Raw genomic sequence first — 114191 nt, 5'->3', positions numbered from 1 at the left:
TCTCTTCATCATCGGTTTCGTCACCCTGCTGACCGTCCGAATGCCGGAACGCGCTGCCTAATCATCACTGGACAGGTCGGTTGCAATGTGGAACCTTCTTTCACCGGAGAGAGGAGCGCCTATCTATGCCCGCATACGATCTGATCATTCGCAACGGGACCATCGTCGATGGTACCGGACAGGACCGGTTCCACGGTGACATCGCCGTCAAGGATGGGCTGATCGTCCAGGTCGGCACGGTCAGCGGTGACGCCGTGGAAGAAATTGACGCTGGTGGGCATCTCGTCACTCCCGGCTTTGTCGATATTCACACCCACTACGATGGACAGGCCACTTGGGATCAGGAGATGGCCCCTTCCAGCTGGCACGGCGTGACTACGGTCGTCATGGGCAATTGCGGCGTTGGCTTCGCGCCGGCCAAGCCGGACAAGCACGAATGGCTCATCGGCCTCATGGAAGGGGTGGAGGATATTCCCGGCACTGCCCTCGCCGAAGGCATGGAATGGAATTGGGAAACCTTCCCGGAATATCTCGATGCGCTCGAAAAGCTGCCCCGTGCGATCGATGTCGGCACCCATGTCCCGCACGGCTCGGTGCGCGCCTATGTGCTGGGCGACCGCGAGCGTCCGGGCGCCGTTCCGACCGATGCCGAAATTGCCGAAATGGGACGCATCGTCGAAGAAGGCGTTCGTGCCGGCGCTCTGGGCTTTTCAACGTCCCGCACCGTGCTTCACCGCGATATCGATGGCGAAGTCGTGCCGGGCACCACCGCAACAGCGGAAGAGCTGATCGAAATCGGCCGAGCCATGGGTCGCGCGGGCCACGGCGTCTTCGAAATGGCTTCCGACATGAAACGCGATTGGGATGAATTCGGCTGGATGGGCAAGATGAGCCGCGAGACCGGCCTGCCCGTTACGTTCGCCGCGCTTCAGTCCATCGCCAAGGAATTGCCGCTCGACGAACAGATCGCCAGCATGCGAGCGGAAAACGACAATGGCGCCAATATCGTCGCGCAGATCGCACTGCGGGGTAACGGCATCGTCATGGCCTGGCAGGGGACCGTTCATCCTTTCCGCCTCAAGCCAAGCTGGAAGGAAATCGAAAATCTGCCCTGGGAAGAACAGAAGGCAAAACTTCTCGATCCGGCATTCAAGGCTCGTATGCTCGGCGAACAGCATGACTTTTCCGACGTCAATCAGGACATCATCGGTCTCGTAATGGTCGTCTGCGGCGGCTGGAACATGCAGTTCGAAATGGACCCGGATTTCAACTACGAACCAACCATCGCCGAAAGCATCTTCGAACGCGCAAAGGCTGCCGGAGTCTCGGGCGACGAATATGCCTACGACCTGTTATGCCGCGATGATGGCAAGGGGTTCATCTATCTCCCCATCCTGAATTATGCCGACGGAAATCTCGATTTCCTGATGGATCTCCAGCAATCGGACGATACCGTCAATTCGCTGTCGGATGGCGGTGCCCATTGCGGAACGATCTGCGATGCAGCCTCCCCCACCTTCATGCTTCAGCATTGGGTGCGTGACCGGTCTCGCGGTACGATTGGTCTCGAAAACGCGATCAAGCGACAGTGCAACGACACGGCCCGCCTTTATGGTCTCGAAGATCGCGGCGTCCTCGCGCCAGGATATCTCGCCGATCTCAACATTATCGACATGGATCGTATCCGGTTGGGCAAACCCTGGCTCGCTTTCGACTTGCCTGCTGGTGGGAAGCGCCTGTTGCAAAAGGCCGAAGGTTACATCGCCACGATCAAGAACGGAAAGGTTACCTTCCGCGATGGCGAATGGACGGGCGAAACGCCCGGCGGCCTCATTCGCGGTCCGCAACGTGTGGAACTGCTGGAGGCAGCGGAATGAAGGCCATTCGCACAGGCGCGACACCTTCCACCCTCGATGCCCTCGTCTATTGCGACGTCGACGGCCCGCCCGAACCGGCGGCCGGCGAGATAACCGTCGCCTTGAAGGCGAGTTCACTCAATTACCACGACTATGCAGTCGTCACCGGGATGATCCCGTCGCAGCAGGGGCGCATTCCCATGTCCGATGGCGCGGGCGTGGTTACGGCCGTGGGCGATGGCGTAACCGAGTTTTCCGTGGGGGATCCGGTGGTCAGCACCTTCTTTCCCGATTGGCTGGACGGTGCGCCCCCGAAAACAGGCTTCACCCGTGTGCCCGGTGACGGGATCGACGGGTATGCGCGCGAAGCGGTCACCGCGCCCGCTTCATCGTTCACCCGCGTCCCCAAGAGTTACAGCCATGCCGAAGCCGCCACGCTGACCTGCGCCGGTCTAACGGCATGGCGCGCCCTGTTCGTCGACAATTCGGTCAAGCCGGGCGATACGGTCCTTGTTCAGGGGAGCGGTGGGGTCTCGGTCTTCGCCCTTCAGTTCGCCAAGGCTGCAGGGGCGACGGTGATCGCCACCAGTTCGAGCGGAGAGAAGCTCGAACGTCTCCGCGATCTGGGTGCCGATCATCTGATCAATTATCGCGAGGTCGAGGAGTGGGGCGCAAAGGCTCACGAACTCACCGGCGGACATGGCGTGGATTGCGTTGTCGAAGTCGGCGGTGCCGGAACGCTGGGGCAATCGATGGTTGCGGCCTGCGTCGGTGGCCATGTCGCGCTTATCGGCGTCCTCGCAGGCTTTGCCGGACCGGTCCAGACCGGCCTTCTCATGGCGAAGAACCTGCGCGTGCAGGGCCTGACCGTGGGAAGCCGGCGCCACCAGCTAGACATGATCGCCGGGATCGACGCCAACGGAATCCGTCCGGAGATTTCCGACAACTTCCCGCTGGAACGCCTGGCTGCCGCTTTCCGTCACCAGGAAAGCGGCGCCCATTTCGGCAAGATCGCGGTGGAAATCTGACCGGCGAAGGATCGCCGGCCGCGACCTACACCCGCATCGGCATCAGCACATAAAGCGCAGGCGAATTCTCGTCCTTGCGGATCAGTGTCGGTGCGCCGGCATCGGCAAGATGGATTTCCACCGTGTCCGAATCGATCTGGTTGAGAATGTCCTTCAGATATGTCGCATTGAAGCCGATTTCGAACCCGTCCGATGCATATTCGGCGGGCACTTCTTCGGTCGCGGTACCGTTGTCGGGGCTCGTGACGGTCAGCGTCACCTTGTCCCTGTCGAGACCCATCTTGACCGCGCGGGTCTTCTCGGTCGCGATCGTCGCGACGCGGTCCACACCCTCGTGGAAACTCTTCGGATCGATTTTCAGGAGCTTGTCGTTACCCGTTGGAATAACACGCGAATAATCGGGGAACGTGCCGTCGATCAGCTTGCTGGTAAGGACCACACCGCCCTCGCCGCCCAGCGTGAAGCGCACCTTGCTGGCCGACAGGTCGATCTGAACATTGCCGTCCATCTTTTCTTCGAGCAGCTTGCGCAGTTCGGCCACGGCTTTGCGCGGCACGATGACGTCGGGCATGCCTTCTGCGCCTTCCGGACGCGACAGCGTGAAGCGTGCGAGGCGGTGACCATCGGTGGCCGCAGCTTTCAGCACCGGTTCACTGTCGTCCGATACGTGGAAGAAAATGCCGTTGAGATAATAACGGGTCTCTTCGGTCGAGATGGCGAACCGCGTGCGGTCGATCAGTTCCGCCAGCGTCTTTGCCGGCAGTTCGAAACTGGTCGGCAAATCGCCTTCCACGATCACCGGGAAGTCGTCGCGCGGCAGCGTCGGCAGCGAAAAGCGGCTGCGCCCGGCCTTGATCGCCATGCGGTTTTCCGCGGCTTCCAGGCTGACCTGAGAACCGTCCGGCAGCTTGCGGGCGATGTCGAACAGCAAGTGCGCCGATACGGTGATCGCCCCTGCACTTTCGACGCTGGCGTCCATATGTTCGACCACCTGCAGGTCGAGGTCGGTCGCCATAACCTTCAGTGAATTGTCGCCTTCCGCCTCGATCAGGACGTTCGAGAGGATGGGGATGGTGTTACGGCGTTCTACGACCGATTGCACGTGGCTGAGGCAACGCAGCAGCGTAGCGCGTTCGATGGTGGCCTTCATGGTCCTACTTTCGTCCCTTTTGGGCACACAGAGGGCCGGAATCGCCCCCATCAGCGCCGGAATACGGATAATTACCCTAGCGGGGCGGTCATAGGGAGCAAGCCGCAAGGGGCCCGGTCCCGATTTCCTTGGGGAAAAGTGGTGGGTTTGTCGGACATGGCGCGGATTGCCCCCGCGCCCACGTCCGCCAAAGCGCCTCCCTTATCCCATCATCGCCATTCCGCCGTTCACATGCAGCGTCTGGCCGGTGACATAGGCGGCTTCGTCGCTCGCCAGATAGGCCACTGCAGCGGCGATTTCCTCGCCCTCGCCCATGCGGCCCATCGGGATACGTGAATTGATCGCGCCCTTCTGATCGTCGTTCAGCGCATCGGTCATGGCGGTGCGGATGAAGCCCGGCGCCACGCAGTTCACCGTGATGTTGCGGCTTGCAAGTTCCTGCGCCAGGCTCTTGGACATGGCGGTCAGCCCGCCCTTGGCGGCGGTATAGTTCATCTGGCCCGGATTGCCGGTGTGGCCGACCACGCTGGTGATCGAGATGATACGCCCGCCCTTGGCCTTCATCATGGGCCGAGCACTGGCGCGCATCAGACGGAAACTGGCTTCCAGATTGATGCGGATCACATCGTCCCATTCCTCGTCCTTCATCCGCATGGCGAGGTTGTCGCGCGTGATGCCGGCATTGTTGACCAGGATATTCATGCTGCCCAGCGTGTCGACGGTGGCCGGGATCAGCTCCTCCACCTGCTTCGCATTCGACAGGTCGCAGGTGATCTCGACATGATCGTGACCGAATTCGCTGTTCAGCTGTTCGCGAAAGGCGCGCAGCTTGTCCGAATTCGAACCCGACAGTGCCAGTCGTGCACCCTGCTTCGCCAGGGCGTAGGCAATCGACGAGCCGATGCCGCCGCTGGCGCCCGTCACGAGGGCGGTTTTTCCTTCGAGGCTGAACATCACGCGTTCTCCTTCGCGAAATTCTCGAGGTCTTCCATTGTGACGAGCGATACGGTCGCCGCGTCCTTGTCGATCCGGCCGATCATCGGGCCAAGCACCTTGCCGCCCAGTTCGATGAACCGCTCGATACCCGCTTCGCGCATGGCGATCACGCTTTCACGCCACCGCACGCGGCCGGTGATCTGTTCGACCAGCAGGGCCTGTTCCTCCGCCGGGTCGGTTACGCGCGCGGCGGTAACATTGGCGTAGAGCGGCACGGTGAAGGCTTCGGGCGGCGTATCGCCCAGCGCGCGCTTCATGCGCAGGGCCGCAGGGCCCATGAGCGAACAATGGAACGGCGCCGAAACGGGCAGCTTGATGCCGCGTTTGATGCCATGATCCTTGGCCATTTCGATGGCGCGGTCGATTGCTTCGGCATGGCCGGAGATGACGACCTGCGTGGGGTCGTTATCGTTCGCCACTTCGCACACCTGACCCTCAGCCGCGGCTTCGGCCAGCGCGGTGGCCTTATCGATATCGGCTCCCAGCAGTGCGGCCATCGCGCCCAGTCCGATGGGAACGGCATCCTGCATGGCGATCCCGCGCAAGCGCAGCAGCTTGGCCGTATCCGTCAGCGAAAATGCTCCGGCAGCGCACAGCGCACTGTATTCGCCCAGCGAATGTCCGGCCACACAGTCGGCCTTGTCCGCCAGCGCGACGCCGAATTCCTTTTCCAGAACGCGCACCGTCGCGATCGAATTGGCCATGATGGCGGGCTGCGCATTGGCGGTCATCGTCAACTCGCTCTCGGGCCCGTCCTTCATCAGGCCGGAAAGATTCTGCTTCAGCGCCTCGTCGACTTCCTGAAAAACCTCGCGGGCATGCGCGCTGGCGTCGGCAAGGTCGGCGCCCATGCCGACCTTCTGGCTACCCTGTCCGGGAAAGATGAATGCAGTCATGAATTTCTCCTTGCGGGCGCGCCTAGGCCCGTGGGCCGCGCGCCTCAAGTCCGAAGGGGACAATCTTGTTGGCAGCATCATGGCCGATATCGGCGCGGCCGAGATAGGGAATCCCGCTGCGCGCGCACCAGTCCTGCGCAATGGCGATCTCGTCGCTGCCGAAAGGACGGTCGTTTTCCGGCACGTCGCTGATCCGGCCGAGCCGTAGTCCCGCAATGCCCTGCAGGTGCTGGCTGATGTGGAAGAACAGCCGGTCCACGGCATAAAGATGCTCTGCCACTTCCTCGATCATGACGACATGCCCGGTCAGATCGGGCATCAGTTCGGTCCCCACCATCATCGCCAGCGTGGTCAGGTTGAAAGCGACCGCAGGCCGCTCGCCCAGGCTCGGTTCCAGACCGCTCGCCCCGCCTGCCAGCCAATCGAGCGCGCGTTCCACCGCCGCCTCGCCTCCGGCGCGCCTTATGTCGCCCGCCAACGGGCCGTGCGCCACCTGACCGATCCCGTGGCGATACAGCACGCCGAGCAGGAAACCCGTGTCCGAATAGCCGATGAACCGCTTGCCCCGCGCATGGTCGTTCATCTGCCTCGCCGCCTCCGCCGCGATCCTGTTCGATCCGTATCCACCCATGGCAAACCAGACCGCATCGAATGCGGGATCGTTGGCACAGTCCAGCAAGGCGGCAAGGCGCACGGCGTCACTGCCGGCAAAATGCCCCTCTTCCAGAAAGCACTGTTCGTGGAACATCAGGTCCACGTCCTCGCGGCCAGCCACCAAGGCCTGGACCGCCTCGGCCCTGTCGCGCTTCAACCGTTTTCCGGGGGCGCAGATCGCAATTTTGACCATGTCCGCGTGCTAGCGCGCTTGTGTCGGGCGACACAACTCAATAGCTGCACCGGCATGAGCGATATGCCCACTCCAGACGAATTGTTTGCCCGCCCCTTCTTCTTCTGCGGCATCGGCGGCTCGGGAATGCTGCCGCTTGCGCAGATCCTCAAAGGGCGCGGCTGCACGGTCGAAGGATCCGATCGCAGCTACGATCAGGGCCGCACGCCGGAAAAATTCGCCGCGCTGGAAAATCAGGGCTTCACCCTGCACCCGCAGGACGGCAGCGGAATGGTTTCGGCCGAACAGATTCTCGTCGCCAGCGCCGCCATCGAAGATAGCGTTCCCGAAGTCAGCCGCGCGAACGAACTCGGGTGCCTGCGCCTTACCCGCGCGGAACTGAATTCGATTCTCTTCAATACCAGCGGCGCGGGTCTTGCCGTCGCGGGTACCAGCGGCAAATCGACGGTCACCGGCATGCTCGGGTGGATACTGCACGCCTGCGGGCGCGAACCGACCATCATGAACGGCGCGGTGATGAAGAACTTCGTGTCGCCCGAACGCCCCTTTGCCAGTGCCGTGATCGGCGGCCAGAGCCTCTATGTCAGCGAAGTCGACGAAAGCGACGGATCGATCGCGCTCTATCGCCCTGCGGTTGGCGTGCTGCTCAATGTCAGCCTCGATCACAAGAGCATGGAAGAACTGCGCCAGCTGTTCGGGGACTATCTCTCGCGCAGCCGCATCTCGGTGATCAACGCCGATGATGAAGAAGCGCTCGCACTCCTCCCGCATGCGAAGGAAGTTGTCACTTTCGGCATCGATCAGGAAAAGGCGCAGATCGGCGTGGTCCCGGGCTCGATTGCGGAAGGCCCCATGCGGCAGGCGGCATTGATCGTGGATCGGCACGATGGCAGCCAGCATCCACTGACGCTCCACCTGCCCGGTCGCCACAATCTTTCGAATGCGCTCGCGGCGATAGCCGGCGCTGCAGCGGCAGGTATCCCGGTCGGCAAGGCGGTCGAGGCTCTGGCCGCCTTTGCTGGCCTCGCGCGCCGCTTCGACATTGTCGGCACCAGCCCCTCGGCCATTACGGTGATCGACGATTTCGGCCACAATCCCGAAAAATGTGCCGCTACGCTGCGCACCTTGAAAGCGCATCCGGGCCGCGTACTCGCGTTCTTCCAGCCTCATGGCTACGGTCCGCTCAGGCAGATGGGCGACGAACTGGCGGAAACCTTCGCCAACGAACTGGACGAAGGCGACACGGTTATTCTGTGCGATCCGGTCTATTTCGGCGGCACGGTCGACCGCAGCGAAGGCAGCGAACGGATCGTCGGCCTGATCGAACAGGCAGGCGGAAACGCCGAATATATTCCGTCGCGCGATGCGGTGGGTGATCGGCTGGCCGAAATGGCCCGCCCTGCCGATCGTATCGTCATCATGGGCGCGCGCGACGATACGCTCAGCAGTTTTGCGAGGGACCTCTTCTCACGCCTTCCGTGACGGCTGGCGATCAGTGCGCGGCAGCCTCGCCGCCATCGCCATGTCCCATGCCGAAGACCTTGTGCAGCAGGAAGAGGAGGACGAACCCCAGCGCAAGTCCGACCAGCGCGGACAGCCCGGCAAAGGTCAGCCAGCCCAGAACGCCGCCGGCTGCTCCGGCTACGGCGGATACGCCGTGCTCGATACCTTCGATCCAGTGTTCCGGCCCTGCAATACCGATGTCCGCCAGGCCGTGCAGGATGATCCCGCCGCCGACCCACAGCATGGCAATGGTGCCGATGAAGCTCAACGCCACCAGCAGATGCGGCATGAACGCCACCAGCCCGCGTCCGAAGCTCTGCGCTGCCGCGCCGTCCTTCTTGGCGAAATGCAGTCCGATATCGTCCATCTTCACGATCAGGCCGACCACGCCGTAGACGCCTACGGTCACCGCGATGCCGACGATGGCCAGAACCCCGGCGCGGGTCAGCAGATCTTCTGCCGCCACTTCGTTCAGCGTGATGGCCATGATTTCCGCGGACAGGATCAGATCGGTTCGGATCGCGCTGGAAACCCGCTGCTTCTCGAACGCGACCGGGTCCTTGATATCGTCTGCCACCGTCTGGCCATGCTTCTTGCCGCCCAGCTTCTCGGCCACCTTCTCCGCACCTTCATACGAAAGATAGGCACCGCCCAGCATAAGGATGAAAACGATCGCCTGCGGCAGGAACTCGCTCAGCAGGACGGCGCCGGGTAGCAGGATCAGCAGCTTGTTCTTCAAACTGCCCTTGGTGATGTTCCAGATGATCGGCAGCTCGCGCGCTGGCGACAGGCCGGTCACATAGCTCGGCGTAACGGCGGCGTCGTCGATGACCACGCCTGCCGTCTTCGAACCTGCCCGGCCAGCAGCCGCGGCAATATCGTCTACCGAAGCCGCCGCGGTGCGCGCAATGATCGATACGTCGTCCAGAAGGGCTACCAAACCGCCGGGCATTGCGCGTCCTTGTTTATTTGAAATCCGCACCACGCTTGCCTGCCTTACGCAAACGAAGCAACTGGCGATTTCGCGCTGTCCTACATCGTGATGAAATGGCATGCAGCATGCCCTCGCCGCTGGGCGGGTTCATGGCGGCGCTTCGTCGCCTACCCCAACCGGCGGTAGCGTGGTCGCGACATGGAAGGTGACATTCCCGGCTGCCAATTCAGAACTAAATCGTTGTTTGACAAAGGGAATGGTGAATGCGCGAGTTTTGAATTCACCCCCGGTCGGCGTAAACCTGTTCGACCCTCGCTTGCATTCTGCGCCAATCCCGTTATGTGCGCGCATCCCCTGGGTGTACCGGGGGATTCGAAGAAAGCCGGAGGGGCCCCGCAATCCCGCGGATCAGCCAGCGATCGGCCATATGTGAAAGGACAAGGGCATGGCTCTCTACGAGCATGTTTTCCTGGCGCGACAGGACCTGAGCCAGGCTCAGGTGGACCAGCTCGCCGCCACCGCGACCGAGATTGTCGAGAATAACGAAGGCAAGGTTACCAAGACGGAAACCTGGGGCCTCAAGAACCTCGCCTACAAGATCGACCGCAACCGCAAGGCGCATTTCGTAATGCTCAACATCGAAGGCCCCGGCGCCGTCGTGGAAGAGCTCGAACGCCAGACCCGCATCAATGAAGACGTCATCCGTTACATGACCATCCGTGTCGACGAGCATGAAGATGGCCCCAGCGTGATGATGCGCAAGAACGAGCGCGATGCCAAGAAGCGCCGCGACCGCGAGGAGCGTAACTGATGGCCCGTCCGTTTTTCCGCCGCCGCAAATCCTGCCCGTTCTCGGGCAAGAACGCCCCCAAGATCGACTACAAGGACACACGTCTGCTGCAGGGCTTCATGTCCGAACGTGGCAAGATCGTCCCCAGCCGCATCACCGCCGTCAGCGCGAAGAAGCAGCGTGAACTGGCCAAGGCCATCAAGCGCGCTCGCCACATCGGCCTGCTGCCGTACATCGTGAAGTAAGGAGAAAATCCATGGATATCATTCTCCTTCAGAGGATCGAAAAGCTCGGCTCGATCGGTGACGTCGTCACCGTGAAAGACGGCTATGCCCGCAACTTCCTGCTCCCGCAGAAAAAGGCACTGCGCGCCAACGAAGCCAACAAGAAGGTCTTCGAAGCGAACCGCGATCGCCTGGAAAAGGAAAACGCGGAACGTCGTACCGAAGCCGAAAAGGCTGGCGAAAAGGTCGATGGCGTCGAAATCGTACTGATCCGCGCTGCGTCGAACACCGGCCAGCTCTACGGTTCGGTCAACGTTCGCGACATCGCTGCCGCGCTCGCCGACAAGGGCCACGACATCGACAAGAAGCAGGTCATCATGGGTGATCCGATCAAGGCGATCGGCATGCATGAAGTCCGCATCGACCTCCACCCCGAGGTGTCGGTTAACATCAAGGCCAATGTCGCCCGTTCGGACGACGAAGCCGAGCTGCAGAGCCAGGGTGTCGACGTGATGGCGCAGATGTTCGAAGACGAACAGCGCGAGATCGAAGAACAGGCCGAAGCCAACCGCATCGACTCCAACCTCGAGCCGGGCGAAATTCCCGCCGACATGCTCGAAGACGGAGCGGACGAAGGCGAAGAGACAGCCGAAGGCTGATCCTCGCTTCGAAAAAAGTACAATCAGGGCGCGGCGGCTTCGGTCCCCGCGCCCTTTTTGTAACAAAGCCCTGCTTATGGCAGGGAGGGACTTCATAAACACAAGAGGCAGGAGAAACGCCCATGGAATCCATCGAACAGACGCTCGACAGGCTCGAGAGCATCTATGACGCGGCAGTCGAGCGGCTGCGCGCAGACGTCATCGCCTTCGGCCGCGAACGCGAATTGCCCGCGCCGGAACGCCGCAGCGACGGCAGCTATTCCTATCCCGAACTGCGCCTGCGTTTCCGCGGCGGCGATCAGCCCGAAGACCGCAACCGCGCGTTCGGCCGCCTCAACGCGCCCGGGCTCTACACCACCACGGTCACCCGCCCGGCGCTCTTCCGCGATTACCTTCGCGAACAGCTCGAACTCATCGACGAGAATTACGAAGTCGAACTGGAAGTCGGCTCGTCACGCCAGGAAATCCCCTTCCCCTACGTCCTCGATGGCGAAGCCGGTGCGGAACTCGTCGGCGTCGATCCCAACCTCATCGCGCGTCATTTCCCCTCGACCGAACTGGCCGATATCGGGGACGAACTGGCCGACGGTATAATCCTCGGCGAACCGGACGAAGCCATCCCCCTCTCCCTTTTCGACGGCTTGCGGACCGACTTCAGTCTGGCGCGTCTTGCGCACTATACGGGCACCAGCACGGAACACTTCCAGCGCTTCATCCTGTTCACGAACTACCATCGCTATGTCGATGAATTCGTGGACTGGGCCGGATCGCAGCTCGGCGCCAACGGCTACACTGCCCTGGCGGGCGCCGGCGGGCTCATGCTCACGGAAAAGACAGACAATGCCCGCGCGCAACTGTCCGATACGGCATGGCGGCGCCACCAGATGCCGGCCTATCACCTCGTCGGCCCGAACAAGGAAGGCATCACGCTGGTCAATATCGGCGTCGGCCCTTCCAATGCGAAGACGATCTGCGACCACCTGGCCGTGCTGCGGCCGGAAGCCTGGCTGATGATCGGTCATTGCGGCGGCCTTCGCCCCAGCCAGAAGATCGGCGACTACGTTCTCGCTCACGCCTATCTGCGCGACGATCACGTACTCGACCCGGTGCTTCCGCCGGAAATCCCCCTGCCCGCCATTGCCGAAGTCCAGCAGGCGCTGGCCGGAGCGGCGGAAATGGTCTCTGGCGAACATGGCGCGGACCTTAAAAAGCGCATGCGCACGGGCACCGTGGTCACCACCGACGATCGCAACTGGGAACTGCGCTATACCAGTTCCGCCCACCGCATGAGCCTCAGCCGCGCTGTCGGTGTCGATATGGAAAGCGCAACGATTGCCGGTCAGGGCTATCGCTTCCGGGTCCCCTACGGCACGCTGCTTTGCGTATCGGACAAGCCCCTCCACGGCGAAATCAAGCTGCCGGGACAGGCCAATGCATTTTACGAAGAAGCCATTGCTGCCCACCTCCAGATCGGTGTGACGGCCTGCAAACTGCTGCGCGATGAAGGCCCCCGCCTCCACAGCCGCAAGCTTCGCGCCTTCAACGAACCGCCATTCCGCTAAATGGCATGATTGTGGCGCTTTAGAGGGTTAACGGTCCAATAATCCTTTTCTGCCATTTGGGCAGTAATGACCACTATCGAACTGTCGGCGACGGCTCGCCGGCACCTGCTTGATACGTTGCAGATCGGCGCCGGCGTGCTGGCTGTCGGTGCGCTTCTGCTCGCGCCACCTGCAAAGGGCACGGTCGCATTCTATCCGTTGACGGTGTCGGCCGAGCGAAGCCTTCCCATGCTCGCCACCTCCGAAGGGCGAAAGCTCCTTTCGAAAACCGCGCTGGCGAATGGCTATATCGTCACGGGAACCCGTCCGGCTTTTGCCGATCTTCTTTTCAATCACGGCATCATTGCCCTGGCCGTCGCGGATGGCGGCTGCATCGGAACAGCAAAATGATACGAAACGAAGTCGATACCCTCAGGCAGCAGGGTATCAAATGGATTGCTGCCGCCGGATGGGGTACGACCTTCGCCATCGGCCTGCTCACCCTCTCCATGGGGCAGCAGGCTCTTCACGCATGCATGGTCAGCGCGCTGCTCAACATCGTGCCGTCGCTACACGCCTTGCAGCGCCGATCAGATCTTGCCGCACGCCTCGCAGTCGCGCTCATGGCCGCTCTGCAACCCGCATTGCTTCTTTATGCAATGCGCGGTGCCGCCTGGCAGATCGACATGCATATGTATTTTTTCGTCGGGTTGGCCCTGCTGACTGTCCTATGCGACGCGCGTCCGATCGTTCTGGCCGCTGTGGCCATTGCGCTCCATCACCTGCTGCTTGCCCTCGTATCGCCGGAATGGGTCTTTTCCGGCGGCGGCGGCATTGAACGTGTGCTGGTTCACGCCTTGGCCGTTGTTCTTCAGGCGGCAGCCTTGTGTTTCATCGCTATTCGCCTCCACGCGATCCTGTCGCATCTGGCCGATGCTCTCATGGCGAGTGAAAATGCCAATGTCCTGGCAAATGAAGCGCTCCAGCAAGCTGATGCAGAACGATCGAAGCGTGGAATGATCGAAAACGAACAGGCCGAACGGCGCCGAGTCGAACTGCTCCGCATCGCCGAAGATTTCGAAGGATCGGTTGCCATGGTCGCCGCCTCTGTCTCGCAAAGCGCCCTCACCCTCGACAAGGCCATGACTTCGCTTGATGGGACCGTCCGCGACACAGGCCGGCAGGCCAGCGACGTTGCCGCCTCCGCATCGCAGGTCTCGACCGCCGTAGAATCGGTGGCCAGAGGCGTTGCGGAACTGTCCCGTTCGATCAGCAGCATTGCCATAACTGCAGGACAGCAGGATCAACTTGCGAGCGAAGCTGGCGTTCGAACCAATTCTGGCGGCGAGGCAGTCACTTCGCTTTCGAAACATTCGCAGACAATCGGCGAAGCGACCAAATCGATCGCCAGCGTTGCAGAGAAGACCAATCTGCTTGCCTTGAATGCAGCGATCGAGGCTGCGTCTGCAGGTGAAGCCGGAAGGGGCTTTGCCGTTGTGGCGCAGGAGGTCAAGGATCTGGCCAGGCAGGCCGCCAAAGCAACCCAGCAAATCGACAATCTGCTGTCCGGTGTGCGTGACGGGACGGGCGAAGCGGAAACCAGTTTCGGTGAACTGAGCGAAGCGATCGAGGAGCTTGCACGGTCCGCGGCAGCAATCCGAAGGGATGTCGATGGACAGCGCGGCGCCGCAGCCATGATCGAGACGAACGCAGAAGAAACCGCCACTGGCACCGACCAGATGGCACGGCTGAGCGCCCTTCTCGCAGAAAGTGCTGTCCAGACGGAGCAGCTGTTCAGCGACGCGCGCCGCACGACCGGTGAGCTCATGACAAACATCCGCTCGCTCGAAGCATCGGCCGGTCGCTTCGTCGCCACTATAAAGGCGGCTTAACCTCATCGGCATCGGGATCGGCGCAGCATTTCACACCCGCATCGCTCGGCCTGCCACCCCCGGTATCGTACCTAACGCGCCGGGTAGGGGTCGGTTACTCTGTCCGTTTACTAAAAAACCATCTCGTCAATTGGGAGATGGTAATGCTCAAATATCTTCTCGCTTCGGCTGTTTCGGTCGCAGGTGCACTGACCTTTCCGGCGTCCATTCAGGCGGAACCGATCAACTTTCGCGCCACACTGCTCGTTTCGTGCATAATCGTGGTTACCGACGGCGCCTTGGCGCCCAATGGCGACTACACGTTGCTGTCATCGGAAAACACGGGCGGGCTGCCGGCGACTGCTACCGTTACCGCGCTAGGCGGCGCACCGCGCCTGACCTTCACGGCGCCGACCATAACGTCTTCGGCAGATGTTACCGGCGTGACGCCCCAAATCCGGTACGTATCGCCCGGCGGGGCCAATCAACCATACACCAGCAGCCAGACGACATATAACCAGTCGGGCCTGCTCGGGACCTACACCGTCAACGCGCAAGCGTCGAAACCGACCGGTTTCAATGTCGGTACATATACGATCGGCACGGTGCTGACATGTTCGGGCTGAGAGTGATCGCACCGCTGCTGCTGGTCACGTCGACAGCCGCCATGGCCGTGGGCCTTGGGCCGTTGGAAAAGAGCGGCGTGACCGCTACCGAGGCCAAGGGGTTCTATCTCACTCTGACGAACCCGTACAAGCAGCCCTTTCGCTTCCGGACATTTGTCGATGAAGAAACCCCGGCCCTGGAAGGCCGGGTCAGGATATTTCCAGAAGTCGCGCTGATGGCACCCGAATCCAATCGCAAGGTACTCGTAGTCGTGCGCGACCTAGTGCCTGGCGAACAGGTCGATGTGCGCGTCTGCGCCGAAAGGATCGAAACCAAGGAGGTCGTGGTCCATGCGAGAGTTTGTTCGAAACTCAGCGCTCGCCGTGTTGGCACTGTTCGCTAGCACCGAGGCATATGCTCAGGCGCAAGGCGTCTATCTGCCCGCGCCCCCTCAGGGATCTGGAGGCGAAGATTCGATCGAAACTGCTGGCGGGACACGATGTCGTCAGTCGATCAATTCGTCCGGTGGCTATGTCGATGTCGGGGTCAGCGGTAGCGCGGCGACGCCAGAAACGGTCGACCCGTTCCTGCAGTACCGCCCCTTTTCCAACGAGCGCGATGCACGCGCCCTGGTCTATGCCCGCGTAACGATTCCGCTGGGTCAGCGCCCGGAACGTATCGATTGCACCCGCTTGTACGAAATGGAGTTGCAGCGACTGCGCGAAGAAATCGCCCTGCTCAAGATGGCTGCCGAATAGGCGGTGGCAGTCACGTCAGGAGCGGGAACCTCACTTCGGACCGAGCGCGAAATCCACCCAGATCGTAACCTTCTGCTCCATTTCCCCGACTTCTACCGCCGGTGACGACTTCGGCGGCGGTGGTGGTGGCGGAGCGCCAGCCGGCCGAATTCGCGAACCGGTCACGACGATGGATTCGTAAGTTGCAGAACGTTGCCGCTCGCTAATCCTCAGGACCTTCACAACGCGCATTCCGAAGGCAGTTGCATAAGCATCGGCCTCGGCTTTGGCCTTTGAAACCGCATCGGCCCGCGCTTTGGCGACGGCTGCGCTGTCGTCTTCAATCGAGAAGTATGGACCGTTTACATCGTTCGCGCCCGCCTCGAACAGGACTGTCAGCAATTCGGACGCCTTTGTCACATCGCGCACCCGTACCGTCACGGCATTGCGCGCCTGATAGCCAGTGATGCGTGGTGGCTCTGCGCCTTGCCGATCGTAGTTGGATTGCGGATCGAGGCTTACGCTCTGCGTCTGAATGTCGCGGGGGGCCACGCCAGCCTTTTTCAAAGCCGCAACGACTTGTGCCATGGCCCGGGCGTTGCTGTCCGCAGCCTCGCGCGACGTCGTGGCAAAGGTTACGACGCCTCCTGTCAGTGTCGCCTGATCGGGCGCGACATAACTCTGACCAGTGGACTGCACTTCGAGCAGCGTCTGGTTCGGTGCAAGAACCTCGGTCGGCGACGTCTGCGCCGCTGCTGTGCTCGCCCCTAGCAAAGCCAAGGATATGAAAAGTGCTCTACGCATCGACTAGGGCCTCCCTGGGCATCAATGTGTTTTTCTAACGTGCGGTAGGTTGCAGTGCCCCGCGTCCTACCCCTTCCCTTTGGTCATGGTCTTGCCATCCCGGGCACTTTTCGCCACGAAATCGATGATCATGCCGGCAATATCCTTGCCGGTCGCATTCTCGATGCCTTCCAGCCCCGGCGAACTGTTCACTTCCATGATCACCGGGCCATGATTGGATCGCAGCATATCCACGCCGCAAACGTTCAGTCCCATGCGTTTGGCTGCACGCACGGCAGTGCTGCGTTCTTCGGGGGTGATCTTGATCAGCTGCGCACTGCCGCCGCGATGCAGGTTCGAACGGAAATCGTCAGGGGCACCGGTTCGTTTCATTGCGGCGACGACCTTGCCACCAACGACCAGCGCGCGAATATCCGTGCCGCCCGCTTCCTTGATGAATTCCTGAACGAGGATGTTCACATTGGCTCCGCGAAACGCTTCGATAACCGACTTTGCGCTGCTCATGGTTTCGGCAAGCACCACGCCGATGCCCTGCGTCCCTTCCAGCAGCTTGATCACGACGGGCGGTCCTTTGACCGCCTTGATGATTTCTTCCGCCTGCTTGGGATCGTTCGCATAGGCAGTCAGCGGCAGACCCAGGCCGTGCTTGGCGAGTATCTGCATGCTGCGGAGCTTGTCGCGGCTGCGGCCGATGGCGACGCTTTCGTTCAAGGGCCAGCATCCACGCATTTCGAACTGCCGCAATATGGCTAGGCCATAATTGGTGATCGATGCGCCGATGCGCGGAATGACCGCATCATAACCGACACAGGGCTCGCCGTTGTAATACACCTCGGGCCGGTGGCTTGCGATATGGACAGTGCAGCGCGTCGTATTCAGAATGTCGAAATGGTGCCCACGCTCTTCCGCTGCCTCTTTAAGTCGCTGGTGCGAATAGAGGTTCGGGTTGCGCGCCAGCATGGCGATTTTCATGGTTTGTGGCCTTTCTTGACCTTCATTTCCGGCGTCTGCAGCCAGGAATAGCCGCTGTCCACGACAAACCGACGACGCAGAGACGAACGCCCGATCAGCATGGGAAACCGCATATCGCTACGGTCGGCCAGACTGATCTCGGCGCGGAATTCCACATCCCCGATCTTGAGCGGTGTCTTGATCACGTAGCGGCTCTGGGTCTCACCATTCGAACTGGTGATTCCGCGAATGTCGACATGCACGGCTTCACATACCTGGCGCACATGCTGCCGCGAGAAATCGACCGCGAAACGCACGTATTTCTCGCCATCACGCTCGAACTCCTCAAGCACGGTGCCATGGAGAGAGGACGTACGCGCTCCCGTATCGATCTTCGCTGGAACACTGTGCAGCCCCAGCTCAGGCAAATGAATCAGTTCCCGCCAACCGACGATCGGCAGTTCCTTGCGCTTCATGCTCATTCGATGATCGCCAGCCCATCGCCCCCGCCTGTTCCCGGTAGGCGGCGAAGCACGCGTCCGCTGGCAAAATCGACTTCGGCTATGGTGTTGGCCATGGTCTCAGCCACATAGATGCGCTCGCCGTTCGGTGAGAACAGGATCGTCACCTGGGTCTTCGCCTCCGCCTGATCGGGCCCCGACACCTTTATATTGCGCACGACCTTTCCGGTGGCTATGTCGATAACGCTCAATCCGCCATCGGACAGGTTGGACGTCACCGCGTAATCACCCTGCGGTCGCACGGTGATCCGCAAGGGGAAATTGCCGGTTTCGATTCGCTGCCGCACTTCCAGCGTTCGCGGATCGAGTTTGAATGCGGCGTTTGACCCGCGAGCCGAGACCCACAGCGTATCGCCGTCGTCGGACAGCCAGATCCCTTCCGGTTCCTCGCCCACCTCGACCGATTGCGGTGCACGGCGAGTCTTCAGATCGATGAGGCTGACCGTCCGGGAGCCCAGATTTGTGGTCCACGCGTGCAATCCATCGGGCGCGACGGCGAGCATGTGCGTGCCCTCCTGACCCGAACCGAATTCGAATGTTTCCGCTTCGCCCAGTGGATCGCGGATCCAGAATACCGATTTGCGGCCTTCTGCCGTTGCATAAAGATCGCCATTGGCGTGCCACACGATCCCGTGGGGGCGCGCATTTTCGCCCAGATCGATACTCGCCACGCGCGAGAGGTCAGTGGTGCTGAAGATATCCACCGTCTGCCCGCCGTAACAGGCCAGTGCGACATGCTTCTCGTCGGGCGAGGTTGCCAGCTCGTGCGGATTGGCGCAGCTGTCGACGGTCTTCACCGCCTCGCCGCTTGCCAGATCGACTTTGGACAGCGTGTTGCCGAACTTGCCGGCAACGAACAGCGCGCCTTCGGCATCGGGAGCTGGCGACGATAGGGCATCGCCGCCTCCCGCCACGGGCGCACAGGCGACCGCGAGCGGGAGGGTCAGCAATAGGGCAAAGCGGCTTACCACCCTTCGGTCTTGCCTGCGTTCTGTTCGTCCAGCCACGCCTTGAGCGGGGCGAAGTATTCGACCATCGCTTCGCCGCTCATCTGACGCTCGCCGGTGAAGGCTTCGAGCGCATCGGGCCACGGCTTGCTGGCACCCATTTCGAGCATGGCGTTGAGGTTCTTGCCCACTTCCTCGTTGCCGTAGAACGAGCAGCGATGCAGCGGCCCATCCCATCCGGCCTGATCGCAGGCAGCCTTGAAGAACTGGAACTGCAGGATCCGCGCGAGGAAATAGCGGGTGTAAGGCACATTGCCCGGCACGTGATATTTCGCGCCCGCATCGAATTTCGTCTCGTCGCGTGCGACCGGCGGGACGATACCCTGGTATTCGAGCCGCAGGTCGTTCCAGCCTTTGTTGAGTTCGCCGGCGGGGATCGATCCGTCGAACAGGCCCCAGCGATACCGGTCGACCATCAGGCCGAACGGCAGGAAGGCAACCTTGTCCATCGCCTGCCGCAGCAGCAGGCCGATGTCCTTGTCCGTGCCCGGCACCTGGTTCGGCTGGAGCATATCGATCTGCACCAGATATTCGGGCGTGATCGACAGCGCGACCATGTCGCCGATGGCTTCGTGGAAGCCGTCGTTGGCGCCGTTGAGGTACAGATAATCCTGCTTGTTATAGGCGCGCTGGTAATAGTTGTGGCCGAGCTCGTGATGGATGGTCACGAAATCGTCGGCGTTCTTCTTGATGCACATCTTGATGCGCAGATCGTCCACATTGTCGACGTCCCAGGCGCTGGCATGGCACACCACTTCGCGGTCGCGGGGCTTTACGAACTGGCTGCGTTCCCAGAACGTGCCCGGCAGCGGCGCAAAGCCGAGCGACGAGAAGAACTGTTCGCCAGTGCGGACCATCTGGATTTCGTCCAGACCCTTCTGCTCGATCAGTTCGGTCAGATCGTAACCGATATCGCCCGCACCTGCCGGGGCGACCAGCGGGTAGATATTGCCCCATTCCTGCGCCCACATATTGCCGAGCAGATCGGCGCGGATCGGGCCCGTGGCGGGCTGCACCGCATCGCCGTATTTCTCGTTGAGCTTGCTGCGGACATAGGTGTGCAGCGCCATGTAAAGCGGCTTCACTTCCTGCCACATGCGCTCGGTTTCGGCGGCGAACTGGTCGGGGTCCATGTCGTAGTTGGAACGCCACATCGCGCCCAGATCCGCAAAGCCCAGTTCCTTGGCGCCTTCGTTGGCGATCGCCGTCATGCGCAGGTAATCGTCGCGCATCGGCGCGCCGACATTGTCGTGCCAACTGGTCCACATTTCGGCATATTCTTCGGGCGTACGCTCGAGGTTGCCCATTTCGGCTTCGATATCGCTGCCGCTGATTTCCTGCCCGTCCAGCGTGCCCTTGCCCTTGCCGTACTGGCTGTTGAGACTGGTGGCGATCTCGTTGAGTTCGGTCGCAGCACCGTCGCGGACAGGGGCCGGCATCACGATGCCGTTGCGCAGGATGTCGAGCTTGCGCGCCACGTCGGCGTCGAGGCCCTGTACCTGTGCGTATTTGGCCGCTTCATTGGCATAGCGGACCGACATTTCGGTGGCCTGCGCTCCGTATTTCGCGGCCAGCGCATCGGTGTCCGGCGTGATATAGGTGGAATTCACCCACGACACCCGCGCGTATTCGACGCCGAAATCGCCCATCTCGTTCTCGACCATGGCCACCCAGTCGGCGGCGCCCTGCGGCGTCATCGGGTAGGCGGCATCGGCAGTTGCAGCCGCGGGTGCAGCATTCTGGGCCGCAGCAGGAGCGGCCGAAGCGATGGCCAGGGCCGCGAGCGAGGTACAAAGCAATTTCATCGTGTCGATCCTCTTGGGGAGATACAAGTTACATCGGCTACCGGATTGCACCTGCCGCCACGCTTAATCAAGCGGTCTTGGCCAGCCATCCCGCGATCGCTTCGCCCAGCTCGGCCTTGGTCACGCTGCCCATGTGGGTGCCCGGTACTTCGACATATTCGGCGTTGGGAAGCAGCCCGGCAAGCTCTTCGGCCGAACCGTTGTCGCGGTCCTCGTCGCCGCACACCACCAGCGTGGGCATGGTGATATTGGCGAGCAGCGCCAGATCCAGATCGGGCATGGTGTCGAGCAGCAGCCGCGCGGCCACCCGGTCGACCCCTTGAGACTTCAGGAACTGCATGGAAAAATAGTCCGGATCGCCGCGCGGGATTTCATCGAACTTCTCGATCACCCGGCGAAACTTTGCCGCGCGCCGGTGCCATTCGCCAAGCCCCGCCGTTCCCATTCCGCCCACCACCAGATGCGCGGGCTGCAAGACGCCATGTGCGGTTGCATGCAGTGATGTGCGGGCGCCCAGCGAAAATCCGCCGAGGTCGTAATCCTCCAACGCCAGATGATCGACCAGCGCCGCTACATCGCGCACCAGAACATTGGTGGGATATTTGTCCGGATCCTGCGGTGCGTCGCTGTCACCGTGAACCCGGAAATCGAGCATGATGACCTCGTACCCTTTTTCCGCGATGGCTTCGTGGTGGTCCCACTTGATCCAGTTCATCTGCGCGCTGGAAAACAGGCCATGCAGCAGGACGAAGGGCCTGCCCTCTCCATGACGATGCATGGCAAGCCGCGTGCCGTCGAAACTTTCGAAATATTCGGTATTCATTCGGGCACTGCTCCGGTTGCGTCGATCCATCGTTGGCTAAGCGCCGCATGTTCGCTCAGGGGCATCCGCTTGAGCCCGGACGTGTCGATCCAGGCTTCGTGAATCTTCTCCGATGCGAAATGCCAGTGCGGTTCGATCCCATAGGGTTCGTCCAGACTGCCAACGGTAATGTCCATATTCTCGCCCTCGTTGAAGACAAAACCCAGGGGCGTGCCGCACTTGCTGCAAAACGGCCTGCGGGCAATGGGCGAACTTTCATACCAGTCGGGCCCGCTCTCCCAGCTCATGTCGGATTTGGGCAGACCGATGAAGGCGATCGATACGCCGCCCGTGGCCCGCTGGCACATGCGGCAATGGCACAGATAGGCCTGCGTCACATCGACTTGCGCAGTGTACCGCACGGCGCCGCACTGGCAGCCGCCCGTCATTGCCTTCTTGTCGCTCATCGCCTCGTCAGCCCTCTTTGTTCCATTCGCCATTGCGCCATTTCTATACGATCCTGGCCGAAGAACGGTTCGCCTTCGAAGACCAGTGTCGGCACACCCCAATGGCCGGACTTTTCAAGCGCATCCTGATTGGCGGCTATTTCCGCGTCGAGCGCTTCGGGCTGATCGTTCACTTCGGCCTCGATTTCCCCCGCATCCAGCCCGGCACGTTCCAGAGCGCGGGCAAGGTGGTCTCCCTCGTGCCAGTCCGGCTGTCCGCCCCAGATCAATTGTCCTGCCTCGTGGGCAAAGGCGATGCCCCTGCCTTTCCGCGCTGCCGCTTGGCCCATGCGGGTCACACGGCGGATGTAGGGCTGCTCTGCGGCAATTTCGCGCGTTGCGGGGTTCTGCACGATCGGATCGGGCCGCGGCGCTCCGAAAGGAATGTCATGGAACTGCGCCACCCGCATCATGTCGCGGATCGTATAGCTCAGCCAGTTGGAGTGGTTCTTCTCGAAGAAGTCAGGCTGCCTGATGGCAAGGGGATAGACCGGCCTTAAAGCTAAAGTGAGATTGAAATTCTCGCTCATCGCGCGATAGCGGCCCACAGACAGATAGCTGTAAGGGGACCGGAAGCTGAAATAGAGATCGGCGGTCAGCGTCATCCTGCAACCCTAACCCTCGATTGCCTTGCTTGCCATACCGTTTGCTTTAATTGCAACTTGCAATAATAAGCTATGTTATTATATCGCCGCGCATGGAAAACAACATCGGCTATCTTCTGTCCGACAGCGGCCGCCTGCTTCGCAAGACGTTCGACGAACGGGTTCGCGATCTCGGGCTTACCGCCGTGCAGGCGCGCCTCATGCTCAGCCTCGTCAAATTCCCGGACAATAATCAGGCTTTCTATGCGGAACGGATCGAAGTCGAACCGATCACACTGACCCGCATCGTCGACCGGATGGAAGAAGCCGGGTGGGTGGAACGCGTCGCCGATCCGAACGACAGGCGCGCTCGCCTGCTGCACCTTACCGACAAGAGCCGTGAAATCGTCGAACCCCTGCGCGCCATCGTGAACGCTCTGGTCGAAGATATGGCCGAAGGGCTCACTTCGCGGGAGCAGGATCTGCTCGCGGAACTGCTTGGCAAAATATCGGCCAATCTGTCGGCCGAACGTGAATACAGGAATGTCGTAAATGTCTGAGGCCGATCCCCAGATCCCGGTCGAACCCGTGGACGAAACCGAAACCGTGGTCGAAACCGAAGCTCCCGCACCCAAGCGGAACAAGCGTCGCCTGCTGTTGATGCTCAGCGTGCCGCTGCTGCTGCTCATCGCCGGCGGCGTCTACTGGCTCTCTCTGCAGGGCAAGGTGACGACCGACAACGCCTACATCCAGCAGGACAAGGTCGCAGTCAGCGCACAGGTCGGCGGCGAAATCGTCGAGATATTCGTTGGCGAAGGCGATACCGTGAATGCAGGCGATCTGCTGTTCCGCATCGATCCCGAACCGTACAAGCTGCAGATCGCACAGGCCAATGCCGCCATCGCCGGGGCGCAGGCCAATGTCACTGCCCTGTCGAATTCGTCCGACCTGTCAGGTGCCGACATTTCCGCAGCGCGCGAAGACATCGCCTTCGCACAGTCCGATTTCGAACGGAATGATGCTCTCTACAAACGTGGCTTCGTGACCAAGGCGGATCACGATGCGGCGCAGCACCGTGTCAATCAGGCCAGGGAAGCTCTGCGTCAGGCTCTCGCCCGTCAGGAAGCCGCCCGCGCCAAGCTCGCTACGGGTAGCGCGGTTCCAGGGGAAAACCCGCAGGTTGCCGCCGCCCAGGCCGAAAAGGCCGTTGCCGAACTATCTCTCAGCCGGACCGAAGTGCGCGCGCCGTCTGCCGGGCGCATCGCTCAGGCCGATCGCCTGCAACTCGGCCAGCAGGTCGTTCAGGGGCTGCCCGTCCTCACGCTTGTCGGGGATGGCACCAGCTATATCGAAGCCAACTTCAAGGAAACCGACCTGGCAGACATGCAGGTCGGCCAGCCGGCAGAAGTGCATTTCGATGCCTATCCCGGCCTCAAGCTCAGAGGCCATGTGGAATCGATCGGTGCCGGTACGGGTAACGAATTCTCGGTGATCCCAGCGCAGAATGCCACTGGCAACTGGGTGAAGGTGACGCAGCGCGTGCCCGTGCGCATCGCCATCGACGAAAAGAGCGCTCGCCCGCTCATCGCCGGACTCTCTACCGAAGTCACCGTCTTCACCGACGGCAAGAAGCACTGATTCATGGCTAGTCGCGCCGCCCCTGCGGGATCCGCCGCCGCGACGGCGCCGGAACCGGCGCACGATGTCGCGCAGCTTCCGGTAGCCAATCCGGGGATACTGATCGTCGGCATCATGGCGGCATCGCTGCTGCAGGTGCTCGACACGACCATTGCCAACGTCGCCATTCCGCACATGCGCACCGCGCTGGGTGCGACGACGGAAACGATCACCTGGGTCCTCACCAGCTACATCATCGCCAGCGCGGTGGCTTTGCCGATAACCGGCTGGCTGGCCGATCGTGTGGGCGGGCGTCGGCTGTTCATTCTCTCCGTTGCAGGCTTTATCATGTCATCCATGCTGTGCGGCATGGCGCAGAATCTGGAAGAGATGGTTCTGTTCCGCGCCTTGCAGGGCGTGACCGGCGCCTTCATCGCCCCGCTCAGCCAAGCCTTCATGCTCGACACCAACAAGCCGAGCAAACACGCGCAGATGATGGCGCTGTGGGGCATGGGGATCATGATCGGCCCCATCCTGGGGCCCGTTCTAGGCGGCTGGCTGACGGAACAGGCCAACTGGCGCTGGGTGTTCTACGTCAACCTGCCTGTCGGCATCCTCAGCCTCGCCATCCTGATATCCCAGCTGCCCACCCGCGAAACGGTGAAGCGCAAGTTCGATCTCACCGGCTTCATCCTTCTCGGTGTGGCGCTGGCAAGCTTCCAGATGCTGCTGGATCGCGGGCAGACGCTCGACTGGTACGACAGCTACGAAATCTGGCTCTGGACCTTCCTGTTCATCTCCGCCGCCTGGATGGCGGTCATCCATCTGGGCACCGCAAAGGACGGCCTGTTCGACCGTGCGCTGTTTCTCGACCGCAACTTCGCGATCGCCATGGGCTTCATGCTGGCCATCGGCGTGGTCATGTTCGCCACCATGGCGCTACTCCCGCCGATGCTGCAGCAATTGATGGGCTATGATGTAATCGACACGGGGCTTGTCCTCATGCCGCGCGGTATCGGGGTGCTCATCTCGATGCAGTTCGCCGGCATGGCCATGCGCCGCGGCATCGATTCCCGGCCTGTCGTGGCGACCGGCTTCCTCATCTGCGCGCTGTCTCTTTACGAAATGGCGCAATGGTCCCTGGGCGTCGATCAGTTCCATATCGTCGCCTCCGGCCTGGTTCAGGGCCTCGGCATGGGGCTGGTCTTCATTCCGCTCAACGTCAGCGCGTTTGGTACCCTCCCCCCGCGTCTGAGGACGGACGGGTCGAGCCTACTGAACCTGTTCCGCTCGCTCGGCGCCTCGGCAGGCATTTCGCTGACCACGGTCATGCTGGCGCGCAACATCCAGATCGCCCATTCCGACATCGCCTCGAACGTCACCGGTGCCTCCGTGTCGAGCATGATCGATGTCAGTACGGTCGACCGGTATCAGAACCTCGGCCAAGTCGCGCTCAGCATGCTCGATCTGGAAGCGAACCGGCAGGCGGCAATGGTCGCCTATATCGACGATTTCTGGATGATGATGTGGATCACGCTGGCTGCGGTTCCCTTGGCCTTCATCATGCGCAAGCCGAAACCGGCGAAGGGACCCATGCCCCCGCCGGGCGAATGATCAGCGGAAGAAACAGGTCACGCCGGCCGCCAGGCCGGTGATGGTCCCATCGGGGTCGGCAAAGCCTGTGATCGTGCCGTAATCGGCGCTGGTGTACTGGAATTCGCCGTCGAGCGTCGTGTCGAGTTCCTGCACCTGACGTTCCAGCTTGAGGCTCTCCAGGCTCGTGACACCGGGTGCCACGCCATCCGACGTAACCACCCCTTGCCCCTTGCCCAGGAACCAGCCCGCCAGCTTGTCGTCCTGATAGCCGACCTGGAGCGGCCCGAACTGGCTGAATTCCATCTGTCCGGCGCCGCATTCGTCGTTTCGGGTGGTGTTCGGCGCACTGCCGAACGCCGATTCAAGCGTATGATCGACATCCGTTCGCAGTGTTCCGAAGCGCATCGGGTCGCCTTTCGCACCCACTCCGTTGGCATCGACCACGATCTTCGCATCGGCCAGTGACGCCTCAAGAGGCGCGGAATCCGCGGCTTTCTCCCCGTCCGCGCCCTCTTGCTGACCGCAGGCTGCAAGCGCCAGCGGCAGGGCGAACAGTGCGCCCTTCCGGATCATCCCTTCTTCAGACATTCGCGCCCCAGCAGCTCCGCGATCTGCACGGCATTGAGCGCCGCGCCCTTGCGCAGATTGTCCGATACGCACCACAGGGTGATGCCGTTATCGACGGTCGGATCGTCACGCACACGGCTGACGTAAGTTGCGCTATCTCCAGCACTTTCTACCGGGGTGACGTATCCCTCGTCCTCTCGCTTGTCGATCAGCATGATGCCCGGCGCCTCGCGCAGGATTTCCTGCGCCTGTTCGGCGGAGAGCTCGTTTTCGAACTCGATATTCACCGCTTCGGAATGGCCGACGAAGACCGGCACGCGCACGCATGTCGCGTTCAGCTTGATCTTCGGATCGAGGATTTTCTTGGTCTCGACCATCATCTTCCATTCTTCCTTGGTCGAACCATCGTCCATGAAGACATCGATATGCGGAATGACGTTGAAGGCGATCTGCTTTGTGAATTTCACCGGCTCGATCTGATCGCCGACGAAGATGGCGCGGCTCTGCTGGAACAGTTCATCCATCCCTGCCTTGCCCGCGCCGGAGACCGACTGGTACGTCGAAACGATCACCCGCTTGATCGTCGCCGCATCGTGCAAAGGCTTCAGCGCCACGACCAGCTGCGCGGTCGAGCAGTTCGGGTTGGCGATGATGTTGCGCTTCTTGTAGTCGTGGATCGCTTCGGGATTGACCTCGGGCACGATCAGCGGAACGTCCGGATCCATCCGGTACAGCGAGCTGTTGTCGATCACGATGCAGCCGGCGGCGGCGGCCTTGGGCGCATAGTCTTTCGCCGGGCCGCTACCGGCTGCGAAGAGGGCGATGTCCCAGCCAGACCAGTCGAAATGCTCGATGTTCTGGCATTTGAGCATCTTGCCGGTATCGCCGAATTCGACCTCCGACCCGTGCGAACGGCTCGAGGCGACGGCAGCGATCTCGTCAATCGGAAACTCGCGCTCGGCGAGCACCATCATCATTTCACGCCCGACATTTCCGGTCGCGCCGACTACGGCAACACGATAACCCAATTCAACGTCTCCACTATGAGTGCGCCGTCGAGATAGCGATTACCTCCATGCCCGCAAGCGCACATTCGATTGCGGGGCCTAAAGATCAGACGAGGTCGGTGCGATCCGAGCGCATGTGGTCAGGTCATTCCGGCGGCGTCACGCCATTCTGCTCGAGAAACCGGAAAACCGTATTGTACCGATGGGGCGAGATTTTCTCGCCCGAAACGCGGTGCGTGTAACCGGGATAGAGCATCATCTCGAAGGGCACATTCGCTTCCTGCATGGCAGAAATCACTTCGGTCGCATTTTCGAAAACGACATTGTCGTCCGCCATGCCGTGAATGATCAGCAGGGGATCGGTGACCTTGGTCGCATCCGGGATGGCACTGGAAAGCTCGTAGGCTTGCGCATCCGCCTGGGGCGTTCCCATGAACCGCTCGGTGTAATGGGTGTCGTACAGTTCCCAGCGGGTCACGGGCGCGCCGCTGATGCCTGCAGCGTAGAGACCTGGATCGGCCTGCAACTGCTTTAGGGTCATATATCCGCCGTAGGACCAGCCATCGATGGCGATCTTGTCCGGGTCCACGAAATCCAGTGTCTTGAGGTACTCCGCCCCCGCCTTCTGGTCCCGCACCTCGACGCCGCCCATCGCACGATAGATCGGCTGTTCGAAAGCGACGCCGCGATTGGCGCTGCCGCGATTGTCGAGCGCGAACCAGATATAGCCCTTGTCGACGATCGCCTGCCGCAGCGCGCCATCCCAACCCTTGTTCACGACCTGCGGCCCCGGCCCGCCATAATGGTAGAAATAGACCGGATACCGTTTGCCCGGCTCCAGTTCCGGTGTGACCATTTCCCAGTAAAGCGGAGTACCATCATCGGCCTCGATGGTGCCGTATTCCACCGGCCTATGGCTGGCGAGATATGGCGCATAGGGATGATCGGAATCGAGCGCATTTTCCTCGACCCAGGCAAGGCGGTTGCCCTGCTCATCGGCAATATAGGTCTGCGGCGGGGAATTGTCGCTGGAACGGGTGATCAGCAACGTCTGCCCCTTCGCATCCATCTTAGCCGTATGCATGAAGCCGGGCTCCGTCAGACGCCGGGCCGTCGCTGGGCCTTCCGCATCGAGCTCGAGAGCATAGACATGCTGTTCAAGCGGGTCGTCTTCGCTGGTCGCAAGGTAGAACAAGCGCCCATCCTGTTCGTTCACGCCCACCAGCTTGGTGACAACGAAATTACCCTTGGTCAGTCGCTGATAGCCGCGCCATCCTTCGTCACCGAGATATCGATACAAATGTCCGAAGCCATCGCGTTCGGACCACCAGATCAGATCCCCGCTATCGAGAATGCGGTAATTGTCGGACAGGTTGATCCAGTATCCTTTGCCTGAATGGGCCTGCGATGCTTCTTCCTGCAGCACGATCTCGCTCGCTCCAGTGGAAGGGTCCACCTTCAGCACATCCATCCATGTCTGCTGTCTGTTCTGGCGCTGCACGTACAGCGCCCGGCCATCGGGCGCCCAGTCCACCCGTGCCAGATAGAAATCGTCGGGATCTTTGGCATTGTAATAGTCGGGTGACTGGTTGGTGCGCAAGTCGACCTCGACCCGGTCGCCCCCATCGGGGTTCATGACAAAGAGTTCGACCTTGGCATTCTGGCTGCCTGCGACCGGGTACCGCTGATCGAACACCTTTGTCCCGGTCGCCCCGATGGCGGCGCGCGTAACGATGCCGACCATGCTTTCGTCGAACCGTTCCACGGCGACCCGTCGGTCATCCGGGCTCCACCAATATCCGGTGTGGCGGCTCATTTCTTCCTGAGCGACGAACTCAGCCTCACCCCAGCGGATCGCTTCGCCCTCTTTCGGGGTGATCGGCTGCGCATCGGCGCCTACCTCGCCAACCCAGAGCTGGCGATCCCGCACGAAGGAGACGTAACGCCCCTTACTACTGAGCGCCGGATTGAGTTCACTTTCCTCGGTATCCGTCAGCCGCACCACATCGCCGCCCAGGCGCGCAAGATAGAGGTCACCGTCGAGCGGGACCAGCACGCCCGTACCATCTTCGGTCCATTGATAATCGATAATGCCCTTCAGATTGCCGACGCGCGCGCGCTCGCGCTGCATCTTCTCGTCTTCGGACAGCTCCCGTCCGCTGCCCAGCGCCTTGCTGTCGACCAGCATCGCCCACTGTCCCGCTTCGCGATCGAAAGCCCACAGATCGTAGCGCTCGCGGTCATCTTCGCGGTTGCGCAGCACGCTCAGGTAGCGCCCGTCCGGCGAAAGCTTGACCGCCCGCGGCGTCGGCCCATCGAGGCCTGGCGAGGCGAAGACACGTTCGAAAGTCAGCTCCATGGGCGCGGTCTCCGTCGATTGGGCAGCAAGGGGCGCAGACAGACATGTGCTCAAAGACAGTGCGGCTGCGAGGGTCAGATGACGCAATTTCTTTTCCTCCATCAATGCGATGCTTGATGGACAAGCCCGCGCGCAAGCGCAAGCGGCCCGCAAACCCATACCCTATTGTTCCGGATCTCCGGTAAGTCTGCTTGCTGAACGCACGAAAAAGGGCGGCTTACCTATCGGGAAGCCGCCCTTCGATCTCTCGCGTGGAGAAACTCGTGTCTGCTTACGCCTTCGGGGCGTTGTCGCGACGCTCGGCGATACGAGCGCGCTTACCGGTACGGCCACGCAGATAGTACAGCTTGGCGCGACGCACGATACCGCGACGAACGACGGTGATGCTGTCGACGATCGGCGAATAGAGCGGGAACACACGTTCCACGCCTTCACCGAAGCTCATCTTGCGGACAGTGAAATTGCTGTTGATCGAGCGGTTCGAACGGGCGATCACGACGCCTTCGAACATCTGGACGCGTTCGCGCGTGCCTTCGATAACCTTCACGCCAACGCGAACGGTGTCACCGGCACGGAATGCCGGAATGTCTTTTCCCAGGTTCTCGACGGCTTCGGCCTCGAGCTGCTGAATGAGGTTCATCGAACCATATCCTTAGTCTTTTCGCCGCGCGCCAGAGGCAGATCGGTCCCGAGCGTCACTATAACGCTCCCAAAGGTCCGGCCTGCGTAACCGTGTATCGTCTTCGCTCCTTGCCTTGCGCCAAGCAGCGATCTTCGCATGATCCCCCGATCGCAGCACTTCAGGGATCGTGCGCCCTTCCCATTCCTGAGGTCGGGTATACTGCGGGTATTCGATGAGGCCGTTTTCGTAGCTCTCTTCGACTCCGCTATCGGGCGCGCCCATTACGCCGGGGAGCAAGCGAATGCAAGCGTCGAGTATGGCGAGCGCGGCCGGTTCTCCGCCCGAGAGGACGATATCGGCCAGGCTGACCTCTTCGACCTGCGGGAAAGCTTCGAAAATCCGCTCGTCGAAGCCTTCGAACCTGCCGCACAGTACAGCGACGCCGGGGCCCTCCGCGATCTCGCGGATGCGCGCCTGACTGATCGGCTTGCCGCGCGGCGTCATGGCGAGGACCGGCCTGCCCTCGCCCACGCTGGCAAGAGCAGCGCCGATAACATCGGGCTTCAATACCATCCCTGCCCCGCCCCCGGCTGGCGTATCATCGACCGTCCTGTGCCTGTCTTTCGCAAAGTCGCGGATCTGCACCGTTTCGCAGGACCAGTCTCCACGTTCCAGAGCCCGACCGGCGAGGCTGATACCCAGGGGGCCAGGAAACATCTCGGGATAGAGGGTGAGAATGGTGGCCGCAAATGTCATGCTGCGCCCGATAGCCCGCCGGGCACAGCTTTGCCATCCCGGCGTTTACTTGCGGATGACCGACCAAATCGACGATTGCATTATCGTGGGGGCCGGGCCTGCCGGGCTCACCGCCGCGATCTATCTGGCACGCTTTCACCTTGCCATCCGCATGTTCGATTGCGGCACCAGTCGCGCGAGTTGGATACCGACCAGCCACAACCATGCGGGTTTTCCAGACGGTATCCATGGCGAAGACCTGCTCGACCGAATGCGCGAACAGGCGGCAAAGCATGGGGCTTTGCGTGAACCCAAACGCGTTACCGATCTGGCGAAAGACACCGACTGCTTCATCGTTTCCTGCGATGATGAAGAGTACAGAGCCCGCACGGTCCTGTTGGCCACAGGCGTTGTAAACAACCGGCCGCAGGGGATCGACGATCAACTTCATCGGGAAGCACTGGCAAGGGGGCTTCTGCGCTATTGCCCGGTCTGCGATGGCTACGAGGTTACCGACAAGCGCGTCGGTGTGATCGGCACTAGCGATCATGGCACGGCGGAGGCACAGTTTTTACGTGGCTACACTACCGATCTTACGCTGATCTCGCCGCATGGCGATCACGACCTCTCGGATGCCTGTTCCAGCGCGCTGGAGGATGCCGGCATCGTGCGGGTGGCAGGGCCTTGCGGCGCCTTTGAAATCAGGGGTGACAAGCTGGCAGTCGAAACCGCCCAAGGATGGCTGGAATTCGATTCCGTCTATCCGGCACTCGGTTCGGTCGTTCGCTCGGGTCTCGCCCGATCCTGCGGGGCAGATGTCAGCGAAGGGGACTGCATTCTCGTCGGCGATCACATGGAAACCAGCGTGCCCGGCCTGTTCGCAGCCGGCGATGTCGTGCTCGGTCTCGACCAGATCAGCCACGCCATGGGTCAGGCCGGCGTTGCGGCGACCACGATCCGCAATCATTTGGCCGATCAGAAGCCGATCAGGCGTTAATCCACGAAATCGGCGTTGAGCGTAAGACGGGCATCGTCCCAACCGGGGACAGCCTGCTTGGTCAGCGGCACCATGAACTTTGCGCCATCGGCCTTCTCGATCTCGATGATGTCCGTTGCGCCGTAATTCTCGACCGCACACACGCGGCCGACGGGCTCGCCTGCTTCCGTGACCACCGCGAGATCGATCAAATCCGAAAAATAGAATTCGTCTTCCTCAAGGTCCGGCAAGACCTCCCGAGAAACAGACAGGGCAGTGCCACGCAGCTGCTCGGCCGAAGTCCGATCCATGACCTCGGCAAAGCGCGCAATGGCACCGCCCTTGTTGTCGCTGCGAATTTTTACGAGGGTCAGCGCGCCCTCGTTGAAGCGCTTATGCGGTTTGAGCGCGTCCACGCCCTCGCCGAACAGCTTCAGACGGACTTCGCCCGCCACACCATGCGCGCCGGTTACGGCTGCGAGCGTGACGGGCTTGTCCGACATGGATGCGATTACTCGCCCTTGTTTTCAGCGGCTTCGTCAGCCGGTGCTTCTTCCGCTGCAGCTTCCTCGGCGGGAGCTTCTTCAGCAGCAGCTTCTTCAGCCGGAGCTTCGGCAGCGGTCTTGGCTTCTTCCTCGGCAGCCTTCTTGGCTTCTTCGGCTTCAGCGATCTTGGCGGCCTTTTCTTCGGCGCGTTCCTTGGCGGCTTCGCCCGGTTCACCCTTCTTGGGGTTGTTGCGCGCTGCACGCTCCAGGATACCGGCGGCATCGAGGAAGCGATGGACGCGGTCCGAAGGCTGCGCACCGACCGACAGCCAGTGACGGGCACGGTCTTCGTTGAGCTTCACGCGCTCGCCCGAATCCTTCGGCAGCATCGGGTTGTAGGTGCCGATCTGCTCGAGATACTTGCCGTCACGTGCCGAACGCGAGTCCGAAACCACGATACGATAGTAGGGGCGCTTCTTGGCACCACCACGCGAAAGACGGATTGCAACTGCCATTTGATATTACCTTTCGAATGTAAACGTCTGAAATTATTTCTTTTTGAGAAGGTCCTGCAGGTCCGGCGGAAGCGTGCTCGGATCCACACCGGGACCCTTTGCACCACCCATGCCGGGCATGCCGCCCGGACCGCCGAGCCCGGGCATCGCTGCCCCCATGCCCCCGCCGCCGAACAGCGCGCCGAGGCCCTTGAGACCGCCCATCTTCTTGATCTGCTTCATTGCGCGTGACATCTCCTGGTGCATCTTCAGCACCTTGTTGACGTCCTGCACCTGCGTTCCGGAACCTGCCGCCACACGCTTCTTGCGTTTGGCATTCAGCAATTCGGGGCGCTTTCTTTCCTTCGGCGTCATCGATCCGATGATCGCATCCATGTGCAGCAATACCCGGTCGTCCATATTGGACGCCGCCATTGCCGCCTTGGCCTTCTTCATGCCCGGCAACATGCCGGCCAGCATGCCGAGGCCGCCCATGTTCTGCATCTGACGAAGCTGCATGCGCAGGTCCTCCAGGTCGAACTTGCCCTGCGCCATCTTCTTTGCGAGCGCTTCGGCCTCGTCCTGCTTGATGGTTTCGGCAGCCCGCTCGACCAGCGATACGACATCGCCCATACCGAGGATGCGGCTCGCCACGCGCTTGGGGTCGAATGCCTCGATCGCGTCGAGTTTCTCGCCCGTACCTGCAAACTTGATCGGCTTGCCGGTTACGTAACGCATCGACAGCGCCGCACCGCCGCGCGCATCGCCGTCCATCCGGGTCAGCACCACGCCGGTCAGCGGCACTTCGCCGGTGAAGCTCTGAGCAACGTTGACGGCGTCCTGACCGGTAAGGCTGTCGACGACCAGCAGGACTTCGGTCGGCGTGGAGACGCTGGCGATGGCCTTCATCTCGGCCATCAGCGCTTCGTCGACATGCAGACGGCCCGCAGTATCGAGCAGCAGCACATCGGCCGACTGCAGCTTGGCACTTTCCATTGCGCGGCGAGCGATGTCGACCGGCTGCTGACCTTCGATGATCGGCAGCGTGGCCACGTCAACCTGCTCGCCCAGCACCTTGAGCTGTTCCTGCGCGGCAGGACGGTTCACGTCGAGCGACGCCATCAGCGCCTTCTTGCCGTGCTTGGCCTTGATCAGCTTGCCGAGCTTGGCCGTCGTCGTCGTCTTACCCGAGCCCTGCAGGCCCACCATCATGATGACGACCGGGGGCTTGGCAGCGAAATTCAGTTCGCGGTCCTTGGGGTCGGCATCTTCGCCCCCACCAAGCATGGCAGTGAGTTCGTCGTCGACGATCTTGACGACCTGTTGACCGGGCGTAACCGACTTCAGGACTTCCGAACCGATCGCCTTTTCGGTCACCGCATCGATGAAGCGCCGAACAACCGGCAATGCGACATCGGCTTCGAGCAGGGCGATGCGAATCTCGCGCATCGCTTCGCGCACGTCGTTTTCCGACAGCGCTCCGCGCCCTTTCAGGCGATCGAAGACATTACCTAGGCGGTCGGACAGATTGTCGAACATGCCTGTTACTCCTCATCGAACCGTTGCCGGACCGAATAAACGCGAAAAACGCCGGCGGACGAGAACTCGTCGGCCAGCGTGGGGAATTCCCCGATGAAACCCAAACTATTGCCCGGGTGTGGTGGAAGCAAGCCGGCGCCGTTGCCACGGCAAGCTACCATCAAACTCGAACACGGATCTGCCGACTGGCGGAAAATCCGGAAATGGTGGAGCCTAGCGGGATCGAACCGCTGACCTCTACAATGCCATTGTAGCGCTCTCCCAGCTGAGCTAAGGCCCCGAGCCATTTCATACGGCGCACCCTGGGAGGCGCGCCAGCCTTGCGGAGGCAGCCCTTTATGAGGCCGCCCCGCGCAACGCAAGAGAAAAATCAGCTCTCGTCGACGTCGTCGTCGTCACCCTTCGACTTCGTCTCGACGCCGAGATCGTCGTCGCCGCCGAGATCGACTTCGTTATCGGGAGAATCGTCGTCCTCGTCGATATCGATATCCAGATCGCCATCGTCATCGCCGCCCAGATCGCTATCTGCTTCGGCGTCCTTCTTCTTCTTGGCTTCTTCTTCGGCTAGAATCGGCTGCTTGGACTTGAGCACCGGTTCCGGCGTCCATTCTTCACCGCATTCGATGCAGGTGACGGGATCTTCCTTGTTCAGATCGTAGAAGCGGGTGCCACAGTTCGGGCATGTCCGCTTGGTGCCCCATTCAGGTTTGACCATGTGTAATCCTTGGCTTTGCCGCCCCCGGCATTGCGCCGCAGGGCCATGAATTCGTAATTGTATTGATGGGTACCTGCCGGGCAGGAATCAACAGCGCGCGCGCCTTGCCAGAACGCATGTGCGCTGTCAAAGCGCCGCCTTCATATGGATACCCATTCGTGACCGCTCACCGCTTTCTGCCCTCAGCCCCCCTGACCGGACGCATCCGTGTGCCCGGCGACAAGTCGATCAGTCACCGCTCCTTGATGTTCGGAGCACTGGCCATCGGGCGCAGCCGCATTTCCGGACTGCTCGAGGGCGAAGACGTTCTTGCCACCGCCGCGGCCCTGCGCGCAATGGGCGCAACGATCAACCGTGATGGTGACGATTGGGTCGTCGACGGGGTTGGCGTCGGGGGACTGCTGCAGCCGGAACAGGCGCTGGACATGGGCAATTCCGGCACATCGACCAGACTTCTGATGGGCTTGGTGGCAAGCCATGGCATCACCGCAGCTTTCACAGGCGACGCTAGTCTTTCGAAACGGCCCATGGGCAGGGTCATCGACCCGCTCTCGACCATGGGGGCCAGTTTTACGGCTTCGCCCGGCGGCACACTCCCCCTGATGATGGAAGGGATGGAGCCGGCCGTGCCCATCACCTACGAACTGCCGGTCGCCAGCGCTCAGGTAAAGAGCGCGGTTCTCCTCGCCGGTCTCAACACGCCGGGTACCACCACAGTGATCGAACCGGTCCCGACGCGCGATCACACCGAACGCATGCTGCGCGGGTTCGGTGCGGAACTGACCGTCGAAGAGGTGGACGGCAAACGAGTGGTCCGCATCCACGGCCCCGCCGACCTTCACCCTTGCGACATCACCGTCCCCGGCGACCCGTCTTCGGCTGCCTTCTTCGCCGTTGCCGCCACCCTGGTACCAGGCAGCGATCTGGTCATCGAGAATGTCGGTCTCAACCCGACCCGAAGCGGCATATTTACCGTCCTCGAACAGATGGGCGCAGATATAGAGAAGCTGGACGAACGCGACGTCGGCGGCGAACCGGTCGCCGATCTTCGCACGCGCCACACTGCTCTCAAGGGGATCGACGTCGATCCCGCCCTCGCGCCCAGCATGATCGATGAATTCCCTATCCTGTTCGTCGCAGCCGCCATGGCCAGCGGTAGGACCGTCACGAGCGGGCTCGACGAATTGCGTGTCAAGGAAAGTGACCGCCTTTCGGCCATGGCCACCGCGCTCTCGGCATCCGGCGTGAACGTGGAAGAACGCGACGATGGCCTCATGATAGAAGGCAGCGGCGGCTTGCCTCTTCGCGGGACCGCCAATGCGAAGGTTGAAACGCATCTCGATCACCGCATCGCCATGAGCATGGCAATAGCCGGACTCGTCAGCAGTGACGGTGTCGAAATCGACGATGTGGAACCAATCGCCACCAGCTTCCCTAATTTCACCGCGCTGCTGGACGCTGCGTCCTCATGATCGATATCGACATCTATACTGCGGTGGGCTTTGTGGGCATGGCCTGCATTATCGGCGCCTATGGCTATCTCACGTGGAAGGAAGACCCAAATCCCTATATTCTTCACGGTACCAATCTTGCGGGCGCGGCCCTTTTGACCGTTTCGCTGCTAATCCATACCAACTGGCCCAGCCTTGTTCTCGAAGGATTCTGGGCCGCAATTGCGATCTGGGGTCTTGCCAAGGCGCTCCGCTCCCGCAGGACGCAGACATGATTATCGCCGTCGACGGGCCGACCGCTTCCGGCAAGGGCACGATTGCCAAGGCACTCGCCGCGCATTTCGGCCTGCCCCATCTCGATACCGGCCTTCTTTACCGTGCGGTCGGCAGACAGGTGTTCCTCGATGGGGGCGATCCCGACGACGGCGGGGACGCCCTGGCGGGCTGCGCCTTTCCCGATACGCTCCTGAACGACCCGCAACTACGCGACGAAGAAACCGGCGGCCTGGCAAGCCGCGTCTCGGTCCATCCGCCGGTGCGCCAGGCCCTGTTCGACCGCCAGCGCAAATTCGCCGAACAGGCTGGCGGCGCTGTCCTCGACGGGCGCGATATCGGCACGGTCATCGCACCGGAAGCGGAAGCGAAATTATTCGTAACCGCCAGCGTGGAAGCCCGCGCGCAGCGCCGCTTCCTCGAAATGCGGGAACGGGGCGCCGGCGTTACGTTGCTGGAAATTCAGGACGATCTCCGCCGGCGTGACGAACGCGATCGCAGCCGGGCAGTCGCTCCGCTGGTTCCGGCCGAGGATGCGATGGTGATCGACACCAGCGCCCTCGACAGGGACGAAGCAATTTCGGCAGCGATAGAGGCGGTGAAACAGGCGACGGGCGCAAACTAGGGCTTTCCTACACACCCATTACGGTGGCACGCCTGCCTCGTACCTCCGCCTTCTGTCGAACCTTTCCAGCCCAGCCCACCGCCACTTCGCCACCCGCACGATATTATTGCCCCTTGGACGGTGTAACAGGCGGTCCATGTCTCGGTCGCGGCGTTGCAATTCGCTTGCTTTTACGACGGGTTTCGCCTAGGCGCGCGCCCGTTCATGCAATCTGTCGATTGAAGGACCCGTGCGAAGGCATTCGGCCCCGCGCGGTATTCGGCCTCTTGCCCCGTTGGCCTGCGTAATGGTGCGCAGAGACGGGTAAAGACCCCGGGAAAACCGGTGGCCGGTAGCAAAACGAACGTTAGGACTACTCACATATGGCAACTGCAGCCAATCCCACTCGCGATGATTTCGCGAAAATGCTCGACGAGCAGCTCGGCGGCGCCGGCGACGAAGGCTTTGAAGGCCGCGTCGTTAAGGGCACCGTCACCGCCATCGAAAACGGTATGGCACACATCGATGTCGGCCTGAAAAGCGAAGGCCGCGTCGATCTCAAGGAATTCCAGCGCTCCGAAACCGAAACCGCGCCCGGCGTCGGTGACGAAGTCGAAGTGTTCGTCGATCGCGTTGAAAACGCCGAAGGCGAAGCAATGCTCAGCCGCGACCGCGCCCGCCGCGAAGCCGCCTGGGACAAGCTCGAAAGCGAATTCGGCGAAGGCAAGCGCGTCGAAGGCCGCATCTTCGGCCGCGTCAAGGGTGGCTTCACCGTCGACCTCGACGGCGCCGTGGCCTTCCTGCCCGGCTCGCAGGTCGACATCCGCCCCGTGCGCGACGTCACCCCGCTCATGGACATGGCGCAGCCCTTCCAGATCCTCAAGATGGACCGCCGCCGCGGTAACATCGTCGTTTCGCGCCGTGCGGTTCTCGAAGAAACCCGCGCCGAACAGCGCAGCGAACTGATCGACAAGCTGGCCGAAGGCGAAGTGATCGACGGCGTCGTGAAGAACATCACCGATTACGGTGCCTTCGTCGACCTCGGCGGTATCGACGGCCTGCTGCACGTCACCGACATGAGCTACAAGCGGGTCAACCACCCGAGCGAAATGATCGAAATCGGCCAGACCGTGACCGTCCAGATCATCCGCATCAACGAAGATACGCAGCGCATCAGCCTCGGCATGAAGCAGCTCGAAAGCGATCCGTGGGATGGCGTTGCCGCCAAGTACCCGATCGGCATGAAGATGACGGGCACCGTCACCAACATCACCGAATACGGCGCGTTCGTCGAAATCGAACCGGGCATCGAAGGCCTGGTCCACGTTTCGGAAATGAGCTGGACCAAGAAGAACGTCCACCCGGGCAAGATCGTCTCGACCTCGCAGGAAGTCGAAGTCATGGTCCTGGAAGTCGACAGCGAAAAGCGTCGCATCAGCCTCGGCCTCAAGCAGGCCCAGCGCAACCCGTGGGAAGAGTTCGCCGAGAAGCATCCGGTTGGCTCGAAGGTCGAAGGCGAAGTCAAGAACGCCACCGAATTCGGCCTGTTCATCGGCCTCGATGGCGATGTCGACGGCATGGTTCATATGTCGGACATCGCATGGGGCATCTCGGGTGAAGACGCCCTCGCCCTGCACCGCAAGGGCGAGCAGGTCGAAGCCGTCGTTCTCGATGTCGACACCGACAAGGAACGCATCAGCCTCGGCATGAAGCAGCTCGAAAAGGGTGCGCCGACCGAAGCAGGTGCCTCGGGCAGCCTGCGCAAGGGCGAAACCGTCACTGTCACCGTTCTCGAAGTCCGCGATGGCGGCCTCGAAGTTCAGGTTGGCGAAGACGGCGCGACCGGCTTCATCAAGCGTAGCGACCTCGGCCGCGACCGCGACGAACAGCGCCCCGACCGCTTCCAGGTTGGCGGCAAGGTCGACGCAATGGTCACCGGCTTCGATCGCTCGAAGAAGCCCAACTTCTCGATCAAGGCGCGTCAGATCGCCGAAGAGAAGGAAGCTGTTGCACAGTTCGGTTCGTCGGATTCGGGTGCCTCGCTCGGCGACATCCTCGGCGAAGCGCTGAAGAAGAAGGAAGACTAAGCTCTTCTCTCCTTTCTCAAGGTAATCAGAAAGGCCCGCCCGCTCACTCGAGCAGGCGGGCCTTTCCTATGGCGCCAAGGCAAACTACATTGGCGTCATGCTCGAAGTTCATCAATTCCCGTGCCTGTCCGATAATTACGGATACCTCCTCCACGATCCCGCCAGCGGGGAAACCGCCGCGATCGATACGCCCGATGGCGCGGAATATCTGAAACAGGCGGACGCCAGGGGTTGGAAGATAACCCAGATCTGGAACACCCACTGGCACCCCGATCACGCCGGTGGCAACAAGACGATCGTCGAAGCGACCGGTGCGACCATCACTGCACCTCAAGAGGTTGAGAAGCTCAGCCCGATCGATCGCATCGTCGGTAACGGCGACAGCGCATCCCTGGGCGACTGGACGGCCCGCGTAATCGACGTGTCCGGCCATACCAACGGACACATCGCATTTTATCTGGCAGAGGCAGACATGGCCTTCGTAGGCGACAGCGTCTTCGCCCTTGGCTGCGGCCGCATGTTCGAAGGCGAACCCGAACAGTTCTGGAACAGCCTCGACCGTATCCGCCAGCTGCCCGACAACACCATGCTGTATTGCGCGCATGAGTACACGCAAGCCAATGCCAAATTCGCGCTGCATGCCGATCCGGACAACACCGAACTGAAACTCTACGCGAACCGCATCGATGAAAAGCGCGCAAAGGGCGAACCGACAGTGCCCACCATCCTGTCGCGCGAACTGGAAACCAATCCCTTTCTCCGCGCAGACAAGGCCTATATGCGCGACCGCTGGGGCGGAAACAGCCCATCCGAAACTTTCGCTGCGCTACGTGCGGCGAAGGATAATTTCTGACAATGAATTTGCTTCAGCTGGCGGCGGTGTCCGCCCTGATTTGCGGATCTATCGGGATCGGGAGCGAGCCCCTTTCAGCTGCGCCGCAATCGACATCCACCGTCGTCACGTCACCCAATCCGTTGCCGGAAGCCGACGGTCGTTTGCGCGTGTTTCTCGGCGGTAGCATCGACATGGGCGAAGCGCGCGATTGGCAGAGCGAGATCATTGAGGCACTTCAGCTGGCCCCGGTCGTATTGCTGAATCCGCGCAGAGCAGACTGGGACCCAGCCTGGCTTCCTAGCGCCGACAATCCGGAATTTCGCAGGCAGGTCGAATGGGAGCTCCACGCACTCGATAATGCCGACATCATCGTGATGTACCTCGCGCCAGGGACCAAAAGTCCCGTGAGCTTGATGGAACTTGGCCTTCACGCGCAAAGCGGCAAGGTCATCCTGTATTGCCCCGATGGCTTCTGGCGAAAGGGCAATGTCGACATCACCGCGGAACATTACGATATCGAACAGGTCAGCTCGATCGACGAACTCATCGCTACAGTCAGGGCCCGGGTCGGTCATAGCGACAGTGCGGCCTGACGTGATGAAGGCTGTTCTGGTTCGCCATCTTTCACCCGATCTGTCAGGTGTCGAACTCGCCGAAATCGAGAGGCCCCAAGGGGATATCCTGATACGCGTGCGCGCCGCTTCGCTGAATTACCCAGACCTGCTGATGACGCAGGGCAAATACCAATTCAAACCCGACGTGCCGTTCGTGTCCGGGCTCGAAATGGCCGGCGAAGTCGTCGAAGCACCGAAAGCGAGTGGGCTCAGGCCGGGCGACAAAGTGCGCGGCGGTGCCAAGACGGGGGCGTTTGCCGAATATGCCGCCCTCCCCGCAACCTCGCTCCGAACCATTCCCGCCGGTCTGGATTTCGCGAGCGCGGCCGCAATGGGAGCCGCTTACCAAACCGCATATGTGGCCCTCATCGAAATCGGCGGACTGCGGGCCGGACAGACCGTTCTCGTCCACGGGGCCAGCGGCGGCGTGGGTCTTGCGGCGTGCGACCTTGCTCGCGCGATGGGAGCGCAAGTCATCGCCGCAACTCGCAGAGCGGACAAGCTCGAGCAACTACACACGATTGCCAAACCCCACGCAGCGATCTGCAATACCGGTCGCTTCAGGGAAGACGTTGCGGAAATCACCGATGGCCGCCTGTGCGATCTGGTCTTTGATCCCATCGGCGGGGATGTCTTCGACGAAAGTACGCGCTGCGTGACCTTTGGTGGAAAGCTTCTCGTGATCGGCTTCGTTTCCGGCCGCATTCCGGAAATTGCCGTTAACATTCCATTGATCAAGGGCTTCTCGGTCGCCGGTGTACGCGCAGGCGAATATGCGCGCCGCTTTCCCGACCGCGGCGCACGAATTGCAGACGCAATCGATCGTCTGGCGCAGGAAGGGCGTATAGTGCCTCATATCGACCGTAGACTACCACTCACCTCCTGGCGCGAAGCATTCGAAACGATGCAACGCGGCGAAATCATCGGCAAGCTCGTCCTCGAACCCTGAATCGAAAAGGGCGGCCCCACGGACCGCCCTCTCGAATATTCTCAGACAGGTTCGTTCGCGGCTCAGATGCCCGCGATGACCTTGTCAGCCAATGCCTTGTCCGCTTCGGCGTCGTGCTTTTCTGCGATCAGCTTGCGGCTTGCGGCCGTAGCAGCGTTGACGGCACGATTGCGCACATCTTCCACTGCCTCGCGCTCGGCAGCGGAGATCTTGTCTTCCGCCATCCGCTTACGGCGCTCGACCATTGCCTTGCTGTCGGCTTCGGCCTTCTCGAGAAGGGCATCCGCCTCATGCTGCGCGTTGGCGAGCATGGCTTCAGCGTCCTTTTCGGCGCCGGCGATCTTGTCCGCATATTCCTGGCGCAGCGTTTCGGCTTCGGCGCGAAGTTGTTTCGCCTCGTCGAGCTGCTCCTTGATGGCGGCGATCTTGCCGTCCAGCCCACTGCCGATGGACTTGTGTACCTTCGCGCCGAAAAACGCGATCAGCAGCAGGACGAACATCGCGACCGAAACGATCTGAAACGGCGCGAGTCCGAACAGTTCGGGTTCGGAATGCGTCGGTGCACCGCCATGCCCCGCCTCGACGAAGGTGTCGGCAGATTCGGTGGCGAATACTTCCGGGGCGACATTAGCCATGGTTCATCGCCTCCTTGACGGCCTTGGCGGCTGCAGGCTTGGTCACCTTGGCACCGGCCAGGCGTGCCACGATATCCTGCGCAGCCTCGACGGCAACCGATTCAACCTCGGTCAGCGCGGCAGTGCGGGCTTCGGCAATGCGGGTTTCGGCTTCGGCCAGCTTCTTGTCGAGGCGCGACTGAGCCGCTTTCAACTTGCTCTCGGATTTGGCGGCTGCCTCATCCTTGGCCTTGGCGACGATTGCCTGCGCAGCTGCGCGGTTCTCGTTCTCACGAACCCGCCACGCTTCTTCTTCTGCGTCGGCTGCATCACGAGCAGCCTTTGCGGCGGCAAGGTCTGCAGCGATCTGGCCATCGCGCTGGGCGACGGTTTCCATCACCTTGGGCACCATGCCGCGGCCGATGACGAAGAAGGTTATGCCGAAGAAGACCAATAACCAGAAGACCTGGCTGGACCATGTTTCGGCAAGCTGTGCTATCTGGGGCATTGCAGCTCTCGAAAGGCGGGTACGAAAATTCGTGGGCCGGCCGGGGTTATCCCGACCGGCTCAAATCCGATTGCGTCGATTAAGCGACGAAGATCAGGATCATGGCAACGACGAACGCCAGCAGGCCGAGAAGTTCGGCAGCGGCGAAGCCGATGAACAGGCGGCCCTGCTGGCCGTCGGCAGCACCCGGATTGCGCAGAGCGCTTTCGAGGAACGAACCGAAGACGTTACCAACGCCAATCGCAGCCATACCGGCACCGATTGCAGCGAGGCCAGCACCGATGAGCTTTGCAGCTTCCATTTCCATGACAAACTCCTTTGGGAAATCAGATTGATTAATTGAAGACTAGTGAAGGTTCTCGGCGTCGTTGATGTACAGCGACGTCAGAAGAGCGAAGACATAGGCCTGGATGCCTGCAACCAGCAGTTCCAGCGCACAGATTCCAATCATGAGAAGGAAGCTCGGCAAGCCGACGACGCCGCTCCACAGGATACCCGCGTTGGTACCGTCGATCACGAAGCTCGACAAGACTTCGAGCAAAACGTGTCCGGCCATCATGGCCACGAACAGACGCAGGCCCAGGCTGAACGGGCGCACCATGAACGAGATGAACTCGATCGGCGCGATGATCGGGATCATCGGCAGCGGCGTGCCATGCGGCACGAACAGGCTGAAGAAATGGAGGCCGTGCTTCCAGAAACCAACCAGCAGGACGATCGCAAAGCTGATGATCGCGAGCACGCCGGTCACGGTGAAGTGGCTGGTAAAGGTGAACGGGTGCAGCCCGATCACGCCCAGCGGCATCAGACCGAGGATGTTGGCGAAGAGGATGAACATGAAGAGGCTGAAGACATAGGGCACATATTTGCGGCCCGCCTTACCGATATTGGCTTCCAGCATATTGTCGATGAAACCGGTGAAGGTTTCCACCGTCATCTGCCAGCGCCCGGGCACCAGCTCGCGCTTCATGCCACCCAGCACGAAGATGAAGAGCACCACGGTGGTGATCAGCATCCACAGCGCGGAATTGGTGAAGGCGATGTTGTAGCCGGCGATTTCCCAGCCACCCGAACCGGCGAGCGGTTCGATGGTGAACTGATGCATCGGATCGACTTTGGCCTGCTCGGCTACCACGTCTCTACTAGTCCCTAGATCCTGTAACTAACGCCCCGGAAGCCCCACGACGGGATCATTCTTCGGGGCGCTGGTTTGCCGCACGGATAATGTTCCTGAAGGCGACCACTATTCCGAGGAACAGGCCGACCAACAGACCCCATGGATTGGTCCCCGTGAAATACCCGATGGCATAACCGATGACCGCACCACCAAGAAGCCCCCCGAGAAGATCCGCAAGAACCCGGTTACCGCTGCGATAGTTCGCATCGGCCCCGGAAGCCTTGGGAAGGTTACGCTGTTCTTCGCGCTGCTGGGCGGCTGCAAGCCGCTTTTCCAGCGCATCGATCCGCGCGTCCTCCTCGATTGGTTCCCGTGCGGGTTTGTCGTCGCTCATGCCTTGCTCCTTTGAAGGGGGTTGCGCGGCACGCGCAGGGACTTGCCCGCCAAGGGCGCCGCCCCCTTAGAAGGGGGGGTGTGGCGAGTCAACACGAGGAAGGTCCGGAAAGAGCCGTCGTGTCGCAAAAAAGCCTCTCGCTCCCGTATCTGGAGCAAGAGGCCGTGAAAGAGTGCGAGGTCCGAATCCTACGGGCAGCGCGGATCGCGTTGCGGAGCGCCCGCACCGCGTGTTTCCCAGCTGCCGTTCGGCGCCTGGTATTTCTCGCCCGGCTTGGTGGCCAGGATCGCCTGGCAACCAGCCGTCAGCGCATATTCCTCGAGCGTCGCATTGTTCGCCTTGGCCCGATCCGAATAAACGGCCCGGCGCTTTATATTGATGTCGTTGACGATCTTGCGCAGCGCGGGCGTTTCCGCACCCACGATGCCGAGATAGCCATCCATCTTCTCGCCGATCTCGCCATCCGCGCGGGCAGCGGCATAGGCAGGGTCGCGCTGCGCGAAAGCTGGCGCTGCGAACCCACCGAATGCCGTAGCCACGGCTGCTGCCGCGAGAACCGATTTCGTTATCTTGTTCATCATGTCACCCATCAGAAGATATCCGCATTGTCCTCTATCGTATTGCCCGCATCCTCCGCGAGCCGATAGATTACTTCCTGGCGGATGTTGACGTTCAGCTCGATCACGATCGGCTTTTCGGGCGCATTCACCGTTATGCATCCTCCGAGCGCGACTGTGACAAGCATGGCGGCAGCCATCCTCCCGGTCAATTTGGCATGGTTCATAGCCCTCACTCGCTTTCCTGCTCCTGAATGGTGGGTTCATCCGGAATGATGTCGTCCGGACCGATTTCGGGTGGCGCTTCCTCGCCAGTGATCGAGCGCCTTAGGAAACGTGTTCCGTCGTCGGACAGCAGACCCAGTTCGCGTGGATCGCGTACTGCGGCCGGATCGTACAGCGATTTCAGGCTGGTCATCAGCTGGTAGAACTGCGCCTTGATGTTGATACGGAATTGCAGCGGCAGTGCCGCTAGTCGCCGTGTAATGAAGTTCGATTTGGCGCCCTTGCCCTGGCTCACGCCGTCGAACCGCACCCGCGTAACGATCTCGCCCGTCAGGGGGCCTTCCATCACCACTCGCATCTGCGTGTAGTCGAGGCTCTTCAGTGCATCGAAGGCGAAGTTCGCGATGGGCGAAAGATCCTCGTAGGTCAGATCGCCCACATAGGAAATGTTCCCCCCTGGCGGCCGGGATATCAGCACGCCGGTATCGATTCGTCCGTTGCCCGCGGCATCGAACACGATCGGCACCGTTCCGTCGAAAAGTCCGGTGGCGGATATGTTCTCGAGATCCATCTGCGTCATGAACACGGCCGCATCCAGGCCGACGATCTCGAACAGGTAACGGCGCTCTTCGCTGACCCCCAGATTGAGGTCGACATCGCGCAAGATCAGCTGTCCGCCCATGAAGGGCCAACTGCCCCCGGAAACCGCCAGCAACTCGCCATTGCGCAATTGAAACTCGACCTCGCCATCAAAGACCTCCACGCCGGGATTTACCGATGCGACACGGATCTTCTGGCCCGGTGCGGTCGTCAGATTCAGCAGATCGACGAACTCGATCGTGCCACTGGCCCCCTCGACAGGCCCGAACGCTGCGGCAAAATCGAGATCATCGCTCGAAAAGCTACCCGTGCTTTTGATGGTGCCGTTCGGTGCCCAGTCGATCCGGCCCGTGCCGGTCACGATGCCCTTGGTGTTGGCGATGACGCCCAGCGCAAGACGGGAAATCTCGCCCGGCTGAAGCTCGTCGTCCAGCTGCAGCCCAGGAACATCGAGATCGGCACGACCGGTACCACTCTGCAAATCGTGGCGAATGTCCACGGTTGTCACCAGCCGGTCGCTTGCGGGATTTCGCAATTGTGCCTGCGCGGCGATGACATTGTCGATCAGTATCAACCTGGCATCGCGCGCGATCAGCGGCTCGAACCGGGGCGAAGCATTGCGGTCCACCAATGTGAAGTCGGCACCATTGATTGTCAGCCGACCGTCGGCGAAACGCCAGTTCCCCTCGGCCTTGTTCAGATCCATTGGCACGGCCGCCAGCATCACGTCCGCATCCGTGAACGTCCCTGCGATATCGTCGCCGAACCTCGCCTCCAGGCCAGACACGTTGAAGCGGCTGGCCGTCTCTACAGGGCCCAGCGATACTTCGATTTCACGAGCCGTCATGACGCCGGGATAGGCAAAGCCGACCGGTCCCGACGCAAGTCGGATCGGGGTTTCACCGAGATGGCCCTGCAGATCGAGCGATGGCGCACCCGCGGCTATGCGAATTCCGTCAGCGCCCGCGTTCACGATTGCCCGGCCCCGTGCAGGACACAGCGTCAGCCCACGCTTTTCGAATGAAAGATTGGCCAGTTCGAGACGGTCGAACCGGATATCCGTGCACGAGCGCCACAAGGCGATATTCCCACCCTCATAGCGTCCATCGACGGGTAACAACAAGTTGGTCGCCGCCCCGCCCGGCAGCTTGCCACTTGCCAGAACCCGGCCCGAAAATCCAACCGCGCCGCCGCTTTGCTGGGCGATGGTCATCTGCGGGATGGCAAGGGCGGAATCGTCTGCTTCGTACCGCTCCATCGCCAGGCGGAAAATCGAACTGCCGCCCTCGCCTCGCTCCATCCGGCCAGATATGCGCGGCATATTGGCGCCGCCGGTCGCGATATTGCCTGCGATCCTCGGCGTCTCACCGCCCCGGGACGCGATTTCGACGCGCGATAGGGAAACCAGCCGCGCACCGCTGCCGCCGCGCAGCTCTGCCCTTGGCGCGAACAGGGAATAGGTGCCGGGTTCTGTCCTGATACGCAGGTCGGCGGATAGCGCGCTTCCGCGGGTCTCGGCCTGCAACGCATTCGCCATTTTGCGGGTCAGCGGCGCGATCAGCGTGCCATCGCCGGTTTGCGCCAGCGCCTCGACTGCCGCGACCAGGTCGCTGCCGAGCCGCAGACCATTGCCTTCAAGATTGCTCTCGACCTGCACGCGCTTGAACCCTTCGTTCGCGCGTAGCTGTCCATCTGCCGTCAGCACAGCCGCCAGTGCCTGCGGCGTTTCGACACCGCGGGCCGCCAGTGAAAAGCGGGCGGTGGTCGACTGGTCGCGGATCTGCGCGCGAATCGTGCCGATGATGGCCGCAGCAGAATTCTCCGCGAACCGCGTGTCACCGCCTTCGATCCGTGCCTCGATCGACGGATTGCGCAGGCGATTGTCCGCCTCGACGGTCAGATTCATCTCGTATTCGGCCAGATCGAGGTCCTGCGCTTCGCATTTCAGAGAAGCGAGCCGCACCGGGCCGACGAATTTCGGTTCGCCGGACGTGCTGGTTATTTTTCCATACGCGCTGGTCCGACCGGCCTCACAGCCCGGCAGCCGAAGGTTTGGCGCAATCGCAGCAAGCGTCCCGTCCCAGCCATGGCTGGCCAATCCCGAACCGACCATTTTTAGCCCGACGGGGCCATAATCCGTTTCGATCAGCCCACGTCCATCGCGTATTGCGACATTCAGGTTGGGAAGCCCGCCCGGACCCTCGCTCGGCGCAAATATCAGCGTGTCGAGCGAACCGAAGCTTAGTTCGTTATTGCGGTACGTTCCGAAAAGACGCGGCTCGACCAGGGTGACGCTGCCGATCTCCGGCACGCCCAGCCGGTGGCGCAATTGCACGATGATTCGCTTGGCGGTAAAGTCCGGCGCATCCGGATCGCCAAGGACCACGTTTGACAGTTCCTGCGTCTGGCCGCCCACATGATCGATAGTGTACGTCGCGGGGATATTGTTGGCTTCGAGCTGGTCGCGAATGATATCGTCGACAATGCTCTCGCGCGAAAACCATGCGGCGATCCCTGCAGCGATCAGCAGCGCAAGCAGAACACTCGGAATAGCCCAGCGTTTCTGGCGCCATCTCGCGCGCCGGATGGAATCGGCGCCCTCCGCCATGGCATTGTCGTCAGCGTCCCGCTCCATCGAACCCCACTTGCGCCAGCAGCCCGTGAAAGGCAATGCAAGTGGTCGAAACGCCGTGCATGGGGGAATGGTTGCCGGAGGAATCGAATAATTCGGCGGGCCATGCGGGTGCCGGTCATCGCGCTCGACTGCGCGATCGACTGCTTACCGGCGGGCCCGAAGCGCTCGCCGATTACGAGCTGCTCGAATTCCTCTTGTTCTCAGCGATAAGGCAGGGCGACACCAAGCCGCTGGCCAAGAACCTGATCGCCCAATTCGGGTCGTTCGCCGCTGTTCTGGCTGCAGATCCGCAGGCTTTGAAGCAGGTCAAGGGCATGGGCGAAGCGAGCGTGGCCGCGCTTCATGCCGTCAGCCTCGCGACCAGGAGGATGGCGCGCGGCGCGGTGCAGGACAAGCCGGTACTGGGCAGCTGGCAGGCTCTGCTGGACTATCTCGCTGTCGACATGGCCCATCTCAACCACGAACGGGTGCGCGTCCTTTATCTCAACGCGCAAAACCGCCTCATCCTTGACCACCACTTCGCCGAAGGGTCGATCGATGAAGCGGCCATTCACCCGCGTGAAGTCATCCGCAAGGCGTTCGACATCGGCGCAACCGCGCTGATCCTCGTGCATAATCATCCCAGCGGAAATCCCGAACCGAGCCGGGCGGACATCGCCATCACCGCCCGGATCGCAGAAGCCGGTCGCCTGCTCGGCGTTACCGTACACGACCATGTAATCGTTGGTCGCAGTGGCCACGTCTCGCTGCGTGCCAAGGGTCTGATCTGACCGATCCGCTTATAAGAAGCGTAATAAGCGTGCGCCTGCGCCTTGCCACGGGCCGCCGCCTTGCCTAGCGCGCTGCGCAAACAGCCGCCAACTCCGGAGTTCACCATGGTCCCCCGCTACGCCCGCCCCGAAATGACCGCCCTGTGGGAGCCGGAAGCCAGATATCGCATCTGGTTCGAAATCGAAGCGCATGCGACCGAAAAGCTCGGCGAACTCGGCGTTGTTCCGGCAAGCGCGGCCAAGGCCCTGTGGGACTGGTGGGCCACCAACCCCAAGATCGACGTCGAAGCGATCGACGCGATCGAGGCCGTGACCAAGCATGACGTGATCGCCTTCCTCACCTGGGTGGCGGAAAACGTGGGCGAGGAGGCGCGGTTCATGCACCAGGGCATGACCAGTAGCGATGTCCTCGACACCACGCTGGCTGTGCAGCTTGCCCGCTCGGCCGATATTCTGCTGGCCAATCTCGACGCGCTGCTTTCGGCAATCCAGCGTCGTGCGGAAGAACACAAATACACACCGACCATTGGGCGCAGCCACGGCATCCATGCCGAGCCGGTGACCTTCGGCCTCAAGCTGGCGCAAGCCTATGCCGAATTCGACCGTTGCCGCCGGCGCCTGCTCGCTGCGCGCGAAGAAATCGCCACCTGCGCCATCTCTGGTGCGGTCGGCACCTTTGCCAATATCGATCCCCAGGTCGAAGAACATGTCGCCGATAAGCTCGGCCTGTCGGTCGAGCCCGTGTCGACCCAAGTCATCCCGCGCGATCGCCATGCCATGTTCTTTTCCACGCTCGCCGTCATCGCCGGGTCTATCGAACGGCTGGCGGTCGAAATTCGGCATCTTCAGCGCACCGAAGTGCTGGAGGCGGAAGAATATTTCTCGCCCGGCCAGAAGGGGTCGAGCGCCATGCCGCACAAGCGCAACCCGATCCTGACTGAAAACCTCACAGGTCAGGCCCGCATGATCCGCGCCTATGCCCTGCCCGCGCTCGAGAATGTGGCCCTGTGGCACGAGCGCGATATTTCGCATTCCTCGGTCGAACGCTTCATTGGCCCGGACGCCTGCATCACGCTCGATTTCGCCCTCGCCCGCCTCACCGGCGTGATCGACAAGCTGCTGATCTACCCCGAACGCATGCAGGCCAACATGGACCGCATGGGCGGCCTCATCCATTCGCAGCGCGTCTTGCTCGCGCTCACCCAGAACGGCGTCAGCCGCGAAGATGCCTATCGCCTCGTCCAGCGTAACGCGATGAAGGTCTGGGAATCGGACGGCAGGCTGATGCTGCTCGATCTGCTCAAGCAGGATGAGGAAGTCACCGCAGCGCTCAGCGCCGAACAGCTGGAAGAACGGTTCGACCTCGAATACCACTTCAAGCATGTCGACACGATCTTCGAACGCGTGTTCGGCTAGACGAGCGCGCGCTTGCAGCCTAGCAAGGCTTGCATAGCCAATTAGGGGAGATCCCGATGCAGATCGTGCGTACTATCGTTTGGGTCCTGCTGCTGTTTTCGCTGCTGGCATTCAGTTTCTTCAACTGGAAATCGGTCGAAGTTCAAATCTGGTCGAACTTGGTGCTGGAAACCAAGCTGCCGGCGCTTGTCATCGTGTCCTTCCTGCTGGGCCTTTTGCCCATGTGGTTGCTCCACCGCGCCAGCGCATGGCGCGCCAGGCGGCGGATAGCTGCGCTTGAAACGGCCACGCACAAGATGTCCGCGCCAGCCGCTACTCCCACGCCGACGGCCACCCCGCCGGTATCGCCGCCGCGCGACGATTTTGCACCCCCGCCCGCCAATCCGGTCGATCCCGAACCGACGAAGCCCTGATGTCCAATCCGATCTATCTCGCACTCGACGTCCCGCAACTGAACGACGGGATCGACCTCGTTAACAAGGTCAAGGGACACGTTGGCGGGATCAAGCTCGGGCTGGAATTCTTCTGTGCGCATGGCGCGCATGGCGTGCACATGATCGGGCAGCTCGGCCTGCCCATCTTCCTCGATCTCAAGCTGCACGATATTCCCAATACCGTCGCAGGCGCCATGCAGGCGATCCACGTGCTCGAACCGGCGATCGTCACCGTTCATGCAGGCGGTGGCCGCGCTATGATGGAAGATGCCAAGGCTGCAGCTGGCGAAAATACCAGGGTCGTCGCTGTGACCATGCTGACCAGCATGGACGAACGCGATCTCGCACGCACCGGCATCGAAGGCAGCGCGCATGACCAGGTCATGCGCCTCGCACAGCTTGCCAACGATGCAGGCCTCGACGGGATCGTGTGTTCGGGGCAGGAAGTGAAAGCGGTCCATGACCAGTGGCGGGACGGCTTCTTCGTCGTACCCGGCCTGCGCCCTGCCGGAAGCGCGGTCGGCGATCAGAAACGCGTCGTCACACCGCGCCAGGCGCGTGATCACGGTGCCAGCGTGCTGGTGATCGGGCGACCGATCAGCCGTGCGGACGATCCTGCGCGGGCCGCGCGCGATATCGAAGCCACGCTGTAACGGCGCGTTTCATGGCAGCCACAATCAAGATCTGCGGGATTTCCACGCCCGAAACGCTCGACGCTGTCCTCGTTGCGCAGGCTGACCACGTCGGCTTCAATTTCTTTCCGCCCAGCCCTCGCCATCTCGGCCTTGTCGAAGCATCGGCGCTCGCCGCGCGCGCCGGGTCGCGCATTACCAAGGTCGGCGTGTTCGTCGATCCGGACGACGACGCCTTGCGCGATGCCATATCGGCCGCGAAACTCGACGCGGTGCAGTTGCACGGCGACGAATCTCCCGCGCGCAGCGCTGCCGTCAGGGCGCAGTTCGGTCTCCCTGTCTGGAAAGTCATCCCGGTGGCCACCGCCAGCGATGTCGTCAGCGCTCAGGCTTATACCCACGCGGCCGACTTCATCCTGTTCGATGCCAAGACACCGAAGGACGCTCAGCTGCCCGGTGGGATGGGGCTACGCTTCGACTGGACGCTCCTTTCCGGCATCAGGATGTCGCTGCCCTGGGGTCTTGCCGGCGGTTTGTCGCCCACGAATGTCGGGGGTGCGATCGCTGCAACCGGTGCCCCGCTGGTGGATACGTCCAGCGGCGTCGAAAGCGCTCCGGGTGTGAAGGACATGGACAAGATTGCCGCCTTCTGCAAAGCGGCGCGGTCTGTATGACCGAACACGCAAACTCCTTCCGCAATCAGCCCGATGAACGTGGCCACTTCGGCGATTACGGCGGCCGTTATGTCGCCGAAACGCTGATGCCGCTGATCCTCGATCTCGAACGCGAATATCGCAAAGCTCAAGCTGACTCGAGCTTTAAGTCCCAGTTCGACGATCTGCTCGAACACTATGTCGGCCGTCCTTCCCCGCTTTATTTCGCGGAACGGCTGACAGAAGCGCTCGGCGGCGCGCAGGTCTGGTTCAAGCGCGACGAGCTCAATCACACCGGCGCGCACAAGATCAACAATTGCATCGGGCAGATCCTGCTTGCGATGCGCATGGGCAAGACCCGCATTATCGCCGAAACCGGCGCCGGCCAGCACGGCGTCGCCACGGCTACCGTCTGCGCACGCTTCGGCCTGCCTTGCGTGATCTATATGGGCGCGACCGACGTGGCCCGGCAGCAGCCCAATGTGTTCCGCATGAAGCTGCTCGGCGCTGAAGTCGTACCCGTCACCAGCGGCGCGGCAACGCTCAAGGACGCGATGAACGAAGGGCTTCGGGATTGGGTCGCGAATGTCCACGACACCTTCTACATCATCGGCACGGCTGCCGGACCCCATCCCTATCCGGAAATGGTCCGCGATTTTCAGAGCGTGATCGGCAAGGAAGCGCGCGCACAGATGCTGTCGCGCATCGATCGCCTGCCCGATCTGCTCGTGGCAGCCATCGGCGGCGGCTCCAATGCGCTCGGCCTGTTCCACCCCTTCCTCGACGATCCGGATGTAAAGATGCTCGGCGTCGAAGCGGCCGGTTACGGCCTCGACGGGGATCAGCATGCAGCATCGCTGCTTGGCGGGTTCCCCGGTGTGCTCCACGGCAACAAGACCTACCTGCTGCAGGACGATGACGGCCAGATCACCGAAGGCCACTCGATCAGCGCCGGTCTCGACTATCCCGGCATCGGACCCGAACATGCCTGGCTGAAAGAAATGGAACGCGTCGAATACACCGCCATCACAGATGACGAGGCACTTGACGCGTTCCAGCTCCTGTGCCGGACCGAAGGCATCATTCCTGCGCTCGAGCCCAGCCATGCCATCGCTGCAGTCGCCAAGCGTGCCAAGACCATGCCCAAGGACAGCGTGATCCTCGCCAACCTGTGCGGCCGCGGCGACAAGGACATCTTCACCGTGGCGGAAAAGCTCGGGGTGGAGATCTAGCCCTCGCTCCGAACGATGGAGGTGCCTCGTGATGGTTTACGCATACCCCCTCATGCAGGCTGTCCTACACGACTGCATTCATGCGATGGGGCTTTGATGACGTCTAATCGTTCCTTGCAGTGCGAACCCGGATACGCCCTGATGGCGCCAGCCAGTTTTTTCTCCCTTGGACTGTGTAACACCCGGTCCATGTCTCAGACTTCTACCAAGCTAGATGAACGAACCTGACACCATGAACGCCTCGAATCGCCTCTCCGCTGCCTTCGCCAAGTCTCACCCTGCGCTGGTCTGCTTTCTGACCGCCGGTGACGGCGACACCGCCGCCAATCTCGACGCGCTGGTCGCGGGCGGGGCCGATGTGATCGAGCTGGGGATGCCCTTCACCGATCCCATGGCCGATGGCCCGGCCATCCAGGCGGCGAACATCCGTTCGCTCGGCAAAGGCACCACCACGGCCGATGTCCTCTCGATCGCAAGCGGCTTTCGCCAGCGCCATCCCGACGTTCCGCTCGTACTGATGGGTTATGCCAATCCGATGGTCCGGCGCGGACCGGAATGGTTCGCCTCTGCCGCCATGAACGCAGGCGTCGATGGCGTGATCTGCGTCGATATCCCGCCAGAGGAAGACGATGCGCTCGGCCCTTCCCTGCGCGATGCCGGGATTGCCCCCATTCGCCTCGCCACACCGACAACCGACGACCGTCGCCTTCCCGCCGTGGTCCAAGGGTCCGAAGGCTTCCTCTATTACGTCGCGGTCGCAGGCATCACCGGCATGCAGCAGGCAGCGATCGAATCGATCGAAGCCAATGTCGCCCGCATCAAGCAGGCCACCGACATTCCGGTCGCTGTCGGCTTCGGCGTCCGCACGCCCGAACAGGCCGGCGAAATCGCGCGCGTGGCAGATGGCGTCGTGGTCGGCTCGGCACTGGTCGAACTCGTGGCCGAACACGGGGCCGATGCTCCGGCCCATCTGCGCGAACTGACATCGAAGCTCGCCGGCGCTGTTCGTTCGGCCCGCTGAGCGGGTCCGACCACTCTTCCGTCCGGATACGATCAACCCGCCCGGCATAGAGCAATTTGATTTTCCTAGGTATTCTGCCGACTATTTGAGCTTTGCTGCAACAGGACTATAGGCTTCAACTATGAACTGGTTCACCCGCGTCCGCAATTCGATCACCTCGCTGTCCAAGCGCAGCACCGACAAGGATCTGTGGGTCAAATGCCCCAGCTGTCAGCAGATGGTGTTCGCGCAGGAATACGAAGACAATGCCTATGTCTGCCCGCGCTGCGATCACCATGGTCGCATCGGCGCGGACGAACGCCTGCGCCAGTTGATGGATGAAGGCTTCGAAGTTCTTCCGATCCCCGATGTGAAGGAAGATCCTCTCAAGTTCCGCGACACGGCAAAATACACCGACCGCCTGAAAAAGGCGCGCGCCAAGAGCCCGCACAAGGACGCCTTCCTCGTCGGCTCGGGTGCGATCGATGGCAAGCCCGCGGTGGTCGGGGTGCAGGATTTCGGCTTCATGGGCGGATCCATGGGCATGGCCGTAGGCACCGCCTTCTGCCAGGGTGCGGAACGCGCGCTTACCCGGCGCTGCCCCTATATCGTCGTCACCGCTGCTGGCGGCGCTCGCATGCAGGAAGGCATTCTCTCGCTCATGCAAATGCCCAAGGCGACCGTGATGACACGCCGCCTGAAGGAAGCCGGCTTGCCCTATATCGTGGTGCTTACCGATCCGACTACCGGCGGCGTGACGGCTAGCTACGCCATGCTCGGCGATATCCATATTGCCGAACCGGGCGCACTGATCGGCTTTGCCGGGCAGCGCGTCATTCAGGACACGATCCGCGAACAGTTGCCCGATGGCTTCCAGCGCGCCGAATATCTGCACAAGCATGGCATGGTGGACATGGTGGTCCATCGCCGCGACCTCAAAGCAACGCTGGCGACCCTGCTCGATTACCTCACCCCGGCCAAGGCTGCCTGAGGCACGGCATGCGGGACTTCGCCCGCTCCGACAGTCCGGCAGTACAGCGACAGCTGGACCGGCTGGGCGCGCTGTCCATTCCCGAAGGCAGGCTTGGACTCGATACGATACGCGCGCTCCTGGACAGGCTCGGCAACCCGCACCACCGCCTGCCGCCCGTCTTCCATGTCGCCGGAACCAACGGCAAGGGGTCGACCTGCGCCTTCCTGCGCGCAATGCTCGAGGAACAGGGACATACGGTCCATGTTACTACGAGCCCGCACCTTGTGCGGTACAACGAACGCATCCGTCTCGCAGGAACGCTGATCGATGACGATCGGCTGGCCGAACTGCTCGCCGAGGTGCTCGATGCAGGCGAAGATCTCGGCCCCAGCTTTTTCGAAGTCACGATCGCCGCAGCATTCTCCGAATTCGCCCGCGTCCCCGCCGATGCCTGCGTCGTGGAAGTCGGCCTGGGCGGACGCTTCGATGCGACCAATGTTCTGGAACCCGAAAGCGTCGCAGCCTGCGGCATTGCATCGCTCGGCATCGATCACGAACGCTTCCTGCTCACCCCGGAAGAAGGCGCTCCGACGGACCCGATCGCGCGCATTGCCTTCGAAAAGGCTGGTATCGCAAAGGCCGGGGTTCCACTCGTCTGCCTGTCCTATCCAGCCGATGCACGCGCCCAGATCCAGACCGCTGCGGAGCGGGCAAAAGCGCAGCTTGCGCTGCTCGATTACGACTGGGACGTCGAAATCGGCCTCGGCCTCAGCTATCGCGACCGGCGCGGCAACCTGAACCTGCCCCGCCCCGCGTTGCCCGGCGATCATCAGGCGCTGAACGCCTCGCTGGCCGTGGCCATGCTTCGCCATCAGGACAAGCTTAGGATTACGCCCGGGGCCATCGCTCGCGGGATGGGCCAGGCGCGCTGGCCCGCGCGCCTTCAGCGCCTTCTGCCGGGTCCGCTGGCCGGTCAGCGCGAAGTCTGGCTGGATGGCGGGCACAATGCCGATGCGGGCCGCATGTTGGGGAGGCACTTTTCGGGCCGACGCCTGCATCTCATCATCGGCATGCTGGAAAGCAAGGATCCCGCGGCCATCATCACGCCGCTGGCGGATAGCCTGGCCAGCATCTCCGCCGTCGCCGTGCCGGGGCATGACTGGCATCCGCCTGAAGCCTTCGGCGATCATGCAGCAGCGCAAAGCGATGTCGTGGCGGCTCTCGCCAGCCTGCCCGAAGACGGTCTGCCGGTGCTGATCGCCGGATCGCTCTATCTCGCCGGGGACGTTCTCCGGCAGAACGGCGAGCTACCCGACTAGAACGCCCGGCGCTCCCGCCAAGCTCATTCGGCTGGCTCAGCGGCGCCGGCCTCGGGCGCGACAATGCCGGCATCATCCTTCGCACGGCTGACCCGCCACCATTCGATGCAAACCAGCACTGCTGCCCCCAACCCGATCCAGGTCGTCAGTATGAATACGTCGTAATAACCCTGGTTCTCGATCATCTCGCCCAGAGCCCCGCGGCCGAGCGTCCCGACCAGCAGTGTCAGCGACGACAGAAGCGCATATTGGACTGCGCTGAACTTCTTCGACACGATCGATGACAGCCAGGCGATGTAGGCCGCGCCGGCTATACCGATCGCCAGGTTTTCGAAGGCAATCGTAATGGTCAGTCGGGCCAGATCGGCATCGCCGATGCCCGGCACCTGTTCGATCAGATAGGTAAAGCCTATTGCATCGCTGAACGCCTGCATATTCGCACCGCCGATGGCCATGTCGGCATACAGCAAGTTCGTCAGCGCTGCGAGGATACCGCCGATCAGCAGTGTTGCCATCCGCCCGATGGTGGTCAGCATCAGCCCCCCCAGCGCCAGCCCCGCGATGATTGCCCCAACGCCGAAGAACTTGGACGCGAAGGCCACGTCGTCATTGGTATACTGCAGCTCGCCCAGATAGAATGGATACGCAAAAGTACCCCAGATCGCATCGCAGATCCGATAGGTTAGGACGACGGCCAGGATCAGCACCAGCGACCAGCCCAGGCGGCCAACGAATTCCACCAAGGGCAGCACCAGTGCACGGTAGAGATGGTCGAGCGCATACGCAGTTCCGCCCACGGCCGGTGCATCTTCGGCAAGCAGGTTTCGCCCCTGCTTCTGCTGGCTCGACAGCCAGCCTGCGATCAGTGCGGGCAGAATGATCGTCGCCACGATGATCCACGGCCCCCATGTGAGCGTAAAATCGGTCGGATTGGGTCGATCTTCCGGCGCATACGTCATCGACATGATCATGAACGCCAGCACGGCACCGATAGCCAGTGCCCATAGAAGCGCAACGGCCGCCAGTGCGCGGTTCCGTACGGAAGGCACCAGTTCACCTGCCTTGCGCAGTGCGCGAACCTGTTCGTCGCCCTCCGTCAGTTCGGCCGCGCCTTCCGCATTCGGAGCGAACAGGCCGACCGCGCCGACGAACAGCAAGATGCCGCCCATCATCATATAGGTTTCCGGCCAGCCGATCCGCGCAGCGATGATCAGGCCGAGCGCGCCGCCCACCAGAGAGGAGAGGCGATAACCCATCTGGTAGACGGTGGAGAGAATGTCGATCGTCGCCACTTCGTCTGCGACATCGATGCGCCATGCATTGATCGCGATATCCTGTGTCGCACTGGCAAAGGCGCCGATCCCTGCCAGCAGCGAGAACATGCCGAGCTGCGTTCGCGGTTCGAGCACGCTCATCGTCACCAGGATCGCCCCCAGCAGAAGCTGCATCGGAATGATCCATTGCTTGCGCCTGCCCAGCTTTCGCAGCAGCGGAATATCCACCTTGTCGATCAGCGGCGACCACAGGAACTGGAATGCGTAAGCCAGACCGATGAGCGAGAAGATGCCCATCGTCTCGAGGTCCACATCCGCCTCGGTCAGCCAGGCAAACAGCGTACCCAGGAACAGTGCGAACGGCAGTCCGCTGGCAAAGCCGAACAGCAGCATGAAGCCGGTCTTGCGGTTGCCGAGCGCCAGACCAAGCGCTCGCCAGGCTGAAATCTTTTTCTTATGTTCTGCGACCGCGGCCATTCCCTAGCGTCCTTCCTATCGGGCGTGTAATTTGCAACACTAACGGAGTGTGAGAGAGAGGAACAGGCGTCATGAGCGATGTCGACACCAAACATTCGGCGCGGCGGCCAACCGACGGCATGCTGGCTTTGGCGAAGGACATCGCAGACGGGCGCATGCGCGATTCCTCGCAGGCTACCACCGTCCCCGCCAGCGTCTACACCGATCCCGGATACTGGGCGCGCGAGAAGGCCGCGATCTACGATCGGCTGCCGCAGATCCTCGCCCCGTCGGCGCTGCTTCCGGACCCCGGGATGGCAGTCCCTCACGATGCGACCGGGCGCCCCCTCCTGATCACGCGCGATGGCGAAGGCACCGCACGCGTATTCCTCAACGTCTGCCGCCACCGAGGCACCCGGCTGGTGGAAGGCGCCGAGGTGCAATGTACCAAAAAGCTTGTCTGCCCCTACCACGCATGGACCTATTCGGTGGACGGGCGATTGCTTGCCCTGCCCCGGCCCGACACCTTCCCGGGTCTCGACAAGAGCGACTACGGCCTTGTCGAACTGCCCAGCAGGGAGACCGGTGGCCTGATCTGGTTCTGCCCGCAGGATGGTCCAGCCGATTTCTCGCTGGCGGAAGAGATCGGGCAGGATTTCGATGCACTCGGCATGGGCGATCAGGTCCTGTTTCGCCGCAAGACGCACGAGGTCGCCGGTAACTGGAAGCTCATCATGGACGCCTTCCTGGAAAGTTATCACGTCACGCGCCTGCATGCAAAAACCATCGGCCCCTTCTTCAAGGACGGCGCCACCAGCGGCGATATGATCGGCCCCCATTCGCGCAGCGCTGTGGGGCGGCTCGAGGAAATGGAAGGCATCGATCTGGAGGATATGGCGCAGCTGCGCCGTGTGGTGACCTTCGCCTACCAACTTCTGCCGGGCGCCCTCATCATCCCTAGCCCGGACTATATCAATGTCATGGTGATGATGCCGCAGGCGCACGACCGCACGCTGGTCGAAGATTTCATGCTCATTCCGGAACACCCCGCGACCGACAAGGCGCGCGACCACTGGGAACGCAGCTGGGCCCTGCTCGATGGCGGCGTGTTCGCCGGTGAAGATTTCCGCGCGGCCGAGCTCGGGCAGCAGGGGCTCGCCACGGGGGCGGTCCCGCACCTCACCCTCGGTACACTCGAAGGCGGCATCCGGCGCTATCACGAAACCGTCGAAGAGGCTCTGCGCGCAGCCAACTGACGCGCTCACCGCGCTGGTCTCTGCTCAGCTTGCGCTTCCGCTTGGGCGGGGTTGTGTGTAATGGCGCGCCCATGGCCGACAATCGATTACCAGAAGAAGGCGACCGGATCGCCAAGTTACTCGCCCGTGCAGGCATAGCGAGCCGTCGAGAAATCGAACGCATGATCGCTGACGGTCGCGTATCGATCGACGGCAAGGTTCTGACCACACCCGCCGTGAAGCTGAACAACCTCAACGGTGTGACCGTGGACGGAAAGGCCGTCGCCCAGGCCGAAGCGCCGCGCCTCTTCGCGTTTCACAAACCCTCGGGCCTCATCACGGCAGAACGCGACCCCAAGGGCCGCCCGACCATCTACACAGCGCTGCGCAACGCCCTGCCCAAGAATGCCGGCCGGGTCATGCCCGTGGGGCGCCTCGACTTCAACACCGAGGGCCTGCTGCTGCTGACCAATGACGGCGAGATGAAGCGCGCGATGGAACTGCCGTCCTCCGGCATTCCGCGCACCTATCGCGCGCGCGCCTTCGGCGACATCACACAGGCGCAGCTCGACGAATTGATCGAAGGTATCGAAATCGACGGCATTCGCTACGGCCGGATCGAAGCCGATCTGGAACGCGGATCGGGCAAGAACCGCTGGGTTCAGATGACACTGACCGAAGGCAAGAACCGCGAAGTTCGCCTCGTGCTCGAACATCTCGGCCTGCAGGTCAATCGCCTGCTGCGTGTCGGCTACGGTCCATTCGAACTGGGCGAACTTGCCCGCGGACAGGCGGTGGAGATCCGTCAGGCGGACGTCGAACGCTTCCGCAAGCAATTGACCCGGGCCCGCAAATGAGAATCATCGCAGGCGAATGGCGCGGCCGCAGGCTGACCGCTCCGCCCGGAGAGGTGACACGCCCGACGGCGGATCGCACGCGCGAAACGCTCTTCAATATGCTCGCAAGCAGGCTCGGATCGTTCGAAGGAGTTAACGTCGTCGACCTGTTCGCTGGATCGGGTGCGCTCGGGCTCGAAGCGCTATCGCGTGGCGCTGCGTCCTGTCTCTTCGTCGAGCAGGATGCCGATGCGGTAAAATCCATCCGGAAGAATATCGAGTCCCTCGACGCGAGGACACGCACGACCGTCCAGCAGGCCTCCGTGATGAGCCTCGGTCCGGCAAAGGCCGCGCACGACCTGATCCTGCTCGATCCGCCTTACGATACCGGAGCAGGCCATGTCGCCATCGACCGGCTTACGCGTCTGGGATGGATCGGCCCGGCGACTTGGGTCGCGCTGGAAACCGGGGCAAGGGAAGAGCGCGAACTGCGCGGCCTCGAAGTTGTGGCGGACAGAAAAATGGGCAAGGCGAAGGTATCTCTTCTCCGCCTTGCCCAATGATTTGATCCAGACCGATTACATCGGATCGGTGGCTGCATCCGTTTCGGGTTCGACCGGAGCGGTAGTGTCGCCCATCGGATCGGCCGGTGCCGTAGTATCAGTCATCGGCTCGGTAGGGGCCGCCGGTGCGGTTGTTGTGGGCGCAGTGGTTGCCGGTGCAGTCTGGGCTGCGGCCTGAGCTTCGATCTGAGTCCACGCCTGCGCCTGCTGCTCGGCGCTTAAGGCAGTGATCGTCACCTTGTTTTCATCCGAAATCCGCCAGAACAGTTCCTGACGCTCCGGTGTAAGGCCCCAGTAATAAGCCTTTACATCTTCCGGCCAGGCGTCGAACTGAGTCTGCTGCTCGGTCGGCCATCCGTCATAGGAAACCTGTTGTTCGGCCGTCATAGCCGTGGACGGGGTCGTCGCAGCATCGGGAGTGTCGGTTTCCGCTGCAGTCATTTCCTGTGCAACAGCCGGGATAGATACGGCAGCAAGTGCGCCGCCAGCTATGTAATAGAATGTCTTACGCATCATTGGTCCTTTCGTTTGGCCACTCGGCCTTCCTGAGGCACAATTCGCATGTGCTCGATTATGCGGGATCAACGGACGGTGCGGGGATTTGGCTGCGGCTCGAACGCAGCCGCGGACCGGTTTGTCGTAAAATGTGCTCAAAATGCGGCAAGCTGCGCCTCGCCCCGTAAGATAATTTCGAGGAAAACCCGCCAACACCATGATGAGAATAAGAAAAAGGGCGGGAACACCATGGTGTCCCCGCCCCTCCAAGCGTCGCGCTGCCAGCTTGGGCGCGCGAGCGGAAAGCCTGTTGTTATGAACCTGGCTTGGTCGCAGGCAGCGGCTCGTCGATTTCGCTCGCGGGCTTGCCCGGCCAGTATTCGAGCGGACGGGTGCCGGTCTTGTTCTTTTCCCAGCTGTTGATGCAACCGTCCTGCTGATCGCCGCGGCAGACGGGCACGTCTTCACCCGATGCAGCAGCGTAACCCGACGGCGTTGCCTGCGTGACTTCCTTGCTCACGAACCGCGGCGTGGCCGAACTCGTGGACGCACCGGCGGTCGTCGCAGTACGCGCCGTTGCCGTGCTGGACGGGGCAGAAGTGGTCGCAGCCGGGGCAGCGCTCATCTGCGAAGAAATCTGCGTCCATGCCTGCGTGCGGGCTTCAGGCGTCATTTCATAGATGCGCACGCGCTGATCGTCCGTCAGCACCCACCAGCCTTCGACCTGCGCCGGGGTTAGCGTCCAGTAATATTCCTGCACCTCGTCAGGCCAGGCGTCATAGGTCGTCTGCCGGTCGGCAGGCCAGCCGTCATACATGGTCTGCTGCTCGTCTGTCAGCACATAGACCGTACCGTCGGCATCTACTGCCACGTCCTGCGCGATGGCAGGAACGGCCGTAAAGGCGATTGCTGCGGCGCCGGCGAAGATAAGATTACGCATAGGAGAAGTCTCCATTATCGTTGTCATTGCCCGTCTTACGCAGGAAACGGGTCGTCGGTTCCAGAGGGGGGCCATGCGCAGGGCTTGTGTTCTGCCTTGGCGTTCCCTAGCTGTTCCGGACTTCATGTCCGACCCATCACCCTCGTCCGGCGCGCTCGAAAAGGCGCAGATTCCCGCCTATGCGGCCCAGCTGAACGCACCCCAGCGCGATGCCGTATTGACCACGGAAGGACCGGTGTTGATGCTTGCTGGGGCGGGCACCGGCAAGACCGCGGCACTCACCGCACGTTTGGCACATCTCATCGCAACCCGGCGCGCATGGCCCAGCGAAATCCTGTGCGTCACCTTCACCAACAAGGCAGCGCGCGAAATGCGCGAGCGTGTGGGCCGTCATATCGGGGATGCCGTCGAAGGCATGCCGTGGTTGGGGACGTTCCATTCCATCGGCGCACGCATGCTGCGCCGTCACGCCGAACTGGTGGGACTGGAAAGCAATTATACAATCATCGATACCGACGATCAGCTTCGTCTGCTCAAGCAGTTGATCCAGGAAAACGATCTCGACGAAAAGCGCTGGCCCGCCCGCCAACTGGCCGGTTTGATCGACCGTTGGAAGAACCGTGGGCTCAATCCCGGCGATCTCGATGCGGTCGAAAATGAAGCTTATGCCAATGGCCGCGGCGCGCAGTTCTACAAACTGTATCAGGACCGCCTCAAGACCCTCAACGCCTGCGACTTCGGCGATTTGCTATTGCATATCCTCAACATCTTTCGCGATCACCGCGATGTGCTGGAACAGTATCAGCAGCGCTTCAAATATATCCTCGTCGACGAATATCAGGATACCAATCAGGTCCAGTACCTCTGGCTGCGCCTGCTTGCCCAGGCGCGCAAGAACATCTGCGTGGTGGGCGATGATGATCAGTCCATATATTCATGGCGCGGCGCAGAAGTCGCCAATATCCTCAAGTTTGAAAAGGATTTTCCTGGCGCAGCTGTGATCAAGCTTGAACAGAACTACCGCTCCACGCCGCAGATTCTTGCCGCGGCATCGGGGCTTATCGATGCCAATAGCGAACGGCTCGGCAAGACGCTGTGGACCGAACTGCCCGCCGGCGAAAAGGTCCGGGTTATCGGCGTCTGGGATGCGCCCGAAGAAGCGCGCCGCGTGGGCGAAGAGATAGAGCGGCTGGAAGCCGAAGGCGCTCCGCTGGACGAGGTGGCCATCCTTGTTCGCGCACAATATCAGACGCGCGAATTCGAAGACCGCTTCATCCAGATCGGCCTCAACTATCGCATTGTGGGCGGCTTCCGCTTCTACGAACGTGCCGAGATCCGAGACGCGCTCGCCTATCTGCGCACCATTGCCCAGCCGGCCGACGATCTGGCATTCGAACGGATCTACAATCAGCCCAAGCGCGGCCTTGGCGCAAAGACGCTGGAAGCCATGCGCCGCCATGCGCGTCGCACGCAGACGCCGCTGGCCGCCGCCAGTCTCGACCTGTGCGATACGGACGAATTGCCGGCGCGCGCACGCAACACTCTGATCGGCCTACTCGGCCAGTTCGTCCACTGGCGGGAGCTATCGGAACAGATCACGCCGTCCGAACTGTTGCGCACGGTGATTGCCGAAAGCGGTTACGAGGACATGCTGCAGAAGGATCGCAGCGCCGAAAGCGCGGGTCGCCTCGAAAACCTGACCGAACTTGCCCGCGCCATGGAAGAATACGACACGCTCGGCGATTTCCTCGAACATGTTAGCCTGGTGATGGACAATGAACGGGCCAATGACGGTGAGAAAGTCACCATCATGACCATGCATGCGGCCAAGGGGCTGGAGTTCGATCATGTCTTCCTCCCCGGTTGGGAAGAAGGCGTCTTCCCGAGCCAACGCGCTATCGACGAAGGCGGGTTGGCCAGCCTCGAGGAAGAGCGCCGCCTCGCCTATGTCGCGATCACGCGCGCAAAGCGCCGCTGCTCGATCTTTCACGCTGCAAACCGCCGCATCTATGGCCAGTGGACCAGTTCGATACCCAGCCGCTTTATCGAGGAACTGCCCGAAGAACACGTGAAGAGCGAAACCACCATGACCGGTGGTGCCTCGCTCTGGCGCGCGAACTGGAGCGAGACCGACGACCCCTTCGCCCACGTGTCCTCCAACCGCCCGGATCGCTCGGGCGCGCGTGGCCCCGGATGGCAGCGGGCCCTGTCGACGAAATATGATGCGACGCCCAAGCGTATAGCCGAACCGGGCCGCAGCGCCGCCAGCTTCGCCGCCAAGCCCCGCAGCGACATCGCCGATGGCGCCCGAGTCTTTCATGACAAGTTCGGCTACGGCACCGTAACCGGCCAGGAAGGCAATAAGCTGACGATCGATTTCGAAAAAGCTGGCGAAAAACGCGTGCTCGACAGCTTCGTCACCCTGGCCGACTAGACCGCCTCATCGCATCCCTGCGCAAGCGGCGCACTTTCACGCTTCCAGTATCGCCTCTCGAATGGGCGACCTAGCTCACCGAGAAAGCCCCGCGTACCTTCCGCGATGCCCGTCTCGCAATTCAGATAGGGTGCCGGGTCCCGATAGGTTCCGAAAAGCCGATCCCACATCGTGACCGTATTGCCATAATTGGCCCCCATCAGCGCTTCGTCGCGAATATGGTGGAGCCGATGCGCGGCTGGTGAAATCATTACTTTGCCCAAGAGACCCAGAGTCCATGGGACATCGGCGTGAATAAAAAATGCCCACCAACTGCGAAGAACGCCGGCCGTTGCAATCGCCCATTCAGGGAAGCCGATCAAAAAAAGGATCCAGACGTCGATCAGTACACTAAGCAGCTTGCTCAGCGGATGTTTGCGCTGCACCGAAAGCCAATGCAGCGCCGTGTCTGCATGATGGGTTGCGTGGATCGGCCAGAGCATAGGATGGTGCTCCGCTCGATGCCGCCAGTAAACGACAAAATCGGACACAAGCACGGTAACTGCGACGACGATCACATCGTAACTATTGCTCCAGAATGCCATCATCGCGGGCATCACAGCGATGTGATTGCGAATGAAACCTTCAGGCATGACGAATAGCGGAGCGAGAAGGACGATATTAAACAGCATCAACGCAAGATTTGTAGTGAACTCACCATGCACGCGCGTCAGCGCTTTTCCGATCGCGCGGCGCTTGACCACCAGAGCCAGCGCACCAAACAATGAACCGGCCATCGCCAACATAGTCAGCGCCTTCAGCGCATGGTGGGCTATCGTTTCCATAAACCGCCGATATGCCGCGGCTGTAGTTAGGAACCCGTTAAATCAGGTGGCGGAAATGTCGAGAAAGCCCGGGCGCGGCCCGTTCCATTCGCCCGCTGCAACCGGCGCTTCGTCTTCGTTGCGGCTTTTGCGCGGCTCGCGTTTGGCCTTCGGTGCTCGCTCCGGCTTGGTCCGCGGCGCGACCTCGTCGTCCTCGCGCTTCTTCCGGCTGCGCTTGGGCTGCTCTTCCGGCTCCGCCGTCTCTTCGGGCTTCGGCGTATTCTCGACCAGATCGACGCGCACGTCCTTCTTGCCGAACACGGGTACTTTCGCACCGGTCAGCTTCTCGACGTTGGCGATCGCCTCGGCGTCTTCTTCTGCCACGAAGGTGAACGCGCGGCCCTTGGCGCCCGCCCTGCCCGTGCGGCCGATGCGGTGAACGTAATCGTCCGGGTGCCAGGGCGTGTCGAAATTGAACACGTGGCTCACGCCTTTTACGTCGAGGCCGCGCGCTGCAACGTCTGATGCAACGAGAATGTTGATCTCGCCCTTCTTGAACCGGTCGAGTTCCTTCAGGCGATTCGATTGATCCATGTCCCCGTGGATTTCGCCACTCCGGAAGCCATGGCGCTGCAGGCTCTTGTTGAGCTCGCGCACCGTCGTCTTGCGGTTGGCAAAGACGATCGCGGTTTCGACCTGGTCGTGATTGAGCAGCCAGCGCAGCGTCTCGCGCTTCTGACGGCTCTTCACCGGAATCTTGAAAGCGGTGATGTCTTTATTCGTGGTCGCGGCGCGGCTGACCTCGATCCGCTTGGGATTATTGAGGAATTTCTTCGTCAGCTTCTCGATCGGGGGCGGCATCGTCGCCGAGAAGAGCATCGTCTGCCGCGTTTCCGGCAGTTTCGAACAGATGAACTCGATGTCGGGAATGAAACCCATGTCGAGCATGCGGTCCGCTTCGTCGATAACCAGCAGTTCGCAGCCATTCAGCAGGATCTTGCCCCGCTCGAACAGATCCATCAGGCGGCCCGGCGTCGCGATCAGCACATCGACGCCTTCGTTCAGCGCCTTGACCTGATCGCCCATCTGCACGCCGCCGATCAGCAAGGCGAGCTTGAGGTCGTGATTCTTGCCGTATTTCTCGAAGTTTTCGGCGACCTGGGCTGCCAGCTCGCGGGTCGGCGCCAGGATCAGCGAACGCGGCATCAGCGCCCGGCGGCGGCCGCTGGCCATGATGTCGATCATGGGCAGCACGAAACTCGCCGTCTTGCCCGTACCCGTCTGGGCTATACCGATGATGTCCTTCATCATCAGCACCGGCGGGATGGCCTCGCGCTGGATGTCGGTCGGCTCGGTATAGCCGGCTTCGCTTACTGCCCTGAGCAAGTCTTCGGAAAGGCCGAGATCGGCAAAAGTCATGTGGTTCGAAATTGTCCCTGGAACATGGGCCGACGCGAAATTGCGCATGCGCAGCATCGGCTGGCGCCGCCCTTCGCCGGAAATGCGGTAAAAGTCAAGAAAACGGCGTTAGTAGCCCTTCAGCGATCCCCGCCCACCGCTACGAGGCGGCTGAAATGGGAAATCCGGCATTTCGCTCCGGCCCTCGACATCAGCCGATCGCGATCCACGCAAAGTTTCCCGTCCTCACTACGTTCGACATAAAAGCCGAGGTAGAAGTCGCGGGGGCTGCAGGACTTTTCCAACTCGGCCGAAATGATGTGCCGGTCCCGCATGTACATCATCAACCTGCTACCGCGATCGGAAACACCTACGATGTCGCCGGCATCTACACATTTCCCGTGCGGACGCTCGACCAACCGTGGGGGAACCGCCTGCTGCGGCAACTCGCTCAACATGCTTCGGCTGATGCTGCTCGGCCGCGGGCTGACGCGCATGATCACCCGCCGCTCGATCCTGACCTGATTGACGATCGGTATTATCGTCGTGTCGACGAATCCGCGCCAATTCGGTCCACGCGCAGACAGCGCTTTCAGATCGACCGACCCAGCCTCGCTATCATGGACATGATGTGCGGCCATGTCAGATCCCATCCCCTGCGGAGTGCCCAATGCGATAAGCATGGCAGCCAGGGGGGAAAGCAAGGACATGGGGTTGGTACGAAAGCTCCTCTGCCCGCAGGTTTTGGTGACGTGCGGAAATCCAGAGAATGCCGATGCGCCCCCACGCTTGAATGCGGGCTTAATTGTTCGGCATAGATTGGCAAGTGCTGGCAATCACTTGTCAGGATGTGGCAAAGACGCCGCATTATGAGAGACAGAGACACGTTCCGAAGCGCTGCGACAGAATTGCTGGGGCCGCGAGGGTTCACATACGACAAGGATCTTGTGGAACCTTGGCTGACCGACTGGCGTGGCCGTTACACCGGCAAGGCTGTCGGGCTGGCATCTCCCGCGTCGACCGATGAAGTGTTGCGCTTCGTGAAGCTGTGCAGCGCGTATGGCGTACCCATCGTACCACAGGGCGGTAACAGCGGAATGTCGGGCGGTGCTACGCCAGACGACGGGGGCGAAAGCGTGATTCTTTCACTTCGCCGAATGAACACAATCCGCGAGCTGGACGTCGCTGCCCAGCAGGTTACCTGCGACGCTGGTGTGGTCTTGCAAACGCTGCACGAGGCCGCAGAAGCGGAAGGCCTTCGGTTTCCCTTGACCCTCGGCGGGAAGGGGTCGGCCACGATTGGCGGCCTTGTTTCAACGAATGCCGGGGGCACGCAGGTCCTGCGCCACGGTACCATGCGTGCGCAGGTTCTCGGCTTGGAAGGTGTACTGGCGGATGGTTCCGTTTTGTCGAACCTCGTCCCGCTCAAGAAAGACAATCGCGGTTTCGATCTCAAACAATTGCTGATCGGTTCTGAAGGAACTCTTGGAATTGTTACGGCCGCCACATTGCGTCTCGTGCCGCAAACGGCGCAGCGGCGTGTGGCATGGATCGGCTTGTCGAGCATTTCGAGCGCGCGCGAATTGCTGCTTCACTACGAGAAACGTGCAGGCGATGCGCTAGAAGGCTTCGAAGTGCTGCCTCACCATTGCCTACAGTCGGTGCTCGCACATCTGCCCGATTCGCGAAGTCCATTGTCCAGTGACCACGCATGGTACGCATTGGTCGAACTGGTCGCCGAAGCGGCTGACGCAGACGCGATCGACGGGCTCGCCGAAGACGTGCTGCACAGCGCTATGGAACGTGACCTCATCCAAGATGCGGTGATATCTGCGAGCGAAGCGCAGGCGGAAGCTTTTTGGTTGCTGCGCGAGAGCATCTCTCCTGCAGAAAGAGCCATCGGCCCAGCGATGCAGCATGACATTTCCGTCCCGGTGGCGCGCATGGCCGAGTTCGTCGAATCCGCCTCTCCCGAAATCGAAAAACGCTTTCCCGGCACGACAGCAATTGGATTCGGGCACCTTGGCGACGGCAATATCCATTATCACGTACTTGCCCCCCCAGGGGCCGTCCAAGGCGAATGGGAAATGACTGACGGCAAAATCATCAGCGCCTTTGTGCATGATCTTGTCACCGAGTTTGGCGGATCGATCAGCGCGGAACACGGGATCGGTCAGATGAAGCGTGACGAATTAAGCAGGCTTGGCGATCCCGTGGCGCTAGGACTAATGCGGACTATAAAACAGGCGCTCGACCCACAGGGAATACTCAATCCTGGCAAACTCGTGCCGCTTGCACCCGACGCGCCAACACCGTAAAGCGCCCGCATCGAACGCTTGCCTGCCGGCTTGTCGACAATCCAACTGAATTTCGGAGAGATCCATGGCCAGCGCGCCGCAGCCCAACCTGCCCCTGTTTTTCAAAGACCTCATGCCGCTCAATAGCAAGGACCATGCGAACTATCGCTCGCGTCCGATGACCAAGGCGCCATGGCTTGCCAAACAGCATGCCATCCCCCTGACAGTCGATGAATTCGTGCAGGCACAGCGTGACATGCCGATCGTGTTTTCCACCGGCCCCGATGCCGTGCCGCTGGCACTGATGGGCCTCAACGATGGCGTAAACACCTTCTGCGACGATGAAGGCACTGTCACCGAGCAGGTTTACATTCCTGCTTATGTCCGTCGTTACCCGTTCATGCTTGCTCGGCTGAACCAGAACAGCGACGATCTTTCGCTGTGCTTCGATCCGACTGCTGAAAACATCGGCGAGTTCGAAGATGGCCAGCCTCTTTTCGAAGATGGCCAGCCCAGCGAAGGCACCAAGGAAATCCTCAACTTCTGCGAACAGTTCGAGCATGCCGGTCAACGCACGCAGAATTTCATGAAGGAATTGAAGGACCACGACCTGCTGATGGAAGGCGAAGTCGCCATCACGGAACAGGGTAATGACAAGCCTTTCGTTTATCGCGGTTTCCAGATGATCAATCAGGAAAAGCTGCGCGAACTTCGCGGCGACCAGTTGCGCAAGTGGACCGAGAATGGCTTGCTGCCGCTCATCTGGGCACAGATCTTTTCGATGGACATGATGCGCACGATCTTCGGTCGTCAGATCCAGCAAGGCAAAGTCCCGCAGCCCGACGCCGCCACCGCGGCAGTGCCTACTGCGTAAGGCCTCAAAACCCAGCAAATCGAGGGCGCGCCCGCATGCGGGTTGCGCCCTCTTTCCATTTACCGACCGCTCCACTTTGGAGAGCCGCGCTCTTGCCGACACTCCTCGGCATCTCGCCTCTGACGAGGCGCATTGCGGCGAACTGTTTTAAGTCAGCGCCGAATCTCTCCGAACCGCTTGAACCGGCTTCATACCCACCTATTTTGGTGATGCTGGCAGGGCTTCCCCTCATGGCTCTTCCGGCAGATGCACGTGAGTGCATTTCCTCCCTGAACCTTGGCCACCTCGCGCAACTGCGCGAGGTGGTTTTTTATCGTCTACCTACTCCGCTGCCTGTGGCATCTGCCGGTTGCCACTGATGGCCTCCACCTCGGCAGCCATCGTCTCGACAAGCCCTGCCAGCAATTTAGTGATTGCCCCCGCCCGAAAACTCGGCTGATCGAGATTGGCATCGAGATACGACGTGCGGCACACCTCTATCTGCATGGCATGTATGCCTCGCGCGGTTTGTCCATATCGATCAAGGACGTATCCTCCCGAATAAGGACGGTTGTGCGCAACACGCCGACCTTGTGCCGAAAGATAGCGAATGGCCAGATCGACCAATCCGGGATCACAGGAAGCGCCGAACCGATCGCCGATCACGAATTCGGCCGGTCGGTCCTCCGGATGCGTTTTCCGCAGCGGCGGCATCGAATGCAGGTCAATCAAGAGCACATCGCCCCACCGATCGCGCAGCCTTTCCAATTCACTGGCCAGAGCCATGTGATAGGGCCTGTAAATCCCTTTGATCCAGCTATCGAGCTCAGCCTTCTCAAGGGGTTGCCGCCAGATTTCCCCCATGCCGGGAATGCGGCGCGGTACGAGGCCCAATCCATTGCGTGAGCGACGATTGGCAAGCGAGTGGCGAACCGCACGGGGCTTTTCGCCGCGAACCATGGACCAATCGATATCGTCTGCCGACCGGTTCAGATCGATCATTGCGCGAGGCGCGTCTGCCATCATCAGGCTAGCCCCCGCCGACGCCGCGACTGGCCGGGCGACGACGTCGATATAGCGATCCTCGAGCCGAAGCATTGCCTGCGCGGGATCTCGAAGTGCCGAAACGACTGCGTCGGGATAGCACCGCCCGCTATGTGGAACTGATACAAGAACCGGAACGCTGCATTGCGCCGAGCGCCAAAGCCGATAGGCCGGTCCGGCACATCCGGCGATCTGCCCACCACTCGAAAGCTCGATTTCCGTCGCCGATTCTGACTGAATCTCCCGCATCGAACGAGCGTTGTCCGCGAAAGATCATTAATCAAGACCGGAATTGCCAAGCCCCGGCTACGGTGCGCAAAAACTGTCCCATATTTACATTACCCGTTTGCGATACATGCTTTTTTAAAGCGGGGGGGTTACAAGGCCCCCATGACGAACACAGCGACTCAGCGGATCCTGCTTGCAGAGGATGACGATGCAATGCGCGTTTATCTCGAACGCGCCCTCGTCAATGCTGGATACGAGGTGGATTCGGTTGATCGCGGCACCGCTGCCGTTCCCCTCCTGGTGGAAAGCGATTACGACCTGTTGCTGTCCGATATCGTCATGCCGGAAATGGATGGCATCGAACTTGCCCAGAAATGCAATGAGGTAAGCCCGCATACAAAGGTGATGTTCATCACCGGATTTGCCGCGGTTACGTTGAAGGCGAGCCGTGAGCAGCCGCATGCCAAGGTTCTGTCAAAACCCTTTCATTTGCGTGACCTCGTACTGGAAGTCGAACGGGTCTTGGACGACCGCGTGAGCGCCCGTCTGCAATAACTGGCGAATTGCCCTTGCGCGGCCAGATCAGCCTCGCTAAAGGGCCCGCCTGCCCCGGAAAGGGGCGCTCGATGGTGCGGGCGTATAGCTCAGTGGTAGAGCACTATGTTGACATCGTAGGGGTCGCAAGTTCAATCCTTGCTACGCCCACCATCGAAGCCTGAAGGTCGGCCCGGCCCATATGGGCGGCCCCTTGGCCCCAAGCCATTTCATCGCATTCTCGACCCGCTCGATGCGCTTCGCCGCGCTGACGCAGTCATTGCAAGCTCGACTTAAAACAGGGGCGCAATCATCGTCAGGAGATTGTCCGCAAGGCGGCGTGCCAGGGGGCGCCGGGTAACGTTATCGGAATCGATCTCGATAGCATCGTCCAACCAGAGATTCTGCCGATCGCTCAGTTGAGTTGCGAACTCCGGGGACTCGAACAATATGTTGTTTTCAAAATTAAGGTCCAGGCTGCGCCGGTCCATATTCGACGATCCGATCAAGGCCAGCGTATCGTCGATCACCATCGTCTTCGCGTGCAGCAGCCCGCCACGAAATTCGAAGATTTTGACACCAGCCTCTACCAGTAACGGATAATAGGCTCGGCCGATGGCGCCGACGATCCGGCTGTCGTTACGATGAGGAAATACGATACGAACCGCGACTCCGCGTCGGGCCGCGGCAACTATTGCAGCCAGTAGCGGAGGATCGGGTGCGAAATAGGGTGTGGTGATAGTCGCGCTGCTCTGTGCTGCGGCGAGCACGGCAGCAAACATCTCGCTCATGGTTCCGCGAGGTGAGAGCGGGCCCGTCCCAGTCGCGATTGCAGGAATGCCTGTCGGCGAAGGCCGAGGCGGCTGCGCAAACATTATCGCGCCAAGATCCTCTCCTGTTTCGACAGTCCACGCAGATGCGAAAATGATATCCGCCTGGCGCGCCACCGGCCCTTCGAAACGAACGAGGATATCGACCCAGGGCGCAAACTTCCGTTTGATGAGAAATGCCGGGTCGGCGCAGTTCTGGCTTCCGCAATAGGTTATGCTTCCATCTATCACGGCAACCTTGCGATGGTTGCGCAGGTCCGTGCGATGCCCGGCAAGGAAAGCCATTCCGAACGGCACTTCCAACGATTTGCAAAGTCGGGCGCCCGCCTGGCGCATCATCGTCCACAAATCGGAGTTAATAAGGGCGCGCGACCCTATTGCGTCCGTTGCAATCCGGCAGGTCACCCCCCGCCGGGCAGCGCGACAGACCGCCTCGACGACCTCCCTGCCATTGTTATCGTCGAGCCATATATAGAATGACAAGTGAACCGATTGCGCTGCGGCGTCGATGTCCTCCACGAGCATCGCGATGGCAGCGTCAGAGTCGGGCGCGAGGCGCGCAAGGTTGCCAGTGGAAGTGGGCCAGCGCGATGCCCCCTCGAAAGTGCGGAAGGCATTTGCATTCGGTTCCTCCCCGCCTGAATGGATCGCTGGCGAAGGTGCGAAAGGGAGCAGCTCTTCATATACAAGCCGACCGCGCTGCCTGAACCTCTTCGACGTCCACGGCTCTCCGAACAGAACATACAAGGTCAGCCCGACGAAGGGTAAAGCGATCAGCAGCAGCAGCCACGCTGCGCGCGCATAGGGGTCGCGCCCCGCAAGCAGGACTGCCCTGGCGATGACAGCGAGGTGGAGCGCCGCGATGATTACCCAGATGGCTACATTCAGTTTAGTCAATTAAGCGCCACCATGTCCCCCGCTCGCCGGTGATCCTTCGAACCGACGCTGGTTCGTGCTGAAACATCCCATCAGAATACGCATGCGGGCGAATTCGATACAAGCATGGTGGATACGGAAATCAGAGATTGTTTGCGCTCACACGCTGACGTTTGTGTCTGATCGTCCAGAATGTCCAAATTTAGGACAGGCGGAAAGAGTGCAGGTGAATCCACTGGTAATCAGTATGATTGTGTTTTACCAAAGAGAATAGGTTAACGAATCGATTAACCGGCCAGTCGCACCCACAATCAAAAGGCCTCTTCTCGCTTTAAGCGGGGGTCAGGTGGTGTGCGATTTCTGTGTAGAACCATAGATGAAGAATAAGAAAAGGGAAGCATAGTTTAAACAACTTGGGGGGTACGTATCATGCGTACAGTATCAACGAGTGTTTCACTTATCTGCTCAAACCCGATCATCAGTGAAGGACTAAAGTCCATCCTGTATGATGAAGAATTTTCGGTTGTAGGTTTACATAAAACCTGTTCCGCCATGATTTCAGCCAAGGATCACGCTGCAGTCCCTGTCGGAATGATAGTCTTCGACGCCGATGCATCCCGCAATATCGCCGAAGATGTTCATGCCGTGCGTCAGGCGTTTCCGGATTCGCGACTAGTCGTCTTGCACGAAGGTCTCGAAGTCGATTGCCTCGTGGACGTGTTCGAAGCCGGCGCGGACGGTTATATCCTCAAGGAAATCTCGTGCGAATCCCTCGTTAACTGCCTTCAATTGGCAGCGCGTGGTGAGAAAGTTGTTCCGGGAGAGCTGGTCAAACAACTGCCGCACTTCACCTTGGCAACAGCCGACCGGACAAAGGCCGAAGGCGACCTCTCGAACCTTCTTTCCGAACGCGAGATCGCTACTCTGCGATGCCTCGTTATGGGTTACCCCAACAAGGTGATCGCTCGCCGTCTCGATATCGGCGAAGCGACCGTGAAAGTTCATGTGAAGGCAATTCTGCGCAAGCTTAATGTGCAGAACCGTACGCAAGCCGCGATCTGCGCCGTCAATCATGGGGTGCAGGCTGCCATGCCCGAAATTAAGGTACGCGCTCCCGTCGCGGCGATAGAGGCGGCGAGCAAGCCTGCCGACACGTGTGACACCGGCGCGCCACGCCCGTTTATGCTGGCCGAGACGCGTCCCGTGGAGCATGCGGTAAAGGCCTGAACCTCACCGGACGTTTGCTCGTGAGAGGCCTGGTGGAGATGCAATCACCATTCGCCTGGCCGCCCTGGCGTCAAGGAAATCCGGAGATTTCGGCTTCACCGCCAAGCGTCAGTTGCTGGTCTTTGCCACCCGACTGAGGCCCTGGGCGCGTACGTCTAACGTGCCCTGCCTCTCGTACGCGAATAGCGAAGTGGAAATGCGATGAAGATCACAATGATCGGATCCGGGTATGTCGGCCTCGTTTCCGGCGCCTGCTTCGCCGATTTCGGGCACGACGTTGTCTGCGTCGATCTCGATGAAGCTAAGATCGAGGCGTTGCGAGGCGGTAAGGTTCCGATCTTCGAGCCCGGACTTGCCGATCTGATAGAGCGCAATGCGCGGGCCGGACGAATTTCGTTTACGACTGAGTTGGCCCCTGCCGTTGCTCGTGCAGAGGTCGTATTCATCGCTGTCGGCACTCCGTCGCGCCGCGGGGACGGTCATGCCGACCTGAGTTTCGTCCAAGCCGCCGCTGCTGATATTGCGCGCGCGATGGACGGTTTTACCGTTGTCGTCACAAAGTCGACCGTTCCGGTCGGTACCGGCGACGAGGTGGAGCGGATCATTGCCACAACCCGGCCGGATGGCGAATTTGCGGTTGTCTCGAACCCCGAATTCCTCCGCGAAGGCGCCGCGATCGAGGATTTCAAGCGGCCCGACCGCATCGTAATCGGTAGCGAAGACACGCGAGCGCTCGGTGTGATGCGCGAAGCCTATCGTCCGTTAAGCCTGAACAAATCGCCGATCCTCGAAATGAACCGTCGTTCGGCCGAACTCACCAAATATGCCGGCAATGCCTTTCTGGCGACCAAGATCACATTCATCAACGAAATCGCCGACCTTTGTGAAAAGACTGGCGCTGATGTGCAGCAGGTCGCTCGCGGCATGGGCCTCGACAAGCGGATCGGCAGCAAATTCCTCAATGCTGGCCCCGGTTATGGCGGTAGCTGCTTTCCCAAGGACACGCTCGCACTGCTCAAGACCGCTCAAGACTTCGAAGCCCCGCAAACCATCGTCGAAGCGGTCGTCCAGACGAATGAGAAGCGCAAACGCGCAATGGGTCGGAAAGTCATTCAAGCAATCGGCGGGGACGTACGCGGCAAAGTAGTGGTCGTGCTCGGCCTCACCTTCAAGCCGAATACCGATGATATGCGTGACAGCCCCGCAATTGCGATCGTGCAAACACTACAAGATGCGGGCGCCGTGGTTCATGCGTATGATCCGGAAGGTATGCCCAACGCCAGCCAGATGTTCGAAGATGTGGTGTACTTCGATGACCCCTATGCGGCCATGCAGGATGCCGAAGGGCTCGCGATCGTGACGGAATGGGATGAGTTCAGGGCGCTGAACCTCACCAAGGTTCAATCGCTGCTCAAAGGTCTGGTCTTGGTCGATCTCAGGAATATCTATGATCGCGGCGAGCTGGAAATGCTTGGAATCAAGTATGTCGCTATCGGTCGTTAGGAACCTGAACCTCGATGACGCGGGTTTCAAGGCGGTCTTCACGCGTAGGCGGTTTGCTATGAGACGTTCCGACAGCGTCACCGTGCATACCGGCAGGCGCTTTCCGCAAATAGGATCGCTGGGGCCTCGCCGATGCCGAAAGTAATGTTCGTCATCTCTGGCCTCGGCGCTGGCGGCGCGGAGCGCGTTATTTCGCAGATCGCCTCGCATTGGAATGGCCGTGGCTTCGCCGTAGAGATTGCCAGCTTCGACACGCCTCTCGATCCGGTTTTTCATCACTTCGACCCCGGCATCGGACTTCATCGTATCGGCGCAGGAGATACGGTAACAAAGAGACGCAAGCTGACAAAACTCGGCGACCTGCGCCGCCTCAGGCTGTTGTTACGCCACAGGCGACCGGACGTGGTCGTTTCTTTCCTTACCAAGAATAACCTGCTCGCTCTCTGCGCAACCATGGGCCTTTCGATCCCAGTCGTCTGTAGCGAGCGGAACAATCCAGAGCGGCAGGAAAAGAACCCGATCTGGAACCGCCTGCTCGCAATTGCTTACCGGCGGGCAAAATTGCTCGTCTGCCAAACGGCTGCGGTCAAGAGGTGCTTTCCCAAGGCCGTTGCGGATCGGGTGCGCATCATTCCGAACCCCGTCAGCGCCTGGCCAATGCGGCGAATTCCGGCGAAGCCACCGCGTATCGTCGCGGTTGGCCGACTGACCGAGCAGAAAGGCTTCGATCTGCTTCTCGATGCATATGCGAGGGCCGAAACGAAGGATTGGCAACTCTGCATCTTCGGCGAAGGTCCTCAGCGAAGTTCTCTTGAAGATAAAATTGCCCAGCTCGGGCTTGGGGGAAAAGCAAGGCTGGTGGGAAACAGTGTCGTGCCTGGCGGCTGGACCCGTAAAGCGGACTTATTTGTTCTTTCATCGCGTTACGAAGGCTTCCCCAATGTGCTGGGCGAAGCAATGGCAGCCGAATTGCCAGTCATCGCCACCCGATGCGACTTCGGACCCGCCGAGATGATCGATCATGGTCACTCGGGTCTGCTCGTGGTGCCCGAAGATGCCGATGCAATGAGCGCTGCCATTCAAGAGTGTATTGACGACAGCGCGCTGCGGGACCGGCTCGGACATGAGGCGAGCCGGGCGGTCCGTGCCTTCTCACCACAGCGCGTGATGCGAATGTGGGACGAAGTCCTGAGTGAAGTTCTATCGGCAGCACCGGTGCTGCATCACAATATCACCGAAGCGAAAGAGCCGACCGCGTGACCGGGTTGCCCATCAAGATGCTGCTCACCTCGGCCGGTAGGCGCGCGGGACTTGTCGAAAGCTTCCGCCGTTCTGCAGAACGTATGGGAGTGAAGCTTGAGCTTCACGCCTGTGATCTGCATCCCGAACTGAGCGCTGCTTGTGCTCTTGCCGATCAGCACTTCACAGCACCTCCCTGTACCCATTCGGAGTATATTCCGGCCCTGCTGGACTACGCGCGTCAGAACGACATCGTCCTTGTCGTGCCCACCATCGACACCGAATTGCAGCCGCTCGCGACACGGCGAGCCGACTTTGCTGCTCTTGGTATCTATGTCCATGTGTCGTCTTTGGATGTGATCGACATCGTGCGAGACAAGAAGCGCACAATGGACGTTCTCGCGCACGCCGACGTTCCCGTCCCCCGCACCGCTACGCTCGAAGATTTTCGACAATGCCCGGACGGCTGGAAATGGCCACTGTTCGTCAAGCCCCTGGCGGGCAGTGCGAGCCGCGGCGTCGCGCTGATCTGCAGTCCTGCGGATTTGAAGCACGAATATGACGAGCCCATGCTCGTTCAAGAAGCGCTCCAAGGCGATGAATATACGATCAACATCTTCGTCGACGAGGGCGGTGTGATGCGCGCTGCAATCCCGCACCTTCGAATATCGGTCCGCGCAGGGGAAGTCGAAAAGGGACGTACCGTTCGCCGCGCTGACTTCGATGCGATTGCTCGCAATCTCGCCGCCTCCCTTCCTGGGGCACGTGGCGTTCTGTGTTTCCAGCTATTCGACGACCCTAAACTCGGTCCGCGCGTCTTCGAGATCAACGCCCGGTTCGGCGGCGGCTATCCGCTTGCTGATCACGCGGGCGGCCATTTTGCCGAGAATGTCCTGCGTACTGCCATCGGCATGCCGCTGGTTGCCTGCCACGACTGGCAAGACGGCCTCACCATGTTGCGATACGACAGTGCTGTCTTCCTGTGAATCGCCACCTGCCCATGTGCTGGTCTTCGATCTAGACGACACGCTGTATCTCGAGCGCGACTTCGCTTGCAGTGGATTTACGGCAGTAGAGACGCACTTAACCGACAAATATGGCAATAGGGTTAGCCACGGGACCTGTTGGCGGCTTTTTGTCGAAGGCGCGCGAGACAAAATCTTCGACCTCGCGCTGGAAAGCTTCGGCATTGAAGCCACCCCTTCACTTCTTGACGAACTGGTTCAGGTTTACCGCAGCCACCCCCCTCAAATACGGCTCTGCCCGGATGCCTACAGGTTCCTCGCAAGCGATCGGAGACGGCGTGCTATCATCACCGACGGGCCAGCAGACATGCAGCGATCCAAGATCGCGGCGCTCGGGATCGAGGAGAGTTTCGATTGCATCATACCGACCGGCGAACTGGCGAAAGGTATGGGAAAGCCGCATCCGATGGCGTTCGAGCAAATAATGCAATGGTCTGGTGAACTTGGAGAAATGCACATCTACATCGCCGACAACCCAGCAAAGGACTTCATTGCGCCGCGCGCGCTCGGCTGGCGCACAGTGCAGATAGATCGGGTTGGAAGAATACACTCTCCCGACGCCACATCATCCGAACACGGTGCGGAACTTCGAATAAACACGTTCGACGACCTGTCGAAGGCGATTGAATTAGCCCACTAAGTCGGAGTTTCCCGAACTGGAGAAGCCGTAAGCCGCTCGCCAGCGATCATTACTAGGATTGTTCGAAAGAGTATCCTCGCGTCGAGCAAGGCACTGCGGTTTTTAACGTACCAGAGATCAAGCTCGATCTTCTCGTCGAGCGAGAGCAAGGTGTTACCGTTTACTTGCGCCCAACCGGTAATTCCCGGTCGAACCTCGCCACGCGCCTGTCCGGCTTCGCCCTTCATTTTGATCGTCCCGGGCAGGAGCGGTCGCGGTCCGACGAAATTCATGTCGCCGCACACCACATTGAGAAGCCCCGGCAGCTCATCAAGACGGGATCGCCGCAGAAACCGTCCGACAGGCGTAGTCCGCTCGCTGTCGGACAGAAGCTCCCCTCCACTATCTCTTTGTTCGTTCATTGAGCGGAGCTTCAGGAGTGTGAACGGCTTACCCCCTGCGCCGGCGCGGGTCTGCCGGAAAATAACCGGACGCCCCATCGTCAGAGCCACCAGCACCCCGAGACACAAGAGCAGCGGCAACAGCAGGACAAGCAGTGCCAGAGCCGTGATACGCGAGATCATGATCGCACAGCGACCATATCAAGCCATTTCATTTTCCAAGACCCGCTTTTTGCGGAAAATCCGCATGATCCGGTCTTTGATCGAAGGCGGCGCGTAGAGGGTGTCCGAATAGTAATCCGACGCATCGACGTAAAACTGGATAGCATCGCCATATTGCCGGCGCGCGTGTTCCTTGTAATCGACATGATCGAAGACGACGCCATCGGCGCGCCCGGAAAGGGTTTCCAGGGTTGCGTTCATCTGCTCGATCGTCGTCCGTCCCCAGCGCGAAACGACCAGGGTGTGATCGGTAAAGTCGCACATTGCCCGGGCATCCCGCACAGCAAGAGCGGCAGGAGCATTGATGATCAGGAGGTCGAAGTGGTTCTTCAGCTCGGCCAGAAGGTGCCGCAAGCTCTGTGCGTTCAGAAGGGCGGCCGGGTTATCCACCGGCTGCTTGGCGCTAAGCAATACGATCCGCCCCTCATCCTCTGGCCCTTCACTCTGACCCACGGACTGATCGATACCGTCTGGTGCCTTGAGTAGCGCCGAGTGATCATCCAGCAGGCTTTGGAGGCTCGCATGGCCCGAAAGGACGTCGACAATATCGGGTGTATCGAGATTGCTCTGGACGTTCTTCAGCAGCCCCATGGCGCGAAGGTCGAGATCGACCAGCACCACGCTTTGCCCCATGACCTTCGCTGCAGCGGCCAAGGTTAGGGAGACGGTCGATTTGCCGTCGTTTGGAAGCGGGCTCGTGATGAGCACGGATTGAGAACCGCTCTTCGTGCGCAATGCCCGCATCTCCGAATAGGTAGCCCGCGCAGCTTCCGCAAAGAGCGATTGCGGGCTCTGGATAACCGGGCTTTCGCCGATTTGGTCGGATAGCCCTGAATCGATGCGCGGTAACATGCCGAGGGTCGGCAGCCCGAAGTGGCGCGCGACCTGGGCCGAAGTCCTCACGCGGCCGTCGGCCAGTTCCAGTCCGAGCGCCATCATCACCGCCAATGCACCCGACCCCAGCATTGCGAGCAGCGTAAGCTTCAGTGGTTCTGGCGATATGCGGTCAAAGTTCGCCACGGCCGGTGAAACGACGGTTGTGTTCACTCCTTCGAGTTGCATCTGCGCGCGAACCTGCTCGATGCGTTCGACTATCGCGGAAAATGCCGCGTTCGCAAGCGCATCGTTGCGCTCAAGTTCGGACAGACGGACCGAATTTTCGTTGTTTTGAAAAGCCTGCGATTGAACCGCAGCAAGCGTGCCCTGCAATCGACCGGCCCGCGCCGCATCCTGCGCGGCCTGACTGCGAGCAACCTCGCGCATTTGTGCCGCATCGGCATTGGCAACCGCCTGCGCAGCTGCCTGGGCCTGGGCTCGCTGCTGCGCCAGCGCGGACTCGACCGACGACAGTTCGGAAGTCACGCGCACGACGTCAGGATGGTTGGATCCGAAGGTCGCGCCCAGCCGAGCACGTTCGGCGACCAGCGTCGCCTGTTGACGCTGAAGTTGCTCCACCGCGGCCGATGTCGCCTGTGCCGTACTGCGCAGGCCGGCTGCATTCGCGATGACGGCGCTTCGGGAAGAAGAGCCTGCGCTGTTGGCGCTTGCCGATGCCGCCTCTGCGGCAATTTGGTTCATATACGACAGATTCTCGTTCGTCCCCAAACCGAACGGCATACGCGCATCCCGGCGGAACTCAGCAAGTTCGGTCTTGGCATTTCGGGCTGCCTCTTCACGATCCGCCCGCTCGGCAAGCAGCGATTGCAGCAACTCTTCCCTCTGCTCGGTTCCACGGCGCGTTCGCACCTTTGCGACAGATTCCGGATATTGATTGGCAATCCGTGCGGAAAGCTCGGGAGATTTTGTCGTAACGGTGACTTCGATAAGATCGGAACTCGGCTCGCTCGTGACGGTCAAGGCGCTCAGAAGCGTATTTATGGCCTGATGCATTTGCGCCGCTTTTTCTTCCGGAAATTCTCCGACCTCCGCACGGAAATCCGGATCGCTGAGAAGATCTAAATCTTCCACTACCGATTCAGCCGACGATCGGGAACGATAAAGGCGAACCGCATTGACCACGCGCACTTCGTTGCGATTGCTGATGTCGGCCTGATTGATCCCGACTTCGTCGAGCAGCTGCACCTGTACCTGCGCGGAGGAGCTGTAAAGATTCGGTGACAAGAGCTGATACACCAAAACCGAAATTGTGACCGCGGCGACCGTCACTACAATCAGTTTCTTGTGACGCTCCAAAAGGCGGACGAAATCGCGCAGGGACAGGGCGTGATGGGTCGCGGCCTCCGGCCGGTAGGTCCATGGGAGCCTTCGTTCCGCAGGCGGATGGTTTTCGAACTCGCTGACTTCTACTAGATTTGCCATGATCAACAGCCTGTTACGCCTCTTGCAGAGGCGGCTTTCCGAGGAAATTCGACGGTCAACATTGTGCTGGAAGGCGACCGGTTGTCATCTGACCATCGGTATTGAAGCAGAGTTATTCAGGTTAGCCCATTTTGATATGTAGACCGCAAAGCATCATCGGGGCTTTGCGCGCACGAAATAACGCCAAGACCTTAGTTCGATCTTACAAACGAACTCTCACGCCCAGCCCCGCTTGAAACCGATTGTACTCATCGAGCGGATCGTCACTGCTGCGGGTCCCGTAGCTTGCCCTTCCAAACACCGACAGCCGACGGTTAACGAGATATTCCAGGCCGCCGCTAACGCGAACGCGGTCCTGCCTGACATTTGAGCCAACGAACTTCGTTCGTTCCCAGCCAACCTCGGCTGATCCAAGAAGGTTATGGCGAATCTCCTGATCGACCGACAAACCGATTCTCGTCTCGTTGCGCGTCGAACCGCCTGCTCGAAATGATGCGACGTCGCCGCTGAATAGATTGAGATTAAGTGCCGTTCGCTCTCGCGGCCGATAGGTCAAAAGGCCCTGCATCGAAAAGCCGGTCCGGTGGGGGCGTAAGTCATCGTCGGCTTTAAGGCGAAAAATGCCTGCACTGACACCGCCGCTGATCAGGCCACCATCAGCAAATCGGATCCCAACCATACCGCCAATGGTCGACACGTCACGGTCGACGTTCGTAACAGCCTCGGGCAGGCGGAAATTCAGCCGGTTATAATAGCCGGTGCCGGTGAAGTAGAACGGCCCGCCAGGGCGATACCCCACCGTCAGTCTGGCAGAGTAGCTTGAGTAATCGCGATCATCGTCGATGGGATCGAGTGCGTTGACGTTTCGCGCGTCTCCCACCGCCTCGATCAGAAAGCGCGAGCCTTGCCGCGTGTATCCTGCACTACCGCCTGCAATGCGATAAATACGCGGGCCGATACCCTGAACCCTTCTTGCTTCGGGATCGCCGCGATCTTCGATTGCGCGGTCGATCGATCCGGTCAGGAAAAGTGCTTCACCTTCTCTCGGGCTAAACCGGGTTGTCAGTGTCGCATTATATGCCTCGGCATTCTCGCTGGTGAAATCGGCATAGCGACGAGCGTCCAACTTCCCCGAAAGAGACGTGGTGAAGGAGCCAGCAGCATGTTCGATTTCAGCGTAAGGCCGAATTCGCGCGATAAAGTCACTCCGAGCGGCGGCCGGTTCCGCAAACACGTTGCTATTATATTCACCTTCAGCCTCGGCACCGGCCTTAAGGGTAAAAGGGCCGACGCGGATTTGCGACTGGCGATATTCGGGATCCTTCGCAAGGATCGCCGGGGCCGTCGAACCGATCTCCTGGGCGCTGACAGGGCTAGCGATGCCCGAGACTGCGCACGCTGCCGTCAGGGTAACCCAGAACCTGCTATTTCGCATCAGAACCACCGTTCATAGACCCTGATACGATCGCCAGGCTGAATTAAAGTGTCTTCACTGGCTTTGGAGCGAACCTCCTGACCATTGACAGTGCGGACGACTTCGACCTGGCCCTCTTGCGCGCGATAGGTGTAGCCACCGGCCGCCGAAATTGCCGAGAGTACGGTCATACCCTGCCGATAATTGATTTCGCCGGGCGAGTTCACCTCGCCAATCACGTAGAAGGGACGCAGCGCCCCCGGTTGCACCGAGATGATCGGGTTCTTCAGGAGTTCTCGCGCCCGAAACCCCTCGGCGATGCGGTTTTCGACCTCGCGCACGCTGAGCCCAGCAACTTTCACCTCTTGCAGCAGTGGAAGAGAAATCGTGCCGCCACTGTCGATGATGTAGGACCGGTCGGCTTGCGCAACATCCTGGATCGTCACTAGGAGTTCGTCGCCAGGCTGGAGTTTATACTCGGATGCCGAAGCGTCGGATACCGGGGGCAGGCTCCCCAAAGGGGACGAACACGCACCGAGCAGCGCAAATGCTGCCAAGCAGGTCATTGTCAGTGCGAGTTCTTTCGATCGTTGCATCATGTCACGGCTCCCCGATCATTACGGTGTTCGATGATAAATTCGGACGAATTGAAGAGTATCGCCGGTCGGACCTGGCGCTGCTGCCTGATCGCCTCAGGAGCAGATTGGCCTCGCTCCTCTGATTTCGCAGCGGGGGTCCGAAGAGTGTCACCTGCCTCATAGGGAAATCCGCAAAACCGCATCCGCGATGCTCTTCATGTCGTTCTGATCAAGTGTGTGATCCACCTGAAGTGCAAGCGTACGCTCTCCAAGCGCGTGGGCGGAAGCCAGTTCGCCATCGCGGGAACATCCAAATGGCTTCAGGGCCAGTTCCTGGCTCATGTCAGGGCAGGATCCCGAACCACAAGGAATCCCGCTTGCCATAAGATCCGCAATGATTTGGCCCCGCCGTGCGGCTGGATCGGACACTTCCGGCCGGATCATCAAATAATATTTGTACCAGGCATGTGTCACGCCGGCGGGCGGTTCGGGGACTTCGACCAATGGGTGGTTCGCCAGTGCATTTGACAGATAGCCTGCGTTGGCGCTGCGAACTGCCAACCAATCGGGGAGCTTGCGTAATTGCACACGGCCGATCGCAGCCTGCATTTCTGTCATCCGGGCATTGGTCCCCAAACTGTCGTGGACATAACGGAATTGACCGGGGGCCCCTTGCCCGTCGGATAGTTTGTGCGGATTCTTGCCATGATCCTTCAATGACCAGGCGCGCTCGTGCGCAGTGTGATCGCGCATCACCAGAAGTCCGCCCTCCCCTCCGGTCGACATGATTTTGTCGGTGCAGAAGGAGAAGGACGCCGCATCGCCGAATGTGCCTACCTTGCGTCCGTCGATTGCTGCCCCATGCGCCTGGGCACAGTCCTCAATCAGGAACAGCTTGTGCCGGTCGCAGAGATCGGCAAGCGCTGGCATATCGCATGGCCACCCTGCCAGATGCACGCAGATCACCGCCTTTGTCCGCGAGGTGATCATTCGTTCAACCGAGCGTGGATCGATATTCTGAGACGGTGATAGGACGTCAGCGAATACCGGCATCGCCCCGACCGCCGCAACGCAACTCGCTGTCGCAAAGAAACTGCGTGCCGGCACGATCACCTCGTCACCGGCACCAATTCCGAGTGCACGCAGAGCGATTTCCAAGGTAACCGTGCCGTTCGCCATGCAAATTGCGTGCGGAACACCGAGAAATTCTGCAAATTCAGCAGCGAAGGCATCGCACTCGCCCCCGTGAACGAGCGCGTTGACCTTTCCCGAGGTAAGAACCTTCAGCGCCGCTTCGCGTTCGTCTGCTTCAAACCGCGGCCAGGCCGACTGGACACCGATTTGCGGTCGAGCGCTCATGGACACGGCTTCAGCGGTCATTCGCTGTCTCCGTTAAGCTCGCGCTCTCGAACTTGGTCACCAGTTCTGCCGCAGATGAATAGTCCAGAAGATCCTTGTGATTGCCCTTGGCGGGATAGCGCGCAAGACCATGGACCAGCCGCACGATCCCCTCATCTTCCCCGCCTACCGCAAGCTCGGCAATGCGATTGATGGCCATGGTAATGAACGGCAGGGGGATCGGGCGAGAGCGGGCCTCGAAGATACCTTCGATGCCGGATTCGATTTGCTCCTCGCAGATGTCGAACAGCTCTTCATAAAGCTTCTCGCCGGGTCGCAATCCAACGAACTCAATGGGAACGTCCTCGTCCGGCTCGAGACCGTAGAGCGTGATCATGCGTCGAGCGAGATCGACGATCCGGACTGGATTGCCCATATCGAGCACGAAGATCGATCCTCGCTGTGTCTCGGTTTCGAGGGCACTCGAGCTACTCTGCAGAATCAATTGCACCGCTTCGCGGACGGTCATGAAAAATCGCTCGATGTCCGGGTGAGTGACCGTCAGGGGCCTCCCCTCGCGTAATTGTCGCTCGAACAGCGGCACGATAGAGCCACTGGATCCGAGCACATTGCCGAAGCGGACCGTCATGAAGCGGGGTGCCTTGGTGTCGTCGACACCACACATGTCGAGAGCCTGACAGTAAAGTTCGCCGACACGCTTCGTTGCGCCCATCAAACCGATTGGGTTGACGGCCTTGTCGGTCGAAACCTGAACCATCGCCCGTGCACCGTATTCACAGACCGCGTTGGACACGATGCGGGTACCGATGATGTTGGTCATCGCGCCGGCGCAGGGGTTCACTTCCACGATCGGCACATGCTTGAGCGCGGCAGCGTGATATACGATGGAAGGTCGGTAGGTTGCAAAAACCCGGTTGATTGCGGGCGCATCGCAGATCGAGGCGATCTCGGACACTATATTGAGATCGGGGTAGAGCTCTCGCAGGCTCATCTCGATTTGATAGAGATTGTATTCGCTTGAATCGACCAGAACCAATGTCCCTGGCCTGATCTGAGCGATCTGCCGACACAGCTCTGACCCTATGGTGCCCCCTGCCCCAGTGACGAGAATGCTTCGACCCGCGATCTGGCGCAGCACCGTCTGGCTATCCAGTTTGTATTCGCTCCTGCCGAGCAGTTCCTCAATCGGGAGGCGCTGACCATTGGGGTCTGACGAGTGCTGCAACAGCTGCGCCCAGGGATCCCGTATGCGGCAGACTTCTACGCCACGCTCCCGGCAAGCGTGTATGATGCGGGTGACATCGCGATTGCTGAGGAAGGTCCCGTCATCGCAGACGATGACATGGTCGGGCAGCTTTTCTTCGAACTCAAGCCGTCGCAGCACGCTGGCAATGTCATGCTGGCTGCCCAGGATCGGAACTCCACATCCACGAACAAGCGAATCTTCCTGGCGCGGCAGCAGGACACCTTGGATTTCAACAGACGAACCATGATCGGTTTTTGCCAGATCGATCGATACGCGTGCCCACTGCCAAGACCCGACGAGGATTGCTTTCTTCCGGACTGCAGCTTTTGGGCCCACGCGGCTTGCCGACTTTCGCCGCTCTGAAAATTGGCGCTCGCCTCGCCGCAGCATCCGCACACTAAGCAGCCCGAGTATCGCAAAAGCCCAATGGACCACTGCAACCTCTATCAGCGAGGAAGCCTCTGCTCGAGCTTGCGGAAAAACCGATGTGATGAGCCACGCCAGGGATGTCCCGCCAAGTATTACCGCGACGAGAAAGCCTGATTGCGTGAAATTCACATATCGCCAGCTACGTTTGTACAGGCCCGCAAGCGCGAAGACCGCTGTTGCGACGAATGCGAAGCTCAGGGCGAAAGAGGCGTTGTTTGAAAATGGAGGAAACGGACGAACGTGCGCCACGTGAAGCGCCGCGTTGAGCGTTGTTGCAACGATCGCAAAATCGATGCCGATCACCGCTATGTCACGCAGCACGCGGCGCAGTTTCACCTTTCCGCCGAACAGGGCGCTGACGCCCTTCCCGGCTGCCAGCTCACCGTCGCTTTGCATGATCCTCTCGGGCTTGTTCATCGACTTCGGCTCGCTTCTTTGCCCAGATGTTGCGGCCCTGTGGCGGACAGCACATCATGATGGCGTGCCCCACGATACCTGCCCCGACCGAAGGTGGGGCATGAGCAAGCAGGCAATAGCCGGAGTAGTCGCATGCCGATCAGAAACGCCCGACCAGATAGCTGAGCGACAATTTGGCTAACCGGCACTGTCCATAGCGCAACGGTCTTTTCCAAATGCGCCAACGGTACATATCGAAAGGGTAATCGCCGTTTGTCCGGTTGTCGGTCCTTGCAATCGACCGCATACCGCGATCGTGTTTTGTCGAAACAAATACCGTCTGTCGGTCGATCGGCACCAAGGTGGATATTGCAGTAAAGTTTGGCTGCGATCCACTGCAGCCGCGTTCCGATGAAGATTATCGTTCTCTCGAGCCTCGCGTACTCGCTCGTGAATTTTCGCGGCGACCTGCTCAAAGCCATGATCGACAATGGCCACACGGTTATAGCCTGCGCCCCGGATCGCGACCTCGTCACTCAGAACAAATTGACCGATATGGGAGTCGAGTTCGTGGTGACCCCGATGCAGCGTACAGGAACCAATCCCGTGTCAGACCTTGTCTTGGCATTAGACTACTTTCGCCTGATACGACGCGAACAGCCTGACATCGTCTTGGCCTACACCCAGAAGCCGATAATCTACGGCGGCCTTGCCACTCGCCTCTCCAACCTTGTTGGTTCGCGTGCGAAATTCTTCGCCCTGATGTCCGGGCTGGGCCAGGTTTTCACCGAAGGTGCCGGCTACGCCAGTTGGCTGCGGATTGCTGTGATACGGCTATATCGCGCAGCGATCGCGAAATCTCAGGCTACCTTCGTCTTTAATGCCGACGATCGGAAGGATATGATCGCGCTTGGAATTTTAAGCCATCATCAGAAGGTGATCCAGGTTCCCGGATCCGGCGTTTCGCTGGCGCGGTTTCCACCCTGCGCTCCTGTCGTCCTGCCGACACGTTTTCTGATGATCGGACGGCTGATGCGGAACAAGGGTATCGTCGAATTTCTCGAAGCTTCGCGGCTTGTTCGCAAGAATTTTCCACATTGCGAATTTCAGATTGTAGGCCGCTGCGAAGATGAAAATCCGTCGGGCATATCGCGCGCCGAAAGCGAGAGACTGGCGGCAGAGTACGAGGTCGATTTCGTACCGGGCACGGACGATGTGCGACCATATCTCGCAGCATGTTCGGTATTCGTATTGCCATCTTATTATCGCGAAGGCCTGCCCCGCACTATCTTGGAAGCCCTCGCCAGCGCGCGTGCGGTGATAACCACCGATTTGCCCGGATGTCGCGATGCGGTCGTTGACGGCATCAACGGCTATCTTGTCCGCCCGCGGGACGAAAACGACCTGGCGATGGCCATGATGCGTTTCGCTGCGGAGCCCGAATGCGCGAATTTGATGGGCAAGGCATCCCTTGCGTTGGCGCGGGACGTTTACGACGTGGACAAGGTCAATTTGCAACTTCTCGGTGAAATGGGCCTGATAAACAGCAGCGGTGTACATCCGCAGGAGAGGCGCCCCAGTACCAGCAAGATTCCTCCCCATCAGATAGCTGCGAGCAGTGGGGCCTGATGAGCGATGTTGAAGGCGGCTCTTGTGGGATGCGTTGGCAGTACTGCGTTGGCGGCCGAAATGATCGCTCGCTCGGCAGACTGGTCACTCGAGTTGATTGTCACTCTCGAACTCGAGGCGGCTGGCAGACATTCGGATTTCGTTGATCTCAACGACATCGCCAGTACGGCAGGCGCAAGAATTTTCCGAACGATCAATTCGAACGGTGTCGATTGCCTCGATGCAATTGCGCAATCCGGCGCGGACTTCATCTTTGTAATTGGTTGGTCGCAAATTTGCCGTGAGGAATTCATGAACCTCAAGCCCGGCAAGATAATCGGATATCACCCCTCTCCTCTGCCACGTCTGCGCGGCCGCGCTGCACTGCCGTGGACGATCCTCCTGAACGAACCGATTACCGCGGGCTCTCTCATGTGGCTCGGTGACGATGTCGATAATGGCGATCTGATTGACCAGCAGTTTTTCCATGTGGCGCCGAATGAGACTGCGGAAACGCTCTATGCCCGGCACCAGGCAGCGCTCGCGGTAATGCTCGAAAGGTCGTTGAAACTCCTTGCCGCAGGCAATGCGCCTCGCTTGCAGCAGGACGAGCGATACGCGACCTATGCAGCCAAACGGATACCGGCCGATGGCTTGATAGACTGGCGCGCTGCTGCAGCTGACATCGATAGATTGGTACGCGCCGTCGGGAAGCCCTATCCTGGTGCATTTACATATGATCGGGGGGAGCGACTGACCGTGTGGCGCAGCACGTTTTTACCTGATGCTGGCCGTTATCACGCAACCGAGGGCCAGATCGTCGATCAAACTGAAGAGCACTTTACGGTCATGACAGGCGACGGACTGCTCCGGGTTGAGGACTGGGAATCGGGGGCGAACAAAAGGCCGAGGCTGCATTCAATCCTGGGAAGTCTGTGACGATGACGCTTTCCGAGCGATTTGGGCGGGTGCTGGTAATCGCCCCCCATCCCGATGACGAGATACTGGGGTGTGGAGGTACCCTCGCGCGGCTGGCAGATGAAGGTGGCGACGTGACTATCGCAGTGGCCACAACGGGCCGGTCACCGGCTTTTCCCGCACAGCAAGTTCAGCAAGTACATGCGGAGATGCGGCGCGCGCACGCCATTCTGGGGGTGACCGATACGCGGCTGCTCGATCTTCCGGCTGCCGAGATGGACACTCTCTCGGCGCGGGACTGCAACGCCCCGTTTGCCGATCTGGTCGAAATCCTACAGCCCGATACCCTGTTGTTGCCATTCGTCGGAGACATTCACCTGGACCATCAACTGACATTCTTGGCGGCGATGGTGGCCGCGCGGCCGCGGCATGCGAAGGCGCCCAGTCAGATACTGTGTTACGAAACGGTGAGTGAAACGAACTGGTACGCCGCGCCCATTACACCGGCGTTCGTTCCGAACGTTTTTATCGACATCTCGGCAACGCTCGAACGAAAGCTGGATGCCTTTGCTGCGTTCGAAAGCCAGTGCCGCGCTTTTCCCGATGAGCGCAGCCCGGAGACATTGCGTGCCCTGGCAAAGGTGCGCGGCTCTGCCGTCTATTTGCCGGCAGCAGAGGCTTTCATGCATGTGCGGTCAATCCTTCGCGCGTGACGCAACGATCAGAGAATGTGTCACATCCCGGCGCTTTCCCTGCACATCCCGTCCAATTCATCCGCATGACCGCAGCCTCTGATAGATACCCGCCGCGAGAACGCGTGTATGGATACATGCCAAGAGGGCCGCAGACTCGAAGTCCATTTCAGGTGACGAGACGATGGCCCGCATGTCCAAAATTTACTCGCTCAGCAGAACCAGAAGCATCATTGCCGGGAAGGTCGTGAGCCCGGTAGCTTTAATGCTGCTGACTGCTTGTGGCTCCGGCGACAGCGCTCCGCCGACCCCGACACCGACTGCGTCACCAACGCCAACACCGACGCCGAGCCCAACACCCACGCCCACTCCGGGAACTGGTGCCGGTTCCGCTTTCGCAAACCCGGACGACGGGGCCATTCCCGAGGCAAGCCGCCACCCCCTCGCCTTTCCGACCGCGATTGGATTTGGAGCGCAGGCAAGTGCCCGTGGGTCCAATGCGGTCGTTTACCGTATCAATAGCCTCGCCGACACAGCGGACCCCGACGATGGCCTTATCACATTGCGCGAATGCGCACTCGCTCTGGCGGTGTCCTCCCCATATGCAATTCCCGCAGGGCGCCCGCGTTACTGCGTGTTCGATGTAAGCGGGCAGATCGTGGTGAATTCGGAAATGCGGATCACCGTGGACGGCATTTACATCGCCGGTCAGACATCGCCGAACGGTATCGAGGTCGTTCGCGGCAAGGGACTGGTCGACGCGCCACTATTCTATACGCGGAGCCAGGCCAACGCGATCGTTCGTCATATCAGGTTCCGCTATGGCAATCACACCGATGCACCGAGCAGCAATGGAGATTCCGTCCGCATCGGCAGCAGCAACCGGCAGATACTCGACCATGTGACCGCCATGTTCGGCACGGATGAAAGTCTGGATGCGGTTTGCACCGATTGCACGGTGCAGTTTTCCATGGTCGGCCCGAACCTTTGCCGCGACGCTGGCCATGACCCAGGCAATTATCACTGCAAGACCTTCTTCATGAAGCCCGTCAACCGAGCCACGATCGCTTACAACCTTTCGCAGCACGGCGACGAGCGCGGCGCCAATATCGCGGCGGGTACGACGCCTGAAGCCACAGGCAACACCGGGCAGGTCGATTACATTGGCAACACGGTCTACAATTTCATCAGCGAGCCCGGCCTGATTTCAAACCAGTTCGGGAGCGTCTACCTCAACTGGATCAACAACACCCACATGGAGGGTGTCCTTTCACAGGACCGCCCGGAGTCGTTCTTTCCAGCCATCTTCAATCGCGCGACGATCGCATCGTTCGGCTTCTCGATCTATCGATCGGGTAACGAGGCACGACGCGGCTTCGGCGCCTATCCCGGCACGACGATCAATTCGAGCATGTTTGTCGATGCCATGACCTACGCGCCCGGCATCAGCCAGAATTACCTTCGCCCCTGGATGCTGACCGATGCCCGAACGTCGCAGCGTACGGTGTTGGATCAGGCGGGAGCGATACTCTGCCGAGGGGGCGGTTGCCGGGACAATGTCGATGCGCTGTACATCGAAGATCTTCAGACGTGCGATCGTGCACCCTACCTTTTCCAGGGCGGCTTCACGAGCGGAGACCCTGCAGATTACGGCGGCTTCGCTCTCATCACGGCCGGATACGATCCACTGCCGGACGGGGACAATGACGGCATGCCCGATGAATGGGAAGCCCGTTACACAAACACAGATGCGAACCGTCCAGATGCAAACGAGGATGCGGACGGCGACGGCTATCCCAACATCGAGGAATATCTGAACATGCTGGCAAAGGACGACGTCCGTTACGAAAACCTGTTCAACAGTTCCCGGCAATTGCCAGCACCGAACTGCGGTCGGTGACTGGGCGGAAAGCCATGCCCGTCGTCGGCACAAGTCGCGATCCACATTGGCAAGCCACGGCAAATCAGGTGGAGGGTATACCTAAGAGAATTTGAGTTTCCGGCCGCCAGCGCCGACTGTCCCGCTTTCAGATGCTGCGCCCTTTCGATGCCGATCGGCCCTGTCACGCCGTGTTTCGTGACCCTGCCTTTTCCCAGTCGGCCAATGCGCAACCGGTGAGGAGCGAGCTTAGCGATATGGCTACCCGGCGAAGAACGACCATCTGCCTCGCATTTGCCGGTGATCGGTTGGGAGGCAGTCATATTTCCCTCAGAGGTCTCCTCGATGCGCTCTCAGAGCACCTCTATCGTATCATCGTCATCGTCGAAGTTCCCGATGGTCGGATTGCGCAATATTTCAGCCATTTCGAGCAGGTCATCGATCCCTGCGCCCTGGAGGAGCCATTCACGGTCGGCAGCAGATTCGGCCTTGGAAGTACGCTCCGCACCGTACCTCGCATCGCGGGCCGCGCTCGCCTGCTGAAAGAATTGCAGGCCGATATAGTCCACACGAACGATGGTCGAAGTCATGCGAGCTGGGCGCTGGCAGCAAAGTTGGCGGGAGCGAAAGTCCTGTGGCACCACCGGGGCGACCCGGATGCCCGCGGAACGGGTTTCGTCGCCCCTGTTCTTGCCGACCAGATCGTCGCGGTTTCGGAATATTCGCTTCCTCCGCGGCGCTGGGGCAAGTTGAAGACGGCCCGCGTGATCCACAGCCCGTTTGACGTCAATCTGAACATCGACCGCGCGGCCATGCGCAAGCGTCTGGTCGCCGAACTGGGCTGCCCGGATGATACGATCATCTGCTGCTACTGCGGCCAATATATCGTTCGCAAGCGCCCCATAAAGTTCATCGACGCCATAGAGGAGCTGGCAAAGATTGCCGATCGGCCGGTCATGGGGGTCATGTTCGGCGAGCCGGAGGACGCAGAACTTTTCGCGGAGATGCAGGATCGGCTGGCGTCGAGCCACGCTGGGTCATTGGTCAGACTGATGGGCTATCGAGAACCGGGGCATGACTGGATTGCGGCTTGCGACGCGCTGCTTGTGACAGCGTTGAACGAACCTCTTGGACGCACCCTGGTAGAAGCCATGCTCGTCGGCACACCCGTTGTGGCCACGCAATCGGGGGGCAATGCGGAAGCCCTGACCCCTGATTGCGGCATTATCGTTCGACCTGACGATCCCCATGCGATGGCAACGGCCGTCCTGGATTTGCTTGGCTCGTCGGAGCGCTGCACCGACCTCGTTCGCCGTGCCCAAGCAATGGCGAAGAAGCGGTTCTCGCGAGAAAGGCACGTCGAGCAGATGACGCTGATCTACCGAGAACTGGCTAAAGAAGCGCAACCTGCCGTGAACATAACAGACAGGAGTAGCCTCTCGTCTCAATAGCGGGCGCGCTTCGCGCACTACCCCGCTTTAGAGCGCATTCTTATCATGCTTGCTTCAATCGAAGATCTCGACGGTGCACTCCGATGTCCCCTGACTGGAAAAGCCCTTAAATTCGAAAACGGGCGTGTGAGCATGCGGACCGCGGCCGACGCAAGCGAGCCTTGCGACTTTCCAGTAGCCCGTGAAAAACCCGTGCTTATCGATTTTGCGAATTCGGTAATCCGCCGCGAAGATCTTGAAACAACGAATGCAGAAAGCGCGATCGCGCGGCCACGATATTCCTTCTCCACGAAACTGATCAAATCCCTGCTGTCGCCCGAAAAGAAATCGACGCGCAGAAATGTCTGTCGCCTGATTTCCGAACTCAAGCGCCGGTCCGATTGTCCCAGGGTTCTCGTGATCGGTGGCGGAAGCGAGGGACAGGGAATGAAGGCGCTATATGCCGATCCCGATGTGAAAATTTTCGCCTTCGACATATACTCGACGCCGCAGGTGCAGTTCGTCGCCGATGCGCACGATATTCCGATCGTCGATGGCTATTTCGATGGGGTCGTGGTGCAGGCTGTGCTCGAACACGTCTTGGAGCCGCAGCGAGTGGCCGACGAAATCCGGCGCGTACTGAAGCCCGGAGGGCTGGTTTATGCCGAGACCCCCTTCATGCAGCAGGTCCACGAAGGGGCTTACGACTTCACGAGATTTACCGAGAGCGGCCACCGCTATCTGTTCCGCCGATTTGCCCTGATCGATTCAGGATCTTCCGGTGGGCCGGGAAGACAGTTGATGTGGGCAGTCGATTATTTCGTGCGCAGCGTCTTTCGGTCACGCTCTGCCGGCAAGATCGCCAAGCTGGCGTTTTTCTGGGCAGTCTATTTCGACGCGATCATCCCTGCCGACTATGCCATCGACGGTGCCAGCGGAGTTTATTTCCTGGGCACGAAATCGGACCAGGCTGTCGGTCCGGATGCGATCATCGCGCATTATGGTGGTGCGCAATAGCGGCCTCACCCGAGTGATCATCGTACAGCGCCATATCCAGGCACGATGCATGCAGTTCCTCATAGACAGCGCCGATCTTTTCGAGCGCGTAATCTCTCACCACGCGCTCTCGTCCTGCCCGACCCATGGCCGCACGTTCCGCAGCGGGGCGCGCGGCAAACGCCAGTATGGCCTGGGCCAGCGCTGCCGAGTCATTGGGCGGCACGACGATGCCCTGCGCCCCCACGATCCGCGCGCTGTCCCCGACATCGGTGGCAACCACCGGCACGCCGCAGGCGAGTGCCTCGCCGATGACATTCGGAAATGCCTCGCCCCAAGCAGATGGAACGACGAGAAGATCCATCCCCGGTAGCCAATCGGCCACGTCGAGACGCGCGCCGCAGACGGTTATCCGATCGGACGGAATATTGGCCTCGATCGCCTGTTGGAGATCGCGAGGCGGATTGGCCAGTCCGTGCCCGACCATGACGAGATGCACTTCGCATCCCGCGTTCCGCACCCGGCCGATCGCGCGTACCAGACGCGCATGATCTTTCATCGGATGCAGCCTTGCAACACATGCGACCCTCAAAACGTCTGGAGCGAACCCGAATGTAGCCCGGGCCGCATCGCGCGCAGACGGGTTTGGCGCGAAGCGGGCCGTATCGAAGCCGTTGGCAATCACAACGGATCGACCGGAGGAATAGCCGACAGCCTGATGCTGAGAGCGGGACACATGTGCGTTGTACACGATCGCTTCGGGCCCTGCCGAGATGGTTGCGCCCAGCCTTAGAATGGCCCTCGTCTTGAAGGATTCCTTCGCGAGATCCGGAATGGAATGCCTGACGTTCCAGACCAGAGGCACTCTACGCCCGAGCCCGAAACGCGCATAACTCGCGACGAGATTTCCGTGATACATCCAGCCATGGATCAGGTCGGGGCGAATTCGATCGACCAGTCGCCGCACGTGGAGCATTGCCTTTGGCCCCACCATGCCGCGCCGCATTTCGAGCGAATGCACCGAGACACCCCGCGCAGTAATACGTTCGGCAATCGGCCCGGGCGGGAGGAGGGAGAGGACTTCGGGCTGGTCCGCCCCGCCCTGTTCTATCAGCTTGGCAAGCATGTTCTCCGCCCCGCCGACATTGAGCCCGGTGATGACGTGCAGAACTTTCATGATTGCCAATTTCGCATTCGGACGAGCATCAGGACGTGCTCGATGACCGGACGCCGCCCGTCAGCTGTTGATGGCGTTCCTCGAGCCATTCCTCGATATTCGCCAGGCCATTCCCGTTCGCATCTTTCCAGGCATCGGGCAGGTCCGGATTTGAACCGTGAGCGTCTTCCCAGTCATCCGGCATACCATCCCTGTCCGTATCGGCAGGCGCGCGAGACGCCGCGATTGCCGGTATCGTCCCCGGCGAATGGACGATCGATCCCTCGCGCCGCTCCACCTCGCCGACGACCTGCCGGTCGAGCGCGTCGCGCGGAAATGCGCCGGCCATAGCCAGAACGCGGGCATAGGCGGCTTGCGGTGCAGCTGGAGCAACGGTCAATGGACAGTCCGGCCGGTCCAACGTGATCTCCGCCAGATCGTGATCCTTCAGCAGGAATTTCCCGATAAAGTCGTTGTCGGCAACGAACACGCGCGCCGGCCCGGTGCTGGCGATCCTCTGTCGCACGACGCCGATCGCATTGGATTTCGTATCGGGGCCGGCGATGAAGGTGTTTCCGACAATCGCCACGGGCGTGCCGCCATAGGATTCCCAGACCTCGGCGAATTCAGACTGGGCGTTGTAAAATACGTTGTTGACGACCTCGACGCAGGAGAGCGGCGGGAAGTTGATGTCGGGATTGCGATCACCATTATGGGCGCACAAATTGCCCAGGAAGCTGAAATGCTGCGGCCTTTCCGGATCGGAAGCGAGCAAGGCGCATTTGTCGTGCTTGGGAATGCCCCAGGAAAACAGCGAATTGCTTATGGTAATGAAGTTGTTGTTACCAAATCCGTTCACCAGTTCATCACGCGCCCATGATGCGCTGACATGGTCGATGATCACGTGGGAGCTGTTCTCGATGGTTATCCCATCCTCGCTCCCGCGTTCATCGCCGATCCGGTCGTTGCGAATGCGAAGATGGCGCACGATCACATCATTCGTATTCTTGATGACAAGGGGCGTGCGCCCAACGCTGCCGCCGCCGTGCGCCAGGGTAATGCCCTCGCCCGGCGCGCTCTCGCCAGCGATGGTTATGAAGGGATGGCGGATGCGAGGGGGGGCGCCGGTGAAACGGATCAGGCCCGATACGCGAAAGACGCAGACCCTCGGCCCCAGAGTTTCGATGCAATCGCGCAGGCTGCCCGGCCCGGAATCGGCCAGTGTGGTCACCCGAATGATCCGCCCGCCGCGGCCGCCCTTGCTCCGGGCGCCATAGCCTTCGGCGCCCGGGAAGGCGGGGACGTCGGGCTTTTGCCAGACCTCCTGTTCCGCGTCCGGCTGAGTGCCGCTTTCGGCAGAATCCGCGCAGGAGGCCAGGCTCGCCGCGAAGGCCAGCCCCGACAGTTTCGCACAGAGTGTCCATACCGGTCGCATGATGATTACTGAGCCTGAGACCTCGCCCGCAAATGTGGTTAGCCGAGGGCAGACGCTGCAGCCTGCCGGGGCGAGTGTCCATCGCTCACCCGGATAGCGCGTCGGCGAAGTTTCGCTGCCGCCGAGGTGCACTCCCCCATAGGGCGTAGGCATCGACCCATAATTGCCGGTCCGAGGCGCTAGAGAGCCTCGGCAATAGCCAAACCCGTCTTTGGCTGCGGAAAAGCGATACAGTACATTTCGGTGTGATGAGCACTGTCTTCGAAGATGCGCGCCTCGACGCGCCGACCGCGACCAGACGTGCGGCCGCAAGGAGGTCCCGGCAGGGGGCCCCGCTCTTGATTTCAGGCGTTCTTTACGGGTTCCTGCTTGTCGGCATCTTCTCCGTATCCTGGCAGATCGCGCGGCCGGGAGACCTGAACTTCACGATCTCCGACGGCGCGTTTCTGGTCGTCATATTGGGACTGGTGGCCACCTCGCGCTTCAACCTGACGCCGATGGAGGGGTTTTCGCCGGCCTGGATCTTTGCATTGATCCTGATGTTGGGGAGCCTGTTCGTCAGCACGGTCGTCAATGGCGAGGTGATGCGATGGCTCGTCGTCGCACTGCAATACAGCTTCGCGTACCTGCTGCTGCCGATGATGTTCGCCAGTTTCGATCAAAAGACGCTGCAGCACTGTGTGGTGTTCTACATCCTCGGCGTCACGTTCTCGCAAGCGTTCGGGAACATCGCCAATATCTTCTTCGACTACGCCGATACCGCGCCAATATTCGGCAACAATTTCATCACCGGCATGGGGCGACTGGGGGCTTTTTCGGGGAACGCCAACAACAATTGCGCCATGGCCGGCTTCGCGTTGGTACTGCTGCTTTATGCGATCGATCGGGGCCTCATGAACCGGCTGCTCGCGCTAGTGTGCGGCGTGTTCCTGTTGTGGGGTATCATCGCCTCGGCAAGTTTCGGCGGCTTTGTCATATGCCTGAGCGCGGTATCGCTGGTGATGATCATTCGATCGCCGCAATGGGCGATCCTCGCGTTGATGACGTTGGTGGGGCTCGGTGCAGCGTATTTCGCCAGCGGTTTCCCCTTACCTGCTCCGTTCGAGCAGCGCGTCTATGGAGCACTTGCGGGAGGCGGGCTCCAGGAGGCGGGCACCTTTGCCGGACGCATGGAACTGGCAAAGGAGGCTTGGCGCATGTCCGGCGATACGCTGTTCCTGGGGCTCGGCGTAGACAGCTTCAGGGTCGTCAGCATCCATCAGGCGCCGGTCCACGTCTTTCCTCTGCTGCTGTTGACCGAGGGCGGGTTATCGGGACTGATCGGTTTCCTGGGACTGCTTGCGATACTGTGGTTCCGGGCCTTGACCAACATGTCGGTCGATCCGCGCCGCGGGATCATCTGCGTGGGAGTCCTGCTGATCTTCACGCTGTTCACGCTGACCGTTCCGCACATGTACGCGCGGCTGTGGGTCGCCCCCGTATTCCTCGCCATACTGACTTGCACGCGCGTTGAAATTCCGCGCGCTCGGCCACGGTCTCGTGACGAGCTTCAGGCAAGCCCGGCGCCAGTCCAGAAATCCGATGACAGCGCGACTTGGGGATCGCCTTCATGAACAAGGGTGTTGCTGTGCCCGGCACTTCGGAAAAGTCGGTCTTGCGATCACGTGTAAAGAGCGTGCTCCATCTGCTGACCGGAAATCTCGGCAATGCTCTGGTCATGATCGGAAGCATCGCATTTGCCACACGCGCGCTGGGACCGGAGGCCTTCGGCGTACTCGCCCTGACATTGGCCGTCGGGCGCGTGTGCGAAAGGGTTGTGCGTTTTGAATCCTGGCAACCGCTCGTTCGGTACGCCGCTACAGAAGAAGGCGCGTCCGACCCGGAAAGAATGTCGCGCCTGTATCTCTTCGGCCTGCTTCTCGACGCGGTCGGAGCGGCGGTGGCCGCATTGCTGACCGTCCTGGCAGGCTTCATTCTGACATCGTTGTTCGACTTTCCGCCGGAAATGGTCCCGTTGGTGGCGATTTATGCGATCGCGATCGCCTTGAACCTGCGCGGCATGTCATCGGCCGTTCTGCGCATGGCAGGCATGTTCCGGACGATGGCGTACATCGTCTTTCTGGCTGGCTTGCTGCGCCTGCTTCTAGCGGCAATTTTCTATTGGATGGGAAGCGGACTGATGACGTTCGTCTGGGTTTGGACCATTTGCCAGGTGGTCGATGCCCTGATTTACAACTTCATCGGGTTTCGCCAGCTTGCCCGGCAGGGCACACCATCCCCGTTTCGTGCGCGCATGGGTAATCTGCACAAGGACTTCCCCGGTTTCCTAGGCTTTGCCTTTACCACAAACGCATCGAGCGCTTTGCGCACGATTACCCATGAAGCAGATACGCTGATCGTCGGTGCGCTGACTGACAGCACGGAAGCGGCCGGTTTCTACCACATCGCAAAGCGAATGGCGAAAGTCGCCATGAGCTCTGGCGAGATGATACAGATGGTTGTCTATCCGGATCTTGCGCGAATGTGGGCCGGAAAAATCACCGAAAGCTTCCGCCGGACGGTTGTCGGCGTTCAAGGACTGCTTGCTGTAATCCTGGGCGGCGTGATTCTGGTTACAATAGTGGTCGGCAAACCAATTATCGCACTGGCATTCGGGTCCGCGTTTACACCGGCCTATGCGATCCTGGTCGCCCAGCTGTTCGCGGTGTTTCTCATCATGCATTCGGCGCCATCCCGGTCGGCCTTATTGGCCATGAACCGCCCGCAATATGCACTTGGCGCGTCGGCATGTTCGACGGCTGTGTTCCTTGCCATCGCCATCAATACAATTCCGGCTTACGGTGCGATTGGCGCAAGCTTTGCACATATCGGGTTCGGTGCAGTCAATGCGATCATGCTGGATGTCGCAATGTGGAGAAGCCTGAGGCGGGCTTCCGCTTCACAGGTTGCGCCAGAGGCCTCCTGAGCCGTCGAATATGCCTAGTGCGTCATCCAACGGCCATGCCACATGCTGAAACAGATGCAGTTCCAAAGATGGAAGCCCCAGTTGCGCCGGCCCGAACGATGTTCAGCCCACAGCTTGCTTACCTCATCGCTGTCGAAATAACCTACCTGATCTACCTTGGCAGCAGCCAGATGTTCGTCGGCCAAGTTGCGAAGTGGACCTCGTAGCCATTCGTTGAGAGGCACCCCGAAGCCGCGTTTCGGCCGGTTGATCATGTGTTCCGGCACGCGCCGCGTAAGCAACTTTCGCAATGCCACTTTCCCGATCTCGCCATTTTGCATCCGCAGGCTCGTAGGCATTCTCCACGCGGTCGAAATGAGCTCATAATCCAGTAGCGGCGCGCGAACTTCCAGGCTTGCCGCCATCGACGCGCGATCCACCTTCACCAGAACATCATCCGGCAGGTAACAGATTGCGTCTAGATACATCATCTGTTCCAACTGGCCGAACCCTGGAGGCACAGGGCTTGTGATCAAAGGACTGGAACTTGCCGCTCCCTCCCCCGTCCATTGCGAGTTGAATTGTTCGTAGCGATGGCGGAAGTCGCGCTGACCGACAACCGCGAGTATCTTTTTCATCCGATCACCGCTCAATTCTTCCGCGTGTACTGCGGAGGTAAGCCGCCCGGCCGCTTTGGAACCGGCATCGACCAGCCACAACGGAGCTTTGTCAAACGCCTGCCATGCTGCGTTGGGCAACCGCTTTGCCAGCCGCTCCATCGCAAGCATACGCGAGTAGCGTTTATAGCCGCCGAAGAATTCGTCACCACCATCACCGGAAATTGCGACCGTGACCTCGGACCGGATCAGGCGCGAGATCAGCAAGGACGGGATCTGGGAAGGATCGGCAAATGGTTCGTCGAAAATTTCCTGCAGCTCACCGACAGCGCCGAGCGCCGCGTCAGGGTCAACAGGCAGTTCGGTGTGATGTGATCCGATATACGCGGCAAGTTCTGCGGCATCGGCTGTCTCGTCGAACTCGCTTTCCGCAAAGCCAACCGTAAAGGTCTTTGCGCGACCACCGAGCTGTTCCTGCATGACGGCGCAGACAAGACTGGAATCCACCCCGCCAGAGAGGAAGGCCCCGACGGGGACGTCTGAAACCAGGCGCCTTTCAACCGCCGCGCCCAGTTGATCTTCGAGCGCATCCAAAGCCTCGGACTCATCTCCGAACCGAGCTTCCACCCCTTCTCGTGCCGCGTCGTACATGCTCCAGTACTGGACTGCTTCTTCGTGAATTGCCTCCGGATCAGGCGCCTTTTCATCGATCGAGAAAACGAGATAGCTCGCAGCCGGTAACTTTCCGACATGGCGGTAAATCGACAATGGCGCCGGCACATAACCCAGCCGCATATATTGCGCTGCGGCGCGGGGATCGATTTGCAAATGGCTGAATTTCGGATGGCAGCGGAGCGCCTTCAATTCCGATCCGAAAGCAAGTGTGCTGCCGCTGATGCCGATATAAAGCGGCTTCTTTCCCAAGCGATCGCGCGCAAAGGCCAGTTGCCGCTTCTTTCGGTCGTAGACAGCCAACGCGAACATACCGTTGGCCCGCCCGAGCGCCTCCTGAAGACCGAAACGCTCGATCGCCTCGAGTAGAACCTCCGTGTCGGACGTTCCCCGGAAATCCACACCGAGCGCGGTCAGTTCGTTTCGTATGGACTGAAAATTGTAAATTTCGCCATTGAAAACGATGACATGGCGACCGGACGCCGATTCCATCGGCTGCGCACCGGTTTGCGATAGATCTATGATCGCAAGGCGGCGATGCCCCAGTCCGATCCGACCTTCCGCTTCCAGTGCGGAGCCACCGGCGTCCGGTCCACGGTGCGTCAGGGTATCCCTCATGCTGTCGAGCAGGCGGAGAGGATCAGCACATCGCTGACGATCAAAATCCAGAAAGCCAGCAATTCCGCACATACCGCTAGCTTAGGTGCGCGTATCTACGTTGCGAGTGCGAAAATGGGTATTGAAAGGGGAGAAATTGGAACAAGCGGTGAGATGTGCTTCCGCGGCTAAAGCGAGGGCGGAGATCGCAGGAGACTTGCAGCTTCGCCGATGACCGACGTCCTTTGAATCTCTTCCAGGCAAGCCAAGATTTGCCGGGATTCTGCGGCGTAATTCACGCTCATCCGGTCGACCTGCTCGATGATCCTTCCTGCATCCGAATCCCTGATGTCGAACACATATTCGTCCTGCTGGAAGTGAGCCGCCAAGTCGATATATTTGCTTGCCCAGCCGAGGATGATGGCCGGTACACCGCTCCGGTAGGCGAACACCACCGAATGATAGCGGGAGGCAACGACGTATTTGAAACGACCGATTATATCGATCAATTCCGGGCTGGAGTATTCCCCACTTATCAGACCTACCTTGTCTCTGTTTTCCGTTTTGCCGAGGACGCTTTCGACCAGTCTGAAGTCGGCAGTGGAGGTGTTGAGAATGAACACCCGCTCGCCTGCAGTGATCAGACGGTCCAGCATGCGCGAATAGAGGTCCAGCACCGCTTCGGGCTTTCCAATCCTGAATACATTTTCGTTGATGATGAAGCCCACGGATCCCGGGGGCGGATAGCTTACTGTCGCGGCGTCGTAAGAACTGAGGATGTCGCGCGCTTGCGGAAATACCTTCTCGCGGATCACCATATCTGCCGACAACTCGACATTGCCAAGCCCGAGAGACCGTAGACACCCGTACCCCTCACGCTCGCGCGCGTAGATGCGCGTGCAGTAGTCCAGTTCCTCCCGAACCTCCTCGAGGAATGCCGCATCATCGTCCTCACCCCAGTCGAAAGGGCCGAAGCTCTGGGGCATCAGGATAATCTGTTTCTTATATTCCCTGGCGATACGTATCGTCTGAAGGAGCAGCCTGCCCCCACCCTTCCCCCAGCCTGATCCCAACGTGTACCCGCTCGCGTCGAAAATAGCGTCAGCGTCTCGCAAAGCGCTGTCCATCTCGGTAATCTTACCGGACCACTTTCCAGTCTTCCGCCACATGCCCGCGAACCTCGCCAGGACATCCCCAAGCCAAGGCACACGGTTGAGCCGGTATTTGAAAACCAGGCGCGTGAAATCGTCATATGGAAGTAGTTCGAACTGATACTGAGCGGGGTCGTCGTACTTATTGGCAAACCCGACAACCTCACAGCCCGGATATATAGACTTGAGCCCGTAACAGAGCGACAGGAACATGGCCTGAGAGCCCTTGTTTCGCATCTGAACGCCGGTCACGATGAACTTTTTCATATTGATTGAAGGCCTTTTCAAAATTCCGTTCATCCCGAGAGATGAGAGTTCGGGCGTGCTTCCACCGACCGAAGTGGTCTCGTGCCGAGCAACTTCTGCTCGATTTCAGCCAGCTGGCCTCGGCACCATCCGGCTCCGTCTAAAATTGCAGAGCTGTGGTATTCCGGCGGGCGTGAAGCTGGCACAGCGAGAGCTACCAATCGCTTTGACCGATCACATTTGGGAAAAGCGATTAGTCCTTTATAGCCGCCGGCATACGTTGGCGGCCGCCCGAACTCTCACGCCACTTTCGCCTGATCCGGAGAGCTGTACCAATGGCTGAGCGGCTGGCCACTCATCCGTTCCAGAGCTTCAATGGAGGGAGCGTAATAATCGCTCAGACGCTGTCTGAGTTCGTCGGTGAGCGGTGGATACTCGATCTCGGTTGCGATGAGGCCTCTTGCCGCCTCGAACGCGGGCGCGCCCCGCAATGGACGAACGATCGGCTTGAGCCAATCCAGCCGCTTGCGCAGGCGCCCCGGTACGAGCGGGGTCGTCTTGTCCTTCACCTTTGATTGCGACTTTACGGCGAGCGGACGTGGCGAAAGCCCAAGATGGGCGCGCACCTGTGTCAGCTGTGCCCTCGGGCTTTTCGAGACGCCTTCGAAAAACAGGATGAGCATCCTCTCACGGCCGAATAGATCGATGAACCGCTCGAGGTGGGAAGCGTATCTTCCGGACTTCAGGATCTGCTCGCTCTCCCCGAGAGCAGGGTTCAGATATTTCTCTATATCGCCCCCGACCTGTCCCCGGCGATACAGCATGCAATAGCTGGAGTAAGCCCGTTCTACCGGATGCCGAAGCTGCGCGATCAGTTTCGCTTGCGGGACGTCACGGTGAAGTCGGGCAGCGGCCTCCGGGACATAGAGATACGAGTTCGATTTCTCGCCAACAAGCTTGTCCCGCCGTCCTTCGGCGAATTGCGACAGGTACCAGTCTGTTCCGCGAGCATATTCCCTCGAGAAATAATGAAGTTCCGGGTCCGGCATGTAGACCGAGGGATCGGACTGCAGCTGTGTTTGCAGCCATGTCGTCGCCGATTTTGCGGCGCCGATAATGACGAAATCGATGTCCTTTAACTGCATTGCCTGCCCTAACCTTTGCCCACCGCGCTGGCCGCTGGAGGCCAACGCATTCGACGAGACGATGGAAGTGCAACCTGAGCCTTCCGACGGAAAGTCAGGCTGCACCCTTCGTGCCACTGGCGCCGCACCTTCCAAGGAAGACGCGCCATTAACGCTAGTCATGGGCAGAAACCCAATCAAGGCAGGGCAATGGTGACGCTGGCGCATCGACTGACTTACCAACCCGCGCCCGGCCCAAAAGATATGCTCAGGAGCATCCGCGCCGATCAGCGCATAATTTTCCTAACTAGTTGAGAAGTGGCATTTTTATACCCCTTCTCAGTGGGCCGAAGCCTTCGATCTTGGTTTGTGGTTCGGCCGCTTAAGGCTTCGAAATCGTGGTCTGACCCGTTTGCAGTACCTCTGATGAACCCATGCCATTCATCGTGACCAACGCGATATACCGATGCACCTCTTTCTCAACGAAATGAAGTTGGGCATCGCATCGGCATCAGTGTCGGCACACCGTCTGGCGGACGACCGGCCAATCGCTATCGCTTTGGGAATATAAAAATAGGGCGGATTTGCTTTGATATTTACCGATCCGATATTTTTATTTGTATTCCTGCCGATCGTATTGGTCGCGTTCTATGCGACAGCTTCGTACTTCGGACGAAATTACGCGCTCGCCTTACTCTTCGTAGCGTCGATAATATTTTATATCCCTCACTCGATGACTTCGGTCATCCTCTTGCTGATCGCGCTGGCGGTAAACTTCTCGGTAGCATTGATCATAACGAAGATGGATGATCAGGATAAAAACAGGCGTTCAACATACTTGTTCGGCCAATTTTATAACATAGCCTCCCTCTGCTATTTCAAATACAAGATTGTGACCCTTTTATTGGGGCCGAAATCCGGTCTCATCGTAGACATCGCAGGCATAGCAATTCCTGCCGGAATATCTTTTTACACATTCCATCAGGCAGCATTCCTGGCCGATGCATATGCCCGCGAGAAGAACGTTACACAGTTCTTGGGAAGACTTGGATCGATCAAGTCAGTATTTTCGGCATTTTGTCGCTACGGCGCTTTTGTGAGCTTCTTCCCCCAGCTGATCATCGGGCCGATCACCTATCTCAGCGAGTTCAATCCGCAAATTCAGTCGAAGCGGTTCTTGAGGCTCAACCCGATCGATCTCGCCGTTGGATTGACCTTCATCTCGATCGGAATGTTCAAGAAGGTAGTTCTGGCTGACAATCTTGCACCGACGGTCGACGTCGTCTTCAGCGCAGCGAATGTAGGTGCAGAAATTCACCCGGTACAGGCCTGGATCGGTGCACTTGCCTATATGGCCCAGCTCTACTTCGATTTCTCCGGCTATTCGGACATGGCGCTCGGCCTCGCCCGCATGTTCGGATTGCGATACCCGATAAACTTCTTCTCGCCGTTCAAAGCCAACGGGATCATCGATTACTACCGGCGATGGCACATGACCCTTACGCGCGTGATCGCTCGGTTTCTCTACACGCCCCTATCGGTCGCGGGAACGCGCTACAGCATGTTCAACCGGCTTGCGCCCATTCCGGCTCACTTGCTCAGCCTGTGGCTTCCAATGCTCGTCAACTTCCAGATCATTGGCCTGTGGCACGGTGCATTGTGGACCTTTTCCGTTTTCGGACTCATGCACGGATTCTGGTACGCGCTCGAAACCGAAGTTCGGGCGTCGAAATGGTACAAGAGCGTTCGCAAAACCACTTCGCCGCTGGTCATAGGGTTTATCGAAAGGGCGGTCTTCTTCCTGCCACTTTGCCTTAGCCTTGCAATGTTTCGTTCGGAAAGCGTCGCGGGTGGCTTTCATCTGTTCGGGCAAATGTTTGGCACATCGTTCGATGCCCCTTCCGCTTTCAACATGCGCGAACCCGTCGTCACACTCGCCGTGGCGTTTTCCATCATCTATCTTTGCCCAAACAGCGTAGAACTGATGCGCCGATATCGCCCTGCGATCATGACCTACGACAACAAGAGCTATGGGCCGGCCTTTCTTCGCGAACTGTGGCGTCCCGGATGGATACAGGCGGCGGCGATTTCCGGTCTTGTCCTCGCATCGCTCTACTACGTGTCGCGGCAGCCACCATTTCTGTATCAGGGGTTCTGAGCCATGGCCCGGCCAGAACACTTCGCAAGCGTCGCTGAATCGCCGCCTCCGCACTCGACCGGGTTCAGGCTGACCGATACTCGCTGGCGAGCAGCGCGACCGATGATCCTGGCCGCCGCTCTCATTACTTTTCTATATCTACTGCTCGCGACCGTCGTCATCGCAGTCGATCCACATAATGTTTATCGGTGGGGCGCAAATCCTCGAATTGAGCCTGACGACACGCCCAGAGACATGGTCATCGACTGGATCGACGTTGCTACGAAGGACCCGTCTTTCAACACGTTCCTCGTAGGGAGCTCAATCACGGCGATGTATTCGCCGGAATACCTGAAGGCAATTCTCGGGCCTGAGACGCGCGCCGTAAACCTGAGCTATGGCGGCCCCCGCCCCAAAGATCGCGACCTGGTCCTGGATCGGTTAATCGACAACCCAAGCGTACAACACGTCATCCTTACGTTTGACTGGACTTACATGGTGGGGCCCGACGTTGCGAACTCGGGTTTCCCGACATTCCTGTACGACGGGGACATCACCAACGATCTACGGATGGTGAACCTTCCGACAATTCGGAAAACGTTCGAAATCATGAGCGGGAAGCTGACCTACGATAATCCGGACGATGCGGAATATCAGACTTACGTGAAGAACATGTATGTCAAATTCCAGCGGCCGAGCGAGATTGCCAAGCTAGGTCGCATGATTGAGCGCAACCGCAAAGACATCGACGCGAAAAGCGGAAAAGACTGCCACAGCTTTCGGTCTGTGAACGAACAACTCGTCCCCGATGTGCGGGCTCTTTCTGGGAGAGGAGTCAGGGTCGATATCTTGTTCCCGATTGAGTCTTACGCTTTTTATTATGTAAGGCAGAACGACATCAGTCCGACACTTCTCGATGAGCAAATGATTGCGCGGCGCTGTCTGGTAGATGCCGTCAGCGATTTATCTGGCGTCAGGGTCTTTGCATTAGATGGCGACCCCACGGTGGCGGGGGACCTCGCGAACTTTCGCGAAGTTGGCCACGCGTATGACCCAGCGATTTTGCAGCGATTTGTTTCTGCGATGAAAACCGGAAAAGACCGGATAACTAGGGCAAATTTTGCAACCTACGAGCGCGACATCCGCAATGCGGTAAAAGAATATCGCATCGCGAATAGCTTTCCGATCCACGAAAATTAGGCCCAGATCGTCACGAAAAGGTTTCACAGATGTCCGAGCAGAATGTCATTCTCGAAAAAATTACAGCCATTATTCGCGACCTGTTCGACGAGTATGACGGGCCGGTAACCATGGAGACAACTGCAAACGATGTGGCGCAGTGGGATAGCCTGTCGCATGTCCGCCTGATGGTGATGATCGAAATGGAGCTAGGAGTACATTTCAGCACATCGGAGATGCAAAGCTTCAAGAATCTGGGGGATCTGGTCAATGCAGCCGCGAAGCAGGTCGGATGACCTCCGAAAATTTCCCTTGGCGACCTCCTCTTTCTTCTAACTGGGGGGAACGGCTCGAAATTTTCGAGGCTGCGCTCATCGACGGCCGCGATCTCGACTTTCACGCGGTCAGATCGCTAGCGGGTCAGCGACTTACCACCCGGGAGCAACTGCGGCTTGAACGGTTTGCGAACAAACTGCTCAAGTCGGACATACCCAGCCCGACTTTTGCCCCTGTTTCGATAGGTCTGCTTGGAAATAGAACACTTAGCTATCTACCTGCCCCCCTGGCCGCTGCGGGTCTGGCGCGGGGCCTGGCCATATCGTCAGTCGAGGCGCCCTACGACAGCGTTGCAAGTTACGCTTATTCGCCTTCGGACTGCTTCGGTAAGCCTCTGGATGCTGTGCTCGTTGTACTCGATGAAACCGCCTTCGCGAACAAGCGCCCAATTCTCGACCGCGCCGCAGAGGAGGAAGCTATCGCAGCCGCTGAAGACCTCTTTTCTGCGCTTGCCGCCGCCACCTTGGAAAAGTCACAATGTCGGCCAATCTTTGCAACCCTTCCAGCCGCACAACAGGTTTCATCGGCTGAACTGGCCACACCTGGTACCAGCGCGCGCTTCAGACATCTGGTCAACCTCAAGCTTGCCGAAGGGGCGATGCTCGGCAAATGGCTGATATGGGATGAGGCCGCACTGGCCAGCCGCGTAGGAATTGAAAACTGGCTCGATCCGATCCGTTACCATGCAGCCAAAATACCGTTTCGCATCGAAATGTGTCCTTTAGCATCGGACAGCATCGCCGCGGTATTAGCTGCAATGAAAGGCAAGTCCGCGCGAGCGCTTGTCCTTGATCTTGATAACACCCTGTGGGGCGGAGTGATCGGCGATGATGGGCTGGCAGGCATTAGGCTTGGCCAGAATTCGCCTGAGGGAGAGGCATTCGTCGCCTTTCAGAACTTCATTTTGTCCTTACGCGATCGTGGTGTGGTTTTGGCTGTTTGTTCGAAAAATACTGACGAAATTGCGCGCGAGCCTTTTCGAAATCATTCGGAAATGGTCCTCAAAGAGAGTCACATTGCGGTCTTCCAAGCCAACTGGAACGACAAAGCTACCAATATCCGGTCGATTGCCGAGACCCTCGGTCTGGGCCCTGAATCGCTGGTCTTCGTTGACGACAATCCTGCCGAACGCGAGCGAGTGAGACAGGAATTGCCGATGGTATCGACCATTGAGGTCGGCGAAGATCCTTCCTTCTTTATCGAGAGGATTTCGCAGTCGGGACTGTTCGACCACCTGCCGCTGAACACGGAAGATATTTCGCGGGCCGAAAGTTATGGGGGCCGAGCGGCGGCAGCCGAAGTGCGCGCAAAAATCGGAAACTACAGCGACTATCTATCGTCGCTTGAAATGCGCATGACGATCAAGCCCTTCGACGGTGCCGGGCGCAGTCGCGTCACCCAGTTGATCAATAAATCCAACCAGTTCAACCTGACGACCAAACGATATGGCGAACAGGATGTTCAAAGAATAGAAGAAGATCCGGATCAGCTCGCATGGCAGGTTCGACTGGAGGACAAGTTCGCGCAGCATGGCATGATCGGTGTGATCATCGTGCGCAAAGATGGCGCGGCTTGGACGATCGACACTTGGCTGCAATCGTGCCGTGTCCTTGAACGCGGTGTCGAGCAAGCCGTCATGGATGCCCTCTTCGACACGGCAAGGCGGGCCCGCGCATCAACAGTACATGCGCGATATGTTCCCACAGATCGAAACGGAATGGTTTCGCAGTTCTTCCCCGCCTTCGGTTTCGATATTGTGGAACGCTGCGATGACGGATCGATCACCTATTCTCAAGAGGTCGACCAGTATGCGCCGCATACGACATTCATCGACGTGAGCATCGCTGGCTAACCTGCGAAGGGAAACTTTGCTTGGTATACACGGAAACGCTTAGTGCCTCCGAATTGCGTTCAAAAACCTACAGCTATGATGACCCTTAGCTCTGGTTTCCTGATCCGCTCGCCGTGTGCTCGGAAATGCCACGTTTCGTGGTCAGATAGGTTGCAAAACTTCCCAGCCAGTGGCTGCCTTCGTAATTCTCCGCACTAATTGCGGCGATGCCAACCTCACGATGCCGATCGGCAGAAGCCTGGAGTGCGGCGCGCCGCGGGTCTTCTGGAGGCAGAGCCGACAGGATCCCTCCCATCGCCCACGCACGCGACAGGTTGACACCATCAAGATGGACGAGCTTGCCGTCGGTAGGGTCACGCACAATGCCGGGTTCCAGCCAATCCGCCGAACCATCCGTGGGTATGTCTGGCAAAAATCCGCTGAGCCACTCGGCGAAGCGGTCGGATAGCATCACCCTGCGCATCAGATCTGCTTCCATCAAACAGGGAGAAAGAAAATCCTCGCCAGAAGGTTCATATCCGATCGGGCAATCGCGATCCCCTTCGTGGAATTCCAGCGATTTCGCTACCAGCAACTGCTCCAGTTCGGTATCGCCGACCTGACGGGCGTAATCGAGCATAAGGCCGAACGCGAACGCACTTTGATTGTGGGTCCCGACACGAATGGGATAAGCGAGATTGGGAAGCCAATTCATCATGTTGGCTACGATCGAATTTTCGAGTGGCCGTAGATTCTCCCGCCACCTCTTCATCTGAGGATCGTCGCTCTCATCCAGCTCGGCCACCAATTGCAGAAACCACGCCACGCCATACGGTCGCTCGAACGACGCCCGATCGCCGTTGGTATAATACCTTAGCTCACCGGCGATGTTCTGTTCGGTCAAGCTGCGGTCGAGCGCGGCAAGGATCGCTTCGCGCATGGGCGTATCCGGGTCAGTGCGCGCTAACCTGGCGAGCAGCCAATGCCCATGCACCGAACTATGCCAATCGAAACATCCGTAGAATGCCGGCGTGAGTTGGCTAGGTGGAAGCGCGTCGGCGTCGCTTTCCAGAACGTGCGAGATCTTGTTGGGGTATTCGCGATGGACGCAATCAAGTGCAAGCAAGGCAAATCGATCAGTCTGGCTGTCTGCGCGAGGCGAGGGAAATTTCCTTTCCTCGGTCGCATCATCAGCCTCGGGTGAGCAAGCCACTAACAACAAACCCAATAGCGAACCAATTGCAATTCTACGCATACAACTGCGTATCCGCTTTCCCAGCCTTCGCCAAGCGCTGTGTTAGCGTTGAGTGCAACAACAATTAGGAGGAGCGAACTTTCTGAAAAAGTCTTTGGCGACCGAACTTACTTTGGCTTTTTACGGCCCAACCAAGCGTACCGAGTCCTCTTGAGCATCATCAATACTGCAGCATAGCAGGACTGATTAGTTAATATGACTAGCGTTTATGGAAGCCTTGTCGCACGTTGGGAACGGTCTAAAAACTTATGGTCCAGAAAAGGAATGTTGATGCGCGACCCAACCGTTAAGCAAGCCGCGCGAGCGATGCTCGATTGCGGAGTGCAACTCGACTTAGAGGGTCGAAGAAATGTTGTTCGCGCCGTGCTTCTGGCCATGCGTAATCCAAGCGAAAACATGCTTTCTGCGGCGTACCAAGTGGCTAACGACGACAACAGGTCAGCGGAAATCTGGCAAGCGATGATTGACGCCGCACTCACCGACGCCTGACCACGAAGATGGAGAAAGTACAGCGGAGGATGATCTTTTCATCTGCTACCGAACGGATAGGACGAAAGCCCGCACACGCTTCGCCTGAACTGTGCGAGAAAACTCCGCTGTAGCAGCAGGTGATGGTTTTGACCGCCGCTCAAACAAGCCGAGCCCCAAAAGTGCCATGGTAAGTCGTAAATGAGAACGGTCTTGGCAAAAGATTTAAACACACAATGCCATGCGATTTCTACAAACGAGTTTGCGCCATTTTTATGTGAACTACGCGTAAAAACCGTCCTACCCGCACGCCTTTAAGCATGAAAGTTTGCAGTTTGTATACTGCTTGGACTAAACATTGCTAAGTTATTGATTTTTGGTAGCGGAGGAGGGACTCGAACCCCCGACACGCGGATTATGATTCCGCTGCTCTAACCACCTGAGCTACTCCGCCCCGAAAGGCATGCCGGCGCATTTGCTCGCTCGGCAGGCGGCGCGTTTAGGGCGGTCCGGCCACCGGGTCAACCGCGCAAATGTGCTACATGTGCGATTTCCGGAATGGGCCTCACGCAAACAATTTATCTTCGGTCACAACGGGCCGGCAAGCCATCTGTTTACCAGTTAGAGACGGCCATGTCCGCGGAAGTCGAACCCTTTCACCTTCTCCCAGGGCCCCCCTCGATACCGGAAGAGGTCAACCCCCGTGAACTGGAAGGCTCGGGGCTCGATCGTGCCCGCCAAGGCTGTTTGCAGTGCCTTTGCTTCCTTGCCACTGACTTTGTTCTGGATCGTCACATGCAGGCGTGGGCGATGCTGATCCTGTTGCGTCAACAGGCCATGAAAATGGTCGGCAATCAGTTCGCGTAGTAAAAGCATGTCCGCACTGATCAGTTTGACGGCCGTTCCCCGCCCCAGCGACATTATGCCTTCGACATGGCCATCGATGGGCGCAAACTCTGCTGCTAGGCGCCTGAGATACGTGCACGCCTCCGCTTCGCACATGGCCGGCAAGGCGTGAAACAGCGTGACATGAGCTTCGAGATAATTGCGTTCTGCAGGAAAATGGGCCTTGCGGAGGGCCGTATATCGGGTGTGCAGATCACGCGGCAGCCGGGCCGTGACAATCAGAGGCGCTTCACCTTCGGTGTTCACATTTCCCCACGCTGGCGGCGGATCTCGAACCACTTGGCGACATTGCGATTGTGCTCGTCCAGCGTCTGGGCGA

Annotated in this window: 110 protein-coding genes and 3 tRNA genes (2 of these 113 only partly in view); 59 read left to right on the top strand and 54 right to left on the bottom strand. The window is 60.1% G+C overall.

The window, feature by feature from the left end; genetic code table 11:
- From K3177_RS10850 to K3177_RS10840, 3 genes are all read left to right on the top strand, one after another.
- Positions 1-61 carry the 3' end of an MFS transporter gene (locus K3177_RS10850; RefSeq protein WP_221598273.1) on the top strand. Its footprint begins 1427 nt before the window's first position, so only the last 61 of its 1488 coding nucleotides appear in the window; the start codon falls outside the window, past its left edge; the stop codon is at positions 59-61.
- Positions 62-125: 64 nt separating this feature from the next.
- Positions 126-1877: an N-acyl-D-amino-acid deacylase family protein gene (locus K3177_RS10845; protein WP_221598272.1), complete on the top strand. Its 1752-nt coding sequence runs from the start codon at positions 126-128 to the stop codon at positions 1875-1877.
- Positions 1874-2884, top strand: a complete 1011-nt coding sequence (locus K3177_RS10840) for a zinc-dependent alcohol dehydrogenase family protein (RefSeq protein WP_221598271.1) — start codon at positions 1874-1876, stop codon at positions 2882-2884. Before K3177_RS10845 ends, K3177_RS10840 begins: the two co-directional genes overlap by 4 nt.
- Positions 2885-2909: 25 nt before the next feature.
- On the opposite strand, the gene dnaN is transcribed toward K3177_RS10840, so the two are convergent.
- From dnaN to K3177_RS10820, 4 genes are all read right to left on the bottom strand, one after another.
- On the bottom strand, positions 2910-4034 hold the full coding sequence (gene dnaN / locus K3177_RS10835; protein ID WP_221598270.1) for a DNA polymerase III subunit beta: 1125 nt from the start codon (positions 4032-4034) through the stop codon (positions 2910-2912).
- A gap of 201 nt (positions 4035-4235) precedes the next feature.
- Positions 4236-4988, bottom strand: a complete 753-nt coding sequence (gene fabG / locus K3177_RS10830) for a 3-oxoacyl-[acyl-carrier-protein] reductase (protein ID WP_196845978.1) — start codon at positions 4986-4988, stop codon at positions 4236-4238.
- Positions 4988-5926, bottom strand: a complete 939-nt coding sequence (fabD, locus tag K3177_RS10825; protein ID WP_221598269.1) for an ACP S-malonyltransferase — start codon at positions 5924-5926, stop codon at positions 4988-4990. The genes fabG and fabD overlap by 1 nt, the downstream gene beginning before the upstream one ends.
- Positions 5927-5948: 22 nt before the next feature.
- The gene (locus tag K3177_RS10820) at positions 5949-6773 is read right to left on the bottom strand and encodes an LD-carboxypeptidase (RefSeq protein ID WP_221598268.1); all 825 of its coding nucleotides are present in this window, start codon (positions 6771-6773) and stop codon (positions 5949-5951) included.
- A 54-nt stretch (positions 6774-6827) separates the two neighbouring features.
- On the opposite strand from K3177_RS10820, the gene K3177_RS10815 reads away from it, so the two are divergent.
- A complete protein-coding gene (locus K3177_RS10815; protein WP_221598267.1) occupies positions 6828-8255 on the top strand; it encodes a glutamate ligase domain-containing protein in 1428 nt (475 codons plus the stop codon).
- 10 nt (positions 8256-8265) lie between these two features.
- Here K3177_RS10815 and K3177_RS10810 read toward each other — a convergent pair whose 3' ends face one another.
- Entirely contained in the window at positions 8266-9228 is a 963-nt protein-coding gene (locus K3177_RS10810) for a DUF808 domain-containing protein (RefSeq protein WP_221598266.1), read from the bottom strand.
- Positions 9229-9655: 427 nt separating this feature from the next.
- Here K3177_RS10810 and rpsF point away from each other — a divergent pair, with 427 nt between their 5' ends.
- The 9 genes from rpsF to K3177_RS10765 all read left to right on the top strand — a co-directional run bounded on the left by rpsF (position 9656) and on the right by K3177_RS10765 (position 15659).
- On the top strand, positions 9656-10021 hold the full coding sequence (gene rpsF, locus K3177_RS10805; protein WP_103023651.1) for a 30S ribosomal protein S6: 366 nt from the start codon (positions 9656-9658) through the stop codon (positions 10019-10021).
- Positions 10021-10245, top strand: coding sequence for a 30S ribosomal protein S18 (rpsR, locus tag K3177_RS10800; protein ID WP_086436027.1), 225 nt, complete (start codon positions 10021-10023; stop codon positions 10243-10245). The genes rpsF and rpsR overlap by 1 nt, the downstream gene beginning before the upstream one ends.
- An 11-nt stretch (positions 10246-10256) precedes the next feature.
- Positions 10257-10883 carry a 50S ribosomal protein L9 gene (gene rplI / locus K3177_RS10795; protein ID WP_103023650.1) on the top strand — a complete coding sequence of 209 codons (627 nt, stop codon included), beginning with the start codon at positions 10257-10259 and terminating at the stop codon, positions 10881-10883.
- A gap of 122 nt (positions 10884-11005) precedes the next feature.
- Positions 11006-12445 carry an AMP nucleosidase gene (locus tag K3177_RS10790; RefSeq protein WP_103023649.1) on the top strand — a complete coding sequence of 480 codons (1440 nt, stop codon included), beginning with the start codon at positions 11006-11008 and terminating at the stop codon, positions 12443-12445.
- 66 nt (positions 12446-12511) lie between these two features.
- A complete protein-coding gene (locus K3177_RS10785) occupies positions 12512-12835 on the top strand; it encodes a hypothetical protein (protein WP_221598265.1) in 324 nt (107 codons plus the stop codon).
- Entirely contained in the window at positions 12832-14316 is a 1485-nt protein-coding gene (locus tag K3177_RS10780; protein ID WP_221598264.1) for a methyl-accepting chemotaxis protein, read from the top strand. Before K3177_RS10785 ends, K3177_RS10780 begins: the two co-directional genes overlap by 4 nt.
- A gap of 143 nt (positions 14317-14459) precedes the next feature.
- Positions 14460-14921, top strand: coding sequence for a hypothetical protein (locus K3177_RS10775; protein WP_146029832.1), 462 nt, complete (start codon positions 14460-14462; stop codon positions 14919-14921).
- Positions 14909-15304 (top strand): hypothetical protein, encoded by a 396-nt coding sequence (locus K3177_RS10770; protein ID WP_221598263.1) that lies wholly within the window; start codon positions 14909-14911, stop codon positions 15302-15304. Before K3177_RS10775 ends, K3177_RS10770 begins: the two co-directional genes overlap by 13 nt.
- Entirely contained in the window at positions 15288-15659 is a 372-nt protein-coding gene (locus K3177_RS10765; RefSeq protein ID WP_103023644.1) for a hypothetical protein, read from the top strand. Before K3177_RS10770 ends, K3177_RS10765 begins: the two co-directional genes overlap by 17 nt.
- Before the next feature lie 30 nt (positions 15660-15689).
- Here the strand turns inward: K3177_RS10765 and K3177_RS10760 are convergent, their stop codons facing one another.
- From K3177_RS10760 to K3177_RS10730, 8 genes are all read right to left on the bottom strand, one after another.
- On the bottom strand, positions 15690-16442 hold the full coding sequence (locus K3177_RS10760) for an SIMPL domain-containing protein (protein ID WP_221598262.1): 753 nt from the start codon (positions 16440-16442) through the stop codon (positions 15690-15692).
- A 66-nt stretch (positions 16443-16508) separates the two neighbouring features.
- Entirely contained in the window at positions 16509-17414 is a 906-nt protein-coding gene (gene rimK, locus K3177_RS10755; RefSeq protein WP_103023642.1) for a 30S ribosomal protein S6--L-glutamate ligase, read from the bottom strand.
- The gene (locus K3177_RS10750) at positions 17411-17869 is read right to left on the bottom strand and encodes an ATP-dependent zinc protease family protein (protein WP_345725387.1); all 459 of its coding nucleotides are present in this window, start codon (positions 17867-17869) and stop codon (positions 17411-17413) included. The genes rimK and K3177_RS10750 overlap by 4 nt, the downstream gene beginning before the upstream one ends.
- Before the next feature lie 2 nt (positions 17870-17871).
- The gene (locus K3177_RS10745; protein WP_247714424.1) at positions 17872-18864 is read right to left on the bottom strand and encodes a YncE family protein; all 993 of its coding nucleotides are present in this window, start codon (positions 18862-18864) and stop codon (positions 17872-17874) included.
- Positions 18865-18878: 14 nt separating this feature from the next.
- The gene (locus K3177_RS15365) at positions 18879-20726 is read right to left on the bottom strand and encodes a M2 family metallopeptidase (protein ID WP_247714423.1); all 1848 of its coding nucleotides are present in this window, start codon (positions 20724-20726) and stop codon (positions 18879-18881) included.
- 67 nt (positions 20727-20793) lie between these two features.
- Entirely contained in the window at positions 20794-21549 is a 756-nt protein-coding gene (locus tag K3177_RS10740) for an alpha/beta fold hydrolase (protein ID WP_221598260.1), read from the bottom strand.
- A complete protein-coding gene (locus K3177_RS10735; RefSeq protein WP_221598259.1) occupies positions 21546-21995 on the bottom strand; it encodes a GFA family protein in 450 nt (149 codons plus the stop codon). The genes K3177_RS10740 and K3177_RS10735 overlap by 4 nt, the downstream gene beginning before the upstream one ends.
- Entirely contained in the window at positions 21992-22639 is a 648-nt protein-coding gene (locus K3177_RS10730) for a 2-hydroxychromene-2-carboxylate isomerase (protein ID WP_221598258.1), read from the bottom strand. The genes K3177_RS10735 and K3177_RS10730 overlap by 4 nt, the downstream gene beginning before the upstream one ends.
- Before the next feature lie 92 nt (positions 22640-22731).
- Between K3177_RS10730 and K3177_RS10725 the strand changes: the two genes are divergently transcribed.
- From K3177_RS10725 to K3177_RS10715, 3 genes are read left to right on the top strand one after another with little or no spacing between them, the layout of a single operon-like run.
- The gene (locus K3177_RS10725; RefSeq protein ID WP_103023636.1) at positions 22732-23178 is read left to right on the top strand and encodes a MarR family winged helix-turn-helix transcriptional regulator; all 447 of its coding nucleotides are present in this window, start codon (positions 22732-22734) and stop codon (positions 23176-23178) included.
- Positions 23171-24256, top strand: a complete 1086-nt coding sequence (locus tag K3177_RS10720; RefSeq protein ID WP_103023635.1) for an HlyD family secretion protein — start codon at positions 23171-23173, stop codon at positions 24254-24256. Before K3177_RS10725 ends, K3177_RS10720 begins: the two co-directional genes overlap by 8 nt.
- A gap of 3 nt (positions 24257-24259) precedes the next feature.
- Positions 24260-25849, top strand: a complete 1590-nt coding sequence (locus K3177_RS10715; protein ID WP_221598257.1) for a DHA2 family efflux MFS transporter permease subunit — start codon at positions 24260-24262, stop codon at positions 25847-25849.
- Here K3177_RS10715 and K3177_RS10710 read toward each other — a convergent pair whose 3' ends face one another.
- The 5 genes from K3177_RS10710 to trmD form a co-directional block, all read right to left on the bottom strand.
- Entirely contained in the window at positions 25850-26404 is a 555-nt protein-coding gene (locus K3177_RS10710) for a hypothetical protein (RefSeq protein ID WP_221598256.1), read from the bottom strand. It abuts the gene before it with no gap.
- Entirely contained in the window at positions 26401-27426 is a 1026-nt protein-coding gene (locus K3177_RS10705; protein WP_103023632.1) for an aspartate-semialdehyde dehydrogenase, read from the bottom strand. Before K3177_RS10705 ends, K3177_RS10710 begins: the two co-directional genes overlap by 4 nt.
- A gap of 124 nt (positions 27427-27550) precedes the next feature.
- Positions 27551-29866 carry a S9 family peptidase gene (locus tag K3177_RS10700; RefSeq protein ID WP_221598255.1) on the bottom strand — a complete coding sequence of 772 codons (2316 nt, stop codon included), beginning with the start codon at positions 29864-29866 and terminating at the stop codon, positions 27551-27553.
- A 169-nt stretch (positions 29867-30035) separates the two neighbouring features.
- Positions 30036-30404, bottom strand: coding sequence for a 50S ribosomal protein L19 (gene rplS / locus K3177_RS10695; RefSeq protein ID WP_103023630.1), 369 nt, complete (start codon positions 30402-30404; stop codon positions 30036-30038).
- Positions 30405-30416: 12 nt separating this feature from the next.
- Positions 30417-31142: a tRNA (guanosine(37)-N1)-methyltransferase TrmD gene (gene trmD, locus K3177_RS10690; RefSeq protein ID WP_221598254.1), complete on the bottom strand. Its 726-nt coding sequence runs from the start codon at positions 31140-31142 to the stop codon at positions 30417-30419.
- 55 nt (positions 31143-31197) lie between these two features.
- Here trmD and K3177_RS10685 point away from each other — a divergent pair, with 55 nt between their 5' ends.
- Positions 31198-32118, top strand: coding sequence for an NAD(P)/FAD-dependent oxidoreductase (locus tag K3177_RS10685; protein ID WP_221598253.1), 921 nt, complete (start codon positions 31198-31200; stop codon positions 32116-32118).
- Here the strand turns inward: K3177_RS10685 and rimM are convergent.
- From rimM to K3177_RS10660, 5 genes are all read right to left on the bottom strand, one after another.
- A complete protein-coding gene (gene rimM / locus K3177_RS10680; protein WP_221598252.1) occupies positions 32115-32600 on the bottom strand; it encodes a ribosome maturation factor RimM in 486 nt (161 codons plus the stop codon). The genes K3177_RS10685 and rimM overlap by 4 nt on opposite strands.
- An 8-nt stretch (positions 32601-32608) precedes the next feature.
- Entirely contained in the window at positions 32609-33097 is a 489-nt protein-coding gene (gene rpsP / locus K3177_RS10675) for a 30S ribosomal protein S16 (RefSeq protein ID WP_103023627.1), read from the bottom strand.
- A gap of 33 nt (positions 33098-33130) precedes the next feature.
- Positions 33131-34615 carry a signal recognition particle protein gene (gene ffh / locus K3177_RS10670; protein ID WP_221598251.1) on the bottom strand — a complete coding sequence of 495 codons (1485 nt, stop codon included), beginning with the start codon at positions 34613-34615 and terminating at the stop codon, positions 33131-33133.
- 204 nt (positions 34616-34819) lie between these two features.
- A tRNA-Ala gene (locus tag K3177_RS10665) sits at positions 34820-34895 on the bottom strand.
- 90 nt (positions 34896-34985) lie between these two features.
- Positions 34986-35330, bottom strand: coding sequence for a TIGR02300 family protein (locus K3177_RS10660; RefSeq protein ID WP_221598250.1), 345 nt, complete (start codon positions 35328-35330; stop codon positions 34986-34988).
- A gap of 116 nt (positions 35331-35446) precedes the next feature.
- Between K3177_RS10660 and aroA the strand changes: the two genes are divergently transcribed.
- From aroA to K3177_RS10625, 7 genes are all read left to right on the top strand, one after another.
- Positions 35447-36802, top strand: coding sequence for a 3-phosphoshikimate 1-carboxyvinyltransferase (gene aroA / locus K3177_RS10655; protein ID WP_221598249.1), 1356 nt, complete (start codon positions 35447-35449; stop codon positions 36800-36802).
- Positions 36799-37056: a CBU_0592 family membrane protein gene (locus tag K3177_RS10650; protein ID WP_221598248.1), complete on the top strand. Its 258-nt coding sequence runs from the start codon at positions 36799-36801 to the stop codon at positions 37054-37056. Before aroA ends, K3177_RS10650 begins: the two co-directional genes overlap by 4 nt.
- Entirely contained in the window at positions 37053-37679 is a 627-nt protein-coding gene (locus K3177_RS10645; RefSeq protein ID WP_221598247.1) for a (d)CMP kinase, read from the top strand. Before K3177_RS10650 ends, K3177_RS10645 begins: the two co-directional genes overlap by 4 nt.
- Positions 37680-38041: 362 nt before the next feature.
- Positions 38042-39745: a 30S ribosomal protein S1 gene (rpsA, locus tag K3177_RS10640; protein WP_103023622.1), complete on the top strand. Its 1704-nt coding sequence runs from the start codon at positions 38042-38044 to the stop codon at positions 39743-39745.
- 97 nt (positions 39746-39842) lie between these two features.
- Positions 39843-40598 (top strand): hydroxyacylglutathione hydrolase, encoded by a 756-nt coding sequence (gene gloB / locus K3177_RS10635; protein ID WP_221598246.1) that lies wholly within the window; start codon positions 39843-39845, stop codon positions 40596-40598.
- Positions 40599-40600: 2 nt separating this feature from the next.
- Positions 40601-41173, top strand: coding sequence for a nucleoside 2-deoxyribosyltransferase domain-containing protein (locus K3177_RS10630; protein WP_221598245.1), 573 nt, complete (start codon positions 40601-40603; stop codon positions 41171-41173).
- Positions 41174-41177: 4 nt separating this feature from the next.
- A complete protein-coding gene (locus tag K3177_RS10625) occupies positions 41178-42143 on the top strand; it encodes an NADPH:quinone oxidoreductase family protein (RefSeq protein WP_221598517.1) in 966 nt (321 codons plus the stop codon).
- Positions 42144-42205: 62 nt separating this feature from the next.
- On the opposite strand, the gene K3177_RS10620 is transcribed toward K3177_RS10625, so the two are convergent.
- From K3177_RS10620 to K3177_RS10585, 8 genes are all read right to left on the bottom strand, one after another.
- Positions 42206-42778 carry a F0F1 ATP synthase subunit B family protein gene (locus K3177_RS10620; protein ID WP_196845954.1) on the bottom strand — a complete coding sequence of 191 codons (573 nt, stop codon included), beginning with the start codon at positions 42776-42778 and terminating at the stop codon, positions 42206-42208.
- The gene (locus K3177_RS10615) at positions 42771-43265 is read right to left on the bottom strand and encodes a F0F1 ATP synthase subunit B family protein (RefSeq protein ID WP_103023618.1); all 495 of its coding nucleotides are present in this window, start codon (positions 43263-43265) and stop codon (positions 42771-42773) included. The genes K3177_RS10620 and K3177_RS10615 overlap by 8 nt, the downstream gene beginning before the upstream one ends.
- A gap of 79 nt (positions 43266-43344) precedes the next feature.
- Positions 43345-43572, bottom strand: coding sequence for a F0F1 ATP synthase subunit C (locus K3177_RS10610; protein ID WP_006832363.1), 228 nt, complete (start codon positions 43570-43572; stop codon positions 43345-43347).
- A gap of 39 nt (positions 43573-43611) precedes the next feature.
- Positions 43612-44400 carry a F0F1 ATP synthase subunit A gene (locus K3177_RS10605; protein WP_255407933.1) on the bottom strand — a complete coding sequence of 263 codons (789 nt, stop codon included), beginning with the start codon at positions 44398-44400 and terminating at the stop codon, positions 43612-43614.
- A 55-nt stretch (positions 44401-44455) separates the two neighbouring features.
- Positions 44456-44776 carry an AtpZ/AtpI family protein gene (locus K3177_RS10600; protein WP_103023617.1) on the bottom strand — a complete coding sequence of 107 codons (321 nt, stop codon included), beginning with the start codon at positions 44774-44776 and terminating at the stop codon, positions 44456-44458.
- Between the two features lie 188 nt (positions 44777-44964).
- Complete coding sequence (locus K3177_RS10595) at positions 44965-45357, bottom strand: YdbL family probable chaperone protein (RefSeq protein WP_221598516.1); 393 nt, start codon at positions 45355-45357, stop codon at positions 44965-44967.
- Between the two features lie 8 nt (positions 45358-45365).
- On the bottom strand, positions 45366-45533 hold the full coding sequence (locus K3177_RS10590; RefSeq protein ID WP_369828432.1) for a YnbE family lipoprotein: 168 nt from the start codon (positions 45531-45533) through the stop codon (positions 45366-45368).
- A 32-nt stretch (positions 45534-45565) separates the two neighbouring features.
- On the bottom strand, positions 45566-48793 hold the full coding sequence (locus K3177_RS10585; protein WP_247714422.1) for an intermembrane phospholipid transport protein YdbH family protein: 3228 nt from the start codon (positions 48791-48793) through the stop codon (positions 45566-45568).
- A gap of 59 nt (positions 48794-48852) precedes the next feature.
- Here K3177_RS10585 and radC point away from each other — a divergent pair, with 59 nt between their 5' ends.
- The 9 genes from radC (at position 48853) to K3177_RS10540 (ending at position 57222) form a co-directional block, all read left to right on the top strand.
- Positions 48853-49563, top strand: coding sequence for a RadC family protein (radC, locus tag K3177_RS10580; protein ID WP_221598514.1), 711 nt, complete (start codon positions 48853-48855; stop codon positions 49561-49563).
- 105 nt (positions 49564-49668) lie between these two features.
- On the top strand, positions 49669-50979 hold the full coding sequence (purB, locus tag K3177_RS10575; RefSeq protein WP_221598244.1) for an adenylosuccinate lyase: 1311 nt from the start codon (positions 49669-49671) through the stop codon (positions 50977-50979).
- A 65-nt stretch (positions 50980-51044) separates the two neighbouring features.
- A complete protein-coding gene (locus K3177_RS10570; protein WP_221598243.1) occupies positions 51045-51392 on the top strand; it encodes a DUF1049 domain-containing protein in 348 nt (115 codons plus the stop codon).
- On the top strand, positions 51392-52066 hold the full coding sequence (gene pyrF, locus K3177_RS10565; protein WP_103023613.1) for an orotidine-5'-phosphate decarboxylase: 675 nt from the start codon (positions 51392-51394) through the stop codon (positions 52064-52066). The genes K3177_RS10570 and pyrF overlap by 1 nt, the downstream gene beginning before the upstream one ends.
- An 11-nt stretch (positions 52067-52077) precedes the next feature.
- On the top strand, positions 52078-52719 hold the full coding sequence (locus K3177_RS10560; RefSeq protein WP_221598242.1) for a phosphoribosylanthranilate isomerase: 642 nt from the start codon (positions 52078-52080) through the stop codon (positions 52717-52719).
- The gene (trpB, locus tag K3177_RS10555) at positions 52716-53930 is read left to right on the top strand and encodes a tryptophan synthase subunit beta (RefSeq protein WP_221598241.1); all 1215 of its coding nucleotides are present in this window, start codon (positions 52716-52718) and stop codon (positions 53928-53930) included. The genes K3177_RS10560 and trpB overlap by 4 nt, the downstream gene beginning before the upstream one ends.
- Before the next feature lie 232 nt (positions 53931-54162).
- A complete protein-coding gene (gene trpA, locus K3177_RS10550; protein ID WP_221598240.1) occupies positions 54163-54951 on the top strand; it encodes a tryptophan synthase subunit alpha in 789 nt (262 codons plus the stop codon).
- Positions 54952-55072: 121 nt separating this feature from the next.
- On the top strand, positions 55073-55921 hold the full coding sequence (gene accD, locus K3177_RS10545) for an acetyl-CoA carboxylase, carboxyltransferase subunit beta (protein ID WP_103023608.1): 849 nt from the start codon (positions 55073-55075) through the stop codon (positions 55919-55921).
- Between the two features lie 8 nt (positions 55922-55929).
- The gene (locus K3177_RS10540; protein ID WP_221598239.1) at positions 55930-57222 is read left to right on the top strand and encodes a bifunctional folylpolyglutamate synthase/dihydrofolate synthase; all 1293 of its coding nucleotides are present in this window, start codon (positions 55930-55932) and stop codon (positions 57220-57222) included.
- 23 nt (positions 57223-57245) lie between these two features.
- Here the strand turns inward: K3177_RS10540 and K3177_RS10535 are convergent, their stop codons facing one another.
- Entirely contained in the window at positions 57246-58973 is a 1728-nt protein-coding gene (locus K3177_RS10535) for an AmpG family muropeptide MFS transporter (protein WP_221598238.1), read from the bottom strand.
- Positions 58974-59044: 71 nt separating this feature from the next.
- Here K3177_RS10535 and K3177_RS10530 point away from each other — a divergent pair, with 71 nt between their 5' ends.
- From K3177_RS10530 to rsmD, 3 genes are all read left to right on the top strand, one after another.
- Positions 59045-60208, top strand: a complete 1164-nt coding sequence (locus K3177_RS10530) for an aromatic ring-hydroxylating oxygenase subunit alpha (protein ID WP_221598237.1) — start codon at positions 59045-59047, stop codon at positions 60206-60208.
- Positions 60209-60279: 71 nt separating this feature from the next.
- Positions 60280-61044, top strand: coding sequence for a pseudouridine synthase (locus tag K3177_RS10525; RefSeq protein ID WP_103023604.1), 765 nt, complete (start codon positions 60280-60282; stop codon positions 61042-61044).
- Positions 61041-61586 carry a 16S rRNA (guanine(966)-N(2))-methyltransferase RsmD gene (gene rsmD / locus K3177_RS10520; RefSeq protein ID WP_221598236.1) on the top strand — a complete coding sequence of 182 codons (546 nt, stop codon included), beginning with the start codon at positions 61041-61043 and terminating at the stop codon, positions 61584-61586. The genes K3177_RS10525 and rsmD overlap by 4 nt, the downstream gene beginning before the upstream one ends.
- A 15-nt stretch (positions 61587-61601) precedes the next feature.
- On the opposite strand, the gene K3177_RS10515 is transcribed toward rsmD, so the two are convergent.
- Positions 61602-62099: a hypothetical protein gene (locus K3177_RS10515; RefSeq protein ID WP_221598235.1), complete on the bottom strand. Its 498-nt coding sequence runs from the start codon at positions 62097-62099 to the stop codon at positions 61602-61604.
- A 295-nt stretch (positions 62100-62394) separates the two neighbouring features.
- Positions 62395-63021: a hypothetical protein gene (locus K3177_RS10510; protein WP_221598234.1), complete on the bottom strand. Its 627-nt coding sequence runs from the start codon at positions 63019-63021 to the stop codon at positions 62395-62397.
- 124 nt (positions 63022-63145) lie between these two features.
- Here K3177_RS10510 and K3177_RS10505 point away from each other — a divergent pair, with 124 nt between their 5' ends.
- Positions 63146-65455, top strand: coding sequence for an ATP-dependent helicase (locus K3177_RS10505; protein ID WP_221598233.1), 2310 nt, complete (start codon positions 63146-63148; stop codon positions 65453-65455).
- Here the strand turns inward: K3177_RS10505 and K3177_RS10500 are convergent.
- The 3 genes from K3177_RS10500 to K3177_RS10490 all read right to left on the bottom strand — a co-directional run bounded on the left by K3177_RS10500 (position 65452) and on the right by K3177_RS10490 (position 68297).
- A complete protein-coding gene (locus K3177_RS10500; RefSeq protein ID WP_221598232.1) occupies positions 65452-66279 on the bottom strand; it encodes a sterol desaturase family protein in 828 nt (275 codons plus the stop codon). The two genes, K3177_RS10505 and K3177_RS10500, sit on opposite strands and share 4 nt — an antisense overlap.
- 42 nt (positions 66280-66321) lie before the next feature.
- Positions 66322-67677, bottom strand: a complete 1356-nt coding sequence (locus K3177_RS10495) for a DEAD/DEAH box helicase (protein ID WP_221598231.1) — start codon at positions 67675-67677, stop codon at positions 66322-66324.
- Between the two features lie 119 nt (positions 67678-67796).
- Positions 67797-68297, bottom strand: coding sequence for a hypothetical protein (locus K3177_RS10490; RefSeq protein WP_221598230.1), 501 nt, complete (start codon positions 68295-68297; stop codon positions 67797-67799).
- 228 nt (positions 68298-68525) lie between these two features.
- On the opposite strand from K3177_RS10490, the gene K3177_RS10485 reads away from it, so the two are divergent.
- Entirely contained in the window at positions 68526-69974 is a 1449-nt protein-coding gene (locus tag K3177_RS10485) for an FAD-binding oxidoreductase (protein WP_221598229.1), read from the top strand.
- Between the two features lie 64 nt (positions 69975-70038).
- Entirely contained in the window at positions 70039-70827 is a 789-nt protein-coding gene (locus K3177_RS10480; RefSeq protein ID WP_196845938.1) for a SapC family protein, read from the top strand.
- A 321-nt stretch (positions 70828-71148) separates the two neighbouring features.
- Here the strand turns inward: K3177_RS10480 and K3177_RS10475 are convergent, their stop codons facing one another.
- Positions 71149-72099 carry an N-formylglutamate amidohydrolase gene (locus K3177_RS10475; protein ID WP_221598228.1) on the bottom strand — a complete coding sequence of 317 codons (951 nt, stop codon included), beginning with the start codon at positions 72097-72099 and terminating at the stop codon, positions 71149-71151.
- A 141-nt stretch (positions 72100-72240) separates the two neighbouring features.
- Here K3177_RS10475 and cpdR point away from each other — a divergent pair, with 141 nt between their 5' ends.
- Together cpdR and K3177_RS10465 are read left to right on the top strand one after the other, a co-directional pair.
- Entirely contained in the window at positions 72241-72633 is a 393-nt protein-coding gene (gene cpdR / locus K3177_RS10470; RefSeq protein ID WP_221598227.1) for a cell cycle two-component system response regulator CpdR, read from the top strand.
- A gap of 78 nt (positions 72634-72711) precedes the next feature.
- Positions 72712-72786 (top strand) — tRNA-Val (locus K3177_RS10465).
- Between the two features lie 119 nt (positions 72787-72905).
- Here K3177_RS10465 and cls read toward each other — a convergent pair.
- Positions 72906-74339, bottom strand: a complete 1434-nt coding sequence (gene cls, locus K3177_RS10460) for a cardiolipin synthase (RefSeq protein WP_221598226.1) — start codon at positions 74337-74339, stop codon at positions 72906-72908.
- 570 nt (positions 74340-74909) lie between these two features.
- On the opposite strand from cls, the gene K3177_RS10455 reads away from it, so the two are divergent.
- The 5 genes from K3177_RS10455 (at position 74910) to K3177_RS10435 (ending at position 79952) form a co-directional block, all read left to right on the top strand.
- Complete coding sequence (locus K3177_RS10455; RefSeq protein WP_221598225.1) at positions 74910-75545, top strand: LuxR C-terminal-related transcriptional regulator; 636 nt, start codon at positions 74910-74912, stop codon at positions 75543-75545.
- 201 nt (positions 75546-75746) lie between these two features.
- Complete coding sequence (locus K3177_RS10450) at positions 75747-77048, top strand: UDP-glucose dehydrogenase family protein (RefSeq protein WP_221598224.1); 1302 nt, start codon at positions 75747-75749, stop codon at positions 77046-77048.
- Between the two features lie 132 nt (positions 77049-77180).
- Positions 77181-78308, top strand: a complete 1128-nt coding sequence (locus tag K3177_RS10445) for a glycosyltransferase family 4 protein (RefSeq protein ID WP_221598223.1) — start codon at positions 77181-77183, stop codon at positions 78306-78308.
- Positions 78305-79273 (top strand): ATP-grasp domain-containing protein, encoded by a 969-nt coding sequence (locus K3177_RS10440; protein WP_221598222.1) that lies wholly within the window; start codon positions 78305-78307, stop codon positions 79271-79273. The genes K3177_RS10445 and K3177_RS10440 overlap by 4 nt, the downstream gene beginning before the upstream one ends.
- A 16-nt stretch (positions 79274-79289) precedes the next feature.
- Positions 79290-79952, top strand: a complete 663-nt coding sequence (locus K3177_RS10435) for an HAD family hydrolase (RefSeq protein WP_221598221.1) — start codon at positions 79290-79292, stop codon at positions 79950-79952.
- On the opposite strand, the gene K3177_RS10430 is transcribed toward K3177_RS10435, so the two are convergent.
- From K3177_RS10430 to K3177_RS10405, 6 genes are all read right to left on the bottom strand, one after another.
- Positions 79949-80515, bottom strand: a complete 567-nt coding sequence (locus K3177_RS10430; protein WP_221598220.1) for a sugar transferase — start codon at positions 80513-80515, stop codon at positions 79949-79951. The genes K3177_RS10435 and K3177_RS10430 overlap by 4 nt on opposite strands.
- A gap of 18 nt (positions 80516-80533) precedes the next feature.
- The gene (locus tag K3177_RS10425; protein WP_221598219.1) at positions 80534-82873 is read right to left on the bottom strand and encodes a GumC family protein; all 2340 of its coding nucleotides are present in this window, start codon (positions 82871-82873) and stop codon (positions 80534-80536) included.
- A gap of 202 nt (positions 82874-83075) precedes the next feature.
- Positions 83076-84308, bottom strand: a complete 1233-nt coding sequence (locus K3177_RS10420; RefSeq protein WP_221598218.1) for an outer membrane beta-barrel protein — start codon at positions 84306-84308, stop codon at positions 83076-83078.
- Positions 84308-84853, bottom strand: a complete 546-nt coding sequence (locus tag K3177_RS10415) for a polysaccharide biosynthesis/export family protein (protein ID WP_247714454.1) — start codon at positions 84851-84853, stop codon at positions 84308-84310. The genes K3177_RS10420 and K3177_RS10415 overlap by 1 nt, the downstream gene beginning before the upstream one ends.
- Before the next feature lie 189 nt (positions 84854-85042).
- Entirely contained in the window at positions 85043-86245 is a 1203-nt protein-coding gene (locus K3177_RS10410) for a DegT/DnrJ/EryC1/StrS family aminotransferase (protein WP_221598216.1), read from the bottom strand.
- Positions 86235-88316 (bottom strand): polysaccharide biosynthesis protein, encoded by a 2082-nt coding sequence (locus tag K3177_RS10405; RefSeq protein WP_247714421.1) that lies wholly within the window; start codon positions 88314-88316, stop codon positions 86235-86237. The genes K3177_RS10410 and K3177_RS10405 overlap by 11 nt, the downstream gene beginning before the upstream one ends.
- Positions 88317-88706: 390 nt before the next feature.
- Between K3177_RS10405 and K3177_RS10400 the strand changes: the two genes are divergently transcribed.
- The 6 genes from K3177_RS10400 (at position 88707) to K3177_RS10375 (ending at position 95839) form a co-directional block, all read left to right on the top strand.
- The gene (locus K3177_RS10400; RefSeq protein WP_221598215.1) at positions 88707-89924 is read left to right on the top strand and encodes a glycosyltransferase family 4 protein; all 1218 of its coding nucleotides are present in this window, start codon (positions 88707-88709) and stop codon (positions 89922-89924) included.
- 60 nt (positions 89925-89984) lie between these two features.
- A complete protein-coding gene (locus K3177_RS10395; RefSeq protein ID WP_247714420.1) occupies positions 89985-90842 on the top strand; it encodes a methionyl-tRNA formyltransferase in 858 nt (285 codons plus the stop codon).
- A gap of 2 nt (positions 90843-90844) precedes the next feature.
- Complete coding sequence (locus K3177_RS10390) at positions 90845-91534, top strand: PIG-L deacetylase family protein (RefSeq protein ID WP_221598213.1); 690 nt, start codon at positions 90845-90847, stop codon at positions 91532-91534.
- 172 nt (positions 91535-91706) lie between these two features.
- Positions 91707-93413 carry a hypothetical protein gene (locus K3177_RS10385; protein WP_221598212.1) on the top strand — a complete coding sequence of 569 codons (1707 nt, stop codon included), beginning with the start codon at positions 91707-91709 and terminating at the stop codon, positions 93411-93413.
- A 131-nt stretch (positions 93414-93544) separates the two neighbouring features.
- Positions 93545-94843, top strand: coding sequence for a glycosyltransferase family 4 protein (locus tag K3177_RS10380; protein ID WP_221598211.1), 1299 nt, complete (start codon positions 93545-93547; stop codon positions 94841-94843).
- Between the two features lie 132 nt (positions 94844-94975).
- Positions 94976-95839, top strand: coding sequence for a class I SAM-dependent methyltransferase (locus K3177_RS10375; protein WP_221598210.1), 864 nt, complete (start codon positions 94976-94978; stop codon positions 95837-95839).
- Here the strand turns inward: K3177_RS10375 and K3177_RS10370 are convergent.
- Positions 95811-96995, bottom strand: a complete 1185-nt coding sequence (locus K3177_RS10370; protein ID WP_221598209.1) for a glycosyltransferase — start codon at positions 96993-96995, stop codon at positions 95811-95813. The two genes, K3177_RS10375 and K3177_RS10370, sit on opposite strands and share 29 nt — an antisense overlap.
- Positions 96996-97023: 28 nt before the next feature.
- Positions 97024-98409: a pectate lyase family protein gene (locus tag K3177_RS10365; protein ID WP_221598208.1), complete on the bottom strand. Its 1386-nt coding sequence runs from the start codon at positions 98407-98409 to the stop codon at positions 97024-97026.
- A gap of 248 nt (positions 98410-98657) precedes the next feature.
- Between K3177_RS10365 and K3177_RS10360 the strand changes: the two genes are divergently transcribed.
- Both K3177_RS10360 and K3177_RS10355 read left to right on the top strand, forming a co-directional pair.
- On the top strand, positions 98658-100022 hold the full coding sequence (locus tag K3177_RS10360) for an O-antigen ligase family protein (RefSeq protein ID WP_221598207.1): 1365 nt from the start codon (positions 98658-98660) through the stop codon (positions 100020-100022).
- Positions 100019-101374: a lipopolysaccharide biosynthesis protein gene (locus tag K3177_RS10355; RefSeq protein ID WP_221598206.1), complete on the top strand. Its 1356-nt coding sequence runs from the start codon at positions 100019-100021 to the stop codon at positions 101372-101374. Before K3177_RS10360 ends, K3177_RS10355 begins: the two co-directional genes overlap by 4 nt.
- A 14-nt stretch (positions 101375-101388) precedes the next feature.
- Here the strand turns inward: K3177_RS10355 and asnB are convergent, their stop codons facing one another.
- From asnB to K3177_RS10340, 3 genes are all read right to left on the bottom strand, one after another.
- A complete protein-coding gene (asnB, locus tag K3177_RS10350) occupies positions 101389-103332 on the bottom strand; it encodes an asparagine synthase (glutamine-hydrolyzing) (protein ID WP_221598205.1) in 1944 nt (647 codons plus the stop codon).
- Positions 103333-103427: 95 nt separating this feature from the next.
- Complete coding sequence (locus tag K3177_RS10345; protein WP_221598204.1) at positions 103428-104657, bottom strand: polysaccharide pyruvyl transferase family protein; 1230 nt, start codon at positions 104655-104657, stop codon at positions 103428-103430.
- 278 nt (positions 104658-104935) lie between these two features.
- Complete coding sequence (locus K3177_RS10340) at positions 104936-105781, bottom strand: sulfotransferase family protein (RefSeq protein WP_221598203.1); 846 nt, start codon at positions 105779-105781, stop codon at positions 104936-104938.
- Positions 105782-106349: 568 nt separating this feature from the next.
- Here K3177_RS10340 and K3177_RS10335 point away from each other — a divergent pair.
- The 4 genes from K3177_RS10335 (at position 106350) to K3177_RS10320 (ending at position 111264) form a co-directional block, all read left to right on the top strand.
- Complete coding sequence (locus K3177_RS10335; protein WP_221598202.1) at positions 106350-107918, top strand: MBOAT family O-acyltransferase; 1569 nt, start codon at positions 106350-106352, stop codon at positions 107916-107918.
- Between the two features lie 102 nt (positions 107919-108020).
- Positions 108021-109097, top strand: coding sequence for a hypothetical protein (locus tag K3177_RS10330; protein ID WP_221598201.1), 1077 nt, complete (start codon positions 108021-108023; stop codon positions 109095-109097).
- A gap of 29 nt (positions 109098-109126) precedes the next feature.
- Complete coding sequence (locus tag K3177_RS10325; protein ID WP_234036339.1) at positions 109127-109372, top strand: acyl carrier protein; 246 nt, start codon at positions 109127-109129, stop codon at positions 109370-109372.
- 638 nt (positions 109373-110010) lie between these two features.
- Entirely contained in the window at positions 110011-111264 is a 1254-nt protein-coding gene (locus K3177_RS10320; RefSeq protein WP_221598200.1) for an HAD-IIIC family phosphatase, read from the top strand.
- A gap of 85 nt (positions 111265-111349) precedes the next feature.
- On the opposite strand, the gene K3177_RS10315 is transcribed toward K3177_RS10320, so the two are convergent.
- Positions 111350-112498 (bottom strand): DUF2891 domain-containing protein, encoded by a 1149-nt coding sequence (locus K3177_RS10315; protein WP_221598199.1) that lies wholly within the window; start codon positions 112496-112498, stop codon positions 111350-111352.
- A gap of 270 nt (positions 112499-112768) precedes the next feature.
- Between K3177_RS10315 and K3177_RS10310 the strand changes: the two genes are divergently transcribed.
- The gene (locus tag K3177_RS10310; protein WP_221598198.1) at positions 112769-112987 is read left to right on the top strand and encodes a hypothetical protein; all 219 of its coding nucleotides are present in this window, start codon (positions 112769-112771) and stop codon (positions 112985-112987) included.
- 356 nt (positions 112988-113343) lie between these two features.
- On the opposite strand, the gene K3177_RS10305 is transcribed toward K3177_RS10310, so the two are convergent.
- The 3 genes from K3177_RS10305 to mltG all read right to left on the bottom strand — a co-directional run.
- Positions 113344-113420: transfer RNA gene (locus tag K3177_RS10305), tRNA-Met, on the bottom strand.
- 167 nt (positions 113421-113587) lie between these two features.
- Positions 113588-114118, bottom strand: a complete 531-nt coding sequence (locus tag K3177_RS10300; protein ID WP_221598197.1) for a 2'-5' RNA ligase family protein — start codon at positions 114116-114118, stop codon at positions 113588-113590.
- Positions 114115-114191, bottom strand: the 3' portion of a protein-coding gene (mltG, locus tag K3177_RS10295) for an endolytic transglycosylase MltG (protein WP_221598196.1). 898 nt of this gene lie beyond the right edge of the window; only the last 77 of its 975 coding nucleotides appear in the window; its start codon lies off the right edge, out of view — the gene reads right to left on this strand; it ends in the stop codon at positions 114115-114117. Before mltG ends, K3177_RS10300 begins: the two co-directional genes overlap by 4 nt.

The sequence above is a fragment of the Qipengyuania pacifica genome (genome assembly GCF_019711555.1).
GTDB lineage: Bacteria > Pseudomonadota > Alphaproteobacteria > Sphingomonadales > Sphingomonadaceae > Qipengyuania > Qipengyuania pacifica.
Note: the sequence above shows the minus strand (reverse complement) of the source record. Positions and strands in the feature narration are given on the sequence as shown.

Bases quoted from the DNA above. Each gene is read 5' to 3' on its own strand.
- K3177_RS10490 (WP_221598230.1), bottom strand. From the start codon at position 68,297: ATGGCCGCACATCATGTCCATGATAGCGAGGCTGGGTCGGTCGATCTG.
- K3177_RS10380 (WP_221598211.1), top strand. From the start codon at position 93,545: ATGCTGCGCCCTTTCGATGCCGATCGGCCCTGTCACGCCGTGTTTCGT.
- K3177_RS10700 (WP_221598255.1), bottom strand. From the start codon at position 29,866: ATGGAGGAAAAGAAATTGCGTCATCTGACCCTCGCAGCCGCACTGTCT.
- K3177_RS10420 (WP_221598218.1), bottom strand. From the start codon at position 84,308: ATGCGAAATAGCAGGTTCTGGGTTACCCTGACGGCAGCGTGCGCAGTC.
- K3177_RS10480 (WP_196845938.1), top strand. From the start codon at position 70,039: ATGGCCAGCGCGCCGCAGCCCAACCTGCCCCTGTTTTTCAAAGACCTC.
- K3177_RS10370 (WP_221598209.1), bottom strand. From the start codon at position 96,995: ATGAAAGTTCTGCACGTCATCACCGGGCTCAATGTCGGCGGGGCGGAG.
- K3177_RS10560 (WP_221598242.1), top strand. From the start codon at position 52,078: ATGGCAGCCACAATCAAGATCTGCGGGATTTCCACGCCCGAAACGCTC.
- K3177_RS10730 (WP_221598258.1), bottom strand. From the start codon at position 22,639: ATGACGCTGACCGCCGATCTCTATTTCAGCTTCCGGTCCCCTTACAGC.
- K3177_RS10345 (WP_221598204.1), bottom strand. From the start codon at position 104,657: ATGAAAAAGTTCATCGTGACCGGCGTTCAGATGCGAAACAAGGGCTCT.
- K3177_RS10585 (WP_247714422.1), bottom strand. From the start codon at position 48,793: ATGGAGCGGGACGCTGACGACAATGCCATGGCGGAGGGCGCCGATTCC.
- K3177_RS15365 (WP_247714423.1), bottom strand. From the start codon at position 20,726: ATGAAATTGCTTTGTACCTCGCTCGCGGCCCTGGCCATCGCTTCGGCC.
- K3177_RS10815 (WP_221598267.1), top strand. From the start codon at position 6,828: ATGAGCGATATGCCCACTCCAGACGAATTGTTTGCCCGCCCCTTCTTC.
- K3177_RS10330 (WP_221598201.1), top strand. From the start codon at position 108,021: ATGATCCTGGCCGCCGCTCTCATTACTTTTCTATATCTACTGCTCGCG.
- K3177_RS10530 (WP_221598237.1), top strand. From the start codon at position 59,045: ATGAGCGATGTCGACACCAAACATTCGGCGCGGCGGCCAACCGACGGC.
- K3177_RS10395 (WP_247714420.1), top strand. From the start codon at position 89,985: ATGATCGCTCGCTCGGCAGACTGGTCACTCGAGTTGATTGTCACTCTC.
- K3177_RS10590 (WP_369828432.1), bottom strand. From the start codon at position 45,533: ATGGCTGCCGCCATGCTTGTCACAGTCGCGCTCGGAGGATGCATAACG.
- rpsF (WP_103023651.1), top strand. From the start codon at position 9,656: ATGGCTCTCTACGAGCATGTTTTCCTGGCGCGACAGGACCTGAGCCAG.
- K3177_RS10630 (WP_221598245.1), top strand. From the start codon at position 40,601: ATGAATTTGCTTCAGCTGGCGGCGGTGTCCGCCCTGATTTGCGGATCT.
- K3177_RS10405 (WP_247714421.1), bottom strand. From the start codon at position 88,316: ATGAACAAGCCCGAGAGGATCATGCAAAGCGACGGTGAGCTGGCAGCC.
- rpsA (WP_103023622.1), top strand. From the start codon at position 38,042: ATGGCAACTGCAGCCAATCCCACTCGCGATGATTTCGCGAAAATGCTC.
- rpsR (WP_086436027.1), top strand. From the start codon at position 10,021: ATGGCCCGTCCGTTTTTCCGCCGCCGCAAATCCTGCCCGTTCTCGGGC.
- K3177_RS10620 (WP_196845954.1), bottom strand. From the start codon at position 42,778: ATGGCTAATGTCGCCCCGGAAGTATTCGCCACCGAATCTGCCGACACC.
- ffh (WP_221598251.1), bottom strand. From the start codon at position 34,615: ATGTTCGACAATCTGTCCGACCGCCTAGGTAATGTCTTCGATCGCCTG.
- trmD (WP_221598254.1), bottom strand. From the start codon at position 31,142: ATGACATTTGCGGCCACCATTCTCACCCTCTATCCCGAGATGTTTCCT.
- K3177_RS10660 (WP_221598250.1), bottom strand. From the start codon at position 35,330: ATGGTCAAACCTGAATGGGGCACCAAGCGGACATGCCCGAACTGTGGC.
- K3177_RS10725 (WP_103023636.1), top strand. From the start codon at position 22,732: ATGGAAAACAACATCGGCTATCTTCTGTCCGACAGCGGCCGCCTGCTT.
- K3177_RS10360 (WP_221598207.1), top strand. From the start codon at position 98,658: ATGAGCACTGTCTTCGAAGATGCGCGCCTCGACGCGCCGACCGCGACC.
- K3177_RS10790 (WP_103023649.1), top strand. From the start codon at position 11,006: ATGGAATCCATCGAACAGACGCTCGACAGGCTCGAGAGCATCTATGAC.
- K3177_RS10735 (WP_221598259.1), bottom strand. From the start codon at position 21,995: ATGAGCGACAAGAAGGCAATGACGGGCGGCTGCCAGTGCGGCGCCGTG.
- rsmD (WP_221598236.1), top strand. From the start codon at position 61,041: ATGAGAATCATCGCAGGCGAATGGCGCGGCCGCAGGCTGACCGCTCCG.
- K3177_RS10645 (WP_221598247.1), top strand. From the start codon at position 37,053: ATGATTATCGCCGTCGACGGGCCGACCGCTTCCGGCAAGGGCACGATT.
- K3177_RS10310 (WP_221598198.1), top strand. From the start codon at position 112,769: ATGCGCGACCCAACCGTTAAGCAAGCCGCGCGAGCGATGCTCGATTGC.
- K3177_RS10525 (WP_103023604.1), top strand. From the start codon at position 60,280: ATGGCCGACAATCGATTACCAGAAGAAGGCGACCGGATCGCCAAGTTA.
- K3177_RS10400 (WP_221598215.1), top strand. From the start codon at position 88,707: ATGAAGATTATCGTTCTCTCGAGCCTCGCGTACTCGCTCGTGAATTTT.
- K3177_RS10750 (WP_345725387.1), bottom strand. From the start codon at position 17,869: ATGAAGCGCAAGGAACTGCCGATCGTCGGTTGGCGGGAACTGATTCAT.
- K3177_RS10485 (WP_221598229.1), top strand. From the start codon at position 68,526: ATGAGAGACAGAGACACGTTCCGAAGCGCTGCGACAGAATTGCTGGGG.
- K3177_RS10760 (WP_221598262.1), bottom strand. From the start codon at position 16,442: ATGCGTAGAGCACTTTTCATATCCTTGGCTTTGCTAGGGGCGAGCACA.
- cpdR (WP_221598227.1), top strand. From the start codon at position 72,241: ATGACGAACACAGCGACTCAGCGGATCCTGCTTGCAGAGGATGACGAT.
- rplS (WP_103023630.1), bottom strand. From the start codon at position 30,404: ATGAACCTCATTCAGCAGCTCGAGGCCGAAGCCGTCGAGAACCTGGGA.
- K3177_RS10510 (WP_221598234.1), bottom strand. From the start codon at position 63,021: ATGCGTAATCTTATCTTCGCCGGCGCCGCAGCAATCGCCTTTACGGCC.
- gloB (WP_221598246.1), top strand. From the start codon at position 39,843: ATGCTCGAAGTTCATCAATTCCCGTGCCTGTCCGATAATTACGGATAC.
- K3177_RS10445 (WP_221598223.1), top strand. From the start codon at position 77,181: ATGCCGAAAGTAATGTTCGTCATCTCTGGCCTCGGCGCTGGCGGCGCG.
- K3177_RS10325 (WP_234036339.1), top strand. From the start codon at position 109,127: ATGTCCGAGCAGAATGTCATTCTCGAAAAAATTACAGCCATTATTCGC.
- purB (WP_221598244.1), top strand. From the start codon at position 49,669: ATGGTCCCCCGCTACGCCCGCCCCGAAATGACCGCCCTGTGGGAGCCG.
- pyrF (WP_103023613.1), top strand. From the start codon at position 51,392: ATGTCCAATCCGATCTATCTCGCACTCGACGTCCCGCAACTGAACGAC.
- K3177_RS10385 (WP_221598212.1), top strand. From the start codon at position 91,707: ATGTCCAAAATTTACTCGCTCAGCAGAACCAGAAGCATCATTGCCGGG.
- K3177_RS10595 (WP_221598516.1), bottom strand. From the start codon at position 45,357: ATGATGAACAAGATAACGAAATCGGTTCTCGCGGCAGCAGCCGTGGCT.
- K3177_RS10740 (WP_221598260.1), bottom strand. From the start codon at position 21,549: ATGAATACCGAATATTTCGAAAGTTTCGACGGCACGCGGCTTGCCATG.
- asnB (WP_221598205.1), bottom strand. From the start codon at position 103,332: ATGTGCGGAATTGCTGGCTTTCTGGATTTTGATCGTCAGCGATGTGCT.
- K3177_RS10375 (WP_221598210.1), top strand. From the start codon at position 94,976: ATGCGGACCGCGGCCGACGCAAGCGAGCCTTGCGACTTTCCAGTAGCC.
- K3177_RS10355 (WP_221598206.1), top strand. From the start codon at position 100,019: ATGAACAAGGGTGTTGCTGTGCCCGGCACTTCGGAAAAGTCGGTCTTG.
- rplI (WP_103023650.1), top strand. From the start codon at position 10,257: ATGGATATCATTCTCCTTCAGAGGATCGAAAAGCTCGGCTCGATCGGT.
- K3177_RS10845 (WP_221598272.1), top strand. From the start codon at position 126: ATGCCCGCATACGATCTGATCATTCGCAACGGGACCATCGTCGATGGT.
- K3177_RS10715 (WP_221598257.1), top strand. From the start codon at position 24,260: ATGGCTAGTCGCGCCGCCCCTGCGGGATCCGCCGCCGCGACGGCGCCG.
- K3177_RS10625 (WP_221598517.1), top strand. From the start codon at position 41,178: ATGAAGGCTGTTCTGGTTCGCCATCTTTCACCCGATCTGTCAGGTGTC.
- K3177_RS10320 (WP_221598200.1), top strand. From the start codon at position 110,011: ATGCTCGGCAAATGGCTGATATGGGATGAGGCCGCACTGGCCAGCCGC.
- fabD (WP_221598269.1), bottom strand. From the start codon at position 5,926: ATGACTGCATTCATCTTTCCCGGACAGGGTAGCCAGAAGGTCGGCATG.
- trpB (WP_221598241.1), top strand. From the start codon at position 52,716: ATGACCGAACACGCAAACTCCTTCCGCAATCAGCCCGATGAACGTGGC.
- K3177_RS10415 (WP_247714454.1), bottom strand. From the start codon at position 84,853: ATGACCTGCTTGGCAGCATTTGCGCTGCTCGGTGCGTGTTCGTCCCCT.
- K3177_RS10315 (WP_221598199.1), bottom strand. From the start codon at position 112,498: ATGCGTAGAATTGCAATTGGTTCGCTATTGGGTTTGTTGTTAGTGGCT.
- K3177_RS10615 (WP_103023618.1), bottom strand. From the start codon at position 43,265: ATGCCCCAGATAGCACAGCTTGCCGAAACATGGTCCAGCCAGGTCTTC.
- dnaN (WP_221598270.1), bottom strand. From the start codon at position 4,034: ATGAAGGCCACCATCGAACGCGCTACGCTGCTGCGTTGCCTCAGCCAC.
- K3177_RS10710 (WP_221598256.1), bottom strand. From the start codon at position 26,404: ATGATCCGGAAGGGCGCACTGTTCGCCCTGCCGCTGGCGCTTGCAGCC.
- K3177_RS10455 (WP_221598225.1), top strand. From the start codon at position 74,910: ATGATAGTCTTCGACGCCGATGCATCCCGCAATATCGCCGAAGATGTT.
- K3177_RS10340 (WP_221598203.1), bottom strand. From the start codon at position 105,781: ATGCAGTTAAAGGACATCGATTTCGTCATTATCGGCGCCGCAAAATCG.
- trpA (WP_221598240.1), top strand. From the start codon at position 54,163: ATGAACGCCTCGAATCGCCTCTCCGCTGCCTTCGCCAAGTCTCACCCT.
- K3177_RS10365 (WP_221598208.1), bottom strand. From the start codon at position 98,409: ATGCGACCGGTATGGACACTCTGTGCGAAACTGTCGGGGCTGGCCTTC.
- rimK (WP_103023642.1), bottom strand. From the start codon at position 17,414: ATGAAAATCGCCATGCTGGCGCGCAACCCGAACCTCTATTCGCACCAG.
- K3177_RS10500 (WP_221598232.1), bottom strand. From the start codon at position 66,279: ATGGAAACGATAGCCCACCATGCGCTGAAGGCGCTGACTATGTTGGCG.
- K3177_RS10840 (WP_221598271.1), top strand. From the start codon at position 1,874: ATGAAGGCCATTCGCACAGGCGCGACACCTTCCACCCTCGATGCCCTC.
- K3177_RS10430 (WP_221598220.1), bottom strand. From the start codon at position 80,515: ATGATCTCGCGTATCACGGCTCTGGCACTGCTTGTCCTGCTGTTGCCG.
- rpsP (WP_103023627.1), bottom strand. From the start codon at position 33,097: ATGGCAGTTGCAATCCGTCTTTCGCGTGGTGGTGCCAAGAAGCGCCCC.
- K3177_RS10610 (WP_006832363.1), bottom strand. From the start codon at position 43,572: ATGGAAATGGAAGCTGCAAAGCTCATCGGTGCTGGCCTCGCTGCAATC.
- K3177_RS10495 (WP_221598231.1), bottom strand. From the start codon at position 67,677: ATGACTTTTGCCGATCTCGGCCTTTCCGAAGACTTGCTCAGGGCAGTA.
- K3177_RS10780 (WP_221598264.1), top strand. From the start codon at position 12,832: ATGATACGAAACGAAGTCGATACCCTCAGGCAGCAGGGTATCAAATGG.
- K3177_RS10785 (WP_221598265.1), top strand. From the start codon at position 12,512: ATGACCACTATCGAACTGTCGGCGACGGCTCGCCGGCACCTGCTTGAT.
- K3177_RS10450 (WP_221598224.1), top strand. From the start codon at position 75,747: ATGAAGATCACAATGATCGGATCCGGGTATGTCGGCCTCGTTTCCGGC.
- K3177_RS10650 (WP_221598248.1), top strand. From the start codon at position 36,799: ATGATCGATATCGACATCTATACTGCGGTGGGCTTTGTGGGCATGGCC.
- K3177_RS10810 (WP_221598266.1), bottom strand. From the start codon at position 9,228: ATGCCCGGCGGTTTGGTAGCCCTTCTGGACGACGTATCGATCATTGCG.
- fabG (WP_196845978.1), bottom strand. From the start codon at position 4,988: ATGTTCAGCCTCGAAGGAAAAACCGCCCTCGTGACGGGCGCCAGCGGC.
- K3177_RS10600 (WP_103023617.1), bottom strand. From the start codon at position 44,776: ATGAGCGACGACAAACCCGCACGGGAACCAATCGAGGAGGACGCGCGG.
- K3177_RS10685 (WP_221598253.1), top strand. From the start codon at position 31,198: ATGACCGACCAAATCGACGATTGCATTATCGTGGGGGCCGGGCCTGCC.
- aroA (WP_221598249.1), top strand. From the start codon at position 35,447: ATGTGCGCTGTCAAAGCGCCGCCTTCATATGGATACCCATTCGTGACC.
- K3177_RS10475 (WP_221598228.1), bottom strand. From the start codon at position 72,099: ATGCGGGAGATTCAGTCAGAATCGGCGACGGAAATCGAGCTTTCGAGT.
- K3177_RS10390 (WP_221598213.1), top strand. From the start codon at position 90,845: ATGACGCTTTCCGAGCGATTTGGGCGGGTGCTGGTAATCGCCCCCCAT.
- K3177_RS10720 (WP_103023635.1), top strand. From the start codon at position 23,171: ATGTCTGAGGCCGATCCCCAGATCCCGGTCGAACCCGTGGACGAAACC.
- K3177_RS10505 (WP_221598233.1), top strand. From the start codon at position 63,146: ATGTCCGACCCATCACCCTCGTCCGGCGCGCTCGAAAAGGCGCAGATT.
- K3177_RS10515 (WP_221598235.1), bottom strand. From the start codon at position 62,099: ATGCGTAAGACATTCTATTACATAGCTGGCGGCGCACTTGCTGCCGTA.
- rimM (WP_221598252.1), bottom strand. From the start codon at position 32,600: ATGTCGGACAAGCCCGTCACGCTCGCAGCCGTAACCGGCGCGCATGGT.
- radC (WP_221598514.1), top strand. From the start codon at position 48,853: ATGGGGGAATGGTTGCCGGAGGAATCGAATAATTCGGCGGGCCATGCG.
- K3177_RS10425 (WP_221598219.1), bottom strand. From the start codon at position 82,873: ATGGCAAATCTAGTAGAAGTCAGCGAGTTCGAAAACCATCCGCCTGCG.
- K3177_RS10535 (WP_221598238.1), bottom strand. From the start codon at position 58,973: ATGGCCGCGGTCGCAGAACATAAGAAAAAGATTTCAGCCTGGCGAGCG.
- K3177_RS10820 (WP_221598268.1), bottom strand. From the start codon at position 6,773: ATGGTCAAAATTGCGATCTGCGCCCCCGGAAAACGGTTGAAGCGCGAC.
- accD (WP_103023608.1), top strand. From the start codon at position 55,073: ATGAACTGGTTCACCCGCGTCCGCAATTCGATCACCTCGCTGTCCAAG.
- K3177_RS10410 (WP_221598216.1), bottom strand. From the start codon at position 86,245: ATGACCGCTGAAGCCGTGTCCATGAGCGCTCGACCGCAAATCGGTGTC.
- K3177_RS10540 (WP_221598239.1), top strand. From the start codon at position 55,930: ATGCGGGACTTCGCCCGCTCCGACAGTCCGGCAGTACAGCGACAGCTG.
- K3177_RS10775 (WP_146029832.1), top strand. From the start codon at position 14,460: ATGCTCAAATATCTTCTCGCTTCGGCTGTTTCGGTCGCAGGTGCACTG.
- K3177_RS10770 (WP_221598263.1), top strand. From the start codon at position 14,909: ATGTTCGGGCTGAGAGTGATCGCACCGCTGCTGCTGGTCACGTCGACA.